The sequence below is a fragment of the Pseudoduganella lurida genome, from assembly GCF_007830455.1.
Lineage (GTDB): Bacteria > Pseudomonadota > Gammaproteobacteria > Burkholderiales > Burkholderiaceae_D > Rugamonas > Rugamonas lurida.
Genome location: NZ_VLLB01000008.1, coordinates 1 through 114461 on the forward strand (window position 1 = coordinate 1; position 114461 = coordinate 114461).

At 65.3% G+C, this 114461-nt stretch carries 96 protein-coding genes and 5 tRNA genes; 57 read left to right on the forward strand and 44 right to left on the reverse strand.

Translation table 11 applies throughout. The annotated features are described in order from the left end of the window. The 4 genes from IP91_RS19925 (at window position 1) to IP91_RS19940 (ending at window position 3852) form a co-directional block, all read left to right on the forward strand. Window positions 1-76: transfer RNA gene (locus IP91_RS19925), tRNA-Glu, on the forward strand. Window positions 77-168: 92 nt separating this feature from the next. Further along, window positions 169-1320 carry an elongation factor P maturation arginine rhamnosyltransferase EarP gene (earP, locus tag IP91_RS19930; RefSeq protein WP_145651227.1) on the forward strand — a complete coding sequence of 384 codons (1152 nt, stop codon included), beginning with the start codon at window positions 169-171 and terminating at the stop codon, window positions 1318-1320. A gap of 67 nt (window positions 1321-1387) precedes the next feature. Continuing rightward, window positions 1388-1963, forward strand: coding sequence for an elongation factor P (locus IP91_RS19935; RefSeq protein ID WP_145651229.1), 576 nt, complete (start codon window positions 1388-1390; stop codon window positions 1961-1963). A 293-nt stretch (window positions 1964-2256) separates the two neighbouring features. Continuing rightward, on the forward strand, window positions 2257-3852 hold the full coding sequence (locus IP91_RS19940; RefSeq protein ID WP_145651231.1) for an amidase: 1596 nt from the start codon (window positions 2257-2259) through the stop codon (window positions 3850-3852). A gap of 153 nt (window positions 3853-4005) precedes the next feature. Here the strand turns inward: IP91_RS19940 and IP91_RS19945 are convergent, their stop codons facing one another. Beyond that, window positions 4006-4800, reverse strand: a complete 795-nt coding sequence (locus IP91_RS19945) for an AraC family transcriptional regulator (RefSeq protein ID WP_145651233.1) — start codon at window positions 4798-4800, stop codon at window positions 4006-4008. 75 nt (window positions 4801-4875) lie between these two features. Here IP91_RS19945 and IP91_RS19950 point away from each other — a divergent pair, with 75 nt between their 5' ends. Then, window positions 4876-6105, forward strand: coding sequence for an MFS transporter (locus IP91_RS19950; RefSeq protein WP_145651235.1), 1230 nt, complete (start codon window positions 4876-4878; stop codon window positions 6103-6105). 56 nt (window positions 6106-6161) lie between these two features. Here the strand turns inward: IP91_RS19950 and dbpA are convergent, their stop codons facing one another. From dbpA to IP91_RS26505, 11 genes are all read right to left on the reverse strand, one after another. Beyond that, on the reverse strand, window positions 6162-7568 hold the full coding sequence (dbpA, locus tag IP91_RS19955; protein WP_145651237.1) for an ATP-dependent RNA helicase DbpA: 1407 nt from the start codon (window positions 7566-7568) through the stop codon (window positions 6162-6164). A gap of 128 nt (window positions 7569-7696) precedes the next feature. Further along, complete coding sequence (locus tag IP91_RS19960; RefSeq protein WP_145651239.1) at window positions 7697-7933, reverse strand: hypothetical protein; 237 nt, start codon at window positions 7931-7933, stop codon at window positions 7697-7699. A 265-nt stretch (window positions 7934-8198) separates the two neighbouring features. Beyond that, complete coding sequence (locus IP91_RS19965; RefSeq protein WP_145651241.1) at window positions 8199-9875, reverse strand: acid phosphatase; 1677 nt, start codon at window positions 9873-9875, stop codon at window positions 8199-8201. 68 nt (window positions 9876-9943) lie between these two features. Next, complete coding sequence (locus IP91_RS19970; RefSeq protein ID WP_145651244.1) at window positions 9944-12028, reverse strand: LamG-like jellyroll fold domain-containing protein; 2085 nt, start codon at window positions 12026-12028, stop codon at window positions 9944-9946. 134 nt (window positions 12029-12162) lie between these two features. Then, window positions 12163-12239, reverse strand: a tRNA-Met gene (locus IP91_RS19975). 93 nt (window positions 12240-12332) lie between these two features. Further along, window positions 12333-13481: a methyltransferase gene (locus IP91_RS19980; RefSeq protein WP_145651246.1), complete on the reverse strand. Its 1149-nt coding sequence runs from the start codon at window positions 13479-13481 to the stop codon at window positions 12333-12335. An 86-nt stretch (window positions 13482-13567) separates the two neighbouring features. Beyond that, window positions 13568-14545, reverse strand: a complete 978-nt coding sequence (locus tag IP91_RS19985; RefSeq protein WP_145651248.1) for a hypothetical protein — start codon at window positions 14543-14545, stop codon at window positions 13568-13570. A gap of 60 nt (window positions 14546-14605) precedes the next feature. Further along, window positions 14606-14815, reverse strand: coding sequence for a hypothetical protein (locus IP91_RS19990; RefSeq protein WP_145651562.1), 210 nt, complete (start codon window positions 14813-14815; stop codon window positions 14606-14608). Between the two features lie 81 nt (window positions 14816-14896). Continuing rightward, a complete protein-coding gene (locus tag IP91_RS19995) occupies window positions 14897-18685 on the reverse strand; it encodes an AAA family ATPase (RefSeq protein WP_145651250.1) in 3789 nt (1262 codons plus the stop codon). Beyond that, window positions 18682-19914 (reverse strand): exonuclease SbcCD subunit D C-terminal domain-containing protein, encoded by a 1233-nt coding sequence (locus IP91_RS20000; protein WP_145651252.1) that lies wholly within the window; start codon window positions 19912-19914, stop codon window positions 18682-18684. Before IP91_RS20000 ends, IP91_RS19995 begins: the two co-directional genes overlap by 4 nt. Window positions 19915-19992: 78 nt before the next feature. After that, a complete protein-coding gene (locus IP91_RS26505; RefSeq protein WP_229474722.1) occupies window positions 19993-20745 on the reverse strand; it encodes a PEP-CTERM sorting domain-containing protein in 753 nt (250 codons plus the stop codon). A 215-nt stretch (window positions 20746-20960) separates the two neighbouring features. On the opposite strand from IP91_RS26505, the gene IP91_RS20010 reads away from it, so the two are divergent. The 6 genes from IP91_RS20010 (at window position 20961) to clpB (ending at window position 31252) form a co-directional block, all read left to right on the forward strand. Beyond that, on the forward strand, window positions 20961-21998 hold the full coding sequence (locus IP91_RS20010) for a DUF2804 family protein (RefSeq protein ID WP_229474765.1): 1038 nt from the start codon (window positions 20961-20963) through the stop codon (window positions 21996-21998). Window positions 21999-22014: 16 nt separating this feature from the next. Continuing rightward, window positions 22015-24423, forward strand: coding sequence for a bifunctional acetate--CoA ligase family protein/GNAT family N-acetyltransferase (locus IP91_RS20015; RefSeq protein ID WP_145651256.1), 2409 nt, complete (start codon window positions 22015-22017; stop codon window positions 24421-24423). Between the two features lie 273 nt (window positions 24424-24696). Continuing rightward, window positions 24697-25359: a hypothetical protein gene (locus IP91_RS20020; protein ID WP_145651270.1), complete on the forward strand. Its 663-nt coding sequence runs from the start codon at window positions 24697-24699 to the stop codon at window positions 25357-25359. 93 nt (window positions 25360-25452) lie between these two features. Continuing rightward, the gene (locus IP91_RS20025) at window positions 25453-28029 is read left to right on the forward strand and encodes a DUF349 domain-containing protein (protein WP_145651272.1); all 2577 of its coding nucleotides are present in this window, start codon (window positions 25453-25455) and stop codon (window positions 28027-28029) included. Beyond that, complete coding sequence (locus IP91_RS20030; RefSeq protein ID WP_229474724.1) at window positions 28026-28550, forward strand: molybdenum cofactor biosynthesis protein MoaE; 525 nt, start codon at window positions 28026-28028, stop codon at window positions 28548-28550. Before IP91_RS20025 ends, IP91_RS20030 begins: the two co-directional genes overlap by 4 nt. 92 nt (window positions 28551-28642) lie before the next feature. Then, window positions 28643-31252, forward strand: a complete 2610-nt coding sequence (gene clpB / locus IP91_RS20035) for an ATP-dependent chaperone ClpB (protein WP_145651274.1) — start codon at window positions 28643-28645, stop codon at window positions 31250-31252. 68 nt (window positions 31253-31320) lie between these two features. Here clpB and IP91_RS20040 read toward each other — a convergent pair whose 3' ends face one another. Further along, a complete protein-coding gene (locus IP91_RS20040; RefSeq protein ID WP_158643177.1) occupies window positions 31321-34221 on the reverse strand; it encodes an ATP-binding protein in 2901 nt (966 codons plus the stop codon). Between the two features lie 258 nt (window positions 34222-34479). Here IP91_RS20040 and IP91_RS20045 point away from each other — a divergent pair, with 258 nt between their 5' ends. From IP91_RS20045 to IP91_RS20060, 4 genes are all read left to right on the forward strand, one after another. Further along, window positions 34480-37326: an ATP-binding protein gene (locus tag IP91_RS20045; RefSeq protein WP_145651278.1), complete on the forward strand. Its 2847-nt coding sequence runs from the start codon at window positions 34480-34482 to the stop codon at window positions 37324-37326. 310 nt (window positions 37327-37636) lie between these two features. Continuing rightward, window positions 37637-38932 carry an isocitrate lyase gene (aceA, locus tag IP91_RS20050; RefSeq protein WP_145651280.1) on the forward strand — a complete coding sequence of 432 codons (1296 nt, stop codon included), beginning with the start codon at window positions 37637-37639 and terminating at the stop codon, window positions 38930-38932. A gap of 122 nt (window positions 38933-39054) precedes the next feature. Next, window positions 39055-39978, forward strand: coding sequence for a 23S rRNA (adenine(2030)-N(6))-methyltransferase RlmJ (locus IP91_RS20055; RefSeq protein ID WP_145651282.1), 924 nt, complete (start codon window positions 39055-39057; stop codon window positions 39976-39978). A gap of 112 nt (window positions 39979-40090) precedes the next feature. Further along, a complete protein-coding gene (locus IP91_RS20060) occupies window positions 40091-41350 on the forward strand; it encodes an EAL and HDOD domain-containing protein (protein WP_229474726.1) in 1260 nt (419 codons plus the stop codon). A 174-nt stretch (window positions 41351-41524) separates the two neighbouring features. On the opposite strand, the gene IP91_RS20065 is transcribed toward IP91_RS20060, so the two are convergent. Both IP91_RS20065 and IP91_RS20070 read right to left on the reverse strand, forming a co-directional pair. Beyond that, window positions 41525-42262 (reverse strand): SAM-dependent methyltransferase, encoded by a 738-nt coding sequence (locus IP91_RS20065; RefSeq protein ID WP_145651286.1) that lies wholly within the window; start codon window positions 42260-42262, stop codon window positions 41525-41527. Window positions 42263-42264: 2 nt separating this feature from the next. Beyond that, entirely contained in the window at window positions 42265-42891 is a 627-nt protein-coding gene (locus tag IP91_RS20070) for a Maf family nucleotide pyrophosphatase (RefSeq protein WP_145651288.1), read from the reverse strand. A 195-nt stretch (window positions 42892-43086) separates the two neighbouring features. On the opposite strand from IP91_RS20070, the gene IP91_RS20075 reads away from it, so the two are divergent. The 27 genes from IP91_RS20075 (at window position 43087) to IP91_RS20205 (ending at window position 65793) form a co-directional block, all read left to right on the forward strand. Then, on the forward strand, window positions 43087-43593 hold the full coding sequence (locus tag IP91_RS20075; protein ID WP_229474728.1) for a YceD family protein: 507 nt from the start codon (window positions 43087-43089) through the stop codon (window positions 43591-43593). A gap of 217 nt (window positions 43594-43810) precedes the next feature. Next, a complete protein-coding gene (gene rpmF, locus IP91_RS20080; protein WP_005666806.1) occupies window positions 43811-43993 on the forward strand; it encodes a 50S ribosomal protein L32 in 183 nt (60 codons plus the stop codon). 177 nt (window positions 43994-44170) lie between these two features. Then, the gene (gene plsX, locus IP91_RS20085) at window positions 44171-45214 is read left to right on the forward strand and encodes a phosphate acyltransferase PlsX (protein ID WP_145651290.1); all 1044 of its coding nucleotides are present in this window, start codon (window positions 44171-44173) and stop codon (window positions 45212-45214) included. 6 nt (window positions 45215-45220) lie between these two features. Continuing rightward, window positions 45221-46207, forward strand: coding sequence for a beta-ketoacyl-ACP synthase III (locus IP91_RS20090; RefSeq protein WP_145651292.1), 987 nt, complete (start codon window positions 45221-45223; stop codon window positions 46205-46207). 235 nt (window positions 46208-46442) lie between these two features. Next, window positions 46443-47384: an ACP S-malonyltransferase gene (fabD, locus tag IP91_RS20095; protein WP_145651293.1), complete on the forward strand. Its 942-nt coding sequence runs from the start codon at window positions 46443-46445 to the stop codon at window positions 47382-47384. Window positions 47385-47421: 37 nt separating this feature from the next. Further along, window positions 47422-48180, forward strand: a complete 759-nt coding sequence (gene fabG, locus IP91_RS20100) for a 3-oxoacyl-ACP reductase FabG (RefSeq protein ID WP_145651295.1) — start codon at window positions 47422-47424, stop codon at window positions 48178-48180. A gap of 182 nt (window positions 48181-48362) precedes the next feature. Next, window positions 48363-48602: an acyl carrier protein gene (acpP, locus tag IP91_RS20105; RefSeq protein WP_130188465.1), complete on the forward strand. Its 240-nt coding sequence runs from the start codon at window positions 48363-48365 to the stop codon at window positions 48600-48602. Between the two features lie 45 nt (window positions 48603-48647). Then, the gene (fabF, locus tag IP91_RS20110) at window positions 48648-49892 is read left to right on the forward strand and encodes a beta-ketoacyl-ACP synthase II (RefSeq protein ID WP_145651297.1); all 1245 of its coding nucleotides are present in this window, start codon (window positions 48648-48650) and stop codon (window positions 49890-49892) included. 236 nt (window positions 49893-50128) lie between these two features. Then, complete coding sequence (locus IP91_RS20115) at window positions 50129-50557, forward strand: hypothetical protein (protein ID WP_145651299.1); 429 nt, start codon at window positions 50129-50131, stop codon at window positions 50555-50557. Window positions 50558-50638: 81 nt separating this feature from the next. Beyond that, on the forward strand, window positions 50639-51241 hold the full coding sequence (gene rpoE, locus IP91_RS20120) for an RNA polymerase sigma factor RpoE (protein ID WP_145651301.1): 603 nt from the start codon (window positions 50639-50641) through the stop codon (window positions 51239-51241). A 192-nt stretch (window positions 51242-51433) separates the two neighbouring features. Next, a complete protein-coding gene (locus IP91_RS20125) occupies window positions 51434-51739 on the forward strand; it encodes a sigma-E factor negative regulatory protein (RefSeq protein ID WP_145651303.1) in 306 nt (101 codons plus the stop codon). A gap of 314 nt (window positions 51740-52053) precedes the next feature. Continuing rightward, a complete protein-coding gene (locus tag IP91_RS20130; RefSeq protein ID WP_145651305.1) occupies window positions 52054-53559 on the forward strand; it encodes a Do family serine endopeptidase in 1506 nt (501 codons plus the stop codon). 296 nt (window positions 53560-53855) lie between these two features. After that, a complete protein-coding gene (locus IP91_RS20135; protein ID WP_229474730.1) occupies window positions 53856-54134 on the forward strand; it encodes a glutaredoxin family protein in 279 nt (92 codons plus the stop codon). A 220-nt stretch (window positions 54135-54354) separates the two neighbouring features. Continuing rightward, window positions 54355-56148 carry a translation elongation factor 4 gene (lepA, locus tag IP91_RS20140; RefSeq protein WP_145651307.1) on the forward strand — a complete coding sequence of 598 codons (1794 nt, stop codon included), beginning with the start codon at window positions 54355-54357 and terminating at the stop codon, window positions 56146-56148. Then, window positions 56145-57068, forward strand: coding sequence for a signal peptidase I (gene lepB / locus IP91_RS20145; RefSeq protein ID WP_145651309.1), 924 nt, complete (start codon window positions 56145-56147; stop codon window positions 57066-57068). Before lepA ends, lepB begins: the two co-directional genes overlap by 4 nt. A gap of 15 nt (window positions 57069-57083) precedes the next feature. Then, window positions 57084-57455, forward strand: a complete 372-nt coding sequence (locus tag IP91_RS20150) for a DUF4845 domain-containing protein (protein WP_371860637.1) — start codon at window positions 57084-57086, stop codon at window positions 57453-57455. Between the two features lie 7 nt (window positions 57456-57462). Beyond that, window positions 57463-58251 carry a ribonuclease III gene (gene rnc, locus IP91_RS20155; protein ID WP_145651313.1) on the forward strand — a complete coding sequence of 263 codons (789 nt, stop codon included), beginning with the start codon at window positions 57463-57465 and terminating at the stop codon, window positions 58249-58251. An 11-nt stretch (window positions 58252-58262) separates the two neighbouring features. Beyond that, complete coding sequence (era, locus tag IP91_RS20160; RefSeq protein ID WP_145651315.1) at window positions 58263-59165, forward strand: GTPase Era; 903 nt, start codon at window positions 58263-58265, stop codon at window positions 59163-59165. A gap of 211 nt (window positions 59166-59376) precedes the next feature. Then, a complete protein-coding gene (gene recO, locus IP91_RS20165; RefSeq protein ID WP_145651317.1) occupies window positions 59377-60234 on the forward strand; it encodes a DNA repair protein RecO in 858 nt (285 codons plus the stop codon). A 24-nt stretch (window positions 60235-60258) separates the two neighbouring features. Beyond that, on the forward strand, window positions 60259-61017 hold the full coding sequence (pdxJ, locus tag IP91_RS20170) for a pyridoxine 5'-phosphate synthase (RefSeq protein WP_145651318.1): 759 nt from the start codon (window positions 60259-60261) through the stop codon (window positions 61015-61017). Further along, window positions 61014-61412 carry a holo-ACP synthase gene (gene acpS, locus IP91_RS20175; RefSeq protein ID WP_145651320.1) on the forward strand — a complete coding sequence of 133 codons (399 nt, stop codon included), beginning with the start codon at window positions 61014-61016 and terminating at the stop codon, window positions 61410-61412. Before pdxJ ends, acpS begins: the two co-directional genes overlap by 4 nt. Continuing rightward, the gene (uvrC, locus tag IP91_RS20180; RefSeq protein ID WP_145651322.1) at window positions 61405-63396 is read left to right on the forward strand and encodes an excinuclease ABC subunit UvrC; all 1992 of its coding nucleotides are present in this window, start codon (window positions 61405-61407) and stop codon (window positions 63394-63396) included. Before acpS ends, uvrC begins: the two co-directional genes overlap by 8 nt. Window positions 63397-63552: 156 nt before the next feature. Then, window positions 63553-64134, forward strand: coding sequence for a CDP-diacylglycerol--glycerol-3-phosphate 3-phosphatidyltransferase (gene pgsA / locus IP91_RS20185; protein WP_145651324.1), 582 nt, complete (start codon window positions 63553-63555; stop codon window positions 64132-64134). A 97-nt stretch (window positions 64135-64231) separates the two neighbouring features. After that, a tRNA-Gly gene (locus IP91_RS20190) sits at window positions 64232-64307 on the forward strand. A 44-nt stretch (window positions 64308-64351) separates the two neighbouring features. Then, window positions 64352-64427: transfer RNA gene (locus tag IP91_RS20195), tRNA-Gly, on the forward strand. A gap of 51 nt (window positions 64428-64478) precedes the next feature. Next, window positions 64479-64552: transfer RNA gene (locus IP91_RS20200), tRNA-Cys, on the forward strand. 131 nt (window positions 64553-64683) lie between these two features. Beyond that, a complete protein-coding gene (locus IP91_RS20205; RefSeq protein ID WP_145651325.1) occupies window positions 64684-65793 on the forward strand; it encodes a site-specific integrase in 1110 nt (369 codons plus the stop codon). 39 nt (window positions 65794-65832) lie between these two features. On the opposite strand, the gene IP91_RS20210 is transcribed toward IP91_RS20205, so the two are convergent. From IP91_RS20210 to IP91_RS20220, 3 genes are all read right to left on the reverse strand, one after another. Further along, on the reverse strand, window positions 65833-67065 hold the full coding sequence (locus IP91_RS20210) for an alpha/beta hydrolase (protein ID WP_199754667.1): 1233 nt from the start codon (window positions 67063-67065) through the stop codon (window positions 65833-65835). A gap of 67 nt (window positions 67066-67132) precedes the next feature. Continuing rightward, the gene (locus IP91_RS20215; protein WP_145651327.1) at window positions 67133-68227 is read right to left on the reverse strand and encodes an FAD-dependent monooxygenase; all 1095 of its coding nucleotides are present in this window, start codon (window positions 68225-68227) and stop codon (window positions 67133-67135) included. Continuing rightward, window positions 68224-69423, reverse strand: coding sequence for an MFS transporter (locus tag IP91_RS20220; protein WP_145651329.1), 1200 nt, complete (start codon window positions 69421-69423; stop codon window positions 68224-68226). Before IP91_RS20220 ends, IP91_RS20215 begins: the two co-directional genes overlap by 4 nt. A 160-nt stretch (window positions 69424-69583) precedes the next feature. On the opposite strand from IP91_RS20220, the gene IP91_RS20225 reads away from it, so the two are divergent. After that, window positions 69584-70477 carry a LysR family transcriptional regulator gene (locus tag IP91_RS20225; RefSeq protein WP_145651331.1) on the forward strand — a complete coding sequence of 298 codons (894 nt, stop codon included), beginning with the start codon at window positions 69584-69586 and terminating at the stop codon, window positions 70475-70477. A gap of 118 nt (window positions 70478-70595) precedes the next feature. Next, window positions 70596-71576 carry an aldo/keto reductase gene (locus IP91_RS20230; protein ID WP_145651333.1) on the forward strand — a complete coding sequence of 327 codons (981 nt, stop codon included), beginning with the start codon at window positions 70596-70598 and terminating at the stop codon, window positions 71574-71576. A 3-nt stretch (window positions 71577-71579) separates the two neighbouring features. Here the strand turns inward: IP91_RS20230 and paoC are convergent, their stop codons facing one another. From paoC to IP91_RS20250, 4 genes are all read right to left on the reverse strand, one after another. After that, on the reverse strand, window positions 71580-73787 hold the full coding sequence (paoC, locus tag IP91_RS20235; protein ID WP_145651335.1) for an aldehyde oxidoreductase molybdenum-binding subunit PaoC: 2208 nt from the start codon (window positions 73785-73787) through the stop codon (window positions 71580-71582). Continuing rightward, entirely contained in the window at window positions 73784-76225 is a 2442-nt protein-coding gene (locus IP91_RS20240; RefSeq protein ID WP_145651337.1) for a pyrroloquinoline quinone-dependent dehydrogenase, read from the reverse strand. Before IP91_RS20240 ends, paoC begins: the two co-directional genes overlap by 4 nt. Next, the gene (locus IP91_RS20245) at window positions 76222-77292 is read right to left on the reverse strand and encodes an SMP-30/gluconolactonase/LRE family protein (protein WP_145651339.1); all 1071 of its coding nucleotides are present in this window, start codon (window positions 77290-77292) and stop codon (window positions 76222-76224) included. The genes IP91_RS20240 and IP91_RS20245 overlap by 4 nt, the downstream gene beginning before the upstream one ends. A gap of 125 nt (window positions 77293-77417) precedes the next feature. Next, window positions 77418-78476: an aldo/keto reductase gene (locus IP91_RS20250; RefSeq protein ID WP_145651572.1), complete on the reverse strand. Its 1059-nt coding sequence runs from the start codon at window positions 78474-78476 to the stop codon at window positions 77418-77420. Between the two features lie 168 nt (window positions 78477-78644). Between IP91_RS20250 and IP91_RS20255 the strand changes: the two genes are divergently transcribed. The 3 genes from IP91_RS20255 to IP91_RS20265 all read left to right on the forward strand — a co-directional run bounded on the left by IP91_RS20255 (window position 78645) and on the right by IP91_RS20265 (window position 83166). Further along, window positions 78645-79535 (forward strand): LysR family transcriptional regulator, encoded by an 891-nt coding sequence (locus tag IP91_RS20255; protein ID WP_145651341.1) that lies wholly within the window; start codon window positions 78645-78647, stop codon window positions 79533-79535. A 113-nt stretch (window positions 79536-79648) separates the two neighbouring features. Then, the gene (locus IP91_RS20260) at window positions 79649-81445 is read left to right on the forward strand and encodes a tannase/feruloyl esterase family alpha/beta hydrolase (RefSeq protein ID WP_145651343.1); all 1797 of its coding nucleotides are present in this window, start codon (window positions 79649-79651) and stop codon (window positions 81443-81445) included. Window positions 81446-81585: 140 nt separating this feature from the next. Beyond that, window positions 81586-83166, forward strand: a complete 1581-nt coding sequence (locus IP91_RS20265; RefSeq protein WP_145651345.1) for a carboxylesterase/lipase family protein — start codon at window positions 81586-81588, stop codon at window positions 83164-83166. A gap of 126 nt (window positions 83167-83292) precedes the next feature. Here IP91_RS20265 and IP91_RS20270 read toward each other — a convergent pair whose 3' ends face one another. Next, complete coding sequence (locus tag IP91_RS20270) at window positions 83293-83601, reverse strand: helix-turn-helix domain-containing protein (protein ID WP_145651347.1); 309 nt, start codon at window positions 83599-83601, stop codon at window positions 83293-83295. Between the two features lie 54 nt (window positions 83602-83655). Next, window positions 83656-84036, reverse strand: coding sequence for a hypothetical protein (locus tag IP91_RS20275; RefSeq protein ID WP_145651349.1), 381 nt, complete (start codon window positions 84034-84036; stop codon window positions 83656-83658). A 235-nt stretch (window positions 84037-84271) separates the two neighbouring features. Between IP91_RS20275 and kleE the strand changes: the two genes are divergently transcribed. The 3 genes from kleE to IP91_RS20290 are packed head-to-tail and all read left to right on the forward strand — an operon-like array spanning window position 84272 to window position 85985. After that, on the forward strand, window positions 84272-84646 hold the full coding sequence (kleE, locus tag IP91_RS20280; RefSeq protein WP_145651351.1) for a KleE stable inheritance protein: 375 nt from the start codon (window positions 84272-84274) through the stop codon (window positions 84644-84646). Then, a complete protein-coding gene (locus tag IP91_RS20285) occupies window positions 84643-85641 on the forward strand; it encodes a ParB/RepB/Spo0J family partition protein (RefSeq protein WP_145651353.1) in 999 nt (332 codons plus the stop codon). Before kleE ends, IP91_RS20285 begins: the two co-directional genes overlap by 4 nt. Next, the gene (locus IP91_RS20290; RefSeq protein WP_145651355.1) at window positions 85641-85985 is read left to right on the forward strand and encodes a KfrB domain-containing protein; all 345 of its coding nucleotides are present in this window, start codon (window positions 85641-85643) and stop codon (window positions 85983-85985) included. The genes IP91_RS20285 and IP91_RS20290 overlap by 1 nt, the downstream gene beginning before the upstream one ends. 73 nt (window positions 85986-86058) lie before the next feature. On the opposite strand, the gene IP91_RS20295 is transcribed toward IP91_RS20290, so the two are convergent. The 8 genes from IP91_RS20295 to IP91_RS20330 form a co-directional block, all read right to left on the reverse strand. Next, window positions 86059-86790: an immunity 52 family protein gene (locus tag IP91_RS20295; RefSeq protein ID WP_145651357.1), complete on the reverse strand. Its 732-nt coding sequence runs from the start codon at window positions 86788-86790 to the stop codon at window positions 86059-86061. After that, a complete protein-coding gene (locus IP91_RS20300) occupies window positions 86787-87380 on the reverse strand; it encodes a restriction endonuclease fold toxin 5 domain-containing protein (RefSeq protein WP_145651359.1) in 594 nt (197 codons plus the stop codon). Before IP91_RS20300 ends, IP91_RS20295 begins: the two co-directional genes overlap by 4 nt. Beyond that, window positions 87380-87715: a hypothetical protein gene (locus IP91_RS20305; RefSeq protein WP_145651361.1), complete on the reverse strand. Its 336-nt coding sequence runs from the start codon at window positions 87713-87715 to the stop codon at window positions 87380-87382. The genes IP91_RS20300 and IP91_RS20305 overlap by 1 nt, the downstream gene beginning before the upstream one ends. Further along, entirely contained in the window at window positions 87708-88196 is a 489-nt protein-coding gene (locus IP91_RS20310) for a DUF4123 domain-containing protein (RefSeq protein ID WP_145651363.1), read from the reverse strand. Before IP91_RS20310 ends, IP91_RS20305 begins: the two co-directional genes overlap by 8 nt. 2 nt (window positions 88197-88198) lie before the next feature. Continuing rightward, window positions 88199-88606 (reverse strand): PAAR domain-containing protein, encoded by a 408-nt coding sequence (locus tag IP91_RS20315; protein WP_145651365.1) that lies wholly within the window; start codon window positions 88604-88606, stop codon window positions 88199-88201. An 88-nt stretch (window positions 88607-88694) separates the two neighbouring features. Next, window positions 88695-89126 carry a conjugal transfer transcriptional regulator TraM gene (gene traM, locus IP91_RS20320; RefSeq protein ID WP_145651367.1) on the reverse strand — a complete coding sequence of 144 codons (432 nt, stop codon included), beginning with the start codon at window positions 89124-89126 and terminating at the stop codon, window positions 88695-88697. After that, the gene (locus IP91_RS20325) at window positions 89126-89851 is read right to left on the reverse strand and encodes a PRK13886 family protein (RefSeq protein ID WP_145651369.1); all 726 of its coding nucleotides are present in this window, start codon (window positions 89849-89851) and stop codon (window positions 89126-89128) included. Before IP91_RS20325 ends, traM begins: the two co-directional genes overlap by 1 nt. Then, window positions 89851-90225 (reverse strand): TraK family protein, encoded by a 375-nt coding sequence (locus IP91_RS20330; protein ID WP_145651371.1) that lies wholly within the window; start codon window positions 90223-90225, stop codon window positions 89851-89853. The genes IP91_RS20325 and IP91_RS20330 overlap by 1 nt, the downstream gene beginning before the upstream one ends. A 412-nt stretch (window positions 90226-90637) precedes the next feature. On the opposite strand from IP91_RS20330, the gene traJ reads away from it, so the two are divergent. From traJ to IP91_RS20365, 7 genes are all read left to right on the forward strand, one after another. Then, window positions 90638-91006, forward strand: coding sequence for a conjugal transfer transcriptional regulator TraJ (traJ, locus tag IP91_RS20335; RefSeq protein WP_145651373.1), 369 nt, complete (start codon window positions 90638-90640; stop codon window positions 91004-91006). 21 nt (window positions 91007-91027) lie between these two features. Beyond that, complete coding sequence (traI, locus tag IP91_RS20340; RefSeq protein WP_145651375.1) at window positions 91028-93298, forward strand: TraI/MobA(P) family conjugative relaxase; 2271 nt, start codon at window positions 91028-91030, stop codon at window positions 93296-93298. Further along, window positions 93295-95193 carry a type IV secretory system conjugative DNA transfer family protein gene (locus tag IP91_RS20345; RefSeq protein ID WP_145651377.1) on the forward strand — a complete coding sequence of 633 codons (1899 nt, stop codon included), beginning with the start codon at window positions 93295-93297 and terminating at the stop codon, window positions 95191-95193. The genes traI and IP91_RS20345 overlap by 4 nt, the downstream gene beginning before the upstream one ends. After that, window positions 95190-95726: a conjugative transfer signal peptidase TraF gene (gene traF, locus IP91_RS20350; RefSeq protein WP_145651379.1), complete on the forward strand. Its 537-nt coding sequence runs from the start codon at window positions 95190-95192 to the stop codon at window positions 95724-95726. The genes IP91_RS20345 and traF overlap by 4 nt, the downstream gene beginning before the upstream one ends. Window positions 95727-95756: 30 nt before the next feature. After that, complete coding sequence (locus tag IP91_RS20355; protein WP_145651381.1) at window positions 95757-95993, forward strand: conjugal transfer protein TraD; 237 nt, start codon at window positions 95757-95759, stop codon at window positions 95991-95993. Further along, window positions 95990-99124 (forward strand): zincin-like metallopeptidase domain-containing protein, encoded by a 3135-nt coding sequence (locus IP91_RS26820; protein ID WP_145651384.1) that lies wholly within the window; start codon window positions 95990-95992, stop codon window positions 99122-99124. The genes IP91_RS20355 and IP91_RS26820 overlap by 4 nt, the downstream gene beginning before the upstream one ends. 985 nt (window positions 99125-100109) lie before the next feature. Further along, window positions 100110-102827 (forward strand): heparinase II/III domain-containing protein, encoded by a 2718-nt coding sequence (locus IP91_RS20365; RefSeq protein WP_145651386.1) that lies wholly within the window; start codon window positions 100110-100112, stop codon window positions 102825-102827. Between the two features lie 369 nt (window positions 102828-103196). Here IP91_RS20365 and IP91_RS20370 read toward each other — a convergent pair whose 3' ends face one another. The 12 genes from IP91_RS20370 to trbB are packed head-to-tail and all read right to left on the reverse strand — an operon-like array spanning window position 103197 to window position 114309. Beyond that, window positions 103197-103730 carry a lysozyme family protein gene (locus IP91_RS20370; RefSeq protein WP_199754668.1) on the reverse strand — a complete coding sequence of 178 codons (534 nt, stop codon included), beginning with the start codon at window positions 103728-103730 and terminating at the stop codon, window positions 103197-103199. Then, on the reverse strand, window positions 103727-105466 hold the full coding sequence (trbL, locus tag IP91_RS20375) for a P-type conjugative transfer protein TrbL (protein ID WP_145651387.1): 1740 nt from the start codon (window positions 105464-105466) through the stop codon (window positions 103727-103729). Before trbL ends, IP91_RS20370 begins: the two co-directional genes overlap by 4 nt. A gap of 6 nt (window positions 105467-105472) precedes the next feature. Continuing rightward, window positions 105473-105703: an entry exclusion lipoprotein TrbK gene (gene trbK, locus IP91_RS26795; RefSeq protein WP_145651389.1), complete on the reverse strand. Its 231-nt coding sequence runs from the start codon at window positions 105701-105703 to the stop codon at window positions 105473-105475. Between the two features lie 12 nt (window positions 105704-105715). Further along, a complete protein-coding gene (gene trbJ / locus IP91_RS20385) occupies window positions 105716-106483 on the reverse strand; it encodes a P-type conjugative transfer protein TrbJ (protein WP_145651391.1) in 768 nt (255 codons plus the stop codon). A 57-nt stretch (window positions 106484-106540) separates the two neighbouring features. Further along, window positions 106541-107926, reverse strand: a complete 1386-nt coding sequence (locus IP91_RS20390) for a TrbI/VirB10 family protein (RefSeq protein WP_229474732.1) — start codon at window positions 107924-107926, stop codon at window positions 106541-106543. Beyond that, complete coding sequence (locus IP91_RS20395; RefSeq protein WP_145651393.1) at window positions 107923-108411, reverse strand: conjugal transfer lipoprotein TrbH; 489 nt, start codon at window positions 108409-108411, stop codon at window positions 107923-107925. The genes IP91_RS20390 and IP91_RS20395 overlap by 4 nt, the downstream gene beginning before the upstream one ends. 2 nt (window positions 108412-108413) lie before the next feature. Then, entirely contained in the window at window positions 108414-109322 is a 909-nt protein-coding gene (trbG, locus tag IP91_RS20400) for a P-type conjugative transfer protein TrbG (protein WP_199754670.1), read from the reverse strand. A 12-nt stretch (window positions 109323-109334) separates the two neighbouring features. Next, window positions 109335-110081: a conjugal transfer protein TrbF gene (locus tag IP91_RS20405; RefSeq protein ID WP_145651395.1), complete on the reverse strand. Its 747-nt coding sequence runs from the start codon at window positions 110079-110081 to the stop codon at window positions 109335-109337. Further along, window positions 110078-112615 (reverse strand): VirB4 family type IV secretion/conjugal transfer ATPase, encoded by a 2538-nt coding sequence (locus tag IP91_RS20410; protein WP_145651397.1) that lies wholly within the window; start codon window positions 112613-112615, stop codon window positions 110078-110080. The genes IP91_RS20405 and IP91_RS20410 overlap by 4 nt, the downstream gene beginning before the upstream one ends. Further along, window positions 112612-112923 carry a conjugal transfer protein TrbD gene (locus tag IP91_RS20415; protein WP_145651399.1) on the reverse strand — a complete coding sequence of 104 codons (312 nt, stop codon included), beginning with the start codon at window positions 112921-112923 and terminating at the stop codon, window positions 112612-112614. The genes IP91_RS20410 and IP91_RS20415 overlap by 4 nt, the downstream gene beginning before the upstream one ends. A 2-nt stretch (window positions 112924-112925) precedes the next feature. Then, on the reverse strand, window positions 112926-113339 hold the full coding sequence (gene trbC, locus IP91_RS20420) for a conjugal transfer system pilin TrbC (RefSeq protein WP_145651401.1): 414 nt from the start codon (window positions 113337-113339) through the stop codon (window positions 112926-112928). A gap of 10 nt (window positions 113340-113349) precedes the next feature. Beyond that, the gene (trbB, locus tag IP91_RS20425) at window positions 113350-114309 is read right to left on the reverse strand and encodes a P-type conjugative transfer ATPase TrbB (protein WP_145651403.1); all 960 of its coding nucleotides are present in this window, start codon (window positions 114307-114309) and stop codon (window positions 113350-113352) included. Window positions 114310-114461: the final 152 nt, after the last annotated feature.

Below are 114461 nucleotides of genomic sequence, written 5' to 3' on the forward strand. Positions count from 1 at the left end.
GTCCCCATCGTCTAGAGGCCTAGGACATCACCCTTTCACGGTGAGTACCGGGGTTCGAATCCCCGTGGGGACGCCAACCATTCGGAGCCGCGCTGTTGCCAGCGCGGCTTTTTCACTTCTGCGCTGTTGGCAGCGCGGCTTTTTCATTCCAGCGCATTTTTTTAGCTTATGGCCGATCCGAAAACGCTGGCGCTGTTCTGCAAGGTGGTCGACAACTATGGCGACATCGGCATCTGCTGGCGGCTGGCGCGTCAGCTGGTGCTGGAGCACTGCATCGCCGTCACCTTGTGGGTCGACGACCTGGCCAGTTTCCGGCGCATCTGCCCGCAGGTGGATCCGCAGGCCGGCACGCAGCATGTGGACGGTGTCGAGGTGCGGCACTGGCGCGACCAGGAAGGCATCTTCCATGCGGAAGAGGTGGCCGATATCGTCATCGAATTCTTCGCTGTCGACATCCCGCCCGGCTATGTCACGGCAATGGCCCAGCGCGCGCCGAAGCCGGTATGGCTGAACCTGGAAGGCCTGACGGCGGAAGAGTGGGTGGAAGGCTGCCACACGCTGCCGTCGATGCATCCGCGCCTGCCGCTGACCAAGCATTTCTTCTTCCCCGGTTTTACCGAAAAGACCGGTGGCCTGCTGCGCGAAGCGGGACTGATCGCGGCGCGCCAGGCGTTCCAGGCCGACCCGGCAGCGCAGGCGTCTTTCCTGGCCGGGCTCGGCGTCACGGCGGCGGAGCAGGGCACCTTCAAGGTGTCGCTGTTCTGCTATCCGCACGCGCCGGTGGCCGGGCTCTTCGATGCGTGGCGGCGCGGCGCGCAACCGGTGCTGTGCCTGGTGCCGGAGGGGGTGGCGAAGGATGCGGTGCGGTCGTTCCTCGGTGCCGAGCCCGTTGCCGGAGCGGTCCGCACGCAGGGTGCGCTGACGGTGCGGGTGCTGCCGTTCGTGCCCCAGCCCGATTATGACCGCCTGCTGTGGGCCTGCGACCTGAATGTCGTGCGCGGCGAGGATTCCTTCGTGCGGGCGCAATGGGCCGATCGTCCATTCGTCTGGCATATTTATCCGCAGGAAGAAAACCTGCACCATCAAAAACTGCGCGCATTTATCGGGCGATATGCCGCCGATTTACCGGCACTGGCCGAATTCACGCTGCAATGGAACGGTGTCACGGCGGTTGACGATAATGACTGGACATCGGCATGGCAAAACCTCCATGACAATCTGGACGCTATTGCCATTAATACGCACCGCTGGCAAAAACAAATGCTGGACCATGGCGATCTGGCCACGCATCTGCTCGCATTTGCCGGCGCCGCGCGGTAGGCGCCGCTGGCAAGACATGATATGATGAGCGGTTAGTGAAACCCATTTTTAGTAGGTACCCTCTCTTATGAAACCCGCAAAAGAAATTCGTGTTGGCAACATCATCATGGTTGACGCCAAGCCCTTCATCGTGCTGCGCTCCGACGTCAACGGTTCGAGCCGCACGGGCTTCACCTACAAATGGAAGATGAAGAATCTTCTGACGAACGCGCCGCTGGAAAACGTGTTCCGCGGCGACGACAAGTTCGACGTGGTCGTGCTGGACAAGAAGCCGGTCACCTACTCCTACTTCGCCGATCCGCTGTATGTCTTCATGGATGAAGAATACAACCAGTACGAAATCGAAGAAGAAAACCTGGGCGACGCGCTGAACTACCTGAAGGACGGCATGGAATGCGAAGCGGTCTTCTACGACGGCAAGGCCATCTCCGTCGAACTGCCGACCACCATCGTGCGCCAGATCGTGTACTCGGAGCCGGCCGTCAAGGGCAATACCTCGGGTAACGTGCTGAAGGAAGCCCGCATCGAAAACGCCATCGAATCGAAGCAGCACATCGTGCAGGTGCCCCTGTTCGTGAGCCAGGACGATGCGATCGAAATCGACACCCGCACCAACGAATACAAGCGCGTCATCCGTAACTGATCGCGCATCGCCGCTTTGCAAAAAACGCTGCCCTCGCAGCGTTTTTTTTCGCCCGTACTGCTCAGCTCGTGTCACATGGGGGCAGGCACTGTGCCATGGCCTACGCCCGAGAGGCGTGGGCTCTTGCAAGAGCCCACCGTTTCGCAGGCGCGGAGCGGCGCTCCGTGAAACCCTGCTCCACCCCCATGGTGTGATACGAGCTCGGCAGTATGCGAACGGGGACTATTTATTCTTTTCCTGCGGGCAGGGCGGCGCTGCTATGCTGCACGTTTTCAACTGTGTACGAGGGCTCGATGGACCGCAGGGATTTTGTACGGGTGGGACTGGCGATCGGCGGCGCGGCCGCTGCAGCGAAGGTGACGGCGGCGAAGGTGGTGGACGGGATCGCGGCGCCGGAAAGCCTCCTGGAAGCGGGCGTGGAGCGCCAGCAGGCGCTGATGGCGGCCAACAAGCTGACTTCGCACGCGCTGACGTCGCGCTACCTCGCCCGCATCGCCAAGATCGACAAGGCCGGTCCGCGCCTGAACGCCATCATCGAACTCAACCCGGAAGCGCTGAAGATCGCCCAGGAGCTCGATCGCGAACGCCAGGCCGGCAAGGTGCGCGGTCCTTTGCATGGCATCCCCGTGCTGTTGAAGGACAATATCGCCACGGCCGACCGCATGAGCACCTCGGCCGGTTCGCTGGCCCTCGATGGCGTGCGCGCCAAACGCGATGCGCACATCGCGGCGCTGCTGCGCCAGGCCGGCGCCGTCATCCTCGGCAAGACCAACCTGTCCGAATGGGCGAACATGCGCTCGACGCATTCCGTCAGCGGCTGGAGCGGCCGCGGCGGCCTCACGCGCAATCCCTACGCGCTGGACCGCAACACCAGCGGCTCCAGCTCCGGCTCGGGCGCGGCGATCGCGGCCAGCCTGGCCACCATCGCGGTGGGCACGGAGACGGATGGGTCGATCGTGTCGCCGGCATCGATCTGCGGCCTTGTCGGCATCAAGCCGACCGTGGGGCTCGTCAGCCGCAGCGGCATCATTCCCATCGCCGCGTCGCAGGACACGGCCGGCCCGATGGCGCGCAGCGTGACCGACGCGGCGCTGCTGCTGGCCGCGCTGGCGGGCGCCGATCCGCTCGATCCCGCCACCGCCAACGCCCGGCCGGCCGATTACGCGAAGGCCCTCGACCTCAATGCGCTGCGCGGCAAGCGTCTCGGCGTGGCGCGCAATTTCTTCGGCCTGTCCGACGACATCGACGCGGCCATTGCCAGGGCCCTGCTGGTGCTGCAGGCGCAGGGCGCCACGCTGGTCGATGTCGAGGTGCCGAACATCGACAAGTACGGCGACACCGAAACGGAAGTGCTGCTGTACGAGTTCAAGCCCGGCCTGGCAGACTACCTGCAGCACTACGCGCCCGATGCGCCGGTGGCCAACATGGCGGACGTGATTGCCTTCAACCGCAAGCACGCGGCCACGGAGCTGCGCCACTTCGGCCAGGAGCACCTGGAAAGCAGCCAGGCCAAGGCGGGCCTCGACAGTCGCGCCTACCAGGACGCGCTGGCGAACAACCGCCGCTACGCGCGCGAAGAGGGCATCGACAAGGTGATGAAGGAATTCAGCCTCGATGCACTGGTGGCACCCACCGGCGGCCCGGCGTGGCTGACGGACTTCATCAACGGCGACCACTACGGCGGCAGCTTCTCGTCGCCCGCTGCGGTGGCCGGCTACCCGCACGTGACGGTGCCAGCCGGGTACGTGCAGGGGCTGCCGATCGGGCTGTCGTTCGTTGGCGGCGCGTACAGCGAGGCGGCGCTGATCGGCATGGCGTACGCGTTCGAGCAGGCCACGCATCATCGCAAGGCGCCGGGCTTCCCGACGACCGTGCGACAGAAGGCCTAGTTTCGACGCACCGCGGCCGCTGCGTTTGCGAACGCCGCACGGCAGGGTACTGCGGGCTACGAAGGCACCATCACCTACGGCCTGGCGCATGCGCACGGTCTTCGCGCCCCAGTACTTTCAAAGAAGGCCCCGTCCTTCTATCCGGCCGGCGCCCTACTTGTGCCCACGCCACTCGGTCAGGTAATGCTGCGGCGTCCTGCCCAGCAGCCGCCGGAACATGCTGGTGAACGCGCTGGGGCTGGCGTAGCCGAGCGCGCGGGCGATCGTGCCCACGCTGTCGCCGCGTGCCAGCATCGCGAACGCGTGCGCCAGGTGCACCTGCTGCACCCACTGGCGGTAGGGCAGGCCGGTCTCCTTCGGGAACAGGCGGATCAGCGTGCGGGCACTGGCGCCAGCGTCCAGCGCGCGGTCCTCCAGCGGCTGGCGGCTGCCCGGCTGTTCCATGATGGCCGTGCACAGCGCCTGCAGGCGGCGGTCGCGCGGCCACGGCACGGCGATGGGCACCGTCTCCATCGCCGCCAGCTCGGACAGGATCAGCTGCGCCAGCTGTTCGCCGCGGCCCGGCACGGGATATTCGAGCGGCTCGGCCGACAGCGCCACGATCAGCTCGCGCAGCAGCGGGCTCACTTCCAGCACGCGGCAGCCAGCGACGAGCGTGCCGATGACGGCCGCGTCGATGTACAGCGCGCGCATGTTCACGCGCGACAGCATCGTTACCTCGTGCACGATGCCGGGCGCGATCAGCAGCGCGCGGCGCGGCGGGATGATCCACACGCCCAGGTCCGTGCGCACGCGGATCACGCCTTCGCTGGCATACAGCAGCTGGGCCCACGGATGGCAGTGCGGCACGATCTGCTCGCCGTGCTGCGCCTCGGACGGCACGGCGGTCACGCTGCGCGGCAGCGACTGCAGGCGCGGCCGGTATCGGGAAGAAGGCGAAAGTGTCACTTGGGCGACGAAAAATGGAAGAAGCGTGCGGGCCGAACATCATACACTGGACGGCTTCGCACTTTCATCCTCGCCATGACCATCACCGTGAACACCAACGCGGCCACCAACACCGCGTCCACCGCCGCCGGTGCCGTCCAGCAGGGCACCGTCCTGCAGATCCTGCTTTCCGTCGCCTTCGTGCACCTGCTGAACGACTGCGTGCAGGCCGTGCTGCCGTCGATCTATCCGCTGCTCAAGGCGCAGTTCGCGCTGAGCTTCACCCAGGTTGGCCTGATCACGCTGACATTCCAGTGCACCGCCTCGCTGCTGCAGCCGTGGATCGGGCTGTACACGGACAAGCGTCCCTTGCCCTTCCTGCTGCCGGTGGGGATGTGCGTGACACTGTGCGGCGTGGGCCTGCTGGCGCTGGCGCACAGCTTCCCGATGCTGCTGGTGGCGGCCGGCATGATCGGCGTGGGGTCGTCGACATTCCACCCGGAGGCCTCGCGCGTGGCGCGGCTGGCCTCGGGCGGGCGCTTCGGCTTCGCGCAGTCGCTGTTCCAGGTCGGCGGCAATGTGGGGTCGGCCCTGGGCCCGTTGCTGGCAGCGGCGATCATCGTGGGGCGGGGCCAGGGCAAGATCGCCTGGTTCATGCTGCTGGTGCTGGTGGCCGTGATCGTGCTGGTGAGCGTGAGCCGCTGGTATGGCAGCCACCTGGCCAATGCCGTGCGCAAGGCCGCCGCACAGCACGTGTCGCCGCTGCCGCGCGCCCAGGTGATCCGCGCGCTGGGTGTGCTGGCGGTACTCGTGTTCTCGAAATACATCTACATGGCCAGCCTGTCGAGCTACTACACGTTCTACCTGATCGAGAAGTTCCATGTGTCGGTCGACACGGCGCAGATGTACCTGTTCCTGTTCCTGGCCGCCGTGGCGGCGGGCACGTTTGCCGGCGGCCCGATCGGCGACCGCATCGGCCGCAAGCGCGTGATCTGGGTGTCGATCCTGGGCGCCGCGCCGTTCACGCTGGCGCTGCCCTACATGGACCTGACGTGGACGGCCGTGCTGACGGTGGTGATCGGGCTGGTGATGTCGTCCGCGTTCTCGGCGATCGTGGTGTTCGCGCAGGAGCTGGTGCCCGGCAAGGTGGGCATGATCGCGGGGATCTTCTTCGGACTGATGTTCGGTGTCAGCGGCATCGGCGCCGCCGCGATGGGCCATCTGGCCGACATCCGCGGCATCGAATACGTCTACCGCATCGCCTCGTTCCTGCCGCTGCTCGGCATCTTCGCGGCGCTGCTGCCGAGGATGGGGCAGCGCCGCTAGTTCTTCAGACTCGCGCTTTACGGTTCGCGCTGATTGTTCACGCTGATAGTTCGCGCTTACAGTTCAATGAACCGCATCTTGAAATTGCGGCCCTTGAAGCTGCCGAAGTCCTGGCCCAGCTTGCTGGCGTCGGACAGCTTGTCCGCCGCTTCGTAGGCCACGCGGCGGTCGATCGCCACGTAGGTCTGGAACTCGGTCACGTTGATCTTGCCCACGTGTTCCTTGGCCAGGCCGGCGTCGCCCGTCAGCGCGCCCAGCACGTCGCCGGGACGCAGCTTGTCCTTCTTGCCGCCCGAGATCAGGAGCGTGAGCATCGGCGCCGGGTTGCCATGGCCGCTGTCGTCCGCATCCAGTTCGGACAGCGGATGCCATTCGGCGGGCGTGTTCTGGTATTCCTCGATCAGCTTGACCCACTTCTTCTCGTTCGGTGCGCACAGGGTCAGCGACAGGCCGCTGCCACCGGCACGGCCGGTGCGGCCGATGCGGTGCACGTGCACTTCGGTATCGCGCGACACGTCCGCATTGATCACGGCTTCCAGGTCGGTGATGTCGAGACCGCGCGCGGCCACGTCGGTGGCGACGAGGATCTGGCAGCTGCGGTTGGCGAACAGCACCAGGATCTCGTCGCGTTCGCGCTGTTCCAGCTCGCCGTACAGCGCCAGCGCCGAGAAGCCCTGCGCGCGCAGCGTGTCGACCAGCTCGCGGCAATGCACCTTGGTGTTGCAGAAGATGATGGCCGATGCCGGCTGGTAGTGGCGCAGCAGGCGCGCCACCGTCTCGTCGCGGTTGGCGAAGCCCACTTCGTAGAAGCGCTGTTCGATCGTCGAGCGGGTGTGCTGCGCCTCGATCACGACTTCCACCGGATCGGCCAGGAAGGCTTCCGTCGCGAAGCGGATATCGTCCGGATACGTGGCCGAGAACAGCAGCGTCTGGCGGCGTTTCGGGCACTCCTTCACGATCGCGGCGATGTCGTCGTAGAAGCCCATGTCGGTCATGCGGTCCGCTTCGTCCAGCACCAGCGTGCGGATCTGGCCCAGGTCGAGCGTCTGGCGCGACAGGTGGTCGCGGATGCGGCCCGGCGTGCCGACGACGATGTGCGCGCCATGCTCCAGCGAGGCGATCTGCGGGCGCATCGGCGAGCCGCCCGTCAGCACCAGGATCTTGATGTTGGCGATGGCGCGGGCCAGGCGGCGCAGTTCGTTCGCGACCTGGTCGGCCAGCTCGCGCGTGGGGCACATCACCAGCGCCTGCGTGGCGAACCACGCCGGGTTCACGTTCTGCAGCACGCCGATGCCGAAGGCCGCCGTCTTGCCGCTGCCGGTCTGCGCCTGGGCGATCAGGTCGCGGCCTTCCAGCACGGGCGGCAGGCTCTGTTCCTGGATCGGCGTCATCGTGTGATAGCCGAGCGTTTCGAGATTGGCGAGGACGGCGTCGGGCAGGGGCAGGGTGGCGAAGGAGGTCATGGCGGGCGCGCGGTGGCTTAGGAAATTTCAGTCTAACAGGAGCGCACCGCAGTGCGCTGGCGGGTTGATACGGACACGTTGATGGCGTGACGATGCTGGTTCAGTGCCGGCGCAGGTTCGGTTCCGGTTCAGTGCCGACCGTCATCGCGCTGCCACACCGGCAGGCCGGTCACGTCGAGCTGTTCGTCGCGCTGCCAGACGGGCAGGCCGCTGGCATCGGTCGGCGCCAGCAGTTCCATCTGCTCCTGCTTCAGCGCGGCGCGGCGGGGGCGCGGCGGTGGCGGCACCTTCGGCTCCGGCGCCAGCGGCTCGGCGGGACCGAAGCCGGGCAGGTCGAACGTGGCGTTATCTTTTTTGTCTCTCATCGGTACAGTGCAAAAACAAAAGCCCGGCTAATCAGTCGGGCTTTGCATTGAAGCGGCGCGCATTGTACCACATCGAGCCCGCGGCCGTGAGCCTCGCTACAGCCCAGCTCGTGTCCCTCCCTGGGGTCAGGCGTAGTGACACGGGCTCAGCCTTTGACCCGCTAAAGCCAGAAGATTCAACGAGATACGTGCCTAATGTTCAGCTCGTGTCACTACGCCTGACCCCACAGGGTGACACGAGCTCGGCTGTTGGGCCGGGGACGGGTCAGCGGAAGGCGAGCGTGGCGGTGAGGTCGCCGGGCGGGGTGGCGTGGCGGTCGGCGAAGGCCTGGTTGCGCAGCGCCAGGCCTTCCAGCAGCGGCAGGTCGAAGCGGCGCGTGATGAAGCGCAGGATCGACGTGGTGTCGTAGAACGTGTGGTCGACATTGCCCTTCTTCGCGAACGGCGAGATGACGATGGCCGGAATGCGCGAGCCCGGGCCCCAGCGGTCGCCCTGTGGCGGCGCCACGTGGTCCCACCAGCCGCCGTTCTCGTCGAACGTGACGACCACCACCATGTTGTTCCACTGCGGCGAATGCTTCAGGTGTTCCAGCACGTTCACGATGTGCTGGTCGCCCGATTCGATGTCCGAGTAGCCGGCGTGCAGGTTCAGGTTCCCCTGCGGTTTGTAGAAGCTCACGGCAGGCAGCTTGCCGGCCACCGCGGCGGCGATGAACTTGTTGGAGATGGGACTGTCGCCCAGCCCGCCGTCGCGCAGGTGCTGCTCCCGCGCGGCGCTGCCCGGCTCGAAGCTTTTGAAGTAGTTGAACGGCTGGTGGTGCGTCTGGAAGTTCGGCTTCGAGCCGCCGCCCAGGTCGTCCAGCGCGGCCTGCCAGGCGCCGCCATACCACGCCCAGCTCACGCCCTTGCGCGACAACAGGTCGCCGATCGTGTCGTACGTCTGCGGCGGCAGCACGTAGGCATCGTCGGGATCGGCATAGCGCGGGTCGCCGCCCGGCGCGGCGCGGCCGTAGCTGGGCTGGTACGGCGGCGACATCGTGTTCACCGCGTAGCCGTCCGGCGTGATGGCGCCGTCGGCGACGAACCTGGCGCGGCCCTCCAGCGCCGACTTCGGGCTGTCCGGCGCGAGGGCCAGCCGCGTCCCGGTCGGGCCATCGGCCAGCACGGCGATGCGCTTCTTCGCGGCCGTGTCCTTCGCGTTGAAGTATTCCGGCGTGCGCCCGGAGATCAGGAACTGGTGGTTCAGGTAGGAGCCGCCGAAGGCCGCCATGAAGAAGTTGTCGCACAGCGTGAACTCGCGTGCCACCTGCCACAGGCCCAGGTTCTTCTGCGTCTGGCCGTAGCGGCCCATCACCAGGCCGCCGGCATCGGTCCAGGCGACGAAGCCGTCGTTCCTGCCGCCGTTGATCTGCATCTGGTTCTGGTAGAAGCGGTGCCACAGGTCGCGCGTGATGATGGACTCCGGCAGCGGCTTGCCCTGCAGGTCCTTCAGCTCGAACGGCGCATTCGGCAGGCCCGTCACGTCGTTCTCGCCCAGCTGGTAGCGCTTGCCGGCGATCTCCTGCGGCGCGGCCATGATGCCGCCCCACACCTTCGGCAGTTCCGGCAGCACGCTGCCATCGTAGTCGCGCTGCTGATAGCGTTCGGCCGGCACGTCCGACAGCGGCGCGGCCACGCCGGGGAAATTGGCGAACAGGTTGTTGAAGCTGCGGTTTTCCAGGTAGATGACGACCACGTTCTGCACGTGCGCCTTCAGCTTCGCGTCGAGCGATCCTTTCACCGCCTTCGACGGGGGCGCTGCCGATTCGGCAACGGCGGGCATCACGCCGACGGCGCCCGCGGCAACGGCCGCGCCGGCGGCACCAAGCAGGCGGCGGCGCGACGGCTGCTCGGGCGAGTCGGCAAATTGATCGGTCTGGTCCGGCACGCGCGGCTCCTTCATTGCAAGGGAAACGGCGAGTGTAGCATCGCGTCCCGGCAGCGGGGAAGGGACCCGCCGCCGGTTTTACATCAGCTGGCCCGGGCCGTCAGCCACTGCGCCGGCAGCAGCGGCCTGGCGACGATGCGGATCTCGCCGATCGCGCCGAGGAAGCCGCTGCCCGGCGGCCCGCCGTCCCAGTAGCCGGCGCCGATCGTCCACGGCAGGTTCAGCGACGCCAGGCCCACGCCGTCGATGGCATTGCGCAGCACCGGCGCGCCTTCCACGTACATGGTGGTCTCGCGCGTGGCCGGATCGTTGACGATGGCCACGTGCAGCCACGTGTCGAGCAGGATCTCGCCGGACCAGTTGGTGCGCGCCGACTGCGGCGTGGGCTGCTGCGGCACCACCTCCCACTGCACTTCGCGCAGGTTGGAGATGGCGAACTGCAGCGGCGGCGATTCCGGGAGTCCGCCCGTCCACGTGGCGAGATTGCCGCGGCGGCCCGCGCGCGTCATGATGTTCATCCACGCATTGGTGGCCGCGGTCCAGGATTTGTCCAGCTTGATGAATGCCTCGACCGTGTAGCCCGTCACGAAGGTCTCGCGGTTCATGGCCGCCGCCGCATCGGTGAGGAAGTAGCTCAGGCGCTTGCCGGCCGCATTGCGGAAGGCGATGCTGCCCGGCGCAGCCGACAGGCGGTGGTGGTCGCTGCTCCACTGCAGGTCGTCCAGCTGGGCGGTATTGCCGGCCGGCGCATCGAGCGCGGCGCGCGTCAGCACGTTGCCGTTGGTGGACGCATCGGCGATCACGGCGCGGTCGGGTACCGCGGTGCCGGCAGCGCCGCCCGTGAAGCGCCAGTGCGCGATGGTGTTGGTCACCTTCGGATAATCGTCCGCATTGGCGGCCGGCCGGGCTGCCACGGCGGGCGTCCCCGTGAAGCCGGTCATGATCTGCGTGGTGACGGCGGTGGTGATGGGGGTGGTCACCGGGGTGCCGGATGCCGCGGCGGCCTTGAATTCGGGCGCGAAGCGGGCGAAGCGCTTGGCAAAATTCATCTTGACGGTGAATTCGTTGTTGGCGTCCTTCAGCATCACCTGGTCGAACGCATTGAGCGTGGCCTGCGGCTTCTGCTTCACCCACGGCGAGAACGACAGCGCGCGGATCTCGTTGTTGGTGAGGTCGAATTCGTAGAAGCGCAGCAGGCCGTTGCCGCCCTGGTAGGCCATCTGGTAGTCGACCACCATCTCCTCGACGGCATTGCCGAAGTCGTTGGTCTTGGTCAGCCGCGCCGCGCCATGGTGGTGGCCGTTGACGGTCATGAAGATCTGGTCCTGGTCGCGGATCAGCTTCTCCCACAGCATCAGGCCATAGTCCACTTCTAGGGGCTGCACGCCGTCGTTGGCAATCGCGATCAGCTGGTGGTTGACGAGGATCGTCGGCAGCGTGGGATGCGTGCGCAGCACGTTGCGCGCCCAGGCGATGCCGGCATCCGAAACGCGCCAGGACAGCGACAGCACGAGGAAGCGCTGGCCCTCGGCCTGGAACACGTGGAATTCGTGGAAGCCGCTGGGGTCGCGTCCGCCGTAGGTCGGCATCTTCTGCGCGCGCGCGGCACCGAACCACTTCAGGTACGGCTCGGCGGTTAAGTCGCGGGTGGCGTCCGTGCCGGTGGCGTTGCCGGGCTCGTAGCCGATATCGGCCAGCACGTCGTGGTTGCCGGCCAGGACGGAGTAGGGCACTGCCTTGTCCTCGAGGATCTTCATCGCCTTGTCCGCCACTTCCCACTGCTGCGGCTTGTTCACCTGGTCGACGATGTCGCCGACGTGGATGACGAACGGGATCTTGAATGCGGCGGCGTTGTCGGCGATCCACTGCGTCTGCGCTGCATACGGCGTGCTGCCATAGCGCTTGTTGAACTGGTTGCCCGTTTCCTCGGTCGCGTAGCGCGAGTAGAACTGCGTGTCGGGCAGCACCACCAGGCCGAAGCTGGAGATGGCGGCGGGGGGCGGCGCAGGAGCAGGCGCAGGTGCAGGTGCAGGCGCTGGTGCGGGAACCGTGGGCACGGCAGGATCGTCATGGTCGCCGCCGCATGCCGTCAGCACGCCGGTGGACGCCAGCGCCCCGCCCAGCAGAATCTGGCGGCGGCGAACCTTGAAATCGGGGGAATCGGACATCGGTCACTCCATCGGTAAGGAGTCACCCAGCCTAGCGACCAACTGTGACGGCCGCGTGAATCGGCCGCGTGTCGCGATGCGACATCGACGAAAAAAAACCGCCGATCCTTGCGAATCGACGGCTTTTCCGAATCTGGTTGCGGGGACAGGATTTGAACCTGTGACCTTCGGGTTATGAGCCCGACGAGCTGCCAGACTGCTCCACCCCGCGTCTGAGGCAAGAATTATATAGGTTCCTGCCGGATCGTGCAAGGGCACACTTTCAGTGCACCAATTCAGCGTGCACCGATCCAGCGTGTATCGATCAAGCCGCGCCCAGGCGCCATAGCGACGTGACCTCGGCCGAACGGGCCGCATGCAGCGGGTCGGTGGCATCGCCCGCCTTCGGGTGCACCGGGCGTACGTCCTCGCGGCCCAGCACGGCGAGGCCGGCGTCGGCGATCCAGCCCAGCAGCTGCTCGCGGGGACGCAGTCCCAGGTGCTCGGCCAGGTCGGAGAGGATCAGCCAGCCTTCGCCGCCTTCCGTCAGGTGCGCCTTCAGGCCGCCCAGGAAACCCTTCAGCATGCGGCTGTCCGGATCGTAGACGGCGTGTTCGACGGAGGAGCTGGGGCGTGCCGGTACCCACGGCGGGTTGCAGACGACCAGCGGGGCGCGGCCGGGCGGGAACAGGTCCGCTTCCAGCAGTTCCACCTTCTCGTTCAGGCCCAGCAGGCCGATGTTCTCGCGGGCGCAGGACAGCGCGCGGCGGTCCGTCTCGGTGGCGATCACGCGGGGGATGCCGCGGCGTGCCAGCACGGCGGCCAGCACGCCGGTACCGGCGCCGATCTCGAACGCCACATCCGTCTTGCGCGGCAGGGGCTGGTCGGCCACCAGCTGCACGTACTCGCCGCGCACCGGCGAGAACACGCCATAGTGCGGATGCACGCGCGCTCCCAGCACCGGGATCTCGACGCCGTTGCGGCGCCATTCGTGCGCGCCGATCACGCCCAGCAGTTCGCGCAGCGAAATGACGAAGTCGTCGTCGCCGCGGCCGTAGGCTTCGTTGCAGGCCAGCTTGACGTCCGGCGCGCGGCGCAGCGGAATCGTGTAGCCCGGTTCGAAGGGAATCAGCAGCATGGCCAGCGTGCGGGCGCGCTGCGACTGGGCCTGGCGGTGCAGGTGGAAGGCTTCGGTCGGCGTGGCGGGAGCCGCCTTTTTCTTGCGCTTCTCCGGCTTGCCGTCGACGCGGCGGGCCAGTGCGCCCAGCAGCTGGCGGGCATTCTGGAAGTCGCCGCGCCACAGCAGCGCGGTCCCTTCGCTGGCCAGGCGGAACGCGGTATCGGCGTTCAGCGTGTCGTCCGCCACCTGCACGCGCTTGGGCGGCGGCATGCCGGCCTCGGAGTGCCAGCGCGCCGAGCGCGGCTTTCCATCTTCGGTCCAGTGGATCTGTGCGGGCGTGCCGGCTTCTTGCATGATAATTCCAGTCAATGTAAACGCAAAAACCGCCTGCACGGCGGTTTCGCTGAGGGGGGCATTATACCGGGCCGCGGCCCGCCACTTCAGGCGGCGGGATCGGCGGCCGGCGTGGTGGAGATCGTCAGCGGGATATCGCCGGCCGACTTCACCGTGGCCGGATCGGCTGCCGGGTCCGGATTGGTGAGGGGCTCGTTGACCTTGATCGGCGCGTTGTCGGCCGCTGCCTGCGACTCGCTCGCCGGCGTGTCCTTCACATCCGTTACATCCTTTACATCCTTGCCGTGCCGGACGCCGCCGGCCGCCAGTTCGGCCGCATAGGCCTGCGCGCCCGTCTTGCCGGTGCCAAAGGTGTCCAGCGACTGCGTGTTGCTGACGAGGTTCAGCAGCCGCAGCGACAGTGTGCCCAGCTTGTCGCCCGTCGCCTCGTCCTTCACGTCGCCGGTGGCTCCCTTGTCCATCAGCTTGAACAGGTCGCTCAGGCTGCCCGGCCAGTCGACATCGGGGAACTCGATGGCGGGCAGCGGCATGGCCGGATTCTGCTCGATCAGCTTGTCCCGCTCGCTCTTCGGCGCGGTCGACGATTCGGCATAGCTGGCCGTGGCTTCGTACTGCACCTCGATCTCGAAATCGTACTTGCTGCCGTCGGCCATCGTGATGGTGCCCTTGCCGAGGAAGTGCGAGCTCTCGTTCAGGCTGAAGCCCGAGGCGCTCGTCACGCCATCGGACCCTTCGGCACGCAGCCGGCCGGCCGAAACGGACGACGACGCTTCCAGCGAGACGGAGTCGAAGTCGATGGTGGCGCCCCTGGCATCGTCGCCGAACATTTTCTGCGCAAAGCTGCCGAGGAGGTTCTGCGCCAGGTCGACCGTGTCGTTGCCGAGCGCATCGACGCGCTTCTGCAGGTCGACGGCGCCGGACGACAGCGCCACGTTGCTGCTCAGCTTCGACGCCGCGTCCGTCGGCGTGGTGGCGTTCGATTTCGATGTCTGCTGGCCCGAGCCGGAGCCGGCGAGGGCGGTGTTCTGGTAGTGGCGGGTGCCGAGGGTAGAAATCGACGACATGGATGGCCTCTTTGAGCGGTATCCCCTTACATCGGCAAACCTGCCGACTTCTTGAGGAGATCAGTGATGGTGCGTCCACAGGCCGTTCGAGGCCAGGTAGGCCTGCACGGCGTCAGGCTGGCCGACGGCGTGCAGCTTCACTTCGCCGCAGGCGCACACGCCGGAATAGGGCGTGATATGCGAACAGGCGGACACTTTCTGGACGTTGACTTTGACGGCCTTGGCGCAGTTGGCGCATTTGAACGTCAGTGTTCGTGGTGCTTTTAACATCGTGTTTTGACTCAAATCAGTAAAATCGCATTTTATCACCGCACTCACCGCATTCAGCACGGCAGCTTCCGGCCGACTGTATCAGGAAACCGACACGTGGCTGCGGCCGCCTGGACCGGGCTGCACGACGATGCGGGTGGCGATCCGCTCCGTCATCTCCTGCACGTGCGAGATGACGCCCACCTTGCGGCCCATGGCCTGCAGGTTGTCCAGCGCATCCATGGCCACCCGCAGCGTCTCGCCATCGAGGCTGCCGAAGCCTTCGTCGATGAACAGCGACTCCACGCGCACCCGGTTCGACGACAGCGACGCCAGCCCCAGGGCCAGCGCCAGCGAGACGAGGAAGGACTCGCCGCCAGAGAGCGAATGGACGGACCGCTGCTCGTCACCCATGTGCAGGTCGCGCACCAGCAGGCCGAGCGACGGCTGCAGCGGATTGTCGATGCGCAGCAGCTGGTAGCGGGGCGCCAGCTGGCGCAGGTGGGCATTGGCGTAGCCGAGCAGCACGTCCAGCGTGAACTGCTGGGCGTAGTTGCGGAACTTCTTGCCTTCCGAGCTGCCGATCAGGTCCGCCAGCTTGGCCCAGCGCCGCTCGGCCGCTTCCTGCCGTCCCAGTTCGTCCAGCATCGCGCTGGCGCGGCGGCGGCGTTCGTCGTCCTGGGCCAGCGCCACCTTCAGCGCGGACGCGTGGTCCTGGGCGGTACGGTGCTCGAGGGCCAGCGCGTCCAGCGTCGCCTGCAGCGTTTCCAGCGTCACGCCATCCGCCGCCGGGGCCGAGGCCCGATGCGCGTCGCGCTGCGTTTCGCGTTCGCGCAGCACGGCCAGTGCCTGCGCCACGGCCTGGTCCAGCGCCTGCAGGACCTGCCGTTCGGCGCGGATCGCCTCGGGCGGATGGGCCAGCAAGGCCAGCAGCTCGTCGAGGGACGCCACGCCGACGGCCGGCGCGAACAGGTCCGGTTCGGCGTGCGCCTGGTGGAACGCGGCCAGCCAGGCGGCCAATCTTGCGTGGGCGGCCGCGGCGGCCGCCGCCAGGTCCGCCAGCCGCTTGCGGCCCTGCGCCAGCGCCTCGTCGCAGCGGGTGCGTTCCTGCGCGGCCTGCTGGCCGGCGGCCTGCTGAGCGGCCAGTGCAACGCGTGCGCCATCAAGCGCGGTACGCAGCCGCGTTTCCACGTCGGCGACCGGCTCGCCCTTCCACAAGGCGAGGAGCTGGGTGCGCGCCAGTTGCAGCGCTTCGTCCAGTGCCACGAAAGCGGTGCGGGTGGCCTGCTCGTCGGCTGCCATCCGTGTATGGCCTTCGTGCAGGGCGGCCAGCTCGATGTCCAGTGCGGCGATGGCCGTGGTGCGCGCGGCGGCGCTGTCGCGCTGGGTTTGCCACTGGCGGCTCTCGGCCTGGCGCAGCGCGTGGAAGTGCGCCGGATCCTGCCGCCACGCGTCCTTCCAGCCTTCCTGCGGTACCTCGCCGCCGGTGAAGGCCGGATCGAGATCGGCCAGCAGCGTCGCCAGGTGGTCGGCCGCGTCGACATGCTGCGCCTGCAGCGCTTCGGCCTGCGAGCGTGCCAGCGCCAGCGCCGTGCCGGCAGCGGACAGGCCGGCCTGGCAGCGCGCCTGTTCTGCGGCGGCCCGTTCGCAGGCCTGCCGGGCGTGCTCGCGCAGCGTGGCCGCCTGGCGCGCCGCGTTGTCCTGGCGGGCGACTTCCTGCAGTTCGGCGCCGATGGTTTCCAGCTGGCTGGCCAGCCACGCATGGCGTTCTTCATCGCCAACCTGCGCCGGCACCTGCGCAGCGCCGTCGATGGTGGCCAGCGCGGCCTGCCAGCGTGCTGCGAGCGCGGCAATCGTGCCATCGAGTGCAGACAATTCGGTGCGCACCTGCCCGAGGCGCACGGCGCTGGCGGCGGCCACCGCGCGCTGCGTGGCTTCGATGCCGATCAGCCGCTCGACCTCGCCGCGCGCCGCATCGACCTGGCCGCGCAGCGCGTCGAGCATGGCGCGCAGCCGGTCGTTGCCGTGATACGGGTGTTCGACCGAGCCGCAGACGGGGCAGGGCGTGTCGTCCTGCAGGGTGGCGCGCAGCTGCTCGACGCTGGCGCCGCACGCCGCTTCGGCAACGGCCAGCGCGCGCTGCGCGGCCGCCAGGCCCGCCTTGCCGGCCAGGTGATCGCGCTGTGCGCCATCGGCCAGTGCCTGCGCGGCCGTGCGAGCGCCCTCCAGCTGTGCAGTCTCGGCCTGCAAGGTGGCGCGGCGTGCCCGTTGCGCGGCCAGGTCCTGCCACAGCCGCGCGCCCTCCTGCAGCGCGGTGCGGCGGGCATCGAGTGCCGTGCGGCGTGCGCCCAGCGCCTCCACGTCGAAGGCGGCCAATGCCTGCGTGGCAGCCGCTCGTTCCGTTTCGGCCGCGGCCAGCGTGGCGGCCGCCGCATCGAGACCGGTGCGCGCTGCCCCTTCCTCGTCGCGGTGGCGTGCGACACGTGCCTGCGCATCGGCCAGTCTGGTGGCGATGCCGCGTACCTGGTGATCGGCGCGCGCCGCCTGCGCGAACAGCTCTTCCCAGCGCGGCCACTGCTCGCCCAGCACGGCCCAGTGGCGGTGCGCCAGCTGCCAGGTATGCGTGTATTCCTGGGCGGTGACCAGTTGCCGGCGCTCGTTGCGCTTGTCGGACAGCGCTGCCGCCGCCTTGGTCGAAGCCGCCACCGCCGCATCGCGCGCCGCGCGCGCCTGCGCATGCTGCGGCTGCAGGGTGCCGATGCGCGCGTCCAGCGCCTTGGCCTGGTCCAGCTGCGGCGCCGCATCGCGCTGCGCCGCTTCGGCCGCGGCCAGCCGTGCGGCCGCGGCTTCCTGTGCGGTGGCCGCCGCTTGCTGGGCCAGTGCCGCGCGCTCGGCAGCCTGGCCGCATTCCGTTAGCGATGCCTGCACCTGCGCGGTCTCGTGGGCGATGCGCTGCACCTCGTCGTGCAGCGGGCGCGCCTCCTGCACCGCATCGAGCCGGGCCAGTGCGGCGCGCCGGGGCGACGCCGCTTCCAGCGCGGCGCGGCTGTCCCCCCACGCGGCCTGCGCCGCCGTTACACCTTCCACCAGCTTGCTGCTTTGCCTGTGCCAGCGCAGGTCCGTCTCCACGGCAGCCTTGCGTTCTTCCAGCGCGGCCAGCGCCGCATCGGCAGCGTGCGCACCCTGTTCGGCCAGCGCGCGCTCCTCGCCTGACAAGGGCTTCTGGTCGGCCAGCCGCGCGTGGATCTGCTGCAGCGCCTGCGCTTCCGTGCGCGCCCGTTCGAACGCGCGGCGCGACAGCTCGCTGTAGATCGTGCTGCCGGTGAGCGTCTCCAGCAGCAGGCCCCGTTCGTCGTCCTGCGCCTTCAGGAAGGTGGCGAACTCGTTCTGCGCCAGCAGCACGGCGCGCGTGAACTGGTCGAAGTTCAGGCCGATGCGCGTTTCGATTTCCCCCTTCACCTCCGTCTTGGTGCCGCCGACCGGCTGCAGGTCCGGCAGGCGGTGCAGCGACATGGCCGTCGCTTGCAGGGCGCCGGCGGCCTTCGTGCGGGCGCGGCGCACGCTCCAGCGCGCGCGATAGCTCGTGCCGTCGCCGCCCGTGAAGTCCACTTCGGCGTAGCCCTCGGCGGCGCCGCGGCGCAGCAGGTTGCGGGTGTCGTTCGACTGGATGTGCTCACCGGCGTCCGGCGTCTTGCCGACCGCCTGCACGAGGCGCGGCGTGCGGTCGTACAGCGCCAGGCACAGCGCATCGAGCAGCGTGCTCTTGCCGGCGCCGGTCGGGCCGCTGATGGCGAACAGGCCGGCCGAGGCCAGCGGCTCGCTGCCGAAATCGACCGAGAATTCGTCCGCCAGCGAGGCCAGGTTCCTGCCGCCGATGCGCAGGATCCTCATCGTGCCTCCGCGAGCAGCAGCTCGGCAAACGCGGCCAGCTGGTCGGATGGCGCATCGCTGCCGTATTTCTGGCGGTACAGGCGGCTGAACACCTCGGCCGGCTGCAGCTGCGCCAGCTGGTCCAGCGACACGGCCGCGTCATCGAAGGTGGCGCCGCGCTGGCCGCTGGAGGTTTCGATCTTGGCCAGCCGCACATGCTTGCCTTCCAGCGCCGCCTCGATGCGCGCGCGCAGGCCCGGTTCCGGCGCATCGAGCAGCACGCGCACTTCCAGGTAGGGCTGCGCCTGCGCTGGGGCGGGCGGAAAGTCGAGGGCCTCGAGTTCGTCCAGCACCTGCGCCAGCGGCGCCGGACGGGTGGGCACGCGCAGCAGATGCACGGCGCGCGGCACGGGAATGGCCACCGTGTCGCGCAGGGTCGCGCCATCGAGATCGATGCGCAGCACCTGGTGCTCGTACAGCACTTCGGAAAACGACAGGGGCAGCGGACTGCCGCTGTAGCGGATATGGGCGTGGTGGCCGATCTGCTGGGCCTTGTGCAGGTGGCCCAGCGCGGCGTAGGCGATCTCGGGGCCGAACATCCCCGCCGGCAGCATCTCGGTGCCGCCGATGACGATGCGGCGTTCCGAATCGGCCGACATCTGGCCGTCCACCATGTGGCAGTGGCCCATCGCCACGATCGCCTGGTGCGGTTCGCGAATGGCTTGCGCATGCGCCAGCGCTTCGGCATACAGCTGCGCGATGCCGCCCAAATAGGGATCGACGCCTTCTGCCACCAGCCGCGGCACGTCCGCCGGACGCAGGAACGGCACGGCCAGGCACCAGGCGGCCACGCTCCCGTCGCGGTTCGTCAGGGGCAGGACCATGCGCGCGACATCGATCGCGCCGCCGTCTTCCCGCTCGACGTGGCCGATCACGCGCGTGCCGTGCGCTTCCAGCAGCGGGCCGGGCGCTTCGATGCGGCCTGGCGAATCGTGGTTGCCGGCGGTGACGACGATGTCCAGCCCCGGCACGGCGGCTCTGGCGCGCTGCAGGAAGCGGTACAGCTGGCGCTGCGAAGCGGCGGACGGATTGGCGTTGTCGAACACGTCGCCGGCGATCAGGAGCGCATCGATCTGTTCGGCCACGACGGTGTCCAGCAGCCAGTCGAGGAAGCACTGGTGCTCGTGGTGGCGGTCGAAGTTGTGCAGGGACTGGCCCAGGTGCCAGTCCGAAGTGTGCAGCAGGCGCATAGGATGCGTAGGGCGGGCGTGGTGAGGGGAGCCCGCCAGTGTAGCGCATCCCGGCGGTGGCCGGGTAGGGCCGTCGCGTCAGGCAGCCATGGCCGGCTGACGCCGGCGGCGGCCCGCAAAGCCCACCACGGCCAGACCAGCGCCCAGCATGCCCCAGGTCGTAGGTTCCGGCACCGCGACCAGGTTGTATTCGAATGTGTTGGCGCGGCCGGCAGCGTCGCCCATCGGGTCGAGCGTACCGTTCGGATTGACGTTCGAGTTATAGATCGAGAAACCCTTGGTGAGCGGGTCGGCGTAATAGCCGGTGGCGTTCTCCAGCACGGAATTGATCGCGAACTGGTCGGCCGCCAGGAACACGTACTGGTCGATGGTGGCGTAGTCGCCCTTCGTGGCGGGGTCGAAGCTGATGGTGTTGTAGAAGCGTTTGATGGTGCGGCCATCGCCATCCGTATCGGTATGAATCACGGAGTTGACCGTGCCGACCGTCTTGAAGGTGAACAGCCGGTTGTCCACCTTCAGGGCAACGTCCAGCGCGGCATCGTTGGCACGCATCCAGTGACGGTCGATGCTCGAGGTGACGTTGTTGCTGCTGAAGGCGCTGGTGACGGTGAGCTCGTAGCTGAAGTTGCCGTTGATTTCGCCTTGCGGGAAAAGGCCGTCAAGGAAGAAGCCTGCATTCGTGCCGGTGGTGCGGGTGGTAATGGTGTAGAACTCGGCGCTGGCCGGTACGCAGGCCGCAACAGCAATGACGGCGAGGCCAGTCAGGGCGGCTTTGCGAAGGAATACAAAGGGGCTGACATGCAGGCGTGCTTGTTCTTGGCTTGTTTTCATACTCCGCTCCCGGTTGGACTATCACGCAAATACTAAGAGTATAGGCGCACCAGAGGCGAGGCGGGACATAAACTTGTAACTTCTGCAATATGTGCTTGACATCAAATCGTGCATGGCATCCACCCGTCCTCATTCGGGCGGCATGGGGGCTGGCAACACGCTGGCCAGGCGCTAGAATGGGCAGCCCAACATCACCTTCAGGAGCCGAGTTGACCGTGCCGCCAGTCTCCGTATTGCCCGTGGCGGACCGACCTGCTGCCGCGCAGGCCCTGCTGCCGCCAGCCCCGCCCCGCATCGTGGGACCGGACGGCCTGCCGCTGCTGGGCCGCCATGCCGGCAGCCTGCAGGGGTGCGACTGGCACCGGCTGGCACCGCCGTACCGGCATGGCGCACCATGGCGCTTCCTGCATCACAAGCGCTGGCATTACGTGGCGCTGTCCGCGCCGGAGATGTTCTGCGCGGTGGCGCTGGTGGACCTGGGCTGGTTCACCACCTGCTTTGCCTGGGCGTTCGAGCGCACGGAAGGCGACATGCTGGCCAATTTCGCGCAGGATGGCTGGCCGGGCCGGCTGTCGGGACGGCTCGCCGACGATGGACTCGGTATCAGCCGCTTCGCCCGTGCCGGCGTGACGATCGAACTGGGCCCGGACGGCCTGGCGCTGCGCAGCCCGTGGCTGGAAGTGGATGCGGCGTTCGGCCCGGCCGCGGCGCCGGCGCTGGTGGCGGCGGGCCTGGTGCCGGGCGGCGGCGTGCATGCCACGCAGAAGTCGGGCTGCCTGGCATTGTCGGGCGAAGTGCGCACCTGGCGCGGCGAGCATCCGCTGGCCGGCGGCACTGCCAGCATCGATTACTCGAACGGCCTGCTGCCGCGCGAGACGGCCTGGCGCTGGGCCTCGGCACACGATGGCGACCTGGGTTTCAACCTGGGGACCGGCTATTTCGGCGCCAATGAAAACGCCCTGTGGCTCGATGGCGCGCTGCACCCGCTGGCCGCCGCGCGCTTCCTGCACGATCACCAGGATCCCATGGCGCCGTGGCGCCTGTTCACCGAGGACGATTGCCTGGACCTGGTGTTCACCCCGCAGGCGGCGCGCCGCGAGGAGCGCCGGCTGCGCAGTGCGCGCATCGCCGCCAGCCGTTATGTGCAGCCGTTCGGCACCTATTCCGGCTGGGTGCGCGCCACGTCCGATGCCCCGAAACGCATGGTGGCGCAACTGGCCGGCGTGACGGAACAGCATTTCGCGCGCTGGTAGCGGCCGGAGACCGTGAATGAGCGTCCGCAACCTGGAATACCTGTTCGAGCCCCGCTCGATCGCCATCGTCGGTGCCTCGCAGCGCCCTGGCCGGCTGGGCACGACGGTGCTGGACAATATGGCCGCCAGCGGCTTTGCCGGCCCGCTGTGGCCCGTCAATCCGAAGTACGACACGCTGCGCGGCATCGCCTGCCACGCCCGCATCGCCGCGCTGCCGGCCGCGCCGGACCTGGCCGTGCTGTGCACGCCGCCGGACACGCTGCCCGGCCTGGTGGCGGAGCTGGGCGCCCGCGGCACCCGCGCCGCCATCGTTCTGACGCCGCTGTCGCCGGAACGGGATGCACGCCTGCATGCGGCGCTGCTGAAGGCGGCCCGCCCGCACCTGCTGCGCATCCTCGGCCCCGGCGGCACCGGCCTGATCGCCCCCGCCGCCGGCGTCAATGCCAGCGTCGCGCACGTGGGTGCCCAGGCGGGCATCCGGGCTGGCCAGATCGCCTTCGTGGCGCAGTCGGGCATGCTGATGACGGCCCTGCTGGACTGGGCCGGCCGCCAGCACATCGGCTTCTCGCGCGTCGTGTCGCTGGGCGGCGGCGGCGACGTGGACGTGGCAGACCTGCTCGACTTCCTGGCCGGCGATGCGGACACCCAGGCCATCGTGCTGCACCTGGAAAGCTTCGGCAATGCGCGCAAGTTCCTGTCCGCGGCGCGCGTGGCGGCCCGCGGCAAGCCGGTGGTGGTACTGAAATCGGGCCGCGGCACGGACCGGGAAGAGCGCGTGATCGACGCCGCCATCCGCCGTGCCGGCATGCTGCGCGTGTACTCGTCGGCGGACCTGTTCGACGCGGTGCAGACCGTGGCGCGGGCGCGCACGCCGGCCGCCGCCACCGGCGAGCACGAGCGGCTGGCCGTGATCAGCAACGCGACCAGCCTGGGCCTGCTGGCCACGGATGCGCTGGCGTGGACCGGCGGCCGGCTCGCCACGCTGTCGCCGGCCACCGTGCGCGCCCTGCAGCCGCTGCTGGAAGAGGGCGCGCAGCCGGCCAACCCGCTCGACATCGGCGTGCGTGCCGGCGTGGACCGCCACGTGGCGGCGGTGCGGGCGCTGCTCGACGAGCCAGGGGCGGACGCGCTGCTGCTGGTGCACGTGCCCACCGCCAGCGCCGGCAGCACCGCGGTGGCGCAGGCGTTGGCGCCGCTGGTGCGCGCGGCGCCCCGCACCGTGCTGTCCTGCTGGCTGGGTGGCGACGGCGTGCAGGCGGCCCGCACGGTCTTTGCCGATGCCGGGCTGCCGACCTATGACACGCCGGAAAAGGCGGTGCGGGCCTTCCGCCAGATCGTCCAGTACCAGCGCAACCAGGCGCTGCTGAACGAAGTGCCGGCGCAGGTGCCGGCCACCGGCGAGGCGGAGCGCGCGGCGGCGCGGGCGATCGTGGCGGCAGCGCGCCGGCAGGGCCGCGGCAGGCTGCGCGAGGACGAGTGTCGCACCGTACTGGCCGCCTATGGCATCGGTTCCGTGGCCCCGCAGGACGGCAACGATGGCGGGCCGCCGCTGCGCATTGCCATGCACGTCGATCCCGTCTTCGGTCCCGTGCTGGACTTCGGCCTGGGCGGCGCCGCCGGCCGGCTGGTGCCCGATGGCGCGGCCGGCCTGCCGCCGCTGAACCTGGTGCTGGCGCGCGACATCGTGCGGCGCAGCCGGGCCGGTGGGCTGCTCGCCGACCCGGCCGCCGCGTGCCGGATGCTGGTGCGCGTGGCGGACCTGGTCACCGACCTGGCCGAGGTGGCCGCCCTGCAACTGGACCCGCTGGAAGGCGCCGACGACGAGCTCGGCGCGGCGGCGGCGCACATCGAACTGGGCCCGGCGCGGCCGGAAGCGCTGATGGCGATCCGCCCGTATCCGCAGGCGCTGGAGGAAACGGTGCAATGGCAGGGCGCGCCGCTGCTGCTGCGGCCGATCCGGCCGGAGGACGGGCCGGCCCACGTGCGCTTCTTCGCGGCGCTCGACCAGGACGATGTGCGGCTGCGCTTCTTCACCGTGCTGCGCGAGCTGCCGCCGGCCCAGCTGGCACGGCTGACGCAGATCGACTACGACCGTGCGATGGCCTTCATCGCCACCCGGCCCGGTGCGGACGGCATGGCCGAGACGCTGGGCGTGGTGCGCGCGGTGGCCGATCCGGACAACCACAGCGCCGAGTTTGCCGTCGTCGTGCGTTCCGACCTGAAGGGACTGGGCCTGGGCACGATCCTGTTCGGCAAGCTGGTGGCCTATTTCCGCGCGCGGGGTACCGGCGCCCTGGTCGGCGACGCACTGGCCCGCAACGATGGCGTGCAGGGCCTGGTACGGCGCTTCGGCGGCTCGGTGCGGCCGGGCAGCGCGCCGGACAGCGTCCGCCTCGCCATTCCCTTGCATGGGAAGTCATCCTAGCGCCGTCGGAATTCGCAGCCCCGACCTTGCGCTGTGTCAAAGTGCTTCCGTCGGCCCTATTTACACTCTCAGCTTCCGTACGCTTTCCGCGGGCGCCACGTCGTCCTCGCGCAGCTTGTTCGCAATGCGTCGCGGCGCATCGCAGTTATTTCCAGCTCCTTGCAGTTCATTGCAGTTCATTGCAGTTCATTGCAGTTGGTTGCAGTCGGTTGCAGTTCGTCCGCAGTCCGTTCAGAGTCTAGCCACACCTGGGCACACGATGGGGGAATCCACATGCTAACGGCTACCTATGCGCTGGTTGCCCTGTCCGTCGAGCAGGCCAATATCCGTCTCAGCGTACTTTCATTCCAGAAATATGTGGAGTCGACGCTGACCCGTCAGCACAGCCTCACCCTGTCCCAGCTTGAATACGCATGCGAAACGCTGGAGCGCCTGTACCAGGCCTGCAGCTGGCGCAAGATCGAGCTGTACCTGATCCCGGCGCTGCGCCAGGCCACCGAGCGGGCCGACCAGCTGCTCGACGAGCTGTCGCGCCTGAACGGGTTTGCGCTGGGCATCGTGCGGCGCCTGAAGGAGCGGCTGGAGCATGCGGGGGCCGGCAGCGTGGAGCCGGACCCGGGCATCTGCGAATCGATCGAAACGTTCTGCGGCACGCTGCTGCAGCGCCTGGAGAAGGAAGAGCAGGAGCTGTTCGCCATCGCCCGCAGCGCGATCTGCGGAGAAGCCTGGTTCGCGATCGCCAACAAGCTGCTGGCACACGACGCCCAGGTGGCCGAGGCACGTCGCCACGGCGAGGGCCCCGGGAGCGATGTGATCGCGCTGGTGCCGCGCCTGGCCCCGCCGGCCGAGCCGGTGGCGGCGATCGAGATCCGCATGCCGGCGGCGCGCCTGCGCGAGCGCGAGCGGGCCGCGCCGCGTGCCGCCGCGGCGGACTGAGGCAGGGCGGGCACGCCGTCCGGCCCGCACCGGCGCCGCCGCGAAAAGCGTCGCTGCGCTATGATGGCGTTTTTGATCCATCGATAGCACATCATGTTTGAATTCCTCTTCAAACGCCCGGGCGACAAGGGCACCGATCCGCAGGCAGCCGAAGGCGCCGGCCAGGGCGGTGCGCCGGAGGCCGCGGCCCGCGAAGCGGCCGCCGCGCGGCGCGCCGAGCAGGCCGAACGGGCCCGCACGCTGGCCGCCGACGAGGCTGCTGCCGTCGAGCTGATCCTGCAGAGCGAATTCGCCGACGTGCGGCTGGCCGCTGCCGAGCACGTGGTGTCCCGGCCGATGCTGGAAAAGGTCCAGGCAGCCGTGCGCAACACGGACCGCCGCGTTGCCAAGCTGGTGCAGGGCCGCCTCGATGCACTGCGGCACCGCGAGATGGAAAGCCGCCAGGCCGAGGCCACCATTGCCGCCGCGCAGCGCCTGCTGCAGGACGAAAAGCTGGCACCGAACCAGGTGGCCGACCTGGACCGTCAATGGAAAGTGATCGATGCACCGCCGGAGATGGCCGCGCAGTTCGACCAGCTGCGCGCCGCGCTGGGCAGCCGGCTGGAAGCGCAGGTGACGCTGCAGCGCGCCGCGATCGATGCGCTGGCGGCGCTGCGCCGGCTGGCCAGCGGCGATGGTGCGGAGGCCGAAGCCGAGCTGGCGAAGCTGGAAAGCGCCCACGCCACCTACCTGGCCTCCCCCGAAAAAAGCACGCTGCCGCGCCACCTGCTGGGTGACGTGGAAGAAGCGCTGGCCGGCGCCCGGGCGGCGCTGGCACGGATGAGCGCGGCCGCGGCGCCAGCGCCAGCGGAAGTGCCTGCCGGCGATGCCCCCGAGACGGCCGAGCCGGCCGGTGTGTCCGCCCCGGCCGATGTCGCAACGGCCGACATTGCCGCTGCCGGCGCCACCGATGCCAGCCCGGACACCGCTGCCCCGGCCGGGCCCGCTCCTGCACCCGCCCGTCCGCCCAGGGAAAAGAAGATCACCCCGGCCGACCGCGAGGCCAACGAACGCTTCATGGCCCAGGTCGCTGCAATGGAAGCGGCGCTCGAAGCAGGCCAGCTTCACACGGCCGCCGAGCACGACAAGGCTTTGAAGGACAGCAAGACCGGCCGCCTGACGCCGCAGCAGGGCGAGCGGCTGGCCCATGTGCGCGCCGAACTGAAGCGGCTGTCCGCCTGGGCGCGCTGGGGCGGCAATGTGTCGCGCGAGGAGCTGGTGCATGCCGTCGAAGGCCTGCCGGCGCAGAACCTGGCGATGGCGGAACTGGCCCGCAAGGTCAGCGCGATGCGCGAGCGGTGGAAGTCGCTCGATACCGTCTCGGGCCCGGCGCCGAAAAGCCTGTGGGAGAAGTTCGACGCGGCCTGCACGGCGGCCTACGCGCCGGCCGCCGCACACTTCCGCCACCTGGCCGACGAACGCCATGGCAACGCCGCGAAGGCGCAGGCACTGGTCGACGAGGTGCAGGCGCTGGTGGCCGATTCGCCGGCGGCGCGGGAAGACTGGCGCACGCTGGCGTCGTCCTCGCAGCGGCTGCGCCAGGCCTGGAGCCGCCTCGGCACGATCGACCGCAAGGACAAGAAGCGTCTCGACACGGCCTTCGGCAAGGCGATGGAAACGCTGATGGCGCCGCTGGAAGCGCAGCGCGGCATCGAGGTGGCCCGCCGCGAACAGCTTATCGAGGAAGTCTACAAGCTCGATCCGGCCGATCGCCACACGGTGGACACGCTGCGCGGCCTGCAGGAGGCGTGGCAGGGGCATGCCAAGGCGCTGCCGCTGGAACGCCGCCAGGAGCAGGCGCTGTGGCAGAAATTCCGCGCCGCCTGCGACACGATTTTTGCGAAGCGCAAGGAATCGGCCCACGCCGCCGACCACGAACGCAAGGCCCACCTGCATGCCCGCGAAGCCATCAGTGCCCAGCTGGAGGCCTTCACGTTCGACGGCGACGATGCCGATGCCGATGGCGGCAAGGCGCGCCAGGCGGCCATCACGAAGGCGCTGCGCGATGCGGCCACCGCCTGGCATGCCACCGGACCGGTGCCGCGGGCCGCGGAAGGGCGCATCGAGCAGCGTTACCGCGCCGCTGTCAGCGCGCTGCAAGGGCAGGCCGACACGATCCGGCGACAGGCCGGCACGGCGCAGGCCAATGCCTTGCGCGATCGCCTGCGTCTCGTGCAGGCGCTGGAGGCAGCCGTCGCCGGCACTGAACCCGTGGAAGCCGATGCCTGGAACGGGCGCTGGCAGGCCCTGGCGGCGCTGCCGGGCGACGCCGACCGCACGCTGCATGGCCGCTTCAATGCGGCGCTGGCTGCGGCGGCCGGGGAGGCCAGCGAGCGCGCCGCGTATGCCGCCACGCTGGAAGGGAACCGTGCGCGCCTGCTGACGGAAATCCTGCGGCAGGAAATCGTCGCCGGCATCGACAGCGGCGCCGAGTTCGCGCGCGACCGGCTCAAGATGCAGGTGGAAGTGCTGCAGGATTCGCTCAAGTCCGGCCACAAGGCCGGTGCCGGGGCGGGCCGGCCGGCCGCCGGCATCGCGCCGCCGCTGCTGGCGCTGTGCGCACTGCCCGCGCTGGTGGACGACCGCACCGCCAGCCGCATGGATGCGCTGCTGCGCAAAGAGGCGAAATGACGACAGACGTCTCGAAGCCCGAGCCATCGCCCGGCATCATGGCCAGCCGGGTGCGCATCCAGACCGCCGACTTCGACCTCTCCACCGAAGTGGCGGCGCTGCGGGCCAACGGCGCGAAGGTGGGCGGCATCGTCACCTTCGTGGGCACGGTGCGCGACCTGAACGAGGGGGCGCAGGTGGCCGCGATGGAGCTCGAACACTATCCCGGGATGACGGAAGCCTCCATCGACGCGATCATCGACCAGGCCCTGGCGCGCTGGCCGATCCTCGATGCGCTGGTGGTCCACCGCGTCGGCCCGCTGCTGCCGCGCGACCAGATCGTGCTGGTGGCCGTCACGTCGCCCCACCGCGGCGAGGCGTTTGCCGCCTGCGAGTTCATCATCGACTACCTGAAGACGGCGGCGCCGTTCTGGAAGAAGGAAGACACGCCGGCCGGGTCCCGCTGGGTGGATGCGCGCGTGAGCGACGACGAGGCGCTGCGCAAGTGGGCGCCGCCCGGGCAGGCTGCCACGCAAGGTTGAGTGCCGTATTGACTGGCGTAAAAAAGCCTGCTTGAAATAGTGCCCGCACAGCCCTACTTTATCGCCAGATAAAAAATTCAGGAGCAAGTGCAATGCGTCAAGACAAACTCACCACCAAACTCCAGGAAGCGCTGGCCGATGCCCAGAGCCTGGCCGTCGGGGGCGACAATCCCTACATCGAGCCCGTGCACCTCTTGAGCGCCCTGCTGAACCAGGACGACGGCGGTGCCCGTTCGCTGCTGCAGCGCGCCGGCGTCAATGTCGGCGGGCTGTCGGCCGCGCTGAAAGGCGCCGTCGAGCGGCTGCCGAAGGTGTCCGGCACGGGCGGCAACGTGCAGGTCAGCCGCGAATTCATCAACATGCTGAACCTGGCCGACAAGGAAGCGCAGAAGCGCGGCGACCAGTTCGTGTCCGGCGAGATGGTGCTGCTGGCGCTGGCCGACGACAAGTCCGATGCGGGCCGCCTGGCCAAGGAAAACGGCCTGACCCGCAAGTCGCTGGAGTCGGCCATCGATGCCGTGCGGGGCGGCGGCAAGGTCGATTCGCAGGAAGCGGACGGCCAGCGCGAATCGCTGAAGAAATACACGCTGGACCTGACGGAGCGGGCGCGCCAGGGCAAGCTCGACCCCGTGATCGGCCGCGACGACGAGATCCGCCGCGCCATCCAGGTGCTGCAGCGCCGTACCAAGAACAATCCCGTGCTGATCGGCGAACCGGGCGTTGGCAAGACCGCCATCGTCGAAGGCCTGGCGCAGCGCATCGTCAACAACGAAGTGCCCGATTCGCTGCGCGGCAAGCGCGTGCTGTCGCTCGACATGGCCGCGCTGCTGGCCGGCGCCAAGTTCCGCGGCGAGTTCGAGGAACGCCTGAAGTCCGTGCTGAACGAACTGGCGAAGGACGAAGGCCAGACCATCGTCTTCATCGACGAGCTGCACACGATGGTCGGCGCCGGCAAGGCGGAAGGCGCGATGGACGCGGGGAACATGCTCAAACCCGCGCTGGCCCGCGGCGAGCTGCACTGCGTGGGCGCCACCACGCTGGACGAGTACCGCAAGTACATCGAGAAGGATGCCGCGCTGGAGCGCCGCTTCCAGAAGATCCTCGTCGACGAGCCGACCGTGGAGGCGACGATCGCCATCCTGCGCGGCCTGCAGGACAAGTACGAGCTGCACCACAAGGTGGAGATCACCGACCCGGCCATCATCGCCGCGGCCGAGCTGTCGCACCGCTACATCACCGACCGCTTCCTGCCCGACAAGGCGATCGACCTGATCGACGAGGCGGCCTCGAAGATCAAGATCGAGATCGACAGCAAGCCGGAAGTGATGGACAAGCTGGAACGCCGGCTGATCCAGCTGAAGATCGAGAAGGAAGCCGTCAAGCGCGAGAAGGACGAAGGCTCGCGCAAGCGCCTCGACCTGATCGACGAGGAAATCGCCCGCCTGCAGCGCGAGTACAACGACTTCGAGGAAATCCTGAAAGCCGAGAAGGCCAATGTGCAGGGCACCACGCACATCAAGGAAGAGATCGAGCGCATCCGCCAGCAGATGGAGGAAGCCACGCGTGCCTCCAACTGGGGGCGCGTCTCGGAACTGCAGTACGGCAGCCTGCCGCAGCTGGAAGCGCAGCTGAAGCACGCCGAATCGGCTGGTGCGGACGCAGGCCAGGACAAGCCGAAGCTGCTGCGCACGCAGGTCGGTGCCGAGGAGATCGCCGAGGTGGTGTCGCGCGCGACGGGCATTCCCGTGTCGCGCATGATGCAGGGCGAGCGGGACAAGCTGCTGCACATCGAGGAAAAGCTGCACGAGCGCGTGGTGGGGCAGGACGAAGCCATCGAGGCGGTGGCCGATGCGATCCGGCGTTCGCGCGCCGGTCTGGCCGATCCGAACCGGCCGTACGGTTCCTTCATGTTCCTGGGCCCGACGGGCGTCGGCAAGACCGAGCTGACGAAGGCGCTCGCCGCCTTCCTGTTCGACACGGAGGAGTCGCTGATCCGCATCGACATGAGCGAATTCATGGAGAAGCATTCGGTGGCCCGGCTGATCGGCGCGCCGCCCGGCTACGTGGGCTACGACGAAGGTGGCTACCTGACGGAAGCGGTGCGCCGCAAACCCTACAGCGTGATCCTGCTGGACGAAGTGGAGAAGGCCCACCACGACGTGTTCAACGTGCTGCTGCAGGTGCTCGACGATGGCCGCATGACCGATGGCCAGGGCCGCACGGTGGACTTCAAGAACACCGTGATCATCATGACGTCGAACCTGGGCTCGCACAAGATCCAGTCGATGGAGGATGGCGATCCGGCGGTGACCAAGCTGGCCGTGATGGCCGAGGTGCGCGGCCACTTCCGGCCCGAGTTCATCAACCGGATCGACGAGATCGTGGTGTTCCATGGCCTGGACGAGAAGAACATCGGCTCGATCGCCAAGATCCAGCTGAAGATCCTGGAAGACCGGCTGCAGCGCATGGACATGGGGCTGCGCGTGACGGACGATGCGCTGCAGAAGATCGCCGAGGCGGGCTACGATCCCGTGTATGGTGCGCGGCCGCTGAAGCGGGCGATCCAGCAGCAGATCGAGAATCCGCTGTCGAAGCTGATCCTGGAAGGCCGCTTCGGACCGCAGGACACGATCCGCATCGATGCGCGCGACGGCGCGCTGGTGTTCGCGGCGGACGGCAAGGAGGAAGCCGTCAGCCGCTAGTTCCCTGCACGCGGCCGTGGCTGGTCGACACCTGCCCACGGCCATCGTTCAAGGCGCGCATCGCGCCTTCAGAGCGGCATCCCTACCGGCAGCGCACCTTCGGGTCCGCTGCCGTTTTTCATTGGTGCCGGCGGCAAGTGCCAGCCGGCTTTGCCGCGCAGGGTGTCGAGCAGCCGGGAAGCGGCCAGCAGGTCCGCGGTGCCATGCCCTTCGCTGAATTTGCCGATGGCGAAGCCCAGCAGTTCGCGCGCCTGAGGCACGGAACCCCGCGCCGCCCACGAAGCGGCGAGGCTGGTGGCCGCGCGCAGTTCCCAGGCCGGCGCGCCCTGGTTACGGGCCAGCAGCAGCGCGGCCCGAAACCGCATCTCCGCGCCCGCCGGGTCGCCAGCGGCCAGCAGCCGCTCGCCTTCGATGCGGCGCAGTTCCGCGGCACACCAGCGCGCGCCGCCGCCTTCCGCATGCCGCAGCAGGCGCTCGTCGGCATAGCGCGGATCGAGCGTGGCCAGCGTTTCGAGGTGCGGTGCGGCCAGCGCCGTGCCCAGCGGCCCAGCATCCAGCACGCCGTAGCGGTACTCGCGCGCCAGCATCTGCCAGTGGGGCAGGGCGCAGGATGCCGCTTCCAGTTCTTTCAGCGCGGCCAGCACGGTGGCGCGCTCGCCGCACCACCAGGCCACCGGAATCAGCGCGAACGCCAGCACGTAGCACAGCGAGGCCTGGGCGCCGGGGTTGCCCAGCACCCGCGCACGGAGCACGCCGTTGCGGGCGCGCTGCAGCGCATCGTCGGGATAGCCGAGCAGCCAGCGGCTGCGGGCCAGGGTCACGCCCGCGGCAACGTTTTCATCCGTATGCAAGGCCGTGCGGCCGTTGTTGCCATTGCCGCCGGTGTAGCCATTGCCGCCGGTGTAGCCATTGTGACCGTTCTGACCGTTCTGACCGTTGTGACCTTTGTCACCATCGCTGCCGTTGCCCGCGCCGCCCATCGGGATGCAGCGCGCCTGCAGGGCGGCAGCCAGCGTGGCGGCCGGTGCCTGTTCGCCGGACAGGTGCAGCGCCAGCGCTGCCGCGCGGTCATGGGTGCGCCAGGCCGCGTCGTTGCTGCCGGCCCGCTGCGGGTCGTCCAGGCCCTGCCGGAAGCGGGCGGCCAGCGCCAGCGCCGCGGGATAGTCGCCGGCCAGGATTTCTTCCAGCGCCAGGCCGGAGAAGGTGGTGGCCAGCAGCCCGGGATTGTCCTCGATGCGGCCTGCCAGGGCGAAGGCGCGCGCGTAGGCGGCCCGACCGGCGCCGGGGCCGTCCAGGTAGACGGCCGTGGTGCCCAGCGCCGCGCCAAGCGCCATCGCCACCTCCGCGTCGGCATCGGCCGGCAGGCGCGCGACCGCCTGCTCCAGCAGTGTGCGGTGCTCCGTCAGCTGGCCGCCATCGATCCACAGCGGGCCCGAGGCGATCAGCAGCGCGGTGCCGGCATGTGCGTCGCCATCCGGCCCGAAGGCCCAGTCCAGCGCGTGCCTCACCTCGGCCAGGTCGACTGGGGCGCCGGCCTGCAGGCGCGCGCGGCAGTCCGCGACCAGCGCCGCCAGCACCATCTTTTCCTCGTCGACGGCCAGCAATCGGCGGGCATGGCGGCGGGTGGTCGGATACAGGCGGCAGTGCAGCACACCCTCCAGCATCATCGTCGCCAGCAGCGATTTCGCGCCCAGCGTGGCGATCGCGTCTTCGACGTTGCCGGCACCGATGCCTGCACCCGTGGCGATGCGTGCCGCGCTCGCGAGCGGGAAGGCGGCGGCAAAAATGGCCATCCGCCGCAGCACGGCCGCCTCGACGGCGGTGAGCGTCGCATGCGACCAGTCGAGGCACGCGCGCAGCGAGCGGTGCCGGGCGGCGGCCCCCTTGTCGTGTCCGGCCAGTACGTCGAGATCGTCATCGAGCTGTCGCAGCAGTTCGCGCACCGGCAGCCGGTCCAGCTGCTGCGCCGCCAGGTCGAGCGCCAGCGGCAGGCCGTCGAGGCGCCGGCACAGCTCGGCCACCGCGGGTGTATCGGCCTCGGCCAGTGCAATGCCGTGCAGCGTGGCCACCCGCTCGGCAAACCAGGCAGTGGCGGGCCAGCCCAGCGCTTCGCGCGCGGTGCGCACATGCACGGGTGGCGTGGCCAGAGGCGGCACGCAGTGTACCCATTCGTCGGCAGTGCGCAGCGCTTCGCGGCTGGTGGCGAGCAGGCGCAAACCGGGCACGTCGCGCAACAGCTGCCCGGCCAGCATGGCGGTGGCATCGATGGCGTGATCGCAATTGTCGAGCAGGAGCAGTATGGGGCGGCCGGCGGCATGTGTACGCAGGCCGGCTGCCGGATCGCCCCCGCGCGGCAGGCACCATGCCTGCGCCAGCGCGGCGGCCGGATCCGGCGCGTCGGCCAGGTCGACGCGGCAGGTGACGTACCGGCTTGCGACAGCAGCCAGCACAGCCCGCGCGACGGTGGATTTGCCCACGCCGCCCATACCGGTCAGCGTGACGAGGCGGCGCGCGGGCAGGGCGGCGGCCAGCATGCGCACCAGCGCGGCGCGGCCGCCGTCGTCCGCGGCGGCCTGGGCCGTGGCCCGGCGCACGGGGGCCACGAACACATAGCCCTGGCCCGCCACGCTGACGATCAGGCGGGCCTCGGGGCGGTCGCGCAGTGCCTTGCGCAGCGCCGTCATGTGCACGCGCAGGTTGCTGTCCTCGACCACCGTGGCGGGCCAGACCCGCCGGATCAGCTCGGCCTTCGGCACCGTGGTGCCGGCCTGTTCCACCAGCACGGCGAGCAGGTCGAAGGCGCGCGAACCCAGCTTCACCGGCAGGCCGTCCTCGAGCAGCACGCGCTGCACCGGCAGCAGACGGAAGGAACCGAACAGCAGGCACTCGCCGGCCACCGCGGCGGCATCGGGTGCATCCTGGGTCCCGGTTACGCGGGCTGCCTGCTGCGGGGTGTACGCTGGGTCCATGGCGGGCATCTTCTCGGAGTGGGCATAGCGATGATAAGGACATTCAATGACGGCAAGCTGACAGCGCGCTGCAGGCCTTCGGGCGATCTGCCGTTCATCGCGCTGTCATCCTAATACGGCATCGATGGTAAAGCGAGGTGCCGGGGCCGCACTCCCCCGATCCGGGGAGCGCCCGGGCGCCAATGCCGGGCATATAAATAAGATAACCGTTGCGCTAGAATCGTCGGACCGGGTCGATCCGGCAGCGAGGTGAAGCGCATGGACCGAAAGCATTGGGGAACGGCAGAGGAAGTGGCCTTCGGCGCATTCCGGCTGGTGCCGCACGCGCGCGCCCTGTACCGGCATGGCGCGCGCGTGCACCTGTCCGGCCGCGCCATCGACGTGCTGACGGTGCTGGTCGAACGGGCCGGCACGGTGGTGACGAAGGAAGAGCTGATGGCGCTGGTGTGGCCGCGCACCTGCGTCGAGGAGGGCAACCTGCGCGTGCACGTGGCGGCGCTGCGCAAGGCGCTGGGCAGCGAACGCGCCTACGTGGAAAACATCGTCGGGCGCGGCTATGTCTTCGTGGCGCCTGTCTCGACCGCGACGGCGGCCACGCTGCCATCCCCTCCCGCCGGCAGGACGGCGCCCGGCCCGCGCCTGCTGGGCCGCGACGCGTTCCTGGACCAGCTGGCGCGCGACCTGCCGCATCAGCGCCTGATCACCATCGCGGGCCCCGGTGGCATGGGCAAGACCTCGGTTGCACTGGCGCTGTGTTCACGCACCGGGACGCTGTTCGGGTCGGCCGTGCACGTGGCCGACCTGGCGCCCCTGGCCGATCCGGCGCTGCTGCCGGGCGCCGTGGCGCAGGTGCTGGGCCTGGCGGCCGTGACGCCCGACGGATTGGTCGCTGCGATGGCCGCTGCACTCGCCGGAGGGCAGGTCGGGACCGCACCGGCGCCGCGCGTGTTGCTGGTGCTCGACAGCTGCGAGCACCTGGTGGCGGCCGTGGCCGCGCTGGCGGCACGGCTGCTGCGCGAGCTGCCGGGCGTGCACATCGTGGCCACCAGCCGCGAACCCCTGCATGTGGACGGCGAGCAGGTGCACTGGCTGCCACCGCTGGCCGTGCCGGACGCGTGGCACGAAGCGACCGGGCTGGACCAGCTGGCGGCGTATCCGGCGGTGCAGCTGTTTGTCGAACGGGCCAGCGCGGCTGGCGGCACGTTCCTGCCCGATGCCGCGAACGCCACGGCGATCGCCGGGATCTGCCGCCGTCTCGATGGCATTCCGCTGGCGCTGGAACTGGCGGCGGGGCGCGCCGCATTCTTCGGCGTACAGGAACTGGCGCGCCGCCTGTCCGACTGCTTCGGCGTGCTCACGCATGGCTGGCGCACCGCGCTGCCGCGCCACCAGACGCTGCGTGCCACGCTCGACTGGAGCCACGACCTGCTGTCGCCCGGCCAGCAGGCGACCCTGCGCCGCCTGGCCGTGTTCCGCGGCGCGTTCACGAGCGCCGCCGCGGCGCAGGTCGCGCAGGGCGGCGGCATGGGCGCCACGGCGGCGGCCGAACATGTGCGCCAGCTGGCGGCCAAGTCGCTGGTGGCGCTGGAAGCCGATGCCGGTGCAGCGCGCGAACCACGCTATCGCCTGTTCGATACGACGCGCAGCTATGCGCTGGACCGGCTGCGTGCCGCGGGCGAGGAGGCGGCCGTGATGCGCCTCTATGTGCGGCTGTGGTGCGACCTGCCCGAGGTGGCGCAGCCGCCGGCCGGTGATGGCGCCACCGAGGCCTGGCAGTACGGGCCGGTGGACGATGTGCGCGCGGCGCTGGACTGGTCGTTCGGGCCGGCCGGCGAGCCGCTGGCCGGCGCGCGCCTGGCCGCCGTCTCGGCACCCCTGTGGTACCGGCTGTCGCTGATGGACGAGTACCGCATGCGGCTGGCGCCGGCGCTGGCCTTTGCCAGGGCGGCCGGCGCGGCAGGCGCGCCGCTGGCCATGCTGCTGCACCTGGCGCTGGGGCACACGCTGCTGCATGTGGGCGGCGCCGCGTCGGCCGCGCGCGCCGCCGCGTTCGGCCAGGCCCTGGCGCTGGCGCAGCGGCTGGGCGACGACGATGCCGCGCGGCGCGCGCTGTGGGGCTGCTACGCCGATGCGCTGTTCCAGGGCGAGTACCGGCATGCGCTCGCGCTGGCCTGCCGCTTCGGCACGCTGGCGCGCGCGGCCGGCACGGCAGCGGCCAGCCTCACGCACCGGCGCCTGGTCGCGCGCGCCCTGCATTACCTGGGCGACCAGCGGGCGGCCGGCGAGGAGGTGGCTGCCGTGGTGGCGCATCCGGCGCGCGCCGCCAGCGCCGACGGATTCCAGTTCGATGGACGCGTCTCGTCGCTGGCCATCCACGGCCGGCTGCTGTGGCTGCAGGGCCTGCCCGAGCAGGCGCTGGCGGTGGCACGCGACGGGGTCGACGAGGCGCAACGGCTCGGGCATGCCGTCTCGCTGTGCTTTGCCCTCGTGCTGGCCGTGCCGGTGGCGCTGTGGTGCGGCGACCTGGCGCTGGCGCGCCGCTGCACGGCGCTGATGGAAGAGAGCGCCCGGCGCGACAGCCTGGCGCACTGGCAGTTCTGGTCGCGCGCCTTCCGCGCCGCGCTGCAGCGCCATGCCGGCGAACCGGCCGAACCGGCGGACCTGCTGGTGCGCCATCCGCTATGCGGGGGCCTGCTGCTCGATGTGCTGCCGACGCTGCACCCCGGCCTGCTGACGCCGCGTGCCCTGGTCCGCGCCGAGGAAGGCCGCGCCGGCTGGGCCGGCGCCGAACTGCTGCGCTGCTGGGGCGAGGAACTGGTGCGGGTGGGTGCGCTTGCGCAGGCGGAACGCACGTTCCGGCGCGCCCTGGCGCTGGCACAGGGGCAGGGCGCGCTGGCGTGGGAACTGCGTGCGGCCACCAGCCTGGCCCGGCTGCTGGGCGCACGGGGCGCCGGCCGCCATGGCGCCGATGTGCTGGGCCGGGCATACGCGCGTTGTACCGAGGGCTGGCAAACACGCGACGTGGCGGCGGCGGCGGCGCTGCTGGACCGGCTGGCGAGCGGCTCCCCGGCACCGCTGCGGGCCGACTGCCGGCTGTCGGCGTAAGCTGGCCCGTCAGTGGGAAGTGCGCGACCGCCCTCTGCACGCGCAAGCCATCCGGTTCGGGATTTCACGATACGAAACTACCCCTGTCGTTAATGAAAAGCGCAGCAATCGGACCGTGCCAGGCCCTTTCATGGCGAGAAATGATGTTCCGCATCATGAAATAAGCCTCACAAGTTGTTGAAAAATAAGAGAATAAATTTAATCCTATGTCTTATATAAGACCCGTTGTGCAGTGAACAATCGGGCGTAAGATGTTCCCAACGGATGCGGTTTTTTTTTCTCAACTTCTTTTCAACTTCGGGAGCACATCATGACCACGCGCGAACAGCAGGCCACGGCATTGCAACAGGACTGGGCGGACAACGCTCGCTGGCAGGGCATCACCCGCAGCTACACGGCAGAGGATGTCGTCCGGCTGCGCGGCTCGGTGCAGATCGAGCACACGCTGGCCAAGCGGGGTGCCGAGAAGCTGTGGGGCCTGCTGCGCGACGAGCCGTTCGTCAACGCGCTGGGCGCCCTGACGGGCAACCAGGCGATGCAGCAGGTGAAGGCGGGGCTGAAGGCGATCTACCTGTCCGGCTGGCAGGTGGCAGGCGACGCCAACGTGGCCGGCGAAATGTATCCGGACCAGTCGCTATACCCGGCCAATTCGGTGCCGCTGGTCGTGAAGCGCATCAACAATACCTTCCAGCGCGCCGACCAGATCCAGTGGTCCGAGGGCAAGGACGACATCGATTATTTCGCGCCGATCGTGGCCGATGCGGAAGCCGGCTTCGGCGGCGTGCTCAATGCCTTCGAGCTCATGAAGTCGATGATCGAGGCGGGCGCCGCCGGCGTGCACTTCGAGGACCAGCTGGCCTCCGTCAAGAAATGCGGCCACATGGGCGGCAAGGTGCTGGTGCCCACCCGCGAAGCGGTCGAAAAGCTGAGCGCGGCGCGCCTGGCGGCCGACGTGATGGGCACGCCCACGCTGGTGATCGCCCGCACCGACGCGGAAGCGGCCGACCTGCTGACCTCCGACGTGGACGACAACGACCGCCCGTTCTGCACCGGCGAGCGCACCGTGGAAGGCTTCTACCGCGTGCGTCCCGGCATCGAGCAGGCCATCTCGCGGGCCCTGGCCTATGCCCCGGTCGCCGACCTGGTGTGGTGCGAGACGGGCAAGCCGGACCTGGCCTTCGCGCGCCGGTTCGCCGAAGCGGTGCACGCGAAATTCCCCGGCAAGATGCTGGCCTATAACTGCTCGCCGTCCTTCAACTGGAAGAAGAACCTGGACGACGCCACCATCGCGAAATTCCAGGTCGAACTGGGCGCGATGGGCTACAAGTTCCAGTTCATCACGCTGGCCGGCTTCCACGCGCTGAACTACGGCATGTTCCACCTGGCGCACGGCTATGCGCGCCGCCAGATGGCCGCCTTCGTGGAACTGCAGGAAGCGGAATTCGCCGCTGCCGAACAGGGCTTCACGGCCGTCAAGCACCAGCGCGAAGTGGGCACCGGTTATTTCGATGCCGTCACGCAGACCATCCAGCAGGGCCAGAGCTCGACCACGGCGCTGCACGGCTCCACCGAGGACGAGCAGTTCTTCGACAAGCGCGTGGCCTGACCGGCAGCGCAAGTTCCACGACGACCGCGGCCACGAGCCGCGGTTTGTCTTGCGCGGGCGCGATTTGGGCGGGCGCGCCGATCTCTGGGATAATGGCAGGTCGAACCATCCCGAAGAGAACCATGTTCAGTTACCGCCACGCCTTTCACGCCGGCAATCACGCCGATGTCCTCAAGCATTTCGTCCAGGTGCAGCTGCTGCAGTACCTGAACCAGAAGGACGTGGCGTACAGCTACATCGACACCCACGCTGGTGCCGGCGTGTATGCGCTGGACGGCCCGCAGGCCAGCAAGAACGCCGAGTACGAGACCGGCATCGGCCCGCTGTGGGAGCGCACCGACCTGCCACCGGCGCTGGCCGAGTACGTGAACCTGGTGCGCGGCATGAACCCCAGCGGCAAGATGCGCTACTACCCCGGCTCGCCCTACGTGGCCGAGCAGGTGGCGCGCGAGATGGACCGGCTGCGCCTGTTCGAGCTGCATCCGTCCGACAGCCGCCTGCTGTTCGAGAACTTCACCAAGCTGGAAGAGCACCAGGCCGCGCAGGGCAAGCGCAGCACGGTGCGCGGCAAGCGCATCATCGTCAACAAGGCCGACGGTTTCATGGGCGTGAAGGCGCTGCTGCCGCCGCCATCGCGCCGCGCGCTGGTGCTGTGCGACCCGCCGTACGAGGACAAGCAGGATTACCGCAAGGTGATCGACATGCTGAACGACGCGCTGAAGCGCTTCCCGGCCGGCACCTACGCGATCTGGTACCCGGTGCTGCAGCGCATCGAGGCGCGCAACTTTGCCGAGCGCATGAAGAAATTGCCGGCCGCCTCCTGGCTGAACGTGACCCTGTCGATCTCCGGCCCCACGCCGGACGGCATCGGCCTGCACACCAGCGGCATGTTCATCCTGAATCCGCCGTACACGCTGGAGCCGATCCTGAAAGGCGTGTTGCCCTACCTCGTGCAGGTGCTGGGCCGCGACAAGGGCGCCGGGTTCACGCTGGAAAGTGGCGAAATGACAACAACCAAAAGTGGCCGGACCACTTCGAAAACGTAATTCTCTCCAATTGTCATAAAAGAATTGCCTTCCTGCTCACGGCTGCGGTATCGTGCGGGATCGTTTTCACGCAGGCTCTTCAATGACGCTGGCAGCAAGTCCGGACCTTCCCATGCCGTTCGCCAACCACTTCTTCCTGGCGCGGCAACCCATCCTCAACCGAAGCCAGCGGCTCGTTGCCTACGAGCTGCTGTACCGCAATGCCGAATGCGACGAGGCGCACGTCACCGACGGTGCCGCGGCCACGGCATCGGTGATCGCCCACGCGTCCGAGCTGGGCATGGACAAGGTGGTGGGCGAGCAGCTCGCCTATGTCAATGTGGATGCGGCGGGCCTGATGAGCGATTTCATCCGCTTCCTGCCGAACGACAAGGTGATCCTGGAAGTGCTGGAGACGGTGGAAGTCACGCCGGCCATCGTGGCCCGCGTGACCGAGCTGAAACAGGCCGGCTTCAAGTTCGCCCTCGACGACGTGGTGGGCTCGTCCGACAACCTGGCCAAGCTGCAGCCGCTGATGGACGTGATCAAGGTCGACATCAAGGGCCTGCCGCCCGGTTCGCTGGCCGAACTGACGCGCTCCCTGAAATATCCCGGCCAGAAGCTGCTGGCCGAAAAGGTGGAGACGCAGGAAGAGTTCCAGCAATGCATGGACCTGGGCTTCGAGTATTTCCAGGGCTATTATTTTGCCCGCCCCGTGATCCTGTCCGGCAAGAAGATCGCGCCGTCGCAGCTGGCCGTGATGCGGCTGCTGGAGCTGCTGGCGGCCGACGCCGGCCAGCGCGAGCTGGAACGCCAGATCAAGCTCGATCCCGTGATCACGCTGAACCTGCTGCGCCTGGTGAACACGCCGGCCGTCGGCGCGCGTACCCGCATCAATTCGGTCGGCCATGCGCTGCTCGTGCTGGGACGGCGCCAGCTGCAGCGCTGGCTGCAGATCCTGCTGTACGTGAAGGGGCAGCAATTCGATTCGCCCCTGCTGCAATTGGCCACCACGCGCGGCAAGACGATGGAAAACGTGCTGGCCCAGCTGCGCCCGAACGAGCGCATCGGTGCCGATGTCGGTTTCACGGTGGGCATCATGTCGCTGATGGACACGCTGTTCTCCGTGCGCATGGGCGAGATCCTCGACAGCGTCAACGTGCTGGACGAGGTGCGCGACGCGCTGCTGCACCGCACCGGCAGCTATGGCGACGTGCTGAAACTGATCGAGCTGGTGGAGATGGCGCAGGAGGGCCAGGAACTGACGGCATTGCTGCACAAGGTCGGCCTGGCCCCATCGGCGTTGTATGCCAGCCAGCTGGCGGCCTACGAGTGGGTCAACGACTTCCAGCACGATTATCCGGCGGAAGCGCCAGCTTCGGCCGCGCTCTGACCGGTTCATCGTCGAAAACCCCGGTCACGTGCGGACCGGTACTGTCAGAAGCTGCGGTCACACGTTGCCCTGTTACCGCGGGAAGCGCCGGTCACGTGCTGACCGGTCAGCGTAGCAAGAGCCGGTTGCACCGCCGGGCGACGGCAGCGCGGCGGCGCGCTGCCTTCAACCGTCTTATTGTCCCAACAGCAGGAACACCGTCGGCTTCTTGTGGAAGTCCGGCGCCTGGCCGCCCGCCAGCGCGCTCTGCCACTGCGCTGCCGTGCGCGTGCGGATGGTTTCCGTGGCCAGGCTGATGTCGGTCGCCACGCACAGCAGCGTGCTGGGCTGGCAGCTGGCCACCAGCGCTTCCAGCAGCTGGGCATTGCGGTAGGGCGTCTCGATGAACAGCTGCGTCTGCTTTTCCTGGCGCGAGCGCGTCTCGAGTTCCTTCAGTCTTTTGCTGCGCAGGGCCGCATCGGTGGGCAGGTAGCCGTTGAAGGCGAAGCTCTGGCCGTTGAGTCCGCTTGCCATCACGGCCAGCAGCAGCGACGACGGGCCCACCAGCGGCCGCACCTGGATGCCTTCGCGGTGGGCCAGCCGCACCAGGTCCGCGCCCGGATCGGCCACGGCCGGCACGCCCGCCTCGGACAGCAGGCCCACGTCGTGGCCGGCACGTAGCGGGGCCAGCAGTGCGTGGAGCGCGTCCGCCTTCGTGTTCACGTTCAGTTCCGTGATGCCGATCTCCTGCAGGGGCCGCGCCAGCGGATGCACGGCGTGCACCAGTTTCAGGAAGGCGCGTGCCGTCTTGGCGTTCTCTGCCACGAAGTGCGGCAGCTGCGCGGTGAGGGCCTGCACGTGTTCGGGAATGACGTGGTTCAGTGCCGCGGTTTCGCCCAGCGTGTTGGGAATCAGGTAGAGGGTGCCGGGCATGGTCAGTCCTTGAAAAACGTGACGCCGGCCGCGCGCAGCATGCCGGTCAGGGCGATCAGGGGCAGGCCCGTCAGCGCAGTGGGGTCGGCCGCCTCGATGCGTTCCAGGATCGCGATGCCCAGGCCTTCGTTCTTGGCGCTGCCGGCGCAGTCGTAGGGCTGCTCGATGCGCAGGTAGGCATCCAGTTCGGCATCCGGCAGGTCGCGGAACGTGACGCGCGTGGCGATGTCTTCCAGCTGGCTGCTGCCGTCGCGACTGTCCCACAGGCACAGCGCGGTATGGAAGATCACTTCGCGGCCGCGCATTTTCTGCAGCTGCGCGAGGGCGGCTGCGTGCGTGCCGGGCTTGCCGATCTGCTCGTCGTCCAGCGTGGCCACCTGGTCCGAACCGATGACGAGGCTGCCAGGGTGGCGTGCCGCCACCGCGGCGGCCTTGCCGCGTGCCAGGCGCAGCGCCGTGGCCGACGGTGTTTCGCCGGCCAGCGGCGTTTCATCGATGTCGGGCACGTCGACGGAGAAGGGCAGGCGCAGGCGTTCCAGCAGTTCGCGGCGGTACGCCGAGCTGGAGGCAAGCACGAGGGGCGGTAACTGCAGAGGTGACTGCAAGGGGAGCTGCGGAGTTTGATTCATGGAAAGATTTTAAGTGGCGGGGCGCCACGAATTGTTATATGCTCTGTGCGCCGTGGATGCGGTGTTGCCAGGTCGCTGCAGATTCAGTGCGCCAGCGCCAAAAAAGCCCGCCTCGGACACGCTGCGCACGCAAGTCTTTGACCCGGCGTTGAAAACCCTGTTATTATCGCAGGTTTTCAAGGGAAATTTTAGCCGATGAATGCTGCAACCAATGCCCAGCTGATCGACGCCTTTGAATTCTGCCGCACCGGCAGCACGCGCGATGGCCTTACGCCGGTGGCTGAAATGGAACGTCTTGCACGCGATTGCGCTGCGTCGACCGGTGAGCTGTCCTGGTCGGTTGCCGGCGGCACCAGCAAGCACGGTTTTCCCCGCATGGATGTGACCGTGGCGGGTACGGTCCAGCTGGAATGCCAGCGCTGCCTGCAGCCGTTTGCCTACGCGATCGATTCGGCCACCGTGCTGATGCTTGGCGAAGACGATGCCAAGGCGGATGAAATCGAGGAAGTGATCGACGACGAGAGCATCGACGTGATCGTCGGTACCCGGTCGATGAACCTGATGGACCTGATCGAAGACGAAGCCCTGCTGGCGCTGCCGCAGGCACCGAAACATGACGTTTGCCCCGATGGCTCGTCCCTCGACGTGCTGGCAAGCGACAGGAAATCGCCGTTCGACGCCTTGAAGGCGCTGAAAAAATAAGCTGCGCAGCAGGCGCGGCGGTTCAGGCGAATTGCTCAAATTTGCAGTATCGAATCAGCAGTAGTAAGGAATGTGCCAATCGGGCTGCGAGTATTGGCATTGAGTAGTAATGCAGCAATGGCTTCGTGTGCAAATGCGATGCCGCTGGGATACTCGATTTGCATCTATTTGCCGGTCGATTGTGTTAAAATTTTAGAACTTAGTTTTAGGAGTCATCATGGCAGTTCAACAGAACAAGAAGTCCCCTTCGAAGCGCGGCATGCACCGTTCGCACGATTTCCTGACCGCCCCGAACCTGGCAGTCGAGCCGACCACCGGCGAAACCCACCTGCGTCACCACATCAGCCCGAACGGCTTCTATCGTGGTCGCAAGGTGCTGAAGACCAAAAACGACGAGTAATCGGCGTTTTGGTTTCGGCCAAAGACCAAAAGCGGTGCACGCTGGAATTTCCGACGTGGCGCCGCTTTTTCTTTTCATCGGCCGGAAACGGCTGTGTGGCAAGGCCTTCCGTGTCTGCCTAGTTTCTGCTTCCCCACCGCAGGCCCTGGCGCTCGCCGGGATTGCATCAAGCCCGCAATGACAATCAAAATTTCTATCGACTGCATGGGCGGAGATCATGGCCCGTCGGTCACCATTCCCGCCGCTATCAACTTCCTGAAACGTGAATCCGATGCCGAGCTGATCCTCGTGGGTCTGCAGGACGTCCTCCATGCCGAACTGAAGAAGTGCCATGCGGATGCGCACCCGCGCGTCACCGTGCAGCACGCTTCCGAGCAGGTGACGATGGACGATCCGCTCGAAGTGGCGCTGCGCCGCAAGAAGGATTCCTCGATGCGCGTGGCGATCGAGCAGGTCAAGGACGGCAAGGCCCAGGCCTGCGTCTCGGCCGGCAATACCGGCGCACTGATGGCCGTCTCCCGCTATGTGCTGAAGACGATGCCCGGCGTGGACCGGCCCGCCATCTGCACGATCATGCCGAACATGAAGGATGGCCCGACGTACCTGATGGACCTGGGCGCGAACGTCGACTGCGAACCCCATCACCTGCACCAGTTCGCCATCATGGGTTCCGTGCTGGCGCATGCGATGGAGGGCATCGCCCGCCCGACCATCGGCCTGCTGAACGTGGGCACCGAGGACATCAAGGGCAACGAGGTGGTCAAGGCCACCATTCCGCTGCTGCAGGCCGACCATGCGCGCGGCAAGCTGAACTTCTACGGCAACGTGGAAGGCAACGACATCTTCAAGGGCACCACGGACGTGGTCATCTGCGACGGCTTCGTCGGCAACGTGATGCTCAAGGCCATCGAGGGCCTGGCACGCTTCTTCAAGACGGTGCTGACCACCGAATTCAAGCGCAACCCGGTCACGATGCTGGGCGCCCTGATCGCCCGCAGCGCGCTGAAGCGCATCACGAAACGCCTGAATCCGGCCCGCTACAATGGTGCAAGCCTGCTGGGCCTGCGCGGCCTGGTGTTCAAGAGCCACGGCGGTGCCGATGTGGAAGCCTATGAATGGGCCATCCGCAGGGCGTATGATGCTGCGAAAAATGATGTGCAGCAGCAGCTGGCGGACCTGATCGCCGAACTGATGCCGCGCGAAACGACAACCATTGGGTGAGACGGCATGACTCTGTACAGCAAAATCATCGGCACGGGCAGCTACCTGCCCGAGCAACGCGTCACGAACCAGGAGCTGACCGACCAGCTGGCCGCCAAGGGCATCGAGACGTCCGACGAGTGGATCACGTCGCGCAGCGGCATCTCGGCGCGCCACTACGCGGCGCCGGAACAGAATTCCTCCGACCTGGCCGTCATCGCCGCGCAACGTGCGCTGGCCGCGGCCAACCTGGAAGCGAATGACATCGACCTGATCATCGTTGCCAGCTCCACGCCGGACTTCTTCGGCAGCTTCCCCAGCACCGCCTGCATCGTGCAGCGCAAGCTGGGCATGAGCAATGGCAGCGCCGCCTTCGACGTGCAGGCCGTGTGCAGCGGCTTCGTCTACGCGCTGGCCTCGGCGGACAGCTTCATCAAGTCCGGCATGCACAAGAACGTGCTGGTGATCGGTGCCGAGATCTTCTCGCGCATCCTCAATTTCGAAGACCGCACCACCTGCGTGCTGTTCGGCGACGGCGCCGGCGCCGTGGTGCTGAGCGGCTCCGAAGCGCCGGGCGTGCTGGCCTGCAAGCTGCACGCCGATGGCCGGCATTCCGACATCCTGTCCGTGCCCGGCAACGTGGCCGGCGGCGCGGTGGCCGGCAGCGCCTTCCTGTACATGGATGGCCAGGCCGTGTTCAAGCTGGCCGTCAACGTGCTGGAAAAGGTCGCCAACGAAGCGCTGGAAGCGGCCGGCATGACGAGCGACCAGATCGACTGGCTGATCCCGCACCAGGCCAACATCCGCATCATGAACGGCACGGCGAAAAAGCTGGGCCTGCCATTGGAGAAGATGGTCGTGACCGTCGACCAGCATGGCAACACCTCGGCCGCCTCGATCCCGCTGGCGCTGGACGCGGCGGTGCGCGACGGGCGCGTCAAGAAGGGCGATGTCGTCATGATGGAGGGTGTTGGCGGCGGATTTACGTGGGGTGCCGTCCTGGCAAGGATGTAGCAATACCCCCTTTACCTGCTTGCCAGGACTTGGCGCGGATGTCGTTAGTGAAAACCCGCTCGGCCCGCCACTGGTGTAAGACACCTGCGACCACCGACGCAGCCGGCAGCGTGGGCTGGTGCCTGACACGGGCCTTTTCGGTGTCGGACACCGGTTTTTTGTCACCGCCCAGTCTTACAATAAGCGTTCCACTGCCAGCCTGCCCGGCTTGCAAACGATAACGAGAACAAACGATATGAGCCAATTCGCATTTGTATTCCCCGGCCAGGGTTCCCAGGCCGTGGCCATGATGGCCGGCTTCAACGGCAACCCGGTCGTCGAACAGACGATCGCCGAAGCGTCCGACGCGCTGCAGTTCGATCTCGGCAAGCTGATTGCCGAAGGCCCGAAGGAAGACCTCGATCTCACCACCAACACGCAGCCCGTGATGCTGACGGCCGCCGTGGCGGTCTACCGCGCCTGGATCGCTGCCGGCGGTGCCGTGCCGAGCGTCGTTGCGGGCCACAGCCTGGGCGAATATTCCGCGCTGGTTGCGGCCGGCGTGATCCCGTTCAAGGATGCCGTGCCGCTGGTGCGCTTCCGGGCGCAGGCGATGCAGGAAGCCGTGCCGGTGGGGCAGGGCACGATGGCCGTGGTGCTGGGCCTGTCCGACGACGACGTGCGCGCCGCCTGTGCGGAAGCCGTCGCCGCCGATCCGACGCAGGTCGTCGAACCCGTCAACTTCAACGCGCCGGCCCAGGTCGTGATCGCCGGCCACACGGCTGGTGTCGAGAAGGCCTGCGAGATCGCCAAGGCGAAGGGCGCCAAGCGCGCCATGCGCCTGCCGGTCTCGGCGCCGTTCCATTCGTCGCTGCTGAAACCGGCGTCGGACCGCCTGCGCGAGTACATGGCCGGCCTGCATTTCGAGGCGCCGCAGATCGACCTGATCAACAACGTCGACGTGGCCGTGCTGCGCGATCCCGCCAGCATCAAGGATGCGCTGGTGCGCCAGGCCGCCGCGCCGGTGCGCTGGGTCGAGACGATGCAGAAGGTGGCCGACAGCGGCATCACCCAGGTGATCGAATGCGGTCCGGGCAAGGTGCTGATGGGCCTGACCAAGCGCATCGACGCGCGCCTCGTGGGCGACGCGATCACGGACCAGGCATCGCTCGAGCGCGTGCTGGCGGCGCTGCAGTAATCGTTAACAAGAATCGTCAACAAGAACGGAGAACCATATGAATCTGTCCAACCAGGTCGCCCTCGTCACCGGCGCATCGCGCGGCATCGGCAAGGCCATCGCCGAGGAACTGGCGCGCCAGGGCGCGACCGTGATCGGCACCGCCACCACGGAAGCGGGCGCCGCTGCCATCTCCGCCTATCTCGCCGACATCGGCAAGGAAACGGGTAATGCGGCTAGCAAGGGCATCGTCCTGAACGTTACCGATGCAGAGCGCTGCAGCGCCGTGCTCGATGAAGTCGCCAAGGAAGCGGGCCCGATCGCCATCCTCGTCAACAATGCTGGCATCACCGCCGACCAGCTGGCGATGCGCATGAAGGACGACGAGTGGGACAAGGTCATCACGACCAACCTGACGGCCGTCGGCCGCCTGGCGCGCGGCGTGCTGCGCGGCATGATGAAGGCCAAGGCCGGCCGCATCATCAATATCACCTCGGTGGTGGCTTCTTCCGGCAACCCGGGCCAGATGAACTACGCGGCGGCCAAGGCCGGTGTGGAAGGCATGTCGCGCGCGCTGGCGCGGGAAATCGGCAGCCGCAACATCACCGTCAACTGCATCGCGCCGGGCTTCATCGACACGGACATGACGAAGAGCCTGGGGGAAGACCAGCACGCCGCACTGCTCACGCAGATTCCGCTCGGCCGTCTCGGCAAGCCGGAAGATATCGCCGCCGCGGTCGCTTTCCTGGCCTCGCCGCAGGCCGCTTATATCACGGGCACGACGCTGCACGTGAATGGCGGCATGTATATGAACTGAGCGGAAGTCGACGCTTCGAGCAAATCGATTGACGGGTGGCGAACGCGTTATTTAACAGTTCGATCCTGTCTTTTAACAGCGATTTCGGTAAAGCTGAGCACAGAAGCCGAAATTAGTTTTTCGGCGCGCAAACCTGATAAAATGCGCGCTTTCCGTAACATACCCCACAATGGAGCCATAACATGTCCGATATCGAACAACGCGTTAAGAAGATCGTCGCCGAACAACTGGGCGTCGCCGAAGCAGACATCAAGAACGAATCGTCCTTCGTCGATGACCTGGGCGCCGACTCCCTCGACACCGTTGAACTGGTCATGGCACTGGAAGACGAGTTCGAAATGGAAATCCCTGACGAACAGGCAGAAAAGATCACCACCGTGCAGCAAGCGATCGACTACGCAACGAACCACGTCAAGGCCTGATAGGCCGACGTTGTTGCTGTACCCGATCGACTCCAGGAGAATCGCTTGAGTTCCAAAAACCGTCGTGTGGTGGTTACCGGTCTCGGTTGCGTGTCCCCGATCGGCAATACGATTGCCGAAGCGTGGAACGCGGTCACCGAGAGCAAGTCCGGTATCGCCAACATCACCAAGTTTGATGCCAGCGCGTTCTCGACCCGCTTTGCCGGCGAGGTCAAGAACTTCAACGTCGAGGATTACCTCGACGCCAAGGAAGCCCGCCATATGGATGCGTTCATCCATTTCGGCATGGCCGCAGGCATCCAGGCGATCCAGGATTCCGGTCTGGTCGTCACCGAAGAGAACGCCGATCGCATCGGCGTGATCATCGGCTCCGGCATCGGCGGCCTGCCGATGATCGAAGAACAGAAGCAGGATTACGACAAGCGCGGTCCGCGCCGTATTTCGCCGTTCTTCGTGCCGGCCTCGATCATTAACATGATCTCCGGTAATCTCTCGATCAAATATGGCATGCGCGGTCCCAATCTGGCGATCGTGACGGCCTGTACCACCGGCCTGCACAGCATCGGCGCGGCGGCCCGCCTGATCGAATATGGCGATGCCGACGTGATGATCGCCGGCGGTGCCGAATCGACCGTGTCGCCGCTGGGCCTGGGCGGTTTCGCCTCGGCACGCGCGCTGTCGTCCCGCAACGACGATCCGGCCACCGCGTCCCGCCCCTGGGACAAGGACCGCGACGGCTTCGTGCTGGGCGAGGGCGCCGGCGTGATGGTGCTGGAAGAGTACGAACACGCGAAAGCGCGTGGCGCCACGATCTACGCGGAACTGCTCGGCTTCGGCATGAGCGCGGATGCGTACCACATGACGTCGCCGCTGGAAGACGGCCGCGGCGGCGCCAAGTCGGCCATCGCGGCGATGAAGAACGCCGGCATCAATCCGGACCAGGTGCAGTACCTGAACGCGCACGGTACGTCGACCCCGCAGGGCGACGTGGCGGAAGTCTCCGGCATCAAGCTGGCCTTCGGCGACGCAGCGAAGAACCTCGTCGTCAGCTCCACCAAGTCGATGACGGGCCACCTGCTGGGTGGCGCGGGCGGCCTGGAAGCCGTGTTCACCGTGCTGGCGATCCACCACCAGGTGGCCCCGCCCACGATCAACCTGTTCAACCAGGATCCGGCGTGCGACCTGGACTTCTGCGCCAACACGGCCCGGCCGATGGCGATCCAGTACGCCGTCAAGAACTCGTTCGGCTTCGGCGGAACGAACGGCAGCCTGGTCTTCGGCAAGGTCTGAGCACGCGGTTCGCTGCGTAGCTGACCCTGTTTCGCTCGCGCCGGTATCGCCGGGGCGAGCGGCGGCCGGCGGGCGTTCCCGCGACATTGTTTTATCCCCGCTGTTTCCCCTCCTGCTGCATCCGCACACGCCATTTTCCTGGCATTCAGGCATTTGCGCGCCCGCTTTTGGCTTTTCGCCTTTCTCGCCCCGCGCTTTCCACGTAAGGTTCCGCCGTCCTGCCCGGGAGCGCAACGATGTCGATTGCCGTGTCCGCCGTGATCCATCCTTCCCGCCTGCTGCGCAGGGCGCGGCTGCTGTTCTGCGCCCTGTTGCTGGCCTGTTGCTTCGTCGTCGAACCACCCCTCCTGGCGTTGCTTCTGCTCGCTGCAGCCACGGCTGGGGCGGCCATTCCGAGGGGGATTGTCAAGCCGGCGCGCATTGATATTTCGGGTGTCGGGCACATACGCCTGACGGTATACCACCATGTGGATGCGTCGCGCCCGGTGGCCGGCCAGCCGGTGCGGCTGCTACCGGGCTCGACCCTTTGGCCGGCCCTGTTGCTGCTGCGCCTGGGGGAGGAGGGCGGCCGCGTCCACTGGCTGGCCGTGCTGCCGGACAGTGCAACGCCGGATGTGCGGCGCCGGCTGGCACTGGCCGCGCGTGCCATCGCCGTGCACGGCTAGCGGCAAAATAAATCGGGCCAACCCCTGAAACAATTGCGGCGCGCTAACTCTATCCGTTTGAGCGCCCGCGGAGGACCTGGTGTGACGACAGACCGTGAGAGCGATCAGCTGCTGGTCGATCGAGTCCAGGCAGGTGAACGGCAAGCCTTCGACTTGCTCGTGTCGAAGTATCAGCGCAGGCTGATGCGGCTGGTGTCGCGCATCGTGCACGATCCGGCTTCGGCGGAAGACGTGGTGCAGGAATCCTTCATCAAGGCCTTTCGCGCGCTGCGCCACTTCCGCGGCGATTCCGCCTTCTACACCTGGCTGTACCGGATCGGGATCAACACCGCGAAGAACTTCCTGGTGACGCAGAACCGCCGCACGCCAACATCCACGGACACGGATGCGGAAGGCTCGGAAGTCTTCGACGAGGCTGAAGGGCTGCGCGACATCAACACGCCCGAGTCGATGCTGGCCACGAAGCAGATCGCGGAAACGGTGAACGCGGCAATGGATGCGCTGCCGCTGGATCTGCGCACGGCCATCCTGCTGCGCGAGATCGAAGGACTGAGCTACGAAGAGATCTCCGACATCATGGCCTGCCCGATCGGCACCGTGCGCAGCCGGATTTTCCGGGCCCGCGAAGTGATCGCCGACAGATTGCGCCCGCTCCTCGACCTGCCGGTTGACAAGCGCTGGTAGGCGGTGAACACTGACAGTCGAGCGCGTGTGCTTTTTGATCAAAGGTGCAACGAATCCTGCTCAGTGCTTTCCGCACCCTTGATCTGGCACCGGGCGCGCGCCGGCCACGCCCTGGCTGTCGCCCTGCTGTGCCTTGCTGTGCTTGTTTTGCTTGACTGTTTGACGGCCTTTTCGGCCTCGATGGGATGTGCGATGGATACCCCGACCCGGCTGCAGGAAAACATCTCCGCCATGGTGGACGACGAGCTGCCGCCCTGCGATGCGGAGCTCACGCTGGCCGCGCTGGCGGGGCTGGAAGGGCGCACCGCCTGGCATCTGTATCATCTCATCGGCGACACGCTGCGCGCCAGCACCCCCAGCGGCGCACTGTCGGAAGGCTTTGCCGACCGGCTTGCCGCCCGCCTGGCAGCCGAAGCGACACCGGTCCGCGACGGCGCTCCGGCACCCCAGGGGCCGCGGGACGACAACGCCGCGTCTGCCGCCGCCGTCACCCCCTGAACCGCCCGGTTCCTCCGACGGCCATCGATCCGGACTTCGTCCAGACTGATCCGGCAATTCGTTCAAACCCTGCGGCGCTCACGCCATGACACGTTCCAGGCGGTGGGCACCGACAGCAATTGGCGCCGGGCGTGACCTGGCGCGCATTCCTGTGACAAACCCTTTTCACCCGATACGGCACGCTACAAAACCCCTCTTGAAATCTGTTATCGTCTGCAACATCTTGTGAGTGCTGCAACGTCCGGTTTTCGCTTACCATAGCGCGAACCGGGCCTCACCCTCGTTCGTACCATACCAAAAAGCGATAATATTTTATGAAAACCTATTTCTCCGCTGGTAATAAAACCTTGTCGGCGCTGCTGGTCAGCGCAGGGTTCCTGTTTGCCCAGGCACCGCTCGGCCTGGCACCTGCGCACGCCGCCGCGGCTTCCGTCGCCGGCCTGCCGGACTTCACGGACATGGTCGACAAGGTCGGTCCGGCCGTCGTCAATATCCGCACCACCGAGCGCCTGAAGGGCCGCGAGCCGGGCGGCGACGAGGACGAGATGCAGGAATTCTTCCGTCGCTTCTTCGGCGGCCAGATGCCGACGCCGCGCCGCGACGGCCAGACGCCACGCGGCAACAACCGCCGCGGCGCGCCACAGGAGCAGGAGGTCCAGCGTGGCATCGGTTCCGGCTTCATCACCTCGGCGGACGGCTACGTGCTGACCAACGCGCACGTGGTGGCCGGCGCCGACGAAGTCTATGTCACGCTGACGGACAAGCGCGAATTCAAGGCCAAGGTGCTGGGTGCCGATGCGCGCACCGACGTGGCACTGCTGAAGATCGACGGCTCGCGCCTGCCGGTCATCTCGATGGGCGACTCCAACAAGATCCGCGTCGGCGAATGGGTGATCGCGATCGGCTCGCCGTTCAACCTGGAAAACACCGTCACGGCCGGCATCATCTCGGCCAAGGCGCGCGACACGGGCGAATTCCTGCCGCTGATCCAGAGCGACGTGGCCGTCAACCCGGGCAACTCGGGCGGTCCGCTGATCAATATGCGCGGCGAAGTCATCGGAATCAACTCGCAGATCGCCACGCTGTCCGGCGCCTATAACGGCATCTCGTTTGCCGTGCCGATCGACGAGGCGATGCGCGTGGCCGACCAGCTGAAGAAATCCGGCAAGGTCACCCGCGGCCGCATCGGCGTGGAGATCACCGAGCTGTCGCGCGACGTGGCGGAAACGCTGGGCCTGAAGGAAGGCCGCGGCGCCGAAGTGGCCCGTGTGGAAGAGGACAGCCCGGCGGCGAAAGCGGGCGTGCGCGCCGGCGACATCGTCACCAAGTTCAACGGCACCGAGATCGCCAAGTCGGCCGACCTGCCGCGCCTGGTCGGCAACACGGCGCCGAACACGCGTGCCACCATTACCGTCTGGCGTGCCGGCAAGAGCGTCGACCTGCCGGTGACGATCGCCGAGCTGGAATCGGACACGCCGGCCAAGGGCGGCCGCGGCCCCAATGGCAGCAAGCCGAAGGCGGAAGCGGCGGTCAATGCGCTGGGCCTGAAGGTCTCCGACCTGCCGGCGGCGGACCGCAAGGAGCTGGGCGTGGCCGGTGGCGTGAAGGTCGACGCGGCCGAAGGCGTGGCCGGCGGCGCGGGCGTGGAAGAGGGCGATGTGCTGCTGCAGCTGAACAACAGCCCGATCACGGATGCAAAGCAGTTCAATGCGCTGGTGAGCAAGCTCGATCCGAAGAAGAACGCCGTGCTGCTGGTGCGCCGCGGCGAGCGTTCGGCGTTCCTGACGGTGCGTCCGGCACCGGTGCCTGCACCGAAGTAATGTCGGTGCGGCCGGCGCTTCATCCGGAGAATGGCGCAGTGCCGATGCCGGCGCTGCGCCTGACGCGACGGTGCTTCATTGTTTACTGGCACAACGCGTGAACGGGATGCCGTCCCTGCCGCGCTTTACCTTGTATTCGCGCAGGGAATGAGCCGGATGCCGCTCCTCCCGTGCCTTGCCTTGTATCCGCGCAGGGAATGAACCACATGCCGCCCATGCTGTGCTTCACTTTGATTCGCGCAGGGAGTGAACCACATGCCGCCCACACTGCGCTCCACTTTGTATTCGCGCAGGGAATGAACCACATGCCGCCCATGCTGCGCTTTACCCTGTACTCGCGTAGCTATTGCCACCTGTGCCAGGACATGCTCGATGCCCTGCTGGCACTGCAAAGCCCGGCCCGGCCGTTCGCCGTCGACGTGATCGACGTGGACGCCGACCCGGCGCTGGTGGCCCGCTTCGACGAGCTGGTGCCGGTGCTCTTCGCGGCCCCGGACGGCCCCGAGCTGTGTCATTACGTCCTTGACGAGACGGCGGTGCTGGCTGCCCTGGAAGGCGCGGCGCGCGGCAGCTGAGCCCCTGCCAACCCGTCCCCGCCGGAATTCGGGCTTTCCACCCTGAAATCCGGTAAAATGCCGGGGGTTTTCCTTGCAGGTTTCCGAATCAGGCGCTCGGCAGGGCTTCCCGCCCGGAGCGCTTTTTGTATTGGCTGCCCGGCAGCGCGGCTTTTTCAGCGCCCGCGCCGAGGATTTGCTTGACACCGCTTGAACTTAGTTTGAATTCAGCTTGAACCTAATGAACAACATTCGCAATTTTTCCATTATCGCGCACATCGACCACGGCAAATCGACGCTGGCGGACCGCATCATCCAGCTGTGCGGCGGCCTGTCGGACCGCGAGATGGAATCCCAGGTGCTCGATTCGATGGACCTCGAGCGCGAGCGCGGCATCACCATCAAGGCGCAGACCGCGGCCCTGAAATACAAGGCGCGCGACGGGGTCGTCTACAACCTGAACCTGATCGACACACCGGGCCACGTCGACTTCTCGTATGAAGTCTCGCGCTCGCTGTCGGCCTGCGAAGGCGCGCTGCTGGTCGTCGACGCCTCGCAGGGCGTCGAGGCGCAGACCGTCGCCAACTGCTACACGGCGCTGGACCTCGGCGTCGAGGTCGTGCCCGTGCTGAACAAGATCGACCTGCCGAACGCCGATCCGCCGTCCGCCATCGCCGAGATCGAGGACGTGATCGGCATCGAGGCCGGTGACGCGGTGCACTGCTCCGCGAAGACGGGCCTGGGCGTCGAGGACGTGCTGGAATCGATCATCGCCAAGGTACCGGCACCGAAAGGCGATCCGGACGCACCGCTGCAGGCGCTGATCATCGACTCGTGGTACGACGCCTACGTGGGCGTGGTGATGCTGGTACGCGTCGTCAACGGCACGCTCAAGCCGAAGGAAAAGATCCGCCTGATGGCCACCGAGTCGGTGCAGCTGGTGGAAGACATCGGCATCTTCTCGCCCCGTTCCGTGTCCTTGCCGCAGCTGTCGGCCGGCCAGGTGGGCTTCGTCATCGCCGGCATCAAGGAACTGAAGGTGGCCCGCGTGGGCGACACCATCACCACGGCCGCCAAGCCGGCGCCGGAGCCGCTGCCCGGCTTCAAGGAAGTGCAGCCGCAGGTGTTTGCCGGCCTGTTCCCGGTCGAGGCGAACCAGTACGACGCGCTGCGCGACTCGCTGGAAAAGCTGAAGCTGAACGATGCCGCGCTGATGTACGAGCCGGAAGTGTCGCAGGCGCTGGGCTTCGGCTTCCGCTGCGGCTTCCTCGGTCTGCTGCACATGGAGATCGTGCAGGAGCGTCTCGAGCGCGAGTTCGACATGGACCTGATCACCACCGCGCCGACCGTCGTCTACGAAGTCGAGCAGCGCGACGGCACCATCCTGAAGGTGGACAATCCTTCGCGCATGCCCGATCCGTCGCACATCACCGAAGTGCGCGAGCCGATCGTCACCGTCAACCTGTACATGCCGCAGGAATACGTGGGGTCCGTGATCACGCTGTGCATCGGCAAGCGCGGCGTGCAGCTGGACATGGCCTACCACGGCCGCCAGGTGAAGCTGGTGTACGAGATGCCGATGGCCGAGATCGTGCTGGACTTCTTCGATCGCCTGAAATCGACGTCGCGCGGCTATGCGTCGATGGACTACGAGTTCAAGGAATACCGCTCGGCGGACGTCGTCAAGGTGGACATGCTGATCAACAGCGAGAAGGTCGATGCGCTGGCCATCATCGTGCACCGCGCCAATGCGCCGTACCGCGGCCGCGCCGTGGCGGCGAAGATGCGCGAACTGATTCCACGCCAGATGTTCGACGTGGCCATCCAGGCGGCCATCGGCTCGAACATCATCTCGCGCGAGAACGTCAAGGCGCTGCGCAAGAACGTGCTGGCCAAGTGCTACGGCGGCGACATCTCCCGCAAGAAGAAACTGCTGGAAAAGCAGAAGGCCGGCAAGAAACGCATGAAACAGGTGGGCTCCGTGGAAATTCCGCAGGAAGCGTTCCTGGCAATCCTTCAAGTGGACGAAAAATGACACTGCAAAGCATCCTGGGAAATTTCGCGCTGATCCTGTTCGTCCTGATGATCGTCACGGGGATCGTCTGGGTCCTGGACGTGTTCCACCTCTCGAAGGGCCGCCGCGCGGCCGCCGACCGGGCGCTGGCCGACTACGATGCCCGCACCGCCAAGCTGACGGCGGACGGCATCCAGGTCGATACGAACACCACGGCGCGCCGCGCCCAGATCGAGGCGGACCTGCTGCGCCAGCCCACCTGGGTGGAGTATTCGGGCAGCTTCTTCCCCGTGATCGCGCTGGTGTTCGTGCTGCGCTCGTTCCTGTTCGAGCCGTTCAAGATCCCGTCGTCGTCGATGGTGCCGACCTTGCTGGTGGGCGACCTGATCCTTGTGAACAAGTTCACGTATGGCATCCGCCTGCCGATCGTCAACCAGAAGATCATCCAGATCAACGACCCGCAGCGCGGTGACGTGATGGTGTTCAAGTACCCGATGGACATGAGCCAGGATTACATCAAGCGCGTCGTCGGCGTGCCGGGTGATAAGATCACTTATGAGAACAAGCGTTTGACGGTGAACGGCAAGCCGGTCACCTATGGCGCGCTGGACGATTACCTGGACGACGAAAGCCTGGTCTACAAGAAGCAGTTCACGGAAGGCCTGACGGGCGTCGAGCACCGCATCCTGAACGACGAACGGGCCGGCACGCTGAACCTGTCCGACGTGCGCGATTTCCCGCACAAGGATGCCTGCACGTATTCGTACGAAGGGTTTACCTGTGTCGTTCCGGCTGGCAACTACTTCATGATGGGCGATAACCGCGACAACAGTGCGGACTCCCGTTACTGGGGCTTCGTGCCGGACAAGAACATCGTCGGCAAGGCCGTGGCAGTCTGGATGAACCTGTCCAACCCACGCCGCATCGGCGGCATTCAGTAAGGAGTGGCGATGGTCGTGTCTGCCAAACAGAAGGGCATTTCGCTGGTCGGGCTGATCGTGCTGCTGGCGCTGGTCGGCGTCATCGGCCTGCTGGCCATGCAGGTGCTGCCGACCTACAGCGAGTACCGCTCGATCACGGCGGCCGTCGCCAAGGCCAAGACCGCCGGCACCACGCCGCAGGAAGTGCGCGCCTCGTTCGACAAGAGCGCCGAGGTGAACTACATCAGCGCCATCAGCGGCCGCGACCTGACGATCGAACGCAACGAGGGCGGACTGGACGTATCGTTCGCCTACGACAAGAAAATCCACCTGGCCGGGCCGGCCAGCCTGCTGCTCGAATACAGCGGCTCGACCGCCAAGGGCGGCGCCACCACCAGGGCGGAATAGGAACCCGATGAATCTACAGTTATTGCAAACCCGCCTGGGCCACACGTTTCACGATGCTGGGCTGCTGCAGCAGGCCCTGACGCATCGCAGCCACAGCAGTTTGCATAACGAACGCCTGGAATTCCTGGGCGACTCGATCCTGAACTGCGTGGTGGCCTCGATCCTGTACGAGCGCTACGAGCAGATCGACGAGGGCGACCTGTCCCGGCTGCGCGCCAACCTGGTCAAGCAGCAGTCGCTGTACGAAATCGCCCAGAAGCTGGAGCTGTCGCAGTTCCTGCGCCTGGGCGAGGGCGAGCTGAAATCGGGCGGCTTCCGCCGGCCGTCGATCCTGGCCGACACGCTCGAAGCACTGCTGGGCGCCACCTACCTCGATGCCGGCTTCGATGCGGCGGCCAAGATGATCCGGGCGTTCTACATCCCGATCCTGGACACCGTCGATCCCCGCACGCTGGGCAAGGATGCCAAGACGCTGCTGCAGGAATTCCTGCAGAGCAAAAAGATTTCGCTGCCGCTGTACAACGTCGTTGCCACCCATGGCGCCGCGCACAGCCAGGAATTCGAGATCGAATGCCTGGTGCCGAAGCTGGGCATCCAGGTGTATGGCCGGGGCGGCAGCCGCCGTGCCGGCGAACAGGCAGCGGCCAAGCTGGCGCTGGACGTGGCCGAGCAGGCCATGATGAGGGCGCCCGCCGCGGCGCGCAAAAGCAAGCCCCGTGCCGCACAGCTGAAGCTGGCGGGCATCGCCACGGTCCAGGACGACCCGACGGCGCACAAAAAGCTCGCCAACAAATAATCGAGAACACCATGACTGACGCACCCACCCCCGCCGGTTTCCGCTGCGGATACATTGCCATCGTCGGCCGCCCGAATGTGGGCAAGTCGACGCTGATGAACACGCTGATCGGCGCCAAGGTCAGCATCACGTCGCGCAAGGCGCAGACGACGCGCCACCGCATCACGGGCATCCAGACGCTGACGGACGCCCAGTTCATCTACGTCGACACGCCGGGCTTCCAGACGCGCCATTCGAACGCGCTGAACAAAACGCTGAACAAGACGGTGACGGGCACGCTCGACTCGTCCGACGTGATCCTGTACCTGGTGGAAGCGGGCACCTTCGGCGCCGCCGACCAGCAGGTGATCGACCTGCTGCCGAAGGACGTGCCGGTGGTCCTGGTGATCAACAAGTCCGACCGGGTGAAGGACAAGGCCGTGCTGCTGCCGTTCGCGCAGGAAGTGGCCTCGAAATTCAATTTCGCCGCCGTGGTGCCCGTCTCGGCGAAACTGCGCTTCCAGCTGGACGGCCTGCAGAACGAGATCAAGCGCTTCCTGCCGGAGAACGACCCGATCTTCGGCGAGGACGACATCACCGACCGCAGTGAAAAATTCCTGGCCTCGGAGATCGTTCGCGAAAAACTGTTCCGCTTCGTGGGCGACGAGCTGCCTTACACCAGCACCGTGCTGATCGAGAAATTCGAACAGGAAGGCAACCTGCGCCGGATCTTCGCCGCCATCCTCGTCGAGCGCGACGGCCACAAGTCCATGATCATCGGTAACAAGGGCGCCCGCCTGAAGGAAGTCTCCACCCAGGCCCGCCAGGACATGGAAAAGCTGTTCGGCGGCCCCGTCTACCTGGAGATCTGGGTGAAGGTGAAATCCGGCTGGGCCGACAACGAAGCCGGCCTGCGCGCCTACGGCTACGAGTAAGCCATCCATGGCCGAGTCCGTGTCAACATCGGGGTCAGTCACCAAAGTTGACACGAGCTCGGCCGTTGCAAGCGATGTCGCTACGGTCGAGCCCGTGTCCACCGTGGGGGCAGAGGCGGGGTTTCGGGAAGCGCAGCTTTCCCCCGACGAAGCGGTGATGGCTTGCAAGCCATCACTCCTTCCAGCCCCCGACGTGGACACGAGCTCAGCCATGGAAGTCCGCGATCGCGAAGACTTCTACGTCGTTACAGCAGAGCCCGTGTCCACTTTGGTGCCTGACCCCGAAGCGGACACGAAGTCAGCAGTAGCAATCCCACCACCCCAGCAAATCCGCAAACGTACGGCGCCGCGCACCATCGGCACGCGCGTGACGGCCCAGCCGGCCTTCGTGCTGCACAGCTATCCGTACAAGGAAACCAGCCTCATCGTCGAGCTGCTGACGCGCGACTTCGGCCGCGTGGCGCTCATCGCGAAGGGGGCGAAGCGGCCGCATTCGCAGCTGCGCGGCGTGCTTCAGACCTTCCAGCCCGTCTCGGCCGGCTGGACCGGCAAGAACGAGCTCCGCACGCTGACCGATGCGGACTGGGTCGGCGGCCTGCTGCCGCTGGAGAAGACGGCGCTGCTGTGCGGCTTCTACCTCAACGAGCTGCTCGTCAAACTGCTGGCGCGCGACGACGCCCACCCGAAGCTCTTCCAGCATTACGTCGCCACGCTGAACCAGCTGGCGCATGGCGAGCCGCCGCCGATCGTCTTGCGAAAATTCGAAACGGCCCTACTTAAGGAGACTGGCGTCGCCGCCGACCTGACCCGCTGCGCCGACACGCGCCGCAAGGTGCTGGCGAACGTGCAGTACGTGGTGGACCCGGAACGCGGCCCCCGTCCGGCGCGCGACGACGACAGTGCGCCGCGGGTGGCGGGCCGCACCCTGCTGGACATGGAACGCGAAGACTACCGCGATCCGGCCACGCAGGCGCAGAGCAAGGGGCTGATGCGCTACCTGCTGGCCCACCAGCTGAACGGCGCCCCGCTGAACACGCGCCAGATCCTGATCGACCTGATGCAACTCTGATACCGCAACCAGAAAAACGAGACCATGAGCTTCCTGCACCCCTCCGGCACGATGATCGACCTCGGCGTGAACATCGACCACGTCGCCACCTTGCGCAACGCGCGCGGCACCACGTACCCCGATCCGATCCGCGCCGCGCTGCTGGCCGAACAGGCCGGTGCCGACTGCATCACGCTGCACCTGCGCGAAGACCGCCGCCATATCCGCGACGAGGATGTCATCGCGCTGGCGCCGCAACTGGTCACGCGCATGAACCTGGAAGCGGCCGTCACGCCGGAAATGATCGACTTCGCTTGCCGCATCCGGCCGGCGGACGTGTGCCTGGTGCCGGAAAAGCGCACCGAGATCACTACCGAAGGCGGCCTGGACGTAGTGCGCTTCCACAAGGAAGTCGCCGCCGCAGTCAAGCAACTGCAGGGCGAGAACATCCGCGTCAGCCTGTTCATCGATGCGGATGAAGACCAGATCCAGGCCGCCGCCGACGTGGGCGCGCCCGTCATCGAACTGCACACGGGCGCCTACGCCGATGCCGCCGCCGAAGACCAGCAGCGCGAACTGGAGCGCATCAAGAACGGCGTGCGCTGGGGCGTGCAGCGCGGGCTGAAGGTCAATGCGGGCCACGGCCTGCACTACACGAACGTGCAGGCGATCGCCGCCATTCCGCAGATCGACGAACTGAACATCGGCCACGCGATCGTCGCGCATGCCGTGTTCGTCGGCTGGGAAAACGCCGTGCGCGAGATGAAGGCGATCATGGTGTCCACGCGCCTGGGAGCCCGATGATCCACGGGATCGGCACCGACATCTGCCAGATCCCGCGCATCGCGCAAGCGCTGGCCCGCCATGGCGAGCGCTTCGCCCGCCGCATCCTTGGCCCGGACGAACTGCTGGTGTACGCTGAACGCTGCGCCCGCGCACCGCTGCGTGGCGTGCGCTACCTGGCCACGCGCTTCGCCGCGAAGGAAGCCTTCTCGAAAGCGCTGGGCCTGGGCCTGCGCCCGCCGGTCACCTGGCCTGCCGTGCAGATGCTCAACGATGCGGAAGGCAAGCCAACGCTGGTCTATACCGGCGCGCTGCAAGCGTACATGCAACACAACCGGCTGGCGGCGCAGGTGTCCGTCAGCGATGAACAGGAATACGCGGTCGCATTCGTGATCGTCGAGAAGTCCCATGAGTGAAGAGCAAAAGCAGAACGCCGTCGAACAGCAGGTAGACCGGATCGCCGAGCAGGTGAACGAGGAGGTGAGCGGCCAGGTGATCGAGTCCCTGGACGAACCCGCCGTGGTGCCCGAGGCCGCGCCCCAGCCGGCCCCGCCACCGGCGGCGCTGTCGGCGCGCGAGCAGGTGCTGGCGACCGTGGCCAAGCTGCCGAACCTGCCCGGCGTGTACCGCTACTTCGATGCGGATGACAAGGTGCTCTACGTCGGCAAGGCGCGCGACCTGAAGAAGCGCGTGTCGAACTACTTCCAGAAGAACCTGTCCAGCCCGCGCATCGCCATGATGGTCGAGCGCATCGCGCGGCTCGAAACGTCCGTCACGCGCAGCGAGGCCGAAGCGCTGATCCTCGAGAACAACCTGATCAAGTCGCTGCAGCCCCGCTTCAACATCCTGTTCCGCGACGACAAATCGTATCCCTACCTGAAGCTGACGGGCGACGCGGTGCCGCGCATGGTGTATTACCGCGGCGCCGTCGACAAGAAGAACCAGTACTTCGGGCCGTTCCCGTCCGCCTGGGCGGTGAAGGAATCGATGCAGATCCTGCAGCGGGTGTTCATGCTGCGCACCTGCGAGGACAGCGTGTTCCAGAACCGCACGCGCCCCTGCCTGCTGCACCAGATCGGCCGCTGCAGCGCGCCGTGCGTGGGCGCCATCGATGCCGAGGCTTATCGCACGGATGTCAACAACGCGGCGCTGTTCCTGCGCGGCCGCACGGGCGAGGTGATGGCGGAACTGGAGCAGAAGATGCACGGCTACGCATCGGACCTGAAGTTCGAGCAGGCCGCCGGCGTGCGCAACCAGATCCAGTCGCTGTCCAAGGTGCTGCACCAGCAAAGCATGGAGACCTCGGACTCGGACGTGGACATCATCGCCGTCATCGTCCAGGGCGGCCGCGCCTGCGTGAACCTGGCCATGGTGCGCGGCGGCCGCCACCTGGGCGACCGCGCCTACTTCCCGACCCATGTGATGGATGCGGAAAGCGTCGCCGAACAGTCGATCGACGTGGAAGTGCTGATGGCGTTCCTGGTGCAGCACTACACGGAAAAATACATCCCCGGCGTGCTGGTGCTGAACATCGAGTTCGACCAGCCGGAGCTGATGCTGGCGCTGCAGGAGCAGTGCGGCCACCGCATCAACCTGCTGTTCCAGCCCCAGGGCCAGCGCCGCCAGTGGCTGGAACTGGCGCAGAAGGGCGCCGAGATCGCGCTGGCCAGGCTGCTGTCCGAGCAGGGGTCGCAGCAGTCGCGCACGCGCGCGCTGGCCGACACGCTGCGCCTGGAAAGCGCCGACCTGGAAACGCTGCGCGTGGAATGCTTCGACATCAGCCACACGCAGGGCGAGGCTACGCAGGCGTCGTGCGTGGTGTTCCACCATCACAAAATGCAGAACGGCGAATACCGCCGCTACAACATCAACGACATCACGCCCGGCGACGATTACGCGGCGATGCGCCAGGTGCTGATGCGCCGCTACGAGAAGGTGGCCAATGGCGATGGCGTGATGCCGGACATCGTGCTGATCGACGGCGGCAAGGGCCAGGTCGAGATGGCGCGCCAGGTGTTCGTCGAACTGGGTCTGGACATCAGCCTGATCGTCGGCGTGGCGAAAGGCGAGGGCAGGCGCGTGGGCCTGGAGACGCTGATGTTCGTCGATGGCCGTCCGCCGCAGGAACTGGGCAAGGAATCGGCGGCGCTGATGCTGGTGGCAATGATCCGCGACGAGGCCCACCGCTTCGCGATCACCGGCATGCGTGCCAAGCGCGCCAAGACGCGCCAGACGTCCACCCTGGAAGAGATCGAGGGCATCGGCGCCAAACGCCGCCAGCGGCTGCTGGCGCGCTTCGGCGGCCTGCGTGGCGTGTGCAATGCGAGCGTGGCGGACCTGATGTCGGTCGAGGGCATCTCCGCCAAGCTGGCCGAAGAAATCTACCGGCGCCTGCATTGAACGAACGGCCTGGATGTCCTGGTGCCTGGCACCGGGACACGGGCCCGACGATGTTCCATGTCGCGAATCGTGCTTACTGGCATTAGGCGAGTCGGCAAGGTAGACTAGCGGCGCATTGTCACCATTCCTACCTCCGCCTGCCCTTATGCCGCTTTTATGCCATTCAACATCCCGATCCTGCTGACCTGGCTGCGCGTTGCGCTGATTCCCCTGGTCGTGGGCGTGTTCTACCTGCCGCCCGGCTGGCTGCCCCTGCAGGACCGCAACCTTGCCGCCACCCTCGTCTTCATCGTTGCCGCCATCACCGACTGGTTCGACGGCTTCCTGGCACGCCGCTGGAACCAGACGTCCGCGTTCGGCGCCTTCCTCGACCCTGTCGCGGACAAGCTGATGGTGGCCGGCGCGCTGCTGGTGCTGGTCCAGCTGGACCGCTGCAATGCCATCATCGCCTTCATCATCATCGGGCGCGAGATCACCATCTCTGCACTGCGCGAATGGATGGCGCAGATCGGCGCATCGAAATCGGTGGCGGTGAACTCGATCGGCAAGATCAAGACGGCGGCGCAGATGGTCGCCATTCCCGCGCTGCTGTACTACGACGTGATCCTGGGCGCGATCGACACGCGCTACTGGGGCGAGAAGCTGTTGTGGCTGGCGAGTGTACTGACGGTGTGGTCGATGCTGTATTACCTGAAGAAGGCGTGGCCGCTGATCAAGGAACGGGCCGGCACCTTATAAATTGTTTGGCGATTGTATCTTGACAGTTTCGTTACACCCTCTATAATGCTGGCCTGTTGTTGATGACGGCGCAGCGGTTCAGGCGGCGTCCGACGAAGCGGGAGTAGCTCAGTTGGTAGAGCGCAACCTTGCCAAGGTTGAGGTCGAGAGTTCGAGACTCTTCTCCCGCTCCATTCCAGGCAGTTGTAAATTTAGTTGTCAGCAGCACCACTCCAATGCGGGAGTAGCTCAGTTGGTAGAGCGCAACCTTGCCAAGGTTGAGGTCGAGAGTTCGAGACTCTTCTCCCGCTCCAAATTGCAGGATCTCAGCGATTAACCGCGCTTTGGTCCATCAAGCAGCCTCTGGCGAGGTAGCAAAGCGGTTATGCAGCGGCCTGCAAAGCCGTCTAGACGGGTTCGACTCCCGTCCTCGCCTCCATAAAATCAAGCACTTAGCAAATCGAGCATCAGCTCAACACGTCTGTGCACCACACAGAAAGTGTGGTGCACCACACCCCTAGACGGCCTACATGCCGTTGACAAAAGAGTCGCCTGTACTACCCTCAGTACATGGCCTCCATCAAGAAGACCCCCTCCGGCACGTTCCAGATCCGTGTCACCAACAAGCTCCTGCCGAAGCCGCTTTGGGCGACCTTCGACACGGAGGAGCAGGCGCGCGCCTATGCCGACCAGCTCGAGGCGCTGCTGGGACAGGGCATCGTGCCGGCAGCGCTGCTGGAACGGAGCACGCCGAGCCGTGAGATCTGGACAGTGAGCCGCTGCATCGCCGAGTACATCCGTGCCAATCCGGTGCCGCTCTCCGACGTCAAGCTGCTGGACACGATCCGGTCGCAGCTTTCCACGCTCAGTACAGGTTGCCTCAATTACGACTGGGCCGACAACTGGGTGCGTTCCATGAAGCGTGACGACAACCTCGCGCCATCGACCATCCAGCACCGGCACGGCGCGCTGGCCCGCTGCTTCGACTGGATGATGCGCAAGCATCCGGACATCATCGCCCAGAATCCGCTGCGGCTGCTGAAGCGGGGCTTTGCCGTCTACACCCCGGAGGACGAAAAAATCCTGGCACGCTCCGGCAAGTCGGCAAAGGTCGGGGAGGAGCGTAACCGGCGCATGGATGCGGAGGAGGAGAAGCGGATCCGTGCCATCCTGGCGGGGCGACCAGAAGAGGATCTGGTGTTCTTCGTGCTCGCTCTCGAGACCGCGATGCGGATGCGGGAATGCTATACCCTGGAGGTGGGCCAGGTTGATCTGATGCAGAGAACGATCAACCTTGAGCGAACCAAGAATGGCGACCGGCGCCAGGTCCCCTTGTCGAGCACCGCGGTCGCAACGCTGCGCGAGCACATCACGAAGCAGGGGGCCGCGATCCAGAAACGCAAGGGCCGCCTGTTCTCATACTGGAATGGCGATGCCTCCGTCGGCGGGCTGGATGATGCGACGAGCGATGTTTCACGGCGGTTCCGCTTCATCTTCGAGAAGGCAAACGCATTCGAACTGCATTTTCATGACCTGCGGCATGAAGCAACCTGCCGGCTGTATGAGAAGACGACGTTGTCCGATGTCCTGATTGCCAGGATCACGGGGCATCGCGACCTGCGCATGCTGAAGCGGTACGCCAGCCTGCGCGGCAGCGAGCTGGCGCAGCATCTTTGGTGAGTGCGTGACGATGTCGTGGAGGCCGACGTTCGCCTCTCCTCAAAAAGTTTCGAGCGGAATCGTATTGGTGCTGATGGCAGGCCGGCGCGGTCCCGCATGCGGCGTGGCGCGTCCGTCCAGCCTCTTCGATCCCAGGAATTTCTCGAGGTGATCGGCAATCTCCACATTGTTCAGATCCGCAAAAGGTGCGTGCGAATTGCCCTTGATCCCAAGCTGCGGCAAGATGATCAATTGCGCATCGCCGCCATGCCGGTTGACCGCATCGACAAACTGCCTGGCGCGCGCACTGGCTACACGCCACAGATCGACGTTGAAGACCGGGCTCGGGTCCGGGGAAATGTAGTCGCCGTAGATGATGATGATCGGCATGCGGGTGAGCTTCTGGAACTGCGCCTGTGACACCATCTGCGGTTCCATTGCCTCGCGCACGCCTTCGGCCACGGACACGATTTCCGGCGGTCGCTCGCCCTCGGGGAAAGCGAACTGGCCCGGTTCATAGGCAACCACCGCCTTCACCAGGTCGGGTGCGTTCATCGCGGTCGACCAGCCGTATTGGCCGCTGTGTGAATGGGTGAGAAGCACGGCGGGACCGACCTGGCGGAACAGCTCGCCCACGGTCCTTCCCATGAAGGCGCGGTGCTCGGCCGTGAACGGATGGGTGCCCGTGTCCGGCGTTTGCTGCCGAAAGAACTGGTCCACCGTCGCAGGGTCGAGCGGCATCTGTACGCCGGGGAAGGCGTGGGCCGGCTTCGGTGGCGTCCAGACACCGACGCGGAACGCATCCCATGCAGCGCTTTCGCGCAGCGTGGTCGGCACCGCGTAGCCGGAATCGGCCTGCGCCTGCGTGCGGCCCGCGCGGCCGCGGCGTGGTTGGTCGATGATGTAGACCGGCCAGTCGCGCCGCGGCAGGATCGACATGAAGCCTTCGCGGCCATCCGGGGTCGATTCGAAGCTGCGCCCTGATTGGCCGATACCGTGCCACATCACGATCGGCAGCGTACGGGCGTGCTCGGGGATGTAGTACTGCGCATAGCCGTGGTCGCCGTGGAAGGTCTCGCCGTCGGCAGCCCGGGTCACGGTGCCGCCGAAATACAGGCTGCCCATCGTGCGCAGGACGAGCGGAGCCTGGGGCTTGCCGCTGCCGGACGCTGCCGCGGGCTGCGAGGCGGGCTGGACGCCCGTCACGGCAGTCGTGCAACCGGAAGCGAGCAAGGCCGCAAGGGCAAGCGACAGCAAGCGTGGTGGGAAAGCCTGAATGCGATAAATGGACATGGTGTTGCCTCCTGAGTGGTCTGAATCCGGCTGTGATGGCGCGTCCCTGACGTGAACGGCCCTGCGTTCATCCGCCCCGGGCGAACCCGCGGCTGAAGTTTTGCCCGCCTTGCACCAGGCGCCGCACGTCCTCGAGCCGCATCGCCTGGTAGCGTTGCAGCGCCGCCTCGAATCCGGCACCCCGGCATTCATCGACGCATTCGGCGAGCGCCAGGGCGTCGCGGAACGATGCGCTGAAGCCGTTGCCTGTCATCGGCGTCGGCACATGGGCGGCATCGCCGACCAGCGCGAGACGCCGGTCCACCAGTCGTTCAGGCAGGTATTCGGCGATGGGCGTGCCGATCACGGCGCGCCGCTCGATGCAGTCGAGGACTGCGTCGCGCCACGGCGAGGGCCAGTATTTCCTGGCCTCGCGGGCCAGTTCGCGGTAGGTGGCCTCCGGAATGTCGGCGGCGCGCAGTGTGTGGTGCACGACATTCCCCACCACGCAGCCTTGCGCGCGCAGCAGGTCGTTGCGACCGGCGTCATACCATCCCCAACCGAGCCGGCCTTGACCTGGTTCCCGGGTGCCGGCGTCGTCCGGCAGCGAGCAGCCGAGGAAGGTATGGCCCCCGCCGTTGAGGATCGCCAGGTCACGCGGCCAGTGCCGCTGCGGCGCGATCGCCAGTTCGTCGACGATGCCGATCCAGATGAGGTAGCCGGCAAATTCCGCGTCGGGCTTGTCGGGGCAGACACTGCGCCGCACGACGCTGCGGTGGCCGTCGGCGCCGATAACGATGTCGCCTTCGAAGATCTTGTCGTCGCCGGTGACCACCCAGGCGCGGCCCGTATCCTGACGCGCCTCACGGACATTGGTCTGCTGGTGCAGGCGGATCCGGCACTCAGCATCGGCCGCCGCACGCAAGGCCGCATGCACGGCGAACCAGGTTTGCACGCCGGTTGGTATGGCTGCCCGCAGGGACGCAGCGCCCCGCCCCGTCAGCTGTTCCAGCAGGCCTGGCTCGGCCTGCAGGGCGGCGCCGGTGCGGCCCGTATCGTCGGAACGTTCGAGCACGTCGACTTCCATGCCGATGCGCGCAAGTGCCAGGGCTGCCATCAGGCCCGCGAGCGATGCGCCGACGACGACGGCGCTGCCCCGAACCGGTTCCACGCCCGAGTTCATGCCCGTCCGGAGCGTGCCACCGCGACCGATGGACGCGCACGCACGATGGTGCAGATTACCAGCGACGCCACGAGCAGGATCACGCCGCTGCCCATGAAGGCTTCGCGCGGCCCGCCATGGTCGAACAGCACGCCGCCGAGGGCCGCACCGGCCGTGATGGCGATCTGGATGGCCGCGACCAGGATGCCGCCCGCGCTTTCCGCTTCGTCCGGCACAGTCTGGGTCAGCCAGGTCGACCAGCCGACCGGTACGGTGCCGAAAGCGAAGCCCCATACGGCGATGAACAGCGATACGACGGCCGGCACGCTGCCGAACATGACCAGGCCCGCCGCCATCGCCGTCATCAGCAGCGGCACGGCCAGCAGCGTCGCATGAACACTGCGCGTTAACAGGCGTCCCGACAGGGATGTCCCGACGAAACCGCCGATGCCGAACACGAGCAGGATCGCCGATACGCCGTTCAGTCCCATCCCGGTTACCGATTCGAGGAAGGGGCGCAGATACGTGAAGAAGGCGAAGTGGCCGCCGAACACCAGCACCACCGCCAGCATCCCGAGCTTGATCTTTGGACGAGTCAGCACGTGAAACAAGGTCGCCAGGCGCGCATGCCCGCGCGGCGGCATCGATGGCAGCACCACCCATTGCCACACCAGCGCGGCGATGGCCAGCACGGTGGCGACCAGGAAAACGCCACGCCAGCCGATCAAACCGCCCAGGAAGCTGCCGAGCGGTGCGGCGGCGATCGTCGCGATCGACCCGCCACCGAAAATGACGGCAAGTGCCTTGCCCAGCATATTGGCCGGCACCAGCCGCATGGCCAACGCAGCCGACATCGCCCAGAATCCGCCGACGGAAACACCGAGCAGCAGGCGGCTGAGCACCAGCACCGGAAGGTTTGGTGCGAAGGCGGCGAGCAGTCCCGACGCAACCTGCAGGATGGACAGGCCGATCAGCAGCTTGCGGCGGTCCAGGCCGCGCGTTGCCACTGCCGTGAACAGGCTGGCGATCAATGCCACGATGGCAGTTGCGGTGACGGTCTGGCCTGCCAGCCCTTCGCTGATCTTCAGGTCGTGGGCGATCGGGGTCAGCAGGCTCACGGGGAGCATTTCGGCCGAGGTGAGGCCGGCAACGGCCAGTCCGATGGCATACACGGCCGACCAGGCAGGTTTCGTTTCAGATTGCGTTGCAGTAGACATTCATTGCTCGTTCTGGTGGTGGGAGGATGGGACGCAGGGCGACTCCCCCTCTGGAGAAGCGGACCCAGGCAGCGTTCCTCGGAATGCAAGCAGTCTACCTATTGGTTTATCAATGGACTAGACGGTAAAATCTGCATGGAACCATAAGAGGAGCTAATCGATGGCGCGCACGAATTTCAACGATCTGGCCGCATTCGTCGCTGTTGCGCGTGCTGGCAGCTTCACGCGAGCTGCAGCCCAGCTCGGCATTTCGCAGTCCGCGCTCAGTCAGACCATCCGTGCCTTCGAGACACGGCTCGGCGTGCGGCTCCTGACCCGTACCAGCCGCAGCGTCTCCGCCACGGAGGCTGGCGAGCGACTGCTGCAGAGTGCCGGCCCCCGTTTCGAGGAGCTCGAGGCGGAGCTGGCGGCGATCGCGGAACTCCGCATCAAGCCGAGCGGGACCATCCGGCTCACCGCCACCGAGCATGCCGCCGATACCGTGCTGCGGCCGCGGCTGACCCGCTACCTGCTGGACAACCCCGAAGTGAACGTCGAAGTGATCCTCGACTATGGGCTGACCGACATCGTGGCCGAGCGCTACGACGCCGGCATTCGCAGCGGCGACGTGGTCGCCAAGGACATGATCGCCGTGCGCATCGGGCCGGACATGCGCTTCGCGACGGTGGCTGCGCCGTCCTATTTCACCGCGCGGCCGAAGCCCGTGACGCCGCAGGACCTCACCCAGCACAACTGCATCAACCTGCGCCTGCCCACCTACGGCGGCTTGTATGCGTGGGAGCTAAAAAAGGGCGACGAAGCACTCAACGTGCGTGTCGAAGGCCAGCTGGTCTGTAATGGCGGCTACCAGATCCTGCATGCCGCGCTGGACGGGCTTGGCGTGGCCTTCGTGCCGGAGGATGTCGTCCGCTCTCACGTGCAGGACGGGCGGTTGGTGGAAGTACTGCAGGACTGGAGCCCGACTTTTCCCGGCTTTCACCTGTTCTATCCAAGCCGCCGCCAGCCTTCGCGTGCAATGGCCCTGCTGATCGAGGCGCTACGCTATCAGGCCTGATGGCAAGGCGCGCCGTGCGGATTCATTAGGTTCCTGCATAGCGCTTAGCGAAAAGACGACCTAGGCTACATGCCTGCGTCTCGCTACAGTAGGCGCCTTTTGATTGGGAGAATATCGTATGCAGAAGCGCACACTCGGCAGGGGCGGACTCGATGTCTCGGCAATCGGCCTCGGTTGCATGGGGCTGAGTTTCGGCTATGGCCCTGCCACGGACAAGAGCGACGGCATCCGCCTCATCCGCGCCGCTGTCGAACGCGGCGTAACGTTCTTCGATACTGCGGAAGCGTATGGGCAGCATAACGAGGACATGGTCGGCGAAGCGCTGGAGCCTTTCCGCGGCGAGGTGCAGATTGCCACCAAATTCGGCTTCAGGAACGGCAACCCGACCGAAGGACTGGACAGCAACCCGGCCCGCATTCGCGCCGTCGTCGAGCAGTCCCTGCAACGCCTGCGCACCGACCACATCGATCTTCTGTACCAGCACCGCGTCGACCCGAATGTGCCGATCGAAGACGTGGCGGGCGCCGTGCGTGACCTGATCCGGGAGGGCAAGGTACGGCATTTCGGCCTGTCCGAAGCTGGCGCCGCCGTCATCCGCCGTGCACATGCAGTCCAGCCGGTCGCTGCCCTGCAGAGCGAGTATTCGATGTGGTGGCGCGAGCCCGAGCAGAGCGTCATGCCTACACTGGAAGAACTCGGCATTGGGTTCGTGCCGTTCAGCCCGCTTGGCAAGGGATTCCTGACGGGGGCGATCGGCCAGGACACGACATTCGCGGCGGGTGACGTGCGTAATGTCCTGCCACGCTTCCAGGAGGCAGCGCGTCAGGCCAACCAGTCGCTTGTGGCATTGCTTGGCAGGATCGCCACGGAGAAGGGCGCCACGCCGGCCCAGATCGCGCTGGCGTGGCTGCTGCTGCAAAAGCCGTGGATCGCGCCGATTCCGGGCACGACCAAGCTGCACCGCCTGGAAGAAAACGTCGCCGCTGCCGACGTGCTGCTGGCCGAGGAGGATCTGCAGCAGATCGAAGCAGCCATTGCGAAGATCGACATCGACGCGCCGCGCTACACCCCGCAGATGCAGCAGACCATCAATCGCTGACGGTCAACCGATCGGCGGAAGCCGGTCGAGCAGCTTGTCGAGCGTGATCGGATATTCGCGCACGCGGATTCCGGTCGCGTCATAGACGGCATTGGCAATCGCAGCCGGCACCCCGCTGATGCCCAGTTCGCCGACCCCCTTGGCCTTCAGCGGACCAATGGTGGGATCGGCTTCGTCCAGGAAGATTACGTCCTGGTGCGGGATGTCGGCATGCACTGGCACTTCATAGCTGGCCATGTCATGGTTGACGAAGAAGCCGGCGCGCTTGTCGACCACCAGCTCCTCCATCAGGGCAGCGCCCGCACCCATTGTCATGCCGCCGATGATCTGGCTGCGCGCTGCCAGCGGGTTGATGATACGGCCCGCGGCACACACTGCCAGCATGCGCCGGACCCTGATTTCGCCCGTCTCGGCATCGACGCCGACCTCCACAAAGTGGGCGGCGAAGGTCTGCTGCGCGAAACGCTTGTTGAGATCGCCATATTCCATCGTGTCCTGCGCGACCAGGTCGCCACCCACTGCCGCATCGGTCAGGGGCTTGCTGGTGCCGCCCGCGCGCACCCGACCGCCCAGGAATTCCACATTGGCGCCGTCGAGTCCGAGGCGCTGCGCGGCCATGGCGCGCAGCTTCACGCAGGCGGCGTACACGCCGGCCGTCGAGGATGCTGCGCCGAACTGGCCACCGGAGCCGGCGCCTGGCGGGAACGTCGAATCGCCCAGCCGCACCACCACCCTGTCCAGGCCGACACCCATCATCTCGGCCGCTGTCTGCGCGAGAATCGTGTAGGTGCCGGTGCCGATATCGGTCATATCGGTCTCGACCGTGATGACGCCCCTGGCATCGAGCCGCACGCTGGCGGCCGACTTCTGCACCTGCGCGCCGCGGATCGCGGATGCAACGCCCATGCCGACCAGCCAGCGGCCGTCCCGCCGCATGCCAGGTCGCGCCGCGCGCCGCTCCCAGCCGAAGTGTTCAGCGCCACTGCGCAGGCACTCGACCAGCTGGCGCTGCGAAAACGGCCGGCTTGGGGACTCCGGATCGACCTGCGTGTCGTTCAGGATGCGGAAGGCGACAGGGTCCAGTCCCAGCTTCTCGGCCATCTCGTCCATCGCGATTTCCAGGGCCATCATGCCTGGGGTCTCGCCGGGTGCGCGCATGGCGTTCGCCTCGGGCAGGTCCAGATGGGCCACGCGCAGGCGCGTCATCCTGTTGGCGCCGGCATACAGGAGGCGCGTGGGCGCCGTGGCGCTTTCCGGATTGTCGCCCAGGTTGCCGGACCAGCTCTCGTGGCCGATGGCGGTAATCCTGCCGGCCTTGTCGGTGGCGATGCGGATACGCTGGATCGTTGCGGCGCGGTGCGTGGTGTTATTGAACATCAGGGGCCGCTGCAGCGCGACCTTGACCGGCCGGCCAAGCTGCCGGGCAGCCAGCGCCGCCAGCACGGCGTCGGCCAGTACCGAACCCTTGCCGCCAAAGCCGCCGCCAATATAAGGGGAGACAATACGGATATTTTCCTTCCTGATGCCGAGGATCTTGGCCATGTCCCGCGTGCCCCAGCTGACGATCTGGATGGCAGTCCACAGGGTGAGCCGGTCGCCGTCCCAGGCGGCGATCGTGGCGTGGGGCTCGAGCATCGTGTGGGCATGGTCGGGCGTGGTGTAGGTGGCATCGAGCTTGACCGGTGCGGCCGCGTAGGCGGCCTCGAAGTCGCCGATGGCCGTATCGCGCGGCTGCTTCTGCTGCAGTGGCTGGCGCCGCGGCGGTTTCTCCTTCGCTTTGGCGAGGTCGTAAGCGCCGTCGGCCTGCACATACTGAACCCGCACGAGCTGGGCCGCTGCCCGTGCCTGTTCGAACGTCTCGGCAACGACGAGGGCGACAGCCTGGTGATAGTGCTGGATGTCGGGGCCGGCCAGCGCGCGCGCGGTGTAGAAGTCGCCGTTGCCCACCTTGCCGGCGTTATCCGCAGTGACGATACCAAGCACGCCCGGTGCGGCCCTGGCGCGCGTCACGTCGATCGAGCCTATGCGGCCTTTGGCGATGGCAGCGCCGACGATGTAGCCATATGCCGCGCCAGGGGCTGCGTCGTTCTGCTCGTACGCGTAGGGTGCGGTGCCGGTCGTCTTCAACGGGCCATCGATGCGCTGCGTGGATTGGCCGACGACCTTGAGACGGTCGATGGGATTGCGGTTTGCGGGAGTCGTGAATTTCATCGTTGCGCCGTTTCGGTAAGGGGTTGTTTCTGCGTCGCGTGCGGCAACGCGTAAGCGACAATCTTCGTGCCTTGCCGCACCTTGAGCGACTTGCGCCCGCCCGCCGCGATGACCACGAACTGTCGTCCGCTGCGCGGGCTGATATAGGTGACCGGGCTGGCATTGCCGCCAGCGGGCAGCCGGGCCGACCAGATCTCGCGTCCCGTGCGCACGTCGAGCGCACGCAGGGTTCTCTCGGCGGTGGCCGCAATGAAGACGAGGCCACTGCGCGTGGTGACCGACCCGCCGGTCATGGGCACACCGATGGTCAGTGGCAGCATCGTGGGAATGCCCAGCGGCCCGGTATCGCGGCCCGTCCCCAGCGGCTTCGACCACAGCAGCTTGCCATTGTTTAAGTCCACAGCGGAGATCAGCCCCCACGGCGGAGCACTGCAGGGTACGCCAAGAGGCGACAGGAACTGGCTGCCGTACGCGCCGTATGGCGTGTTCAGCATGGGACGTCCGGGAAAGCCGCCCGAGCTCTCGCCATCGCCGAGCTTGAACTTCCTCCGTACCGCTTCCTCGCGGGTGACCAGCGTCACCCGGTCCGGCAGGCGCATCCAGTTGACCACCATGACGTTATGGTCCAGGTCCAGGGACACGCTGCCCCAGTTCACCCCACCGGCCGAGCCGGGCGCGATGATGACCGGCTTGCCGAGCGTGAGCGGCGTGAAATGACCGACGTAATTGGATTTGCGGAATTGGATCCTGCAGTACAGCTGGTCCAGCGGCGTGATCCCCCACATGTCCTGTTCCCGGATGCGCGGCATCTGGAACGCCGGGAGCTTGAGCGAAAACGGCTGGGTCGGCGACAGCCGCTCGCCCGGCGCGATGCCGCCCTGGGGCACGGCCAGTTCCTGAACAGGGTAGATCGGCCGGCCGGTCTCGCGGTCGAGGACGAACACCTCACCGCGCTTGGTCGGCTGGATGAGGATGTGCCGCATCTTGCCATCCAGCGGGATATCGGCCAGCGTTGGCTGCGATGGAACGTCGTAGTCCCAGATGTCGTGGTGGGTCGTCTGGAAGTGCCAGCGCTTGCGGCCGGTTTCGGCATCGAGCGCGAGCACCGAACTGCCGATCTGGTCGTCCCCTGGCCTGCGTTGGCCGCCGTAGTTGTCAGGCGTTGCACCGCCCATCGGCACATAAACCAGTCCGAGCGTTTCGTCGGCACTCATCGGCGCCCAGTTGTTTGGCGAGGAGGGCGAATAGACGGCGCCGTCCGGCGGTGCGCCGATGCGGTCCGGCTGGTTCGAATCATACGCCCAGGCCAGCTCGCCCGTCTTCGCATCGAAGGCGCGGATCACGCCGGACGGTCCGCCCCAGTACTGGCCGTCGGGAATGCTGCCGCCCACCACTACCTTGCCACGGATGATCTGCGGCGCCGAACTGAAGTAGTAATGGCCGAACGGGTGCCGGCTGATATTCCTGTTCAGGTCGACAAATCCTGCGGCGCCGAAATCCTCGCACGGCTTGCCGGTATGCGCGTCCAGCGCCACCAGTGCCGGTGACTGGCTTGCCGCGAAAATGCGTTCCGCGCAGACGCCGCCATTGCTCGAAACCTTGTAGTACGAAACGCCCCGGCACGGCTTGCCCGACGCACGCACGCCATTCGAAATGTCGGTGTGCCAGCGTTCGACGCCGGTTTCCGCATCGAAGGCCGTGATACGGTTATGGCCGTTGCAGGCATATAGCGTATCGCCAATCATGATGGGCACGACTTCGAGGTCGTTGTGCTGGCCTGGTGATGCCGGGCCGGTGTCGGCTTCCCAGGCTTTTTCCAGTTTGCCCACATTGTCGGCGCTGATCTGCGTCAGCGGACTGAACCGGGTACCGCCCAGGTCATTGCCGAATGCGGGCCAGGCACTTTGTGCGGCGGGGTTGCCGTCCTGCCTGCCCGCCGGCCTGCCGGCCTGGCCGGCGGCGGGATAGGCTGTCGCTACCCCCGCGCGCAGCAGGGGATCGGCGGGGACTGCCGGAGCCGCAAGGTGGAGGCCAAACCCGCCGATGCATGCCGCGCCGATCGACGTGCACAATGCCAGCGCCCGCGCTCCGCGGTGGGGCATGGCAGCAGCATCGGTCCCGGGAAGCAGCACGAAGCACACGCCGGCCACCAGGAAAAGGGCGAGGCGCGGCAGGAGCTCCCAGGGGCTGAACCCCACTTCCCACAGGCTCCAGGCCATGGTGCATGCGAGCAGGACGAGGAAAATGCTGAATGCCTTGCTGCGATATTTGATGACCGCAGATGCACACGCAACCAGCGCCAGTCCCGCCAAGAGGTAGTAAAAGGATCCCCCGTAATACACCAGCATGGCGCCACCCACGGCCAGGGCCAGGCCGACAAGAGCCAGCAGGAGGGTGAACAGCCCGATACCTATTTTCTTGAGTGACGTCCTGGTCATTGGCTGCTTTCCTGGCTGCCTGGCTGCGGCGCCTGTTCGTGCGAGAACTGCGTGACGCCTCTGGCCGAAGCACGTGCATGGAAAATCGACGCCCCTCCACCGGCTTCCCCGTCGCCGGCGACGATGAACAGGTCGTCGCTGTGCGGGCTGAGTGCCAGGCTTGCGGACATCAGGTTACGGCCCTGTTCGCGCTGGGGAAGCAAAATTTGCCCGGTCGGGACGCCATTGGGTGCGAAGACCAGGACTCTTCCTTGCTGGATCATCGCGACGTAGACGTTGCCCTGGCTGTCTGTACGCATGGAATCCGGCCCCGGACCCGTGAAGACGTAGGGCACATTCGTGCCCATCGGCTTCACCGTCGTCGGACCGGACAGATCGACCTTGTGCAGCAGGTTGCGGCCGTGTTCCGTGACCCAGAGCGTGGCGCCGTCCGGCGACAGCGCGATCCCGTTCGCGCGAGACAGATGACGGAGGATCGGCGTGATCTTCGCGGAACCCGGGGCAATGTAATAGACCCCGCCAACAGGATCGCTGGAGGTGCCGCGGAAGTCGGTGAAATAAATGCCGCCCCCACGGTCGAACACCAGGTCGTTCGGGATGAAGCCGCGATCGGGAGCCAGTACGGTCTGCCGGTGGGTGCCGTCGGGCTGCAGGGCAACGATCCAGCCTTTCGTGAATGCCTTGTCGTGCACAGCCACGAAGATGCGTCCGTCACGGTGGATGGCGGTGCCGCCGATGCTGGCGCTGCCGAACCCGGCTACGGTTGCCAGGTGCTTATCGGAGGACATCTTCAGCAGCTGGCCAGCCGTCGAATTCGAGAAGAACAGGTCGCCGTTGCGGGCGAAACTGGGGCCTTCGAGCACGACGTTGGCATCGGTTACGGCGAGATAAGCCTCGGCCATGCTGTTTTCCAGATGCCATTCGGAGGCGGGCAAGGGCGCCTTGCTGGCCGCCTCCGAGCGTGCGTCCGGTAGGGGCACGCCAGTGCGGTTGGCTGCGCAAGCCGGCACCGTTGTGCAGGTTGATACGAGGGCCAGCGCGCCAAGCGCTGCAAGATGAAGGCGCATGATATTTCCTAGCGAGGATGCAACAGACAATGGCGCGGCATCGGGTGACAGTCAGGTCGACCCACCATAGCGGAGAGCGGTAACATTGACCAGACAACAATCCCGCATGCCACGATAAGTTCAGCTTATGGATGGATCGCCGCAGGTGGCAGAGGGCTCTTACCGTGGCCGCCTGCCGATGTCGTGCCGACGTTGGCACCGTCGTCGTGCTGCCGGAGGTGTTCCTCGTCGGCACGCTGGCCATCGATCTGGATCGCGGCGAATCCCTCGTCGAGTTCCCGCAGGTCGGCTGCGTCGAGCTGGATGTCGAGGGCGCCGACGCTCTGCAGCATGTGCTCGGTCCGGATGGTTCCCGGGATCGGTACGATCCACGGCTTGCGCGAGAGGACCCAGGCGAGAGCGATCTGGACTGGCAATGCTTCCTTGCGACGTGCCACGCGCTGCAGGAGCTCGACCACGGGCCAGTTTGCACGGCGGGCCTGCGGCGTGAAGCGCGGGAACTGCGTCCTGAGGTCGAGTTGCGGGTCGAAGCGGGTGTCTGGCGTGATCTTGCCGCTCAGGTAACCCATGCCCTGCGGGCTCCAGGCTACCAGGCCGATGCCGAGCTCCTCGCAGGTCGGGATGACTTCGTGCTCGGGGTCGCGGGTCCAGAACGAGTATTCGTTCTGGACGGCGGTGACGGCCTGTACGGCATGGGCGCGGCGGATGGTGGCGCCGCCGGCTTCAGACAGGCCGAAGTGGCGTACCTTGCCTTCCCTGATCAGGTCCTGTACCGCGCCGGCGACGTCTTCGATCGGCACGGCCGGGTCGACGCGATGCTGGTAGTAGAGGTCGATGTAATCAGTCTGCAGGCGCCGCAACGAATCCTCGGTGCTGCGCTTGATCTGCTCGGGGCTGCTGTCCAGGCCGGTCGGCTTGCCGTCCTTGCCGAAATGAAAGCCGAACTTGGTGGCGATGACCACGTCGTCGCGGAACGGCTTGAGCGCCTCACCGACGGTCTCTTCCGACAGGAACGGGCCGTAGACCTGGGCGGTATCGAAGAACCGCACGCCCCGGTCGTAGGCGGAATGGATGACCTTGATAGCGTCGCGACGGCTCAAGCGTTCGCTGTAGGCAAAGTGGAAGTTCATGCAGCCCGATCCGACGGCGCTGACTTCGAGGGGGCCGAGTCGTCGTGTCGGCAGCGGTGGTTGCGGGGCGGGTTGGATTTCTTTGCTGGTCATCGCGGATTCCTTTCATGGTATGGAAGCGCGCATCGATCGGTTCATGCGCGGTCTGGCGCCCACTGTAGGTATTGTTCGACAGGTGAACTAGCAGTAAACTTTGCAAACCGATATGTAGATATTTCATAAATGCCCCGTCCCGACTTCAATAATCTGCAGGTATTCCTGGTGGTAGCGCGCGAGCGAAGCTTCACGCGGGCGGCTGCCCAGCTGGGCGTGTCGCAGTCCGCCCTCAGCCACACCATCCGTACTCTCGAGGCGAAACTCGGCATCCGCCTCCTGACGCGGACCACGCGTGGAGTGGCACCAACCGAGGCGGGCGCGCATCTGCTAGCGACGTTGACGCCGCATTTCGAAGAAATCGAGGCCGAAATGGCAGCGCTCGGCAACCATGGCGCGCCGGCAGGGACGGTCCGCATCACGGCGACGGACCATGCCGCGGACACGATCCTTTGGCCCAAGCTATCCAGCCTGATGCTGGAATACCCGGAGATCAATATCGAGATCGCGATCGACAACAGGATGGTCGATATCGTTACCAATCGCTTCGACGCGGGCGTGCGGCTGGGCGATCAGGTCGCCAAGGACATGATCGCAGTTCGTATCGGGCCGGACGCCAAGCTCGCCGCAATTGCCCATCCAGACTATTTCGCACAACGGGCCACGCCAAAAACGCCACAGGAGCTGACACTGCACAACTGCATCAACCTTCGCCTGCCAACGCATGGCGGCTTGTATGCCTGGGAATTCATGAAAGATGACAGGACATTGGAAGTGCAGGTCCGAGGCCAGTTTACGGCTAGTACCACCAGGCAGATGCTCAATGCCGCCCTGGCAGGTGTCGGGATCGGATTCATTCCCCAAGCGCTGGCTGCGCCGCATGTCGCAGCGGGCGAGCTGGTGCCGGTGCTGGAAGAATGGTGGCCCGTTTTTCCCGGTTACCACCTGTATTATCCGAGCCGGCTGCAGTCGGCGTCCGCGTTCAGCATCGTGGTCGATGCGCTGCGCCTGCCGGCCTGAGAACCGGGTGTTTATTAATTTGCCTCATACCATTTAGAAACAAACGTCACTACGCAGCGCCGCACGGTGTGGTTAAGGTTGACACTCACTTAACTATCACTGTCAGGTTCACCATGCAATTTCGATCTTTAGTGCTGCCGCTGGCTGGCGCCGGCTTCATGATGGCAGCGCTGCCTGCAAGCGCTGGCGCAGCGCCTGTGCTGTCATGCGACGAGACCCTGAAATCATCGTTCGCAACCGACGCAGACACTTCGGTCGTGCTGGTCAAGGCCTTCCGCAAAGGCGAGCCACTCTCGCTGCCCGGCTCGCCCGCATCGAAGCCCGGCAAGCCGGCAGACAATGATGTCTGTCTGGTGAAGCTTGTGGTCGGACCAGGCAACCGGGGGCCTGCCAATGCGACCTCGACATCGCGTGGCATCGGAATCGAAGTCTGGCTGCCTGCCAGGGCGAACTGGAACGGCAGGGTCCACGCCCTCGGCGGCGGCGGCTGGCAGGGCGGCAAGGCGGCCGCCACCGATGCGATTGCGAGCCCCGATGCGGCAGCCATCGCGGGCGGCGAAGGCGCGGTATCGTCGGTGACGGATACCGGCCATACCGTCGGCGGCGGCTCGTTCGCCATGCTGCCGGATGGCGGTATCAACGAACGCCTGTGGATCGATTTTGCCTCGCGCGCCATCCACGAGCAGGCGCTGAAGACCAAGGCGCTGGCGACGGCCTACTATGGCGCCGCGCCCAGGCGTTCGTACTGGGAAGGCGGATCCACCGGCGGCCGCCAGGGCCTGAAGCTCGCCCAGCGTCATCCTGACGATTTCGATGGCATCATCGCCAACTTCCCGGCCCTTAACTGGACGCGGTTCATCACCTCCGAAATGTACCCCCAGATCGTGTTCCAGCGCGACCTGAAAGGAAAGCCGCTGTCACTTGCCCAGATGGACCTGGCGTCGAATGCCGCCATCCGCGCGTGCGATGTCGTCGGCGGCCACCACCTCGGATACCTTCTCGACCCCTCGATCTGCACTTACGATCCTGCCAAGGATGCCGCCGTTCTTTGCCGGGCCGATGGCGGCAGCAACAATACGCCGGATTGCCTCAGCAAGACGCAGGCGAATGCAATCAACAAAATCTGGTATGGCATGACTGCCGACGGCACGGTGCCAGCGCCCGTCGCCGACAATGGCTGGAAGGACGCGGAATCCGCGACCCTGCCGGGCACTGGCAACCACAAATGGTTCGGCCTGCCCAGGGGGACATCGCTGTATGCGAAGACCTTCTACGACATGGGCCTTGACGGCCTCGCCAGTCCGCGCGGTCCGTTCCTGATCGCGTCCGACCTGCTGGCGCTTGAGCTGCAGGACCCCACGATTGCCGGACCGAATTTCGTCAACGCCGAGGGAACGGGACAGGGGCGGTGGAAGCAGCTGTCGTATGCGCAGCTGGCCGGCGCTTACGAGCGCGGGCTGGCCTTGCAGTCGAAATTCGGCGAGATCAATACCGACTCGCCGGACCTGTCTGCCTTCAAGGCGCGCGGCGGGAAGATGCTGACCTGGCATGGCCTGAACGATGAAGCGATCGCGCCGCAGGGAACGATCAATTACTACAACCGGGTCGCCGCGAACATGGGCGGCGTGGCGAACGTCCAGGACTTCTATCGCCTGTACCTGGTGCCTGGCCTGGGCCACGGGACACCGAACGGGACGGCCAATCCGGCCGCGTCGCCGCCCAATTTCGCGCCGACCCAGATGTACGAGCTGCTCACGGCATGGGTCGAGCACGGCGTCGCTCCGGCCGACGTGACGCTGCGAAGCAGTGGCGGCGGCGTGACCAGGACGCGGCCCATCTGCGTGTATCCGCAGCGCGTGCAGTACACAGGCGGCAATCCGGATCTTGCGACCAGCTACATTTGCTCCTGATGCAATCGATTAGCTGAGCTTATCGTTCCTAGCTGGATTTGCCGGCTAGTCCCCCGTTCGCCTGATAGGTAGACTGCTTGCAAACAGACGGGCAGGCACCGCCGCCCGTTTCCGTTTGCTTATCAGCCGAAAGAGAAAAGATGATTCGACACTTGATGATCGCAGGACTCGTCCTGGGCACGATCAGCATGGCAGCAGCCCAGCCGATACCCTTGCAGGTGAAGACCGATAGCGGGCTGGTCGGTGGTATCGACCAGGACGGCATGCAGGCGTGGCTCGGCATTCCCTACGCCGCCGCGCCGGTGGGCAAGCTGCGCTGGATGCCGCCGCAACGCCCCCAGCCCTGGAGCGCCGTGCGCGACGCCAAATCGTTCGGCAACTATTGCCCGCAGAACGAAGACCTCGGCGTCTTTGGTAAGCCGGGCGGGCGGGAAGACTGTCTCAACTTGAACGTATACGTCGGCAAGGACGCCGTGAGGCGTGGGAAGAAGCTGCCCGTGTTCGTCTGGATCCACGGCGGTAGCCTGTTCGTCGGCGCCAACCGTGATTACGACGCCAGCAAGCTGGCCAAGGACGGGAACGCGGTCGTCGTGACCATCAACTATCGCCTGGGCCTGCTGGGCTACTTCGCCCATCCGGTCCTGAACGGCGAGGGGCACGCGTTTGCCAATTACGGGTTCATGGACCAGCAGATGGCGCTGGACTGGGTACAGCGCAACATCGCCGCTTTCGGTGGGGACAAGGGCAACGTGACGATCGCTGGCGAATCGTCTGGCGGAAACAGCGTGCTGGCGCACGTGGCGGCGCCGGGGTCCCGCGGCAACTTCCAGCATGCGATTGCCATGAGCGGTGGTGCCGTGGCGCTGAAATTCCCGGCCTTCGGTGCACCCAAGCCGCTCGACTTCGCCGAGAAGATGGGCACCGGCTTTGCCCGGGCTGCAGGTTGCGAAAGCGGCGATGCTGCCGCTTGCCTGCGGGCGCTGCCTGTCGCGACGGTCCTGGCCATGCAGACACCTTATCTGATCAATCAGGTCATCATCGATGGTACCGTCATGCCGATGCATCCGGCCGAGGCGTATCGGTCCGGAAAATTCAACCACGTCACGCTGATCAATGGCAGCACGCGCGACGAAGGCGGATTCTTCGCAGGCGCGGTGGAAAATCTCACACAGGCACCACTCCAGGGAGCGTCGTACGACAAGGCGATGAGCGACTGGTTCGGCACCTGGGCCGAGGAGGTGAAGAAAGCGTACCCTGTCAGTGACTATACAAATGCCAGCGAAGCTTATGCGGCGGCAGTGACGGACATGGAATTTGCCTGCCCGGGCCGTGCGATCAGTCGCTGGGTCGCTGCGCAAACGCCGACCCATGCGTTCGAGTTCGCCGACCGCACGGCACCCGACTATCTCACTGCGCCTACCTCGTTCGTCATGGGGGCGGGACACAGCATGGAGCTGGCGTATATTTTCCCTGGCTTTCACGGCGGTCGCGGTAAGCCGGTCAAATTGAACCCGCTCCAGGAGAAGCTGTCTGACACGATGGTCCGCTACTGGACCAGCGCGGCCGGCATGAAGGACCGCGCAGCCGAATGGCCGCGCTACGACCCTTCGCTCGACAACTACATGAGCCTCGTTTTACCGAATCCAGCCATGACTAAAGGCAGTTTCGGACGGATTCACAAATGCGAGTTCTGGCAACGTAGCGGCGTGATTTTCGATTGAAGACCCTAGCGGGTTCATGACAACAATCTGTCTAACTCTCTTTCGCTCGCCGATGCCTTCCGTCCGTCGCCAGGATCACTCATGGCTGCACGGTGCCGATGACGAATGCACGCGCTGAAACGGCATTCATGGCGAGCGACTGGTGTTCGCGGGCAGCGCCGGAAGGGGCGGCGGAGCGCGCCTGCGGGTCTTGCAGGCTGCAGGCAGCTGCAATGCCACAGGTACCAATGCCAAATTCCGATCGCGCCGCCGCTGCTCGGTATCCGCGCGTACCCGTTCACGCAGGTAATCCAGGACGTCGCTGCGCAGGAACACCCACGATTTGCCGACCTTCGTTCCCGGCAGTTCGCCGTCACGTGCCAATGCCAGCACCGTAGCGGTATCGGCATACAGCAGCGCGGCGGCGTCTGCAGCGTTGAGGGTGTCGGGGGCCATTGCCAGTTCCGCCAGGTGAGCGCTGATGGTATTTCACACGCGCTGCTGTGGCAGTCAGTCGATGGCAGCGCCTACTTGCGGCGCGAGTCCCGAGGCAAGCGCACCGCCGGCGTCGGCTTCCCGCAACCGCATGGCCTTGGAGAGGGCTGGCCAGAAGTTCTTCACTGCCCGGATCGGCGTCTTTTCGCGCAGCGAGCGGTGCGAGACGGTGTCGTTCGCATAGCCGGTGTGGACGCTGCTCATGTCCTTCTGCAGCGCCACCGCCAGCAGGTAATTCTCGCCATCGGACTGGTAGACCACGGTACCGCCGGCGCCGCACAGCAGCGCGCTGTCGATCGCGCGCCGCAGCGATACGAGGGCGGGGCCGTCGCCGACGATGACGGCGATTTCGTCGCGGCGCGACGGGCCCAGGATGTGCAGCATCTGTTCGCTCATGATGTCCTCCTTTGTGGATGCAACCGATATGTCGAAATTCTGTATTCAGTATCGGCGCTCGCACGCAGGCCGCAATGCGAACGTGTCGTCTATATCGAATTGATCAAACCGTTTGCCAGTCGCCGCGCATTTTTAGCGGCTAAAGCTCTGTCCGGTGATTGCACGGTTTGATCCATCTCAAACCCGACAGGGAGGTTTCGCGCGACGATCTGGTCAGCTACTACAGGAGATGACCATGGGCCGCATCTTCGAATTCCCGAAATCGGATCGCGTCCAGGAGCGCGTGGCGCCGTCACCCTCTGCACCCGAGGATCCCGCACTCGCGCCCAGGCCCGTAAGCCCCTGGCGGACCCTGTGCAGGAATCCGCTGTTCCTGCTGGTCTACGGTGTCTTCGTCATGGTCGTGGTGATGACCTGGCCACTCCTGCGCTGGGTGGTTACCGTCGACCTGATGTTCCAGCTGGTCCGCGCGATGGTGCTGTGGGACACGCCGGGCGTTCACGCGGGCTTTACGTGCTTCGTGCACTTCGCCGTCGTCATCCTCCTCGCTGTCATCGTGTTCGCTGCTCCTGCCCACATGGTCGAGCCGCCGGGTGGCAATCAGCGATGACGAAGAAGGACGAGGGCGTCGTCAAGAGCACCGATCACGGGAGTGTCGAAGCAGGCCGCCCGATCGAGCTACCGCTCGATTTGATCGATGAGGATCCGCAGCAGCCGCGACGCGCGGACAACCCTGGATTTTCCGCACGGAGCCTGTCCGAACTCGCCGACTCGATCGCGCAGCGTGGTGTGAAGACGCCCATATCGGTTCGTACGAATACGGAACGGCCAGGCAGGTATCTGGTCAATCATGGTGCGCGGCGCCTGCGCGCGTCCCGCCTTGCCGGCAAGGACACGCTTCCCGTCTTCATCGATCCCGACTACAGCCAAGCCGACCAGGTCGTGGAGAACCTGCATCGTGATGGCCTTACGGCACGCGAGATCGCGGACTACATCGGCCGGGAGCTGTCGAAGGGCCTGAAGCGCAAGCAGATCGCGCAGAAGATCAGCAAATCCGCCGCTTTCGTCACCCAGCATGCACGCCTGCTGGATCTGCCGCAACCGGTCGCCCAAGCGTTCAACGCGGGGAGGGTGCGGGACGTCACGGTCGTCAATGAACTTGCTACAGCGCATCAAAAGAATCCCGCCGAAGTGGAAAGATGGCTGGAAGACGAGCGCCAGGAGATTACCCGCGGGAGCGTGCTGCATTTGCGCCAGTTCCTCACGCAGCGCAGTGGATTCTCTCATCCAGCCATCGACGACAGTACGGACGACGGCATAGACGCCTTAACGCTTGAGGAAGACGCCGGCCCGGAAACACCGCGGCGGCAAAGGCAGGCTAGGGTGAAGGTCTTGCATCGTGGCCGGTCAGGGAATCTTGTGCTCACTCGGCGCCCCGACAGCGCGGGCAGTGCGTGGGTGCAGTTCGACGAGAGCGGCTCGCTGGAAGAAGTGCCACTGACTGCCGTGCGGCTGACGGCGCTGGCATTCGGCGATAGCGCTGACGCAGCTGAGGTGCCTTCACCACAAAAGGACACTAGGAAAACACGCAAGGGAACGGGCTGATGAAACAGCGGCTTCTGGTGATGAACGGACAGCGCCTCCTGCAGACGGAGAAGGATGGCGACTGGGTGGTATCGAAGGTAGACAAGGCCGGGGCAATCAAGCCAGGGCTATATCCATTGAATGGGGCACGCGGAGCCGATCGAGCAGCGACTCACGAAGGAGTCATACTGCACGTCGATCGTGAGCATGTCTTCCAGCTAGTGGGTAAGGACGTCGTCGCGCATGATGCGAGCGACTTCGCGAAGCCTCCCCAGGCGGGCAGCCTGGCTTCCATCGGCTATCAGGGTAAGCAAGCTTCGGTCAAGCAGCCGTCTCTCAAGACCGGTAGAGGAGTCAAAAGATAGGATGGCATACCTGTCGATACCTCCCATTGTCTGGATAGTGCGCGGTGTATGAGCCACCACCTAGGTGCGCTTTTCAGGACTGGCTGTTGAGCTGTGCGAACGTGGGTAACAGGTCCTGATCAACCATCCTTGTTTCGATTGCATTGGCTTTCGTCACATGCTCTTGATTCTTGATCATAAATGGTTCATCAACCGAAATCACAAGCGTGCCTTTCGACGAGCTGCTTTCATTGCCGGTAATTGGCATCAACGCGGCCGCCTCGGGTACCTGTTGGGTCGAGATCGCAATCGGCAGGTAAAGCATCCATCCCACTGCTGGCCTGTCCGTAAAGACGCTGGTATCGTCGTAGCCAATTGGTCCAACCTGAACAGTTTCTGGCGACCACTTCCTGACGATTGCAGTAACGAAGCTGATAACGTTCGCGGTATCCAGCAATGATTCGTGCCCCTCCGCCTGAAACTCCAGATTACTGGGTATGGCAGGCTTCGTATAGGTGATCGTAAAGGAAGCACCGCCATCACGATCCTTGCCGTTCCACACGCCCATAATGCGAACATTTGGATCATGATTGTCCTTATCGGCTTTCGCCATCGCGAGAGCTGCGGAACTGGGGCCCAGAGGAGTGAATGCTGGGTTCAATAGCGAAGCGGATTTTGTTCGTGCTGGCGGATACCAGGAATCCAGTTGAAATTTCAACGGTTCCAGCGCGTTCGCGATTTCCCATAGGTCCTGGTACTGTTCTTCTAGTGATGGAAGCGCGCCGCCTATCCGGAACGTTGCTGTGATTGTCAGGTAGTAGCTCATGGCGTGTGGAATGTCGTGATGAAGAAGCCCCTGCGGCGAAACGCTGACCGCAGGTAGGCGTGGCTCCTAGGTTGCATGAAATGCCAATGCAGTCGTGATGGTGGTGACGACGTGATGAGCAGGCTCTGGGTGGTTGCCTGCTGCATCATCTTCGGCAAGCCCGCGATTGTGAAGAAAAATTTCGGCTTATTATCCTCTGTAAAAAACTGGTCGTATCTAGCTTTCGCCTCCAGTAACAGGCACTGCTGCGACTTGAATCCATCGAAATCCGTCCCCTTGAAGTTCCATTCCGTGCGGGGAGTGAAGCCGGTGATCCGTGCCTGGTAGGTACGCGATTCCTCGGACATGTTCCAGTTTCGAGCCACAAGAGTGCCACAGTCTGGCGGGCACTTCGTGCACGCATCGCTGGTACGAGATTGTGTTCCCGCTTCAGCAATCGGGGCTGCCTTGGCTCTCTCTGCTGCTTCTGCCCTGCGTTTTGCAGCCTCGTGCCCGATAGCGCCCGCTGTGCCTGCTGCCGCGCCGACGACAAGCGCTCGTGAAAGGAGGAGGGCCGCTCCCTCCAGAAGCGATGGGGCCAGCATGACCATCAGTATTTCTCCAGCTTTGATCGTGTGAGTGCAATCAGGTCATAAAAGCGTTGCTCGACAGCTGCACCAGGTTTCCTGAGCCATCCGTCGATCGGTGGCTGCCGGTAGAAAGTCGGTGCAGCGGCTTCGTAGTAGAGGAATTGCGTGATTGCAGCTCCATCCACGAAGTGCAGGCCCACAGCATGTCGATACGCTTGTTCTAGTCGGCAGGCGAGGGTATCGTCCGATGCCAGCTCCGGCATATCGGACAGGATGTTTTTTCTCACCGCTTCAACATACTGGTGCTCTTCAAGCTGCTTCAGTGCCGTGAGCTGACTGCTGGAGAATTTAAGCATGAGACCTCACGACGAAACGTTCGCCATTGCATGCGTAGTGCCATTCCTGAATGGCGACGAAAAAATCGGCATGCTGCCTTTCGTCCATGGTCTGGCGCAGGTTGTTCAGCACACGCGGATCATAGAACCGCAGCAGGGCTTTTCGTCCGTCGGGCAGCTCGGCCTGGAGCTTCAACTGCAGCAGTTGCGTCAGGCCGTCGATGTCGATAGGCGTGATGAGCCACGATACAGACGGCAGTGCCTCTTCGAGCTGTTCCAGCTGGCTGGTCTGACTAGAGTCGTCTGTGACGTCGATCAGCCACGGGCCGGCATGCGCCAGCGGTGCGTCCGGGGTATCTTCCAATAGCGACCGCCTGGCAGGATTCGCTCGGAGCGCACATCCCAAGTATTCCTGATATTGCAGACCATCGACCAACGCGTACAGGCTGAGTGTCTGGTCTTCGTGACGAAGGCGGCTGAACCGGTCGAGAATTTCACCCATCCTCAGCTTCTCACGACGAGCGCAGATCCCGCTGCGGCTGCGGTGGCAAGGCATTCGAGGCAGATGGTGGGCACGTCCTGCGCAACCTTTTTCGTGGCAGCAACCAGGTCGGTTGGGGAATCCTCATCCGGGACAGACACACTGCGCTGATCCCACCAGGCCGATGATTGCCCAGCGATCAGGATTGCGCCACAGGCAGTCTTGTCGCCGTGCCGCGCCACTGCCTGTCCGAAACCGCTCAGGTCCGGTGCCCCCTCGACAATGGGAAAAGTGCCACCGCACTTCGGACAGACAGTCAGGTCGCCTATCCGCGCTACCGGCTTATCGTAGATGGTCCAGGTCTGGTCGCCGCTGATCACGGTGCCGCCGTGACTGGTCCGGTCGCCCATACGTGCAATTGGTCTGCTCATGATCGTTGCCCGCTCGCTCTGCATCAACTCGACAGTTGGTAACTTAGCGTGTGAACCGAGATCAAGTCAATTGTGCGACAGTAACTTGCTAAGTGCTCGTTACAAGGACGGCGCAGCTGATCATGACGACGAGTGCGGCCGCGATATTGATGGCAGCAAGGTGGCGGAACGAGGAAATCATTGGCGCGCAGGTTCGAAACGCGTCAGCGGCCCCGTCGCGCACGGCATCCGCTGCGGTGAGCGCCCCTTTCGTCATGCTGTCATTCATCGCTTGGGCGCTGGCAGCAAGGGCAGCATTCACGATGCGCTCTGCCTTTTCCTTCGCGTCATTCTGCCAGCGCAGCGATACGCCTTCCATTTCCTCTTTAAAGCGGTCCAGCTGTTCCTGATGCGCAGCCGCGCTGTCCTGCAGCAGACGGTTGTTGATCGTCTGGAGCACGAGGATGGGATCGTCGCGGGCGACGGCAATGCCGTGCTTCGCCGCGATCTCCCTGATCAGTTCCTCAAGTTTGTCCGCCATCAGAGCACCGGTACGTTGTCGAGTTGTTGGAAGAAGTTTCGCCTGATGATTGTGAGACGCTGGCGCGTCATGATCGTGAGCGAACTCAACGCAAGCGCCTCGTCGAATGTCTGGCGCTGCTGCAGCATGTCACTGAGGTCGCGGCCGTACGTCTCCTCCTTCAGTACGGGCATGTGCACGATCGCTGCCACACGGTCCCGGTGCGCCTGGTAGGCCTTCATCTGTTCGAACCCCTTGCCGTTATCTTCGACGGGACCCCAGAAAGGATTGAGCCAGACGACGAACGATGTCTCGCGCGGGAATTGCCCGAGCAGGTGCGAGAAGCCACTGACCGTGTCTAGCAAGCACTGGCCGCCCGTGATCACGGTGTGCACCACCAGCTGGTGGCCCATGCCGGCGAGCAGGGCGGGGATCTCGTTGCTGATCAGGTAGTGCGATAGCGGTACGAACGAACTAGCGCCGTTGTCGACGATCGCGGGCTGCGCAAGGTCGCCGAACAGTTGTATCAGCAGGTCGAACTTGCGCGTGTTGATCTCGTCATCCTCCATGATCGGCAGCCGCTGTACGTCGAGCGCCTGATAGCCGTGGAAGGTGGCGTTGACCGGGTCGGTATCGATGCAGAGCGGCTTCGCACCGCCTGCGATCTTGTACTGGGCCAGGATCACCGCGGCGAGCGATTTACCCACGCCGCCTTTGCCCTGCAGGGTCATATGGATGGTAGCCATTACAGAAGATCCTCCTTGCGTGGTACGGGGTTGAACACGAAGCCTGCCTGCTGCCCGGGCTTCAGCTGCGCCGTCTCGCGTATCGGTTCGGCACCTGCCGCGACGGTTTTCGGATCACCCAGCGGCGGCGCTACCAGGGTGGGCGTGGCGGATTCGGGAAGCATCTTCACGTAGCGCAGGAACGTCCCGTAGCCGAAGGCGACCCGGCCTTCGTCGATCAGGTTGCGCCAGACAGTCTTCGCCTGGTATCCGGCCTGCAGCCCTGCCAGGACATCGGAACGTACCGCCAGGAACGCCGCGAGATTCCTGTCACGCCTGGTCGTGGGCTTCTTCCTGACCCAGTTCGCCAGTTCCTCGGGATAGTTCTTGACCATGTCGCGCGCTCCTCGCTTTAGTTTGAGCAGCATCAATTTGGAACAGTTTTGCCATCAAGTTGAAATCGATTTGGCACTGCATCGCAACTGTCCTGGCATTTCTGCGCGACGCGTGAACGACGGAGACAGTACGGGAGCGTGATTCCTCGCTGATTTTCGCCTTTTCGATATGTTGTGCGTTCCAGTTTCATGCCGGTTGAGGTTCCGCAAGGGATAAATCGAAAAACAAAACTACCCTGCATGCATGGAATTGAACGGTTAGGGCGGGCAGGATAGGTGAAGGTGGCCATGCAGCTGCGCCGCCTGTCCACCTTCACTCCCCTTATTCGCGCCTGCGGCGCTCAACGTGGATCCTGCCCTGCGGGGCCACGCGGCTGCCGCCGCGAAACCACTCTCGCCTGCGGAGGCCAACATGCCAGCGAAGGACGAAAAGCGCGAGCTGCGGCTCCGTGTACCGGTACTTCCGGAAGAAGCGGCGGAAATCCGACGGCTTGCTAAGGCAGCGGGCCTGCCTGTCGCGGCATACCTGCGCCAGGTGGGTCAAGGCTACCGGCTGCGCGGCGTCATCGACCATGAGCGCATCAGGGAACTGGCGACAATGAGCGCGGACCTGCGCCGGCTTGGTGATCTGCTGGAGCTGTGGCTGCAGGACGACCCGCGCACGCGCCAGTTCGGCGAAGCGACGATCCGTGCCGTGCTGGCGAAGACCGAGGAGACCCACGGCGCCGCGTGTCAACTGCTGCGGTCGCTTGTCCAGCCCGACTCGCGCAAGCGCCTTTAGCTGCTAAAGCGAAAGATCGCCATGATCGCCAGGCACATCCCCATGCGCACGTTGAAGAGGAGCGACTACGCCGGCCTCGTCAACTATCTGCTGGACCCGCAGAACAAGCAGGAGCGGGTAGGAGACATCACGATCACGCACTGCGCGGCACGGGAACCCGACGTGGCGATCCTGGAAGTCCAGCATACGCAGTCACTGAACCAGCGCGCGGTCTCGGACAAGACCTACCACCTGGTGGTGAGCTTCCGGAGCGGCGAAGAGCCCGATGCACGGACGCTGGCGGCGATCGAGGAACGCCTGTGCGCCGGGCTCGGTTTCGCGGATCACCAGCGCATCAGCGTCGTCCATCACGACACCGACAACCTGCACGTGCACATCGCCATCTGCAAGATCCATCCGACGCGTCACACGATCCACAACCCGCACAACGATTACGCGACGCTGGCGCGCGTGTGCGCTGACCTGGAGACCAAGTTCGGCCTGCAGCGGGACAACCACCTGCCGGGCCGACGCGGCGCGCAAAGCGCGGCCGACGACATGGAAGCTCATGCCGGCATGGAAAGCCTGCTGGGCTGGATCCAGCGCGAGTGCCGTACCGGATTGGTAAAGGCGGACAGCTGGCCAGATTTGCACGCGCTGCTTAACGCGTACGGACTGGCGATGCGTGAACGTGGCAACGGCCTTGTCGTGTCCGACGAACACGGCACGACCGTCAAGGCAAGTTCGATCGACCGGAGCCTGTCGAAGGCCCGGCTGGAGGCGCGCCTTGGTCCATTCGTCCTCCCTGAACGCGCGCACGTCAACGAACCTGCATCGCAGGAATCGCAACCCGCAGGACGGACAAACTCGAAGCCCTTGACGCCCAGGCCGGGGAAGGCGCCGCCGGAGTCCGTCATCAACGACCACACGCAGGAGCCGCCGCAGGGAGACCGCAAGCGCTACCGGAAGGCCGCGATCGCGGGACGCATCGACACGACACACCTGTACGCCACCTATCAGCAGGAGCAGGCCGATGCCCGGTCCCTGCGCGCGCCGGCATTCCTGGCGCTCAGGGACCGCAAGGACCGGGAGATCGCCGCGGCAAAACGGCATGGCCGGCTCCAGCGGGCCGCGATCCGGCTGGCGGTAAGGGACCGCATGACCAAACGCGTTCTCTACGCCGCCGCCAGCAAGTCCCTGGTGAACGAGATCGCACGTATCCATGCGGACTACCAGCAGGAGCGACGGCAGGCGTTGAACCAGTACCGCCGCCTGGCATGGGCGGACTGGCTGCGCGACCAGGCGCAGAAAGGCAACGCCGAGGCGCTGGCTGCGCTGCGTGACAGGCCAGGCCGTGGCGCTGTAACGGGCAATACCCTCGGTGGCCAGGTCCAGGCCGGGGCTTCGCAAACAGGGGGCGACATCACCAAGCACGGCACCGTCATCCGGGACGTTGGCGGCACGCCGCTGCGCGACACCGGCGACCGCCTGATCGTCGGGAATCGCTTCAATGCCAGGGACCTGCGCACGGCTCTGATGGAGGCGAGAAGGCTGTACGGCAATCGTCTGCATGTCGAGGGCAGCGATGCGTTCAGGCAGGCGATCGCGCGGGAGGCGGGCCACCTGGGGGAATCGATAACGTTCGACGATCCAGCGCTGGAACAGTATCGGACCGAAGCACTGTCACAACCACAAGCAAAGGAGGAACACCATGAGCACACAAGCGCAAACCGATCCCGATCAGGGCAGCCTGCTGGACGAGGCGTTCAGGGCGATCGCGCAGCCCGCGACGGCGCCGGGCAGGGAGGCGCCGAAAGCCCACAGCGAGGCGCTGGCCCGATCGGCGTCCGACCGCCGCCCGAGAGCCGCAACCGCCTGCGAGACCTGTCCTCACTCGGTGTGGTTCGCATCCCAGGTGGAGCTGAGGTGCTACTGCCGGGTGATGTACCTGATCACGTGGAGCAGCCGCGAGCCGCAGCAGATCACGGTGTGCGACGGCCCGTTCCTGGGGATCGACAAGTAAACGCCGCACTGGCGGCCGTCCACAAATACGTACTTGAGCGGGAACAAAAGCGGATCAGTTTGTCCGATATACCGAAACACCTTGCCTATGATGGTTTCCAGGGGCCGGCATCGTTCGGAGGTCTGCGCACGGTCGACCGCCAGGTACTGGTGCTCCTGCAACGCGAGGACACCATTCATGTCATGGCAGTCGACGCCGCCAGGGCTCACCGCCTCAAGTCATTGCGACGCGGAGCGTCCCTGACGGTGGGTCCCCGCGGCGGCATCACCACCGGAGGGAGACAGCGATGAAGCAGCGTTTCAACAATGCCGTGGGACCGCAGGTACGCCGGCCCCCGCGCCGCCGGCACCAGATCATCCCTGTCCTCGCCGCAGGTTCGCTGGCGGCGGGTCTGCAGGCCGCCACGCAGTTCTTTGCCCACACGTTCAGGTACCAGCCCGTGCTGGGAGAGCAGCTGCACTCGCTGTACGCGCCGTGGGGCATCCTGCGTTGGGCAGGCCGCTGGTACGCCCAGTACCCTGACGAGTTCCTGCGTGCCGGCAGCGTCGGCATCAGCGTGACGGGCGTGGGCCTGATCATGCTCGTGGTGGCGCGCATGGTCCTGTCGAATTCCGTGAAGGTGAACGAATTCCTGCACGGCTCCGCGCGCTGGGCCAATATCAGGGACATCCGCGCGGCGGGCCTGCTGCCACGCAGTACGCTGTGGCAGCGCATCAGCGGCAACGGGCCTGTCCCGCATGCCGGCGTGTACGTCGGCGCCTGGCAGGATCCCAAGGGCGCGCTGCACTACCTGCGGCACGACGGACCGGAGCACGTGCTGACCTATGCGCCGACCAGGTCGGGCAAGGGCGTGGGCCTGGTGGTCCCAACTTTGCTGTCATGGAGCAGCAGTACCGTCGTGACGGACCTGAAGGGGGAGCTGTGGGCGCTGACTGCCGGCTGGCGGCAGCAGCATGCGCGGAACAGGACGCTGCGCTTCGAGCCCGCCGCAGCCGCCGGCAGCGTGCGCTGGAATCCGCTCGACGAGATCCGTGTCGCCACCGAGTACGAGGTCGGCGATGTGCAGAACCTGGCGACGCTGATCGTCGATCCCGACGGCAAGGGGCTGGAAACGCACTGGCAGAAGACCAGCCAGGCGCTGATCGTCGGTGTGATCCTGCACGCGCTGTACAAGGCGAGGGAGGAGGGCATCCCGGCCTCGCTGCCGGCCGTCGATGCCATGATGTCCGTGCCCGATCGCGCCATTGGCGAGCTGTGGATGGAAATGATCACGTACCGGCACGCCGACGGGAAAAACCATCCAGTGATTGGCTCGGCCGCGCGCGACATGCTGGATCGTCCCGAGGAGGAGGCGGGTTCTGTACTCTCCACCGCGAAATCCTATCTGGCCCTGTATCGGGACCCGATCGTCGCCCGGAACGTCGGCGCATCGGAATTCCGCATCCGCGACCTGATGCACCACGACAGCCCGGTCAGCCTCTACATCGTCACCCAGCCGAACGACAAGTCCCGCCTGCGCCCGCTGGTGCGCGTGATGGTGAACATGATCGTGCGCCAGCTGGCCGATCGCATGGCCTTCAGTGGCGGCCGCGCGGTCGCGCATTACAAGCACCGCCTTCTGATGATGCTCGATGAGTTCCCGAGCCTCGGCCGCCTGGACATCATGCAGGAGTCGCTGGGCTTCCTGGCCGGCTATGGCATCAAATGCTATCTGGTCTGCCAGGACATCAACCAGCTGAAAAGCCGGGAGACCGGCTACGGGCACGACGAGAGCATCACGTCGGCATGCCACATCCAGAACGCCTATCCGCCCAACCGCCTGGAGACCGCTGAACACCTGTCGAAGCTCACTGGCCAGACCACGGTGGCGAAGGAGCAGATCACGACAAGTGGCCGTCGCACAAGCGCGCTGCTCGGGCAGGTCTCGCGCACGATCCAGGAGACGCAGCGGCCGTTGCTGACGACCGATGAATGCCTGCGCATGCCCGGCCCCGTGAAGGATGCCAACGGCGACATCACGAAGGCCGGCGACATGGTGATCTATGCGGCGGGTCATCCGGCCATCTATGGCAAGCAGCCGCTGTATTTCCAGGACCCGGTCTTCCTCGCGCGCGCCGCAATACCGGCACCGCTGGAGAGCGACCGTCTGATCCACCTGTATGAAGGCGAAAGGATCAAGCTATGAGCAAGCGCATGAGAAAGGTGGCGATCGTGGTACTGGTGGCGGGCGTGTGCATCATCGCGCAGGGCGCGGTGCTGTATGCCATCGGCGTGCGGGTGAACACCAGTCCCAGCATCCCTGTCGGGGTGTACTGGAAGACCGATGCCAAGGTCGAGAAGGGGCGGTACGTCACGTTCTGCCCCATGCAGCTGGGCGTGTTCGATGAAGCACGCAGGCGGGGCTACATCACGTCCGGCTTCTGCCCGGGTGGCTATGGCTACCTGATGAAGCGCGTGCTCGGCGCGACCGACGATGCCGTGACCATTGACGACGATGGCGTGCGGGTCAACGGCACGCTGCTGCCGAACTCCGCGCCGATGAAGGCGGACCGCCACGGCCTGCCGCTGCCGCGCTTCCAGCATGACCGGTACATCCTCAGCGAACACCAGCTGCTGCTGATGTCGGACGTGAACCCGAAGTCGTTCGACAGCCGCTATTACGGCCCGGTGCAGCGCAGCCAGGTGCGCGACGTGATCGTGCCGGTCCTGGTCTGGTAACCCTCAACGCAACCCCGAAAGGAGCACGCGATGCACGATCAAGCCAAGACATCCGCTGGAAAGACCGATGGCCAGGATTTGCTGAAGGACGTGGTGATGGAAAAACTGGACGACGCCTGCACGCCGGGTTTCGCCGCGCCGTTCACTCCGGAAGAGGCGCGCCTCGCGGGCGCGTTCGTCGAGGATGCCATCACCGAGGAAGACGCCGCCGAGAGCGGCATCGACCTGCCCGAAGCGCTCAGACAGGAGAAGGAGAAGAGATCATGAACGATGTCGTCAATCCGTTTGTACAGAAGGTCGCCGAGCAGCTGATCCGCCAGTTAGAGCAGGGCACCGCGCCATGGCAGAAACCATGGCAGCCGGGCGAGCCCGGCGCCGGCCTCCCCGTCAACGCCTCGACCGGCAAGCGCTACCAGGGCATCAACGCCATTCACCTGATGAGCCAGGGCTACGAGGACGACCGCTGGATGACCTACAAGCAGGCGCAGTCGGTGGGAGCGCAGGTGCGCAAGGGCGAGAAGGGCACGCCCGTGCAGTACTGGAAGTTCAGCGAAGAGCGCACCAAGACCGACGACAATGACCGGCCGGTGCTCGATGCCGAAGGCAGGCAGGTGAAGGAAACAGTGCGCCTGCCGCGGCCGGCATTGTTCATGGCGACGGTGTTCAACGCGCAGCAGATTGACGGGCTGCCGGCACCGCAGGCCAGGCCGCAGCCGGCATGGAAGGCAAGCGAACAGGCCGAAGCGATCCTGAAGGGCAGCGGTGCCACGTTCAAGAGCATCGAGCGGGACGCGGCCTTCTATACCTCGCGGACGGACGAAATCTACATGCCGTCGCGAGACCGCTTCGCGACTGCCTCGCAGTTCTACGCGACCGCGCTGCATGAACTGGGCCACTGGACAGGCCACGAGTCGCGGCTCGATCGCGACCTGTCGCATCCGTTCGGCAGCGAGGGCTATGCGCGCGAGGAGCTGCGCGCAGAGATCGCCAGCATGATCGTCGGTGGCGAACTCGGAATCGGGCACGACCCCGGCCAGCATGCCGCCTACGTCGGTTCCTGGATCAAGGCACTGCGCGACGACCCGCTGGAGATCTTCCGCGCCGCATCCGATGCCGAAAAAATAAACTCGTACGTGAAGAACCTGGCGAATATCCAGAGCCCGGAACAGCGCGCGCTCCAGGACAGCGTCGATGCGCAGAAGGTCGCCGACTTCATCGCGGCGAACCGCAACCTCCTGCCATCGAAGGTGGCTTTGAATACGCGCGAAGCAGAGCCGTCGTTGCAGTCCGTCCTGGCAGATGAGAAGCGCATGCAGGCTCTGGATGGCGAGGTGAATGAACTGCTGCGGGGCCTAAACGCGCAGCAGGTGGCAGAAACGCATGCCGTGATCCGCACGACCCTTCACCGGCCGGACGCGGTCGATGCGACGCGCGAGGCTGTGGCGGCCCAGAACGCCCTGCCAAAGCCGCCGTCGAGCGACGTCGAGGATGGGCAGCTGGTCGCCGATTTCATCGCCGCGAACGTCAACCTGCTGCCGGAGAAGGTCGCCGAGAACACGCTCGCGGCGCCGGCCGCGCTGCGTGGCATCCTCGGCGACACTGAGCGCATGGCGCACCTGGCGCTGATGACCGACACCCTGCTGGATCACATCAACCGCGCGTACGTGGACCGCACGCATGCGGTGATCGCCGAAACGCTTGGTCGCAAGGACGCACCGCAGCGCGCGGAGCGTGCGCGCGAATCCGAGGCAAGGCTGCCCGTCTGGCGGCCTTCGGAAGCCGATCAGGCGCAGCAGGTGGCGGACTTCATCGCAGCGAACCAAAACCTTCGGCCGGAGAAGATCATCGCCAACACACGTGACGCTTCGCCACAGTTACAGGCAGTGCTGCGCGATGACGTCGTAATGGAAAAGATCAGACCCCAAGTGATGGCGAAGCTGGAAGGAATCAACGAGCGCTATGTCGACAGTGCTTTCACGGTTGCGATCGAGGCCGCCCGGCGGGAAGCGCCTCGCGAGGTGGCGGACGTCCTGAATCTGCCAGCGCTGCAGGACCAGCAGGCCGAAATGGTGAAGAGGGCGGAAGCGCTGCAGCCGCAGGCCCGGCATGCGGCCGGCGTGGACGCCGGGGGGACGGCTTGGGACGCACAGCAGCGCGCATTCGAGCTGGACCAGCTACGTGAGCAGGCGGTTCGCCAGGATGTCCACAGTACTGTCGAGGACCTGGCCGGCGCCGCGGCGGTGACCAGGCAGGCGGAAGCTGCCCGTCAGCGGGCGGGGAACGACGACGCGCGTCAGTTCATCGATGCGCTGCGTGCCGCCCAGCGCCAGGGCGAACAGGCGTCGATCGTTCCGCAGAGCACGCGGGAAGAGTTTTCCGAGGTGCTGCGGAAGGCTGGTTGCGTTGTCGAGGATCAGCATCCTGTCATCGACGGCGCGGAGCATCGGATTCCGCTGCGCCAGGGCTCTTCCCAAGCGGGGCCGGCGTTCGCAGTGTATGCAGTGCAGCCGGCTGCGCAGCCTTACGGGTATGTCTTGACGCCCGAAAACGGAAACGAGGTGCACTGGCGTGGCAAGGGCTATGTCCTGGATGCGGCCGACAAGGAAGCATTGAACGAGCAGGCCGCCGGCCGTCTTCGTGAGCGGGGCGCACGTGAAGAAGCAGCGCATGAAGAGGCGGCAGAGAGGGTTCGTGAGCGGATGCGCGGGCTGCGGCCGGTCGAAGCGCCGACTCCGTACATGCTCGAAAAGGGACTTGTCCCGCAGGCTGGCGCGCTGACCGACAGCGAGGGCAAGCTGACCTGCCTGCCGTTGACCGATGTCCGCGGGAAGGTCTGGTCGGCCCAGTATGTCGATGCGGACGGCCAGGTGGGATTCGAGCCCGGCACGCGCAAGGCGGGGTGTTTCCATGCAGTAGGTGGGAGCGGAGCGTTGGCAACTGCACCAGCGCTCGTTATCGCAGCGGACTACGCTTCCGCCAGCACGCTGTCTTCGTGCCTCGGATTCGCCACCGTCGCGGCCATGGAAGCCGGCAATGTCGCCGAGGTCGCGAAGGACCTGCGGCAGCGCTATCCGGACAAGCCTGTGATCATCGCCGCGGACAGGTTGCAGCACGCCGCGCCGGAACACTCGGCTGACATGCGCTCCGAAATGCTAGAAGTTGCGGACGCGCGAGTTATCCAACCCATTTTCGCACCACGAGAAAGCGAGGATTCTCGGCGTCCGCTGGCCAGCTTTAACGATCTGGCCAGACGCAGCGAGCTTGGTAGCGATGGCGTGCGCCGACAGGCTGCGCAGGCAGTCAATGCGGAAATGAAGAAGGTTCGCGAGCACGGGGTGTCGCTTGAAGAAGTGCGTCAACAGGCCCGTGGCCGTAGGAATTCGGTGGGAACTGGTTGATGGTGTTGCGGTCATTGCTGCCACGCCATCCGGTTGTGTCGAACCATATCCTCGGCACAACCGGATTTTTAGTTCTTGGCGAGATCTGCCATTCGAAAATATCTCGGCTAGCTCTCGAGAATTTCCACGCGTGATTTTGACGCGGTTATGGACTTGCTAAAGGCAAATGATGGAAGATTCGTGTTCACTCTTTCTGCAAGCACGCTTGCAACCGACGGCGCAGGCTTTCATTCAACAGCCTTTTTATCGTGGTCAAAAATCCTGGAAGCGTACCACTAGCGGTTTGCCTTCGAAACGTGCCATGCATCGTATTCGATGCGTTTGCCGGCTTAGAACGAAATCCAAATGACGGTGGCTCGTACTCGCGCTATCTGCAAACATGCCCGCAATCCGTCGGGCCGACTTGCATCCAACGGCAACGTGCGAGCGCTAATCGCATATCTAATGATGCCTGGGCCGAGAGACGCTTCCGATCCAAAGCGCACGTTCCAGATGCTATTTATGGACTTGCTTCGACGCGTAATTTGGATTAGTTGAAAACTGCCCGCAACGATATTTCCGGATGGATCCACCTTCCAAGCTCCCGCTATTGCTCCAGGAGGGCAGGTTTTACGCCGAGAAATCTCGCAGAGTATCGCGAGCCTCTTCAACCGAACCAGAGAGGCTCGTAGTGCGCCCCGCCTCCTGTTCCAATGGCAACGTGTCTGCCGAGATCCCAGAATTTACTTTCTGTGTAATTTCATGAGGCCGACTGTTCGAATACTTTTTTTGGAGCATTCTATGCTGGCTAGTGCAATGTCCGTGGTCGCAGGAAATAACTTAAACAGTCGTCTTTTATTGCCAAGATAAAATTTGCATCGTCGACGCCCGGCGACGACTCATTTTAATATATAGTTGCGTTAGAACTAATATAGAATCGATATCACACTCGCCCAGAAGACTGCCCTTCTTACTTTTACGGTTCACTCTCGAAAAAGGATCATTCATGCGTTCAATTTTCGTTGCAACGTTGCTATCGGTGCTTGTCGGTACAGCGCACGCCGCGCCGGTAATCGAGAGTTTCAATGTTGATCATCTCAAGGTAGTAGAGGGTCAACCTGTCAAGTTGACCTGGTCGGTCAGCGGTGCCGCCACAGTCAAGCTGAACGGACAACCGGTCGCCGCCACCAGCAGTGGAACTTCTGTTACACCGCTGGGAACGGCGACGACGTTGCGGTATACGCTTGAGGCCTCCGATGGAGCTGGGAAGAATCCGGTCATCAGTACGCTCGAGTTAAGTCGCGGCACGGTACTCGAGCAGGGTTTTATTCCTTCTGCTTATTATGATGGGTGTCGTCCGCAAGAGGATACCGACTATATGGGCAAGCACGAGTACCTGCGTATCGAGCCGCGCGATTGCACCACTGTCCGGGTAGCGAACCCTTATTTCATATGGGCTCAACTCTCCGACACCGACCTTAACCGCGGCATGACCTTCACGCTCGACGGCCCGAACGGATATCACTATGAGATAAATGCGATATTGCCACGCGTAATTTTGCCTGAAAATCTTCCCGAGCCAGGCGATTATCGCTGGAACGTCAGCTACTGGACCCGTGGCGGTCAACAGCTCACGAGCCTGATACGCTCGTTCCGTTACGTAGGCAACGAGCTGCCGGACATTCCGACGGCGGCCTACGTGAAGGCGCGCATCGATGCGCGCCTTCACCCGCGCATCATCCCGCAGGTTGTCGACGATCCGCAGGGCAAGGTCATGAAGATGTCCGCAGTCGATGCAGCAATCCGCGCTAGCGAACTGAAGACATCATATGCCAATTACCTTGCCTATGCGGAGCAGCAACTTGGCGTTCCCCTTACTACGCTGCCCGAGCCCGATCCAACCAAGAACATCATGGATCAGGCCAGTGTCGTCATCAGGCCCATCGAAGCATTCATCATGGCAGCGCTTGTGCGTGGCGACATCCGATATCACAACGAAGCTATAAGCCGGCTCAAACTGCTCGCCGCATGGAATCCTGAAGGCTTATCCGGTGACGTCCCGGGGGGCGACGACCAAGCCAACCGAGCAATCATGCGCACGCTTGCACTGGGGCTCGACGCGCTTTACTACAACATGAGCAAGGCCGATCGCGACTTGCTAATCCGGCCGATCAACATACGGCTTGAGCAGAACATCGTGCGCATGCGCGATCTTCATACTAATCCCTACAATTCCCATTTGCTGACGGCTGCCCTGTATTCAGTGCAGACGCTGATGCATGCCGCCAATTCGGTAGGTGAGCATGAGGTATTCGAACAGGGCGATTTGCATGGCGACCGCTGGGAGGTTGCGTGGAACACGCTGGTCACCTCTATCGGCACATGGCGCGGGGGAACCGACAGCGCCTTCGGGAATAGCATTTACTATGGTTGGATGACGGTGAATTCTTATGCCACCTCGTTTGCGGCATTCCAGTTGCTGACCGGTGTCGACCTCAGTCATTTGCCGGCAACTGACCGGTTCGGCGAGAACTTCTACGCACTGACGCCGCGGTTACGCTCGAACAAGGTGCGGGGCGCATTCGGCGACGGTAATGAAGATGTCGGTACGTATTTTTCATATGCCTGGAATACCTATCGCACGCTGGCTCATGTCTCGCAGAATCCGCTCGACGAGTGGTACTACCGGGACGGGATCGCTGCCACACTAAGCAATCCAATGCCCGTCTATGCATCTTTCTACGAGTATTTCCTGACTGGCAAATATCCGGCGGTAGCGCCAGCGCACGAACCGTCGTTGCGGCCGACGTTCTTGTTCGAGGATGCCGGGGTTGTCGCGATGCATAGCAACACTATCGATCCCAAGCGGTCCAGCCTGTTTTTCCGGTCCAGCAGACTGGGCTCGTACAATCACAATCATGCCGACAACAATGCGTTCACCTTTGTCTCCAAAGGCAAGAACGCGTTCATATCCGGTGGCGTCTACAAGAGTTTCGAGGGGACCTTGCAGGAATACGTGACGCGCGCAACACGCTTTAAAAATGCGCTGACGTTCGATGCTGGAGAAGGCTACAACGACGCCGGCATCGGCCAAGCCGAGCGCGTGCCGACACCAGTCGCGGCGGGTAATCCTGCATACACGAAAGTGGCACACGGTAAGCTGATCAATTTCTACGACTCTCCCTCGAGCGACTGGGCCATCACGACAGGCGATGCCACAGGCGCCTACCAAGGGCAGATATTGCCAGGTTCGTTCACGCCAGTGCTGACGAACGCGGTGCGGACGGTTGCCTATAACCGAGCCAAGGGCATCGCACTGATCTACGACTGGGCGGACAGCGCCATCGCACGCCGCTGGCGTCTAAATTACCAGACATTGGTCACGCCGCAGATCCAGTCAGCTCGGCAGTTCAAGCTCGATCTCGGTGACGCCATTTCAGTTTGTCTGATGTACCACGGACTTAAAGGCACCTACGCGACGGAGGATATGGACACGATCTACCCGCTATACGATCCGAAGTTCGTGCCCGGGGAAAAGCAGTACCACACCACATATACGACCAATGAACGCTCCACACAGTTCGCCGGGTTGGCAGTGGTGACAGAAAACTGCACCAGCAATCCGGCCGTCATTGTTTCGTTCCAGACGAGCATACGGATGCTTGTTCAGGTCGGCGACAGCTGGCTGCTATTCGACAAACGTAAGGTACAGATATCTGAGTGATGTGCGAGATTTTGTGCATGGGTGGACAGCCGCCGCGTCAGGAACAGCCGTAGCGGGAGTCCTTTGACAGGCCAGACCGGCAACCACCGGCTCCCGGCACGAAACCAATGTCTCGCCTTGCGCGTCACTCCCAGTAAATCGAACTAGGCGCGCCGGGGCCTCCTCGATCGACAGCAGTGAATCGCCCCGGCTTCCTAAAGGACTGGTCGACTTTTTCAGCATTCCGCTCCCTTTGTAGACTGGGTCATTTCCCTAGGTACCATAGGGAGTGGAAGGCTCTCGTTCGGATATGTATTCGAGCCAGCTGTGTGCGAAGGGAGGGCGCTGGCTACCGCTAAGGGCATGGTTTTAAGTGTGCCGGCCACGATTCTAGCCTGAGGACCGAGTGATCATTCTGGGAACGTATCTATCCTGCGACCGAATTCCCTCCCTCCATTCGTTTGACGGACGTGGCGGTGCGTTCGACGATGTAGGTGCGGTTGATTTCGATGCCTGCAGCCATGCCGCCCATTCCGCGCCGCGTGCGATGAGTTTTCGCCTGTACGTTTGGTTAAATACCGGCGTACGCGAATGATAGTTAGCGACGCGTGTCCAGAAGTCCCCGCTGTCCTGCATCAGATGCCGTCGCAGGCGCCATGCAGCAAGGTGAAAGGGATAGCACCCGGTATCAGCGACATCCGCCTCGGTGATGCCGTACCGTGATAACGAACGGATGTATCGAGTGTTGAACTGCATCGGTCCGATATCGCTGCTTCCGTTGGTGTTCGCCACCCGCTGCCCGGGCCTGCCATTCTCCACTGCGGCCACGGCCAGCAGGATATGCGTCGGGATGCGGTAACGACCGGCTGCTTCGATTGAACAGGTAACCATCACTGCCGCATCGCTGGAGGGCAGGTCGATCATGTGTTGTCTCCGTCCGGCCCATGCTTGCCATCCCGGAACGCCGCCACTTCGGCCGCACGGTCCACTGTTTCGTTGGAAGCGGAGATGGAGTTTGTCTGCATGGCTGCCGCGGGCGACGACGAGGATTTTACGGCGGAGTCCCGGCGGGCCTTGATGGCCGTGGCCATCTTTCCGCCGATGGTCTCGGAAATGCGCTGCCTGGCGTTGCCGATCATGTTTCCCGCACCTTTCATGCCCACGTCGAACGCGCCGATCCCAAGATTGGCGACGGTACCCGCCGCGATCCTGCCAGCTTTTCCGGCAGCTTTCGCAAGGCCGCTACCTTCGGAATTTCGTGCGCTACGCGTTGCATCCCCACCGCCACCTTTCTTAGGTACGGAACTGTCCTCCGACGGCTGCGATGCTGTTGACGGTGCAGAGCCCTGATCCTTGCTACTTGCCTGCGTGGCGCTGTCCGAAGTACTGGCAGCGGGGCTGGAGCCATCGCCTCCAGCTTTGGACGATTCGCCAGCTGCACCGGCGCTTTTCTCGGCGAGAGCCTGAGCGATTTCCGCACTATGGCTGGACGCTCCGCCCACGGCCCTGCCAAAAGAAGTGGACTCCAGCGCGGCCGAGCTGTTTGCGAAATTGCCGCCGCCACCGGATGGCGGAGCTAGGAAGTCGCGTGCGGACGATCCGCCACCGGCATCCTGCGTGGCTTTCGAAAATGCTGCCATCAATGCCTGGGTGCCGCCGCCGATGTTGGCCGCTGCCGAAGCGAAAGCTGCTCCCGCCGTTGCGGCTGCGGCACCGGCCATCGTGGCGGCGGCAACTGCCGCGCCCGCGCCGTATCCACTTCCTAGGGCGCCGGTGCCTCCGCCCGATGCTAGCCCGCCAATGAAGCCCGGAACCTTATTTACCAATCCGAGGAGGACAATCGATGCGACCATCAGGACAGCCATTTCCTTCAATCGAAAGTCCGCGCTCATTTCTCCGTAGATCGTGATGATCAGGCTTGTGCCGGCACCCACGATCAATACCATCGCCATCAGTTGCGCGGCGATGTTCAGAACGGTCCGGAAGTAGGCTATCGCGAAATCCGAGGTCCATTTGGAGCCGCCGAATCCAAGGAAGAATACGCCGGCATATGCCAGCATCCACCCACAGATGAGCAGGATTAACATGTTCAGGGCGATGAGTGCCATCACTATTAGAATGATGATGCAAAGCAGGATTCCGACGGCGCTGGAAAAGGGCGACCACACTGAGGATTTGCTGATGACCATGTCGAACATCGTGAACGCTATGTCCATTACGCCACTTGGAGACGGGAGATTTGCAGTAGATGCAGGGAGGCCCGCGCCGGCGGCACCTGCGTTCGCGGCATCGCTGCCAATGGCGCGCATCGAATTGATGATGCCGACGGCGAACCGAGGGCCATTGTCGAGCAGCCACCAGAAGAAGCCCACAAACATCGTGAAGCGAATGAATTCGGCAAAAAACTCAGACGTATCCGCTTTGCGAAGCGCCATCATTCCAAAAGTCCAGACCATGCTGATCAACGCGAGAGTCCAGAACAGCCATGTCGCCCGTGCGGAAATAGTAGCTGCCCAGAACGTGACAATCTGCGCATATCGATCCTGTACCCGATCCAGTACGTTCGCCGAGGAGATATCCGCGTGTGCCGAAACGGAATATGCGCACAGCACCACGCATAAAACGCCCAGCACCTGGTATTTCGTGCGAAATGCTTCCATGGCGATTCACCAGGTTCGTGGAACTGATTGTTCGAATGTTGGCCGTCGCGCGCACATGTCGATCATCTTGTTTCGACGGCGCTTGTCCTGGATCCGATCGATGTTTTCCTTCTGACACGAGATGGCAGTTGCTTCCGGCAGGGCATCGTCATTGATGCCATGATCGGAGCATGCGCAAACACAGGCTACGCTTGCGAACAGCGCAACCGTCCGTAACACGCAAAGAGCTGGCTTCATCGGGAACCTCCCTTACCAGGAGCGCTGGACGCTTGGTTCAAAGCGGGGTGCAAGGACTCGCGCATCCGCAGCTCGTGCCAGTGCTTCCCTGTCAGCCTGCGCCTGGTTGCGCGCAGCCAGCGCGTTCTGTTCCGCGACCATCAGCGCCCGGATCTGCAGCAGTTGGTTGGCCTGCTGGCTCGCGAGCTGGTTCGCGTAGCCTATGGCCTGCATCTGGCCGGACGCGCCCTGCGCGGCGCTTTGCAGCCGCTCCAGTTGCCGGGCGTCCGACTGCAGCGCATCCTGCTGCTGGTCGATGGCGCGGAACAGGGCGTCATTGCTGCGCTTCTGCGCCTGAGAGCCCAGTTCCTGAGACGCGCTGAGCGCATCCCAGTCGGCCTGCGAACACCGTCCGCCGGAAAAACATGGGGACTGCCTGTAGCCCGCAGTGTCGTGGAACCTTCCGAGATAGTTGTCGAGGCTGCCCAACGTGTTCTTGTAATGCTGCAGCGTGTCGGTAGCCCTGCGCAAGCCGTCCATCGTGTTCTGCGCGGCGTCCCAGACGTTGGCGACTGGCGCCGTCGTGTTCTGCAGCATGTTGCGGTACTGCTCCAGCTGGGTCTGGTACTGCTGGATCTGCTTCGCAGTCTGCAGCATCGCCTGAAGGGCGCTGATGAGGTTCTGCGACAAATTGCCCGCGTCGAACACGGGTATGCCGGTAGCGTGGACTGGCCCGGTGACGGTGTGCATGCCAACGGCGATGGCGATGGCCAGTAGTGCTGGGCGGAGAAAGCGTTTCATGTCAGCCTCCTTGGTGGAATGACGTGTGCATTGGGCCAGTGCGCACAACTGGGCCGCTCAATAATCGAACGGGCGGTACGGTTTCGAGAACGTCAGGTCTTTCGTGACGACGACGTTGAACCGGTAGCCTGGCCGGATCTCCAGCGTCGGCGCGATGCTCATGTTCTTGGCGATCATCTGCGCAGTCGCCATTCCAAGTTGCTGCCCCAGCGCTTCACTCATGGCGCTGCGCGCGCTCTGGCGGTCGTTGTACGTGGCATCGGGCTGGCTGATGGCGATGCCGGCAGTGACACCGGACATGAGCAGCGCCGATCCGAAGATGCGGAAGTAATGGTTGTTGGTCCTGTCCGTGAAACCGGCGTAGCCCGCGCCATCGGCACCCGGCAACGCGTCCAGGTCGAGAGCCTTCCCGTCGGGGAAGATGATGCGCTGCCACGCGACCAGCACACGCGCCTGTCCATAGGCGACGTCACTGGAGTACCGGCCGACCAGCCGTGATCCTTGGGGAACCAGTTTCCAGCGGCCGGTGGCGGTATCGAAGACGTCCTGGCTCACCTGGCCGATGATGAAACCCGGCAGGTCGGAATTGATGCCGGAGATGAGGATCGCCGGGATGACGAAGCCGGCCCGCAACTCGTACGGGGAGCGTGGGGCTTCCACGACCTGGTCATGCTGCCAGCGATCTTTTGCGCCGGAGCCGGAGAACTGGCTGTAGTCGCTGCGCCGTGTTACGGCTGGCGCCTGGTCGGGAGCCAGTCCCTGTGCCCCCGCGTCCGCGGGCACGACACCGGCGGCACGTATCTGCTGCAGCCTGGCCTGGAACTGTGCGGCCGGATCTTCCCGCATCTGGGCATCGATCTGCTGCTGCACAGCGTCGATGCGCGCGACGGCGTCATCGCGTGTCAGGGGAGCCATCGATTGCGGTCCCGTGGCTTTCGAGGAGGCGGCGCTGCGTGGTGCGGTGGCCTGCACGGTGGTGCGCGCCTTCACGGCCTCCTCGAACTGGTGGATTTTTTCGCTGCGCAATCGGGTGCGCAACTCGTCTCCAGCCGGATCGGTCGATAGCGGCCTGGCCCCGGGCGGCAGCGGTGGCGCGTCCAGGTTCTCGGCCTGTACTGGCGCCGGCTGCGAAGGCTCCGGAGGAATGACGGGCCTCGTGGCTGGTGCAGTGGCAGCCACCTGGCCGTCCTTCACGGGCCCAGCTAGCTGGTCCGCGAGCGATTTCGTGTTGCCTGTCCTGACCTGGGCCGGCTCCGGGGGCCTGGCCTGCTTTTCGGCGCGGTCCGCCGCCACCGTTGCCATGATCGTCAGGAAGATGGCAAGCAGTCCACCGACGATATAGACGGGAAGATTGTTGACGCGGCGAACCCCGGTCCGGGCCGGGATCCTGCGCGGCGAATGGTCGGGGGACATCTCCGATGGATTGACCGGGGTGGCGCTCATGGCAGCTCTCCATGCAGCCAGGCGCCTGTCGGCCGTAGCGTATCTTGGTGCAGTACGTAAGCGCGGCTGATGCGGTGGTGCCCCGCATCCAGCGTCAGGTAATAGGCACCGTTCTGATCGACAGTGCCCAGTAGATACCGGACAGGTATGTCGGCAGGAGCGGCGTCTGCTGGCATGCCTTGCCGTGCGTCGGCTGCACCGGTGCCGGCCGACGATGCAGGCGGAATTTCACGGAGCTCGTAGCCGGCGGCACGCAGTGCCTCTGCCAATGTACCGGGAAAGCCCGCGTCAGCGCGCTGGCGCAGCGCGAAACGGGTGCTCGCCGCCGGATAGTAGGCCTGCAACTGCTTCGCCGCGTCGGCGGCGAGCTGCCGTGCGTCCACGGTGCCTGGCAGCACTGCGTCATCCAGTTCGTTGTTCGCAACAGGCGTAGTGGTGCATGCGGATGTCACCAGCAGCACCACGATGACTGACAGTGTGCGCATGATCACTTCTCCCGTGTGATCGTAATGCGCTGCTGGCCATCGCCGACGCCAGCGACCAGGATCGCCTTGTCGAACACCGTGTCGACGATGTAGCGGTCGCCTTGCACACGATAGTTCACCAGCACCGTCTCGGCATCGGAAAACCAGCCGCCATCCTTGCGGACGACCAGCAGCGTGGGCGCTTCTGTCTGGGCCATCGCGCGGGCCATCTGGATAACAGTCTTGCTGCCGTCGTTGTAGACCCGCACCGGCTTCCACGACGCGCTGCCGCCGATCGTGTAGCTGAAACTCAGGTCGCCCAGATACTCGCCCGTTTGCGGAATCGTGCGGTCCTCTTTTACCTTGGCTTCGCGCTGGCGCAGGGCCTCCCACTTTGCCGCGGCCTCGTCGGCGTAGGTGAATGCGACTCGCGCCATGAACTCCGTGCGATGGGAGCGCAGCCGGAAGTGATAGGTGCGGCGGTTCGTTGTCACGATCAGGGACGTCTCCAGGGCAACGTCCATCGGCTTGATGATCAGGTGCTGGACCTCCGCCGCGCCGCTGCCGGTGATCGCCGGTTCGACCAGCCAGCGTGCCGTGTCGCCCAGGTGGATCGAGTTCACCTGCTCGCCAGCCTGCAGCTCGACATCGCACACCTGCAGCACCGCGCAGACGATGCTTGGCTGCTGCGCTCCGTACAGGTAGCGGATGGTGCCGTCAGTGCCGGCGACCGGCCTCGAGCCGGGGCCACCGCCACGCCACTGCTGGGAGATCGACAGCGCGTCCTGTTCGGACTGCGTCAGCCGCGGGCTTTTCGTATTGAAGTACTGGTCCGCCAGGGATTTTTCAGGCGGAACCGCGCTGGCGATTCCGCAGACGGACAGCGTAGCCAGCAACGCCGCTACGGTTTGGATCAAAGGAGCAGGTTTCATCGCAGCCTTCCTTCACAGGAGCTTGGACCAGGAGAAGTCGCGCACGTGGATGCCGAGCGGGTTGTTGCGGATATCCTCTTCCGTAGTGCTCGGCGTTGGCGCCGTCGTGTACACCGTCACCAGTGCGCGCATCTGGTACGGCTTGCCCTTCACCACACCCTGGCGATCACGGACCGTCTCCGTCCAGTCGACCTGCCACGTGTCGGCGGTCTGCGGCAGCACGGAGACGATTTCGGTACTGGCGGTCTCATTTGCAGCCCGACGGAAGGGGCTGTTCTCCTCGCTTCCGTTGAGCCATTCGTTCGCCCGGGCTGTCGCGGGATCGTTCGGCGCGAGCATCGCATACACCCGGAAGACGGCCTTGCGCTGCAGGGCGATATCGGGTGTGACGAGACGGATGTCGCCAATGAAGGCGGCCACCGCCGCGTGGATCACGCGCGGGTCTGCCGGCGCGGCTTTCTGCGCCGGCGCCACCGCCAGGGGCTGGCCAAGCCTGTCCACCTGGACCACATAAGGCACGAAACGGGTCTGGCTGCCGATGTGTATCATGCCCCCGACCGCCGCCAGGGCGACGAGAAGGGACAGGATGCACAGCAGCTGCCAGTTGCGCCGCGCTGCCACGACGCCGCCGACGTGTTCGTTCCATGTCCGCCGGGCGGACAGGTACGGATTGTCGTTTTCCCCCTCGCGGCGTCCACCTTCCACCAGCGCAGGATTTTCGCGGGCGATCAGCCGTTTCAGGAACATGGGTGCATTCATGATGCCGCTCCGAAGTGGTCGAGGGACAGGCCGCGCAAAGCAAGCCATGCGTGGATCCAGTCATTGCCGTGCTTCGCCTCCAGCGCCTGGATCTGCGCGATGGAGTCCTTGTCGGTCGCGCCGGCGAACGCCAGCGTCAGGGGCCCGAGGGCCAGGTCGTACAGCCTTCGCCCGCTTTCTGAGACCAGGTAGTACTGCCGCTTGGGCGTTGCCGTGGCGATGATCTCGATCTGCCGGTCGTTCAGGCCCATGCGGCGGTACAGGGCCGTGGCATCCTCGTCGCGAGCGTAGACGTTTGGCAGGAATATTTTCGTCGCAGTGGATTCCAGGATCACGTCGAAAATTCCCGAGTTGGAAGCGTCGGACATGTTTTGAGTTGACAACAACACCAGGCAGTTAGCCTTTGCCAGGGTCTTGAGCCACACGCGGAGACGAGTGCGAAATGCAGGGTGGCCGAGCGATATCCAGCCTTCGTCGATGATGATGCCTGCCGGCTGTCCATGCAGCCCACGCTGGATGCGACGAAACAGGTAAAGGAGCACCGGCAGCGCATATTTGTCCCCGAGGCTCATCAGATCCTCGATTTCAAACGTTGTGAACTCGCTCAGCGACAGCCCGTCTTCCTCGGCATCGAGCAGGTGGCCCATAGCTCCATCGACTGTGTATTGACGCAGTGCTTCGCGGATCTGTTCATCCTGGATCGTCAGCGAGAATTCCGACATCGTGCGCGCGCCGCTCGCATGCATGTTCATGATCGCATTGCCGATCTCGTTGCGCTGTGCGGCGGTCGTGTGAACATCATTCAGAGCCAGGATCGTGTCGATCCATTCCATTGCCCACGCACGGTCTGTCTTCGACGCCAGGAATTGCAGCGGACAAAAGGCGAGGCGGTCGTCGTCACCAGCAAGCCGGAAATGCCTTCCGCCCATGGCCTTGGTAACCGGATAGAGCGCCATGCCGTAGTCGAAAGCATAGATTGTCATTCCCGGGTAGCGGCGAAGCTGGGCGAGGATCAGCGCGAGATGAGTCGATTTACCAGCTCGCGTCGGGCCGAACATGAATGTATGTCCGAGGTCGCGAACGTGCAGGTTGAAGCGGAAGGGCGTCGAACCATGTGTCACGCAATGCATGAGTGGTGGCGCCGCAGGGGGATACATCGGGCAGGGAGCCACGGCGTCGCCTGTCCAGATGGTGCTGGTCGGAAGGAGGTCGGCCAGGTTCATCGTGTTGATCAGGGGGCGGCGCACGTTCTCCACCGCGTGTCCTGGCAGGCTGCCGAGGAATGCGTCCATCGTGTTGATGGTCTCGATGCGCGTCGCAAAACCCAGCCGGTGGATCGCCTTTTCGATCTTCCGCGCTTCCGCTTCGAGGTGTTCGCGGTTCTCGTGCATCAGCACCACCACGTTCGTGTAGAAGCCTTCCGCCACCAGGTTGCTGTTGACTTCCGCAATCGCAGCCTCCGCGTCGGCGACCATTGCCACCGCGTCCTGGTTGACGGAGGTGACGTGGGTGTTGAACACCTGGTCGAAGAAGCCCCTGATCTTCTGCTTCCATTTCTTGCGGAATTTGTCGAGGTGATTCGCCGCCTCGTCCGCATCCATGAAGATGAAGCGTGACGACCAGCGGTATTCGCAGCCCAGCTCACCGAGAGCCGTGAGCATGCCGGGCGTTGATTCGAGCGGGAAGCCTTCGACCGCCACCACCTGCACGAATTTCCGGCCGATTTTTGGCACGACCCCGCCGAACACTTCCTGGCCACCCAGGACAGCGTCCAGGTACATCGGGTTCGCGGGTAGCTGGACCGGCTGGTGGATGCCGGTGATGCAGTATTGCAGCCAGCCCAGTAGTGCGTCGTACGTACAGGTCGTACCGTCCTCGTTCTGGAATTCCTGCCCGGCCAGGCGGGTCATCCGGATACTGGCGGACAGGCGTGATTCGAAGCTGGCGCAGTCCCGCCGGAATGTGTCGATCAGGCCCCGCGTGCGGACATGCCTGTCGGGCGAGGGGGTCTCGTCGTCGAACATCAGTTCGACGAAGCGGCTCTGCGCCAGGAGGGGAGGGAAGTAGGTCAGCGAAAGGACGAAATAACCTTCATACATCGTGCCGATCCGTTCGAACAGGCGCCGACGTTCCTCGTCGATTGCGGCCGACACGGGGTCGGGGAAATACGATCGAGCCGGCTCCATGTAGCCAGGAGCTGGCCGGCGCACTGCATCGACATGCACCATCCATCCGCTGCCAAGGCTGGAAAGTGCCTGGTTGATGCGGAACGAAATATTCTCTCGCTGGGTGTCCGTGCTGCTGGCATTGTCCTCTCCTTCGTATAGCCACGCGGCGATGAAGGAGCCATTCTTGCCGACGATGATGCCGTCGTCGACCATCGCGGCGTAGACCAGCAGATCGGCAAGCGCAGGCTCGCCGGAGCGATGCTTGGCGAGCCTGCCTGTGGTGTCAACCGCACGGACACGGCCAAACAGCATCGCAAGCATCGCAGTGCCGAGCGCTGAAACACCGAAGGTGATCGGTTCGATCATTTGAATTGCCTCGCCTCGCGGCTGCTGTTGTTCCGAAAGGGCGTGCTGCGCGCCGGATAGTATTTGCGATAGCGCCGATGACGCAGGTAGACGCGCCGCATCTGCGGATCGTGCCTGGCCATCAGCCGGCAGCCGTAGAGGGCGCCGAACCAGAGCGCCAGTCCGACCAGCGTCGCGCGGAACTCCTGTGCGCTGAACACCAGCGCGAATGCCAGGAGACCCGCGAACATCACCAGTTCGCGGTCGCCCCCCATGAACAGGCTGGGGCGATTGCCCGCACGATGGATGGGAATGGCACGCAGGGACATGATCAGGCCATCCGCCAGATAGGCATGCCGTGGTGAGGCTGATCGGGCAGGTCCAGTTGCGCGACTTCCGCACCGCGGGCGAAGAAGGTGCTCATCACGTTTTGCGCGCCCACGATCAGGGCCATGACCAGCACGATGAAAATCATCGTGCGGAAAAACGCGTTCAGGTCACCGCCGAAGATCAGCACGGAGCCGCTGATGACGATGCCCACGAGCGAGACGGCGAATGCCACGGGACCCGTAACGGAGTTGCGCAGGTTTTCCAGCCAGCTCTCGTAAGGCAGCGACCCGCCCGTGCCAACGCTCGCATGCGCGTGCTGGGACCAGATCAGCAGCGCGAGGGACAGGGCGAGCAGCACGCCTGCGTGGACCTGCACCCGGGATCTGTACAGATGAGAGTGGATAAGTTTGTTCATGATCGACTCCTCACATTGGGGTTGTGTTGTAATGCCCGTCGCGGTAGCCATCGACCTGCAGGATCTGCTGGACGAAGCGGCCCTCAGGCGTTCGGCTGATATGCACGATCAGGTGGATGACCTCACCGATCAGGTGCTCGATGTCGCCGGGGGCTGACGGATTGCGCGAGATGAGTGACTTCAGGCGCAGCAGGGCCGCTATGGCGTTGTTGGCGTGCAGGGTGGCCGCGCCGCCTTCGTGTCCGGTGTTCCAGGCATCCAGGAGATCGAGGGCCTCCGGGCCGCGGACTTCGCCGACCAGAATGCGGTCGGGGCGCATGCGCAGGGCGGTGCGGATCAGCGCAGTCATCGTCACATCCATCGACGTGTGGTACTGGACGAAGTTCTCTGCGGCGCACTGGATCTCGCCGGTGTCTTCGATGATGAAGATTCGCTCGGCCGGGTCGGTGGCCACCATGTCATGGATGATGGCGTTAATGAGAGTTGTCTTGCCCGATCCGGTGCCGCCGGTGACGAGGATGTTTCGGTGAGCTGCGGTAGCGAACTGGATGATGTCGCGCTGGTCGCTGGTCATGATTCCGTCCGCCACGTACTGATCCAGCGTGTAGATGCCGATTGCTTTCTTGCGGATCGCGAAAGTAGGGGAGAGGACGACTGGTGGAAGCTGGCCAGCAAAACGGGAGCCATCGAGCGGCAGCTCACCTTCGAGGATCGGCTTTGTGCGAGTGATTTCCTTGCCGTGGTAGCCGGCGACGGTCTTGATGATGGCTTCTGCCTGCGCCATGCGCAGGGAGCCGATGCAGCGCATTGGTTCACCCAGGCGCTCCTGCCATAGCTTGCCGTCGGCGTTGAGCATGATCTCGACGGTGCGTGGATCGTGCAGCGCAGACATGAGCAGCGGGCCCATGTCGCGTTCGAGCTTTGCTCTCGCACGGTCCTTCAGCGTCGCGATGTCTGCTGCGTCTGACATGATGCCCGCCTTTGCAAAGTTGGCATGGTTGCCTTCATTGCAAAGGCTATACCGCTACTGTGGGCGCGGGCTGATCTGGCGCAAAGGTGGCTACTGTTTTTCGGTAAATCGTGTGTAGGGAAGAAGCTAACTAACGGAAGCGCCGCGTATCG

Excerpts from the sequence above, each read along its gene's own strand:
- IP91_RS20205 (WP_145651325.1), top strand. The coding sequence starts at position 64,684 with ATGGCCTCCATCAAGAAGACCCCCTCCGGCACGTTCCAGATCCGTGTC.
- aceA (WP_145651280.1), top strand. The coding sequence starts at position 37,637 with ATGACCACGCGCGAACAGCAGGCCACGGCATTGCAACAGGACTGGGCG.
- IP91_RS20345 (WP_145651377.1), top strand. The coding sequence starts at position 93,295 with ATGAAGCAGCGTTTCAACAATGCCGTGGGACCGCAGGTACGCCGGCCC.
- IP91_RS20390 (WP_229474732.1), bottom strand. The coding sequence starts at position 107,926 with ATGAGCGCCACCCCGGTCAATCCATCGGAGATGTCCCCCGACCATTCG.
- era (WP_145651315.1), top strand. The coding sequence starts at position 58,263 with ATGACTGACGCACCCACCCCCGCCGGTTTCCGCTGCGGATACATTGCC.
- kleE (WP_145651351.1), top strand. The coding sequence starts at position 84,272 with ATGGGCCGCATCTTCGAATTCCCGAAATCGGATCGCGTCCAGGAGCGC.
- trbJ (WP_145651391.1), bottom strand. The coding sequence starts at position 106,483 with ATGAAACGCTTTCTCCGCCCAGCACTACTGGCCATCGCCATCGCCGTT.
- IP91_RS20125 (WP_145651303.1), top strand. The coding sequence starts at position 51,434 with ATGGATACCCCGACCCGGCTGCAGGAAAACATCTCCGCCATGGTGGAC.
- IP91_RS20370 (WP_199754668.1), bottom strand. The coding sequence starts at position 103,730 with ATGATCGACCTGCCCTCCAGCGATGCGGCAGTGATGGTTACCTGTTCA.
- pgsA (WP_145651324.1), top strand. The coding sequence starts at position 63,553 with ATGCCATTCAACATCCCGATCCTGCTGACCTGGCTGCGCGTTGCGCTG.
- IP91_RS20300 (WP_145651359.1), bottom strand. The coding sequence starts at position 87,380 with ATGGTCATGCTGGCCCCATCGCTTCTGGAGGGAGCGGCCCTCCTCCTT.
- IP91_RS20330 (WP_145651371.1), bottom strand. The coding sequence starts at position 90,225 with ATGGTCAAGAACTATCCCGAGGAACTGGCGAACTGGGTCAGGAAGAAG.
- IP91_RS20225 (WP_145651331.1), top strand. The coding sequence starts at position 69,584 with ATGGCGCGCACGAATTTCAACGATCTGGCCGCATTCGTCGCTGTTGCG.
- IP91_RS20065 (WP_145651286.1), bottom strand. The coding sequence starts at position 42,262 with ATGCCCGGCACCCTCTACCTGATTCCCAACACGCTGGGCGAAACCGCG.
- IP91_RS20075 (WP_229474728.1), top strand. The coding sequence starts at position 43,087 with ATGAATGCTGCAACCAATGCCCAGCTGATCGACGCCTTTGAATTCTGC.
- rpmF (WP_005666806.1), top strand. The coding sequence starts at position 43,811 with ATGGCAGTTCAACAGAACAAGAAGTCCCCTTCGAAGCGCGGCATGCAC.
- acpP (WP_130188465.1), top strand. The coding sequence starts at position 48,363 with ATGTCCGATATCGAACAACGCGTTAAGAAGATCGTCGCCGAACAACTG.
- IP91_RS20020 (WP_145651270.1), top strand. The coding sequence starts at position 24,697 with ATGCTAACGGCTACCTATGCGCTGGTTGCCCTGTCCGTCGAGCAGGCC.
- IP91_RS19970 (WP_145651244.1), bottom strand. The coding sequence starts at position 12,028 with ATGTCCGATTCCCCCGATTTCAAGGTTCGCCGCCGCCAGATTCTGCTG.
- acpS (WP_145651320.1), top strand. The coding sequence starts at position 61,014 with ATGATCCACGGGATCGGCACCGACATCTGCCAGATCCCGCGCATCGCG.
- lepA (WP_145651307.1), top strand. The coding sequence starts at position 54,355 with ATGAACAACATTCGCAATTTTTCCATTATCGCGCACATCGACCACGGC.
- IP91_RS20415 (WP_145651399.1), bottom strand. The coding sequence starts at position 112,923 with ATGTCCCTGCGTGCCATTCCCATCCATCGTGCGGGCAATCGCCCCAGC.
- IP91_RS20245 (WP_145651339.1), bottom strand. The coding sequence starts at position 77,292 with ATGCGCCTTCATCTTGCAGCGCTTGGCGCGCTGGCCCTCGTATCAACC.
- IP91_RS20115 (WP_145651299.1), top strand. The coding sequence starts at position 50,129 with ATGTCGATTGCCGTGTCCGCCGTGATCCATCCTTCCCGCCTGCTGCGC.
- uvrC (WP_145651322.1), top strand. The coding sequence starts at position 61,405 with ATGAGTGAAGAGCAAAAGCAGAACGCCGTCGAACAGCAGGTAGACCGG.
- IP91_RS26820 (WP_145651384.1), top strand. The coding sequence starts at position 95,990 with ATGAACGATGTCGTCAATCCGTTTGTACAGAAGGTCGCCGAGCAGCTG.
- IP91_RS20355 (WP_145651381.1), top strand. The coding sequence starts at position 95,757 with ATGCACGATCAAGCCAAGACATCCGCTGGAAAGACCGATGGCCAGGAT.
- IP91_RS20260 (WP_145651343.1), top strand. The coding sequence starts at position 79,649 with ATGCAATTTCGATCTTTAGTGCTGCCGCTGGCTGGCGCCGGCTTCATG.
- IP91_RS20030 (WP_229474724.1), top strand. The coding sequence starts at position 28,026 with ATGACGACAGACGTCTCGAAGCCCGAGCCATCGCCCGGCATCATGGCC.
- plsX (WP_145651290.1), top strand. The coding sequence starts at position 44,171 with ATGACAATCAAAATTTCTATCGACTGCATGGGCGGAGATCATGGCCCG.
- IP91_RS20015 (WP_145651256.1), top strand. The coding sequence starts at position 22,015 with ATGAGCGTCCGCAACCTGGAATACCTGTTCGAGCCCCGCTCGATCGCC.
- IP91_RS20000 (WP_145651252.1), bottom strand. The coding sequence starts at position 19,914 with ATGCGCCTGCTGCACACTTCGGACTGGCACCTGGGCCAGTCCCTGCAC.
- IP91_RS20060 (WP_229474726.1), top strand. The coding sequence starts at position 40,091 with ATGCCGTTCGCCAACCACTTCTTCCTGGCGCGGCAACCCATCCTCAAC.
- rnc (WP_145651313.1), top strand. The coding sequence starts at position 57,463 with ATGAATCTACAGTTATTGCAAACCCGCCTGGGCCACACGTTTCACGAT.
- IP91_RS19960 (WP_145651239.1), bottom strand. The coding sequence starts at position 7,933 with ATGAGAGACAAAAAAGATAACGCCACGTTCGACCTGCCCGGCTTCGGT.
- IP91_RS20315 (WP_145651365.1), bottom strand. The coding sequence starts at position 88,606 with ATGAGCAGACCAATTGCACGTATGGGCGACCGGACCAGTCACGGCGGC.
- IP91_RS20130 (WP_145651305.1), top strand. The coding sequence starts at position 52,054 with ATGAAAACCTATTTCTCCGCTGGTAATAAAACCTTGTCGGCGCTGCTG.
- IP91_RS20270 (WP_145651347.1), bottom strand. The coding sequence starts at position 83,601 with ATGGCCCCCGACACCCTCAACGCTGCAGACGCCGCCGCGCTGCTGTAT.
- IP91_RS20215 (WP_145651327.1), bottom strand. The coding sequence starts at position 68,227 with ATGAACTCGGGCGTGGAACCGGTTCGGGGCAGCGCCGTCGTCGTCGGC.
- trbL (WP_145651387.1), bottom strand. The coding sequence starts at position 105,466 with ATGGAAGCATTTCGCACGAAATACCAGGTGCTGGGCGTTTTATGCGTG.
- paoC (WP_145651335.1), bottom strand. The coding sequence starts at position 73,787 with ATGAAATTCACGACTCCCGCAAACCGCAATCCCATCGACCGTCTCAAG.
- IP91_RS19985 (WP_145651248.1), bottom strand. The coding sequence starts at position 14,545 with ATGTCGTCGATTTCTACCCTCGGCACCCGCCACTACCAGAACACCGCC.
- IP91_RS19950 (WP_145651235.1), top strand. The coding sequence starts at position 4,876 with ATGACCATCACCGTGAACACCAACGCGGCCACCAACACCGCGTCCACC.
- trbC (WP_145651401.1), bottom strand. The coding sequence starts at position 113,339 with ATGAACAAACTTATCCACTCTCATCTGTACAGATCCCGGGTGCAGGTC.
- IP91_RS20210 (WP_199754667.1), bottom strand. The coding sequence starts at position 67,065 with ATGTCCATTTATCGCATTCAGGCTTTCCCACCACGCTTGCTGTCGCTT.
- IP91_RS20290 (WP_145651355.1), top strand. The coding sequence starts at position 85,641 with ATGAAACAGCGGCTTCTGGTGATGAACGGACAGCGCCTCCTGCAGACG.
- IP91_RS20295 (WP_145651357.1), bottom strand. The coding sequence starts at position 86,790 with ATGAGCTACTACCTGACAATCACAGCAACGTTCCGGATAGGCGGCGCG.
- fabD (WP_145651293.1), top strand. The coding sequence starts at position 46,443 with ATGAGCCAATTCGCATTTGTATTCCCCGGCCAGGGTTCCCAGGCCGTG.
- clpB (WP_145651274.1), top strand. The coding sequence starts at position 28,643 with ATGCGTCAAGACAAACTCACCACCAAACTCCAGGAAGCGCTGGCCGAT.
- IP91_RS20070 (WP_145651288.1), bottom strand. The coding sequence starts at position 42,891 with ATGAATCAAACTCCGCAGCTCCCCTTGCAGTCACCTCTGCAGTTACCG.
- IP91_RS19995 (WP_145651250.1), bottom strand. The coding sequence starts at position 18,685 with ATGAGGATCCTGCGCATCGGCGGCAGGAACCTGGCCTCGCTGGCGGAC.
- IP91_RS26505 (WP_229474722.1), bottom strand. The coding sequence starts at position 20,745 with ATGAAAACAAGCCAAGAACAAGCACGCCTGCATGTCAGCCCCTTTGTA.
- IP91_RS20305 (WP_145651361.1), bottom strand. The coding sequence starts at position 87,715 with ATGCTTAAATTCTCCAGCAGTCAGCTCACGGCACTGAAGCAGCTTGAA.
- dbpA (WP_145651237.1), bottom strand. The coding sequence starts at position 7,568 with ATGACCTCCTTCGCCACCCTGCCCCTGCCCGACGCCGTCCTCGCCAAT.
- IP91_RS19935 (WP_145651229.1), top strand. The coding sequence starts at position 1,388 with ATGAAACCCGCAAAAGAAATTCGTGTTGGCAACATCATCATGGTTGAC.
- lepB (WP_145651309.1), top strand. The coding sequence starts at position 56,145 with ATGACACTGCAAAGCATCCTGGGAAATTTCGCGCTGATCCTGTTCGTC.
- IP91_RS20255 (WP_145651341.1), top strand. The coding sequence starts at position 78,645 with ATGCCCCGTCCCGACTTCAATAATCTGCAGGTATTCCTGGTGGTAGCG.
- IP91_RS20135 (WP_229474730.1), top strand. The coding sequence starts at position 53,856 with ATGAACCACATGCCGCCCATGCTGCGCTTTACCCTGTACTCGCGTAGC.
- earP (WP_145651227.1), top strand. The coding sequence starts at position 169 with ATGGCCGATCCGAAAACGCTGGCGCTGTTCTGCAAGGTGGTCGACAAC.
- IP91_RS20090 (WP_145651292.1), top strand. The coding sequence starts at position 45,221 with ATGACTCTGTACAGCAAAATCATCGGCACGGGCAGCTACCTGCCCGAG.
- IP91_RS20240 (WP_145651337.1), bottom strand. The coding sequence starts at position 76,225 with ATGACCAGGACGTCACTCAAGAAAATAGGTATCGGGCTGTTCACCCTC.
- IP91_RS20275 (WP_145651349.1), bottom strand. The coding sequence starts at position 84,036 with ATGAGCGAACAGATGCTGCACATCCTGGGCCCGTCGCGCCGCGACGAA.
- IP91_RS20395 (WP_145651393.1), bottom strand. The coding sequence starts at position 108,411 with ATGCGCACACTGTCAGTCATCGTGGTGCTGCTGGTGACATCCGCATGC.
- pdxJ (WP_145651318.1), top strand. The coding sequence starts at position 60,259 with ATGAGCTTCCTGCACCCCTCCGGCACGATGATCGACCTCGGCGTGAAC.
- IP91_RS20265 (WP_145651345.1), top strand. The coding sequence starts at position 81,586 with ATGATTCGACACTTGATGATCGCAGGACTCGTCCTGGGCACGATCAGC.
- traJ (WP_145651373.1), top strand. The coding sequence starts at position 90,638 with ATGCCAGCGAAGGACGAAAAGCGCGAGCTGCGGCTCCGTGTACCGGTA.
- traI (WP_145651375.1), top strand. The coding sequence starts at position 91,028 with ATGATCGCCAGGCACATCCCCATGCGCACGTTGAAGAGGAGCGACTAC.
- traF (WP_145651379.1), top strand. The coding sequence starts at position 95,190 with ATGAGCAAGCGCATGAGAAAGGTGGCGATCGTGGTACTGGTGGCGGGC.
- IP91_RS20310 (WP_145651363.1), bottom strand. The coding sequence starts at position 88,196 with ATGGGTGAAATTCTCGACCGGTTCAGCCGCCTTCGTCACGAAGACCAG.
- IP91_RS20055 (WP_145651282.1), top strand. The coding sequence starts at position 39,055 with ATGTTCAGTTACCGCCACGCCTTTCACGCCGGCAATCACGCCGATGTC.
- trbK (WP_145651389.1), bottom strand. The coding sequence starts at position 105,703 with ATGAAGCCAGCTCTTTGCGTGTTACGGACGGTTGCGCTGTTCGCAAGC.
- IP91_RS19980 (WP_145651246.1), bottom strand. The coding sequence starts at position 13,481 with ATGCAAGAAGCCGGCACGCCCGCACAGATCCACTGGACCGAAGATGGA.
- IP91_RS20405 (WP_145651395.1), bottom strand. The coding sequence starts at position 110,081 with ATGAATGCACCCATGTTCCTGAAACGGCTGATCGCCCGCGAAAATCCT.
- IP91_RS20285 (WP_145651353.1), top strand. The coding sequence starts at position 84,643 with ATGACGAAGAAGGACGAGGGCGTCGTCAAGAGCACCGATCACGGGAGT.
- recO (WP_145651317.1), top strand. The coding sequence starts at position 59,377 with ATGGAAGTCCGCGATCGCGAAGACTTCTACGTCGTTACAGCAGAGCCC.
- IP91_RS20040 (WP_158643177.1), bottom strand. The coding sequence starts at position 34,221 with ATGGACCCAGCGTACACCCCGCAGCAGGCAGCCCGCGTAACCGGGACC.
- trbB (WP_145651403.1), bottom strand. The coding sequence starts at position 114,309 with ATGTCAGACGCAGCAGACATCGCGACGCTGAAGGACCGTGCGAGAGCA.
- IP91_RS20045 (WP_145651278.1), top strand. The coding sequence starts at position 34,480 with ATGGACCGAAAGCATTGGGGAACGGCAGAGGAAGTGGCCTTCGGCGCA.
- IP91_RS20230 (WP_145651333.1), top strand. The coding sequence starts at position 70,596 with ATGCAGAAGCGCACACTCGGCAGGGGCGGACTCGATGTCTCGGCAATC.
- IP91_RS19965 (WP_145651241.1), bottom strand. The coding sequence starts at position 9,875 with ATGAAGGAGCCGCGCGTGCCGGACCAGACCGATCAATTTGCCGACTCG.
- trbG (WP_199754670.1), bottom strand. The coding sequence starts at position 109,322 with ATGAAACCTGCTCCTTTGATCCAAACCGTAGCGGCGTTGCTGGCTACG.
- IP91_RS20025 (WP_145651272.1), top strand. The coding sequence starts at position 25,453 with ATGTTTGAATTCCTCTTCAAACGCCCGGGCGACAAGGGCACCGATCCG.
- IP91_RS20410 (WP_145651397.1), bottom strand. The coding sequence starts at position 112,615 with ATGATCGAACCGATCACCTTCGGTGTTTCAGCGCTCGGCACTGCGATG.
- IP91_RS19940 (WP_145651231.1), top strand. The coding sequence starts at position 2,257 with ATGGACCGCAGGGATTTTGTACGGGTGGGACTGGCGATCGGCGGCGCG.
- IP91_RS20325 (WP_145651369.1), bottom strand. The coding sequence starts at position 89,851 with ATGGCTACCATCCATATGACCCTGCAGGGCAAAGGCGGCGTGGGTAAA.
- fabG (WP_145651295.1), top strand. The coding sequence starts at position 47,422 with ATGAATCTGTCCAACCAGGTCGCCCTCGTCACCGGCGCATCGCGCGGC.
- IP91_RS20220 (WP_145651329.1), bottom strand. The coding sequence starts at position 69,423 with ATGTCTACTGCAACGCAATCTGAAACGAAACCTGCCTGGTCGGCCGTG.
- IP91_RS20365 (WP_145651386.1), top strand. The coding sequence starts at position 100,110 with ATGCGTTCAATTTTCGTTGCAACGTTGCTATCGGTGCTTGTCGGTACA.
- IP91_RS19990 (WP_145651562.1), bottom strand. The coding sequence starts at position 14,815 with ATGTTAAAAGCACCACGAACACTGACGTTCAAATGCGCCAACTGCGCC.
- traM (WP_145651367.1), bottom strand. The coding sequence starts at position 89,126 with ATGGCGGACAAACTTGAGGAACTGATCAGGGAGATCGCGGCGAAGCAC.